Raw genomic sequence first — 110,153 nt, 5'->3', positions numbered from 1 at the left:
GGGTGGTGGGCAGCGCGGCGGGCGCGCTGGGCGGCATGTTCGGCGTCGGCGGCGCGGTGCTGGCGGTGCCGGTGCTGACCAATATCTTCGGTGTCGGCCAGCTCGCGGCCCAGGGCCTGTCGCTGGCCCTGGCCCTGCCGAGTACCGGCGTGACGCTGCTGACCTACGCCGTGCACGATCACGTCGACTGGAGCATGGGCATCCCGCTGGCGGTGGGCGGGTTGCTCAGCATCAGCTGGGGCGTGAAGCTGGCCCACGCGATGCCGGAGAAAGTGCTGCGCGGGCTGTTCTGCGGCTTTCTGGTGATCTGCGCAGTGTTGCTGGCGTTGCGGGGGTAGCGTTCTGCGGCGCCGCGGGCGGTGCGCACGGCGCACCCTACGGTGAGGTCGGCGGGCAACTCAGAGGCGAAAGCCTTCGGCGATGTGCTCGGCCAGGGTATCGATCACCTGCGACTGGCGCTGCGGGTGGCGCAGCAGCACGATGCTGGTCATCGGCAGCGTGGGCAGGCCCTCCGCCTCGCCGAGGATGCGCATGTCCGGGGTGATCAGGCTGCGCAACTGGGCGGTGACCGCCAGGCCAGCGCCGACCACGGCGAAGATCGCCGACAGGCTGGGGCTGGTGTAGGCGATGCGGTAGGGCCGCTCCATGGCGTCCAGCGCGTTGCAGGCCCAGGCGCGGCAGAAGCACCCGGAGTTGAACATGGCCAGCGGCATGGGGTTCTGCTCGTGCGGCGTGAAGCCCTGGGCCTCGGCCCAGACGAAGCGCTCCTGGCGCAGCAGCTGGCCGATCTCCTTGCCCGGCTCGCGGGTGACGATGGTCAGGTCCAGGTCCTGGCGTTGCAGCAATTGCCCGGAAGTCTCGCAATGCACTTCCACCTGTACCAGCGGGTAGGCCTGGGCGAAGCGCGAGAGGATGTCCGGCAGAAAGCGCATCACGTAGTCGTCCGGCGTGCCGATGCGCACGGCGCCGACCATGTGCGGCTCGCGCAGGGTGTTGAGCACCTCACCGTGCAGCTTGAGGATGCGCCGTGCGTAGCCCAGCAGCACCTGGCCCTCGGGCGTGAGGCGCACCTGGCGGCCGTCGCGCTCGAACAGGGTGCGCTGCACCACGTCGTCTTCCAGCCGCTTCATCTGCATGCTGACCGCCGACTGGGTGCGGTTGACCGCCTCCGCAGCGCGGGTGAAGCCGCCGTTGTCGGCGATGGCGACGAAGCTGCGCAGCAGTTCGGTGTCGATGCTGGGGTAATGCGCCATTCATCAATCTCCAAGATGCGTCGCATAAGAAACATTCGTTGGATTGATCTTAATCGCGAACGGAAACTGGCGCCAACCCCACAGGGAGGGCGTGAAGATGAAAAGTCAGAAAGGGTATGCACTGGCCCACTCGATATCCTTCGAGCGGGTGCGGCCGGCCATTCGCATGCAGGCATGGTGGGCACGTTTCAAGCGCTGGCAGCAGCTGGCGCGTGAAAGGCGGCAGCTGGCGATGCTCGGCGATGAGGCGCTCAAGGACCTCGGCCTGAGCCGCGCCGACGTGCTGCGCGAGAGCGAGCGGCCGTTCTGGGACGACCCGCGCGGCCGCTGAAGCGCCGACGAATCCCGCTAAAAGACAAGGAGTTCCAATGTCCCGCTACCACCTGGCCCAGCTCAATATCGCCAGCATGAAGGCGCCGCTGGAGTCGCCCGATATGGTCGATTTCGTCAACAACCTGGAGCGTATCAACGCCCTGGCCGAGGCGTCGCCCGGCTATGTCTGGCGCCTGCAGGACGAAGCCGGCGATGCCACCGCCATTCGACCCTTCGGCGACGAGGTGCTGGTCAACATGTCGGTATGGACCGACGTGCAGTCGCTCAGCGACTACGTCTACACCTCCGCCCATACCGAGATGCTCAAGCGCCGCCGCGAATGGTTCGACAAGGTCGAGCAGGCGCACCAGGTGCTCTGGTGGGTGCCGGCGGGGCACCGGCCGGGCGTGGCGGAGGCGGCCGAGCGCCTGGCGCACCTGCGCGAGCACGGAGCAACGGCCCACGCCTTCACCTTCCGCCGCGCTTTCGCCGCACCGGACGCGCTCGTCGAGCGCTGCTAGCGGCCGGCCTGCTAGGCTTGGCCGCCATGAGTCTCTCCCTCTCGCTTGCCGAAGCCCGTCGCCTGGCGCTGGCCGCCCAGGGCTTCGCGCGCGCGCCGCGCGGCGCCATCGGTCATCGCCAGCTACGCACGCAGATCGAGCGTCTCGGCGTGCTGCAGATCGACTCGGTCAACGCCCTGGTGCGCTCGCACTACCTGCCGGCGTTCTCGCGCCTCGGTCAATACGATCCGGCGCTGCTGGACGATCTGGCCTGGGGCAAGCCGAAGCGCCGCAGCCTGTTCGAATACTGGGGTCACGAGGCCTCGCTGCTGCCGCTGGAGCTGTATCCGCTGCTGCGCTGGCGCATGCGCCGGGCGGCGAACGGGCAGGGCATCTACCGCCAGCTGGCCGAGTTCGGCCGCCAGCGGCAGGACGTGATCCAGCGCGTACTGCAGGCGGTGCGTGAACAGGGCGCGCTCGGCGCCGGCAGCCTCAGTACCCGCGCCGAGCGCGCCGGCCCCTGGTGGGACTGGAGCGCGGAAAAAACAGCGATGGAGTGGCTGTTCGCCGCGGGCCAGGTGACCGTGGCTGGGCGCCGTGGCTTCGAGCGCCTGTACGATCTGCCGGAACGGGTGATCCCCTCCGCCCAGCTCGACCATCCCGAGCTCGACGAGGCCGAGGCCCAACGCCAGCTGTTGTTGCGCTCGGCCGACGCTCTGGGCGTGGCCACCGAGCGCGACCTGCGCGACTACTTCCGCCTGGATGTCGGCGACGCCAAGGCACGCATCGCCGAAATGGTCGAGGCCGGCGAACTGCAGCCGGTCGCGGTGCAGGGTTGGAAACAGCCGGGCTACTGCCGGGGTGAGCCGAGCGTTCCGCGACGAGTCAGGGCCAGCGCGCTGCTGTCGCCCTTCGACTCGCTGGTCTGGGAACGCGAACGCACCGAGCGGCTGTTCGGCTTTCGCTATCGCCTGGAGATCTACACCCCGCCGGACAAGCGGGTGTACGGCTACTACGTGCTGCCATTCCTGCACCACGAGCGCCTGCTGGCCCGGGTCGACCTGCGCAGCGAGCGGGCGCAGGGACGCCTGGCGGTGCATGCCGTGCATCTGGAAGAGGCGGTGCTGAGCGAGGAGGCGCTGCATGCCCTGGCCGAGGAGCTGCGCGCGCTGGCGCAGTGGCTGGGGCTCGATGCGGTGGTGCTGAACTGCCGCTCGCCGGTGGCCGCATTGCTGCGGCCGTTGCTGGAGGGCTAGGCCCGCCCGCACCGGATGGCGAGCGGGTTTCTAGGCTTAGTTCTCGGCAGCGATACGCTGGCGAATGTGCGCGGCGCGGTCGGCCGAGCCCGGGTGGGAGTCGAACATGCTGCTGTCTCCGCCGCCCAGTTTGGCTAGCTTGTCGAAGGCGCTGGCCAGACCTTCCAGTGGGATGCCGCGCTGCTTCAGCAGGTCGAAAGAGAAGTCGTCAGCGGCGCTTTCCTGGGACTGGGAAAACTGCGCGTTGACCAGTTCCTCGCCGAGGTCGCCCAGCTGCGAGCTGGATAGCGCCGAGACCGCGCCGTTGCCCGAGGAGGCTGCGGCGCCGCGGGCCACGGAGGTGGCGTAGGCGGCCTGCATGGCCTTCTTGGTGTGGCCGAGGGCAACGTGGCCCATCTCGTGGCCGAGCACGCCTTCCACTTCGTTGTCGTTCATCAGGTCCATCAGGCCGCTGTACACGCGCACGCAGCCGTTGGCCATGGCCCAGGCATTGACCTCGTCGGTCAGGTAGACCTTGTAGGTGACCGGAATGCCGTTGACCTGGCTGCCGAGGTTGGCGGCGATCTTCTCCAGGCGCTGGCTGTATTCGCTGCCTGCTGGAGCGATGGGGGCCTCGGCGTCCATCTGCACGCAGGCCTCGTCGGCCATGGCCTTCACTTCGGCGTCGCTGAGGGTGGCGGCCTGCATGGCCTGCATGCCGGTGCTGAGCATGGCGTCGGGGCTCATGTTCTGGCAGCCGCCGAGCAGGGTGGCCAGGGCCAGGGCGGAGAGGGAGAACTGCAGTTTCATGGTCATCGTCCTTGAAGGTGGAGGCATTGGAAGGCCAGAGGCGTCGGCATCCGGCCGGCGCGGCATTTTCGATGATCGGGGCGGGAGGGGGCGTGAAGCCGGTCGCAGTCCGCGATCCATGCGGCCTAGAGTTGGCCGATGCGCTCCAGCTCGCGCTGCAGCTCGGTGCGCCCGAGGCTGGTCAGCGGCAGTGCGAAGAAGGCACGGCAGCGCCGCTCGATGTGCACGAGGGTGGCCTGGAAGGCTGCGGTGATCTGTTCCTCGCTGCCCTGCACGTCGGACGGGTCGGCCAGGCCCCAGTGGGCCTTGAGCGCCGGGCCGAACCAGACCGGGCAGGCCTCGCCGGCGGCCTTGTCGCACACGGTGATGACGATATCCGGCGGGCAGTCGTCGAAGGCATCGTTGCCCTTGCTGCTCAGCCCCGCCGTGGCAATGCCGGCCGCCTCGAGGGTGGTCAGGCTGCGCGGCAGCACCTGGCCACGCGGGAAGCTGCCGGAGCTGACAGCCTCCAGGCCGGTTGGCGCCAGGTGGTTGAACAGGGCTTCGGACAGGATGCTGCGACAGCTGTTGGCCGTGCACATGAACAGGACTCGCATGGTCTCTCCTCCGCTCGCGGCGGCGTCAGGCGCCCAGGCGCAGGGCCAGGGCGGACAGGGTGATGAGCAGCACCGGCAGGGTCAGCAGGATGCCGACCCGGAAGTAGTAGCCCCAGGTGATGCGCAGGCCCTTGCGTTGCAGCACGTGCAGCCAGAGCAGGGTTGCCAGGCTGCCGATGGGGGTGATCTTCGGGCCCAGGTCGCAGCCGATGACGTTGGCGTAGATCATCGCCTCGCGCATTACGCCCTCGGCCTGCGTGGCGTCGATGGCGATGGCGCCGACCAGCACCGTGGGCATGTTGTTCATCAGCGAGGACAGGGTCGCGGTGAGCAGGCCGGTGCCGAGGGTGGCGGCCCACAGGCCGTGTTCCGCAAGGCGGTCCAGTATCGCGCTCAGCTGGTCGGTCAGGCCGGCGTTCTTCAGGCCGTAGACCACCAGATACATGCCCAGGGAGAACACCACCACCTGCCAGGGCGCCTCGCGCAGTACCCGGCGGGTGGCGATCACCTGGCCGCGCGCGGCCACGGCGAACAGCACCGCGGCGCAGGCGGCGGCGATCAGGCTGATCGGCACGCCCAGCGGCTCCAGGGCGAACAGCCCGAGCAGCAGCGCCAGCAGCACGCACCAGCCGACGCGGAAGGTGGCGCGGTCGCGGATGGCCAGGCGTGGCTCGCGCAGCAGGTCGAGGTCATAGCGGGCCGGGATGTCACGGCGGAAGAACAGCAGCAGGACCGCCAAGGTGGCGGCGACGCTGACCAGGTTGACCGGCAGCATCACCGCCGCGTAACGGCCGAAGCCCAGGTCGAAGTAGTCCGCCGAGACGATGTTCACCAGATTCGACACCACTAGCGGCAGGCTGGCGGTGTCGGCGATGAATCCCGCGGCCATGACGAACGCCAGGGTGGTGGCCGCGGAGAAGCGCAGGGCCAGCAGCATCGACATGACGATGGGCGTCAGGATCAGTGCCGCGCCATCGTTGGCGAACAGCGCCGACACCGCGGCGCCAAGCAGGACGATGAAGGCAAACAGGCGCCGGCCGTTACCGCCGGCCCAGCGCGCCACGTGCAGCGCGGCCCATTCGAAGAAGCCGGCCTCGTCGAGCAGCAGGCTGATGATGATCACCGCGATGAAAGTGGCAGTGGCATTCCAGACAATGGCCCATACGGTGGGAATGTCGCCCAGGCCTACCACGCCGGCCAGCAGCGCCAGCAGGGCACCGAGCGAGGCGCTCCAGCCGACGCCGAGGCCGCGCGGCTGCCAGATGACCAGGACGATGGTGAACAGGAATATGGCGAAGGCGACGAACATCACGTGGACTCAGCAACAGGTGGCGGTACGGACGGGGCGGTCGCCCATTTGGGCGAGGCGGGCGCCGTCCTGGCACAGCCAGTCGCGGTTGGCCTCGAGGGTGGTGCGCAGCACCTCGTCGATCCAGTCGCCCAGCGCCGGGTTGAGCCGGTAGTACACCCACTGGCCCTGGCGCCGGTCGAGCAGCAGGCCGGCGCCGCGCAATTGGGCCAGGTGGCGGGAGATCTTCGGCTGGCTGTCGGCGAGCGCGCACACCAGTTCGCAGACGCACAGCTCGCCCTCCTGGGCGATCAGCAGCACAGCGCGGGCGCGGGTCTCATCGGCTAGGCACTTGAACAGCTCGGTCGGGGTCACGGGTGCGGGTCCGGAAAATATGCGGGAGCGCGAATATATGGAATTCCGCATATGCGCGACAAGCCGCTTTTGCGTGGCGCAAGCAAAACGGGGCCCTTGCGGCCCCGTTGCGATAGATCGGACCTCAGGCCCGTGCTTGCTTCAGCGTCTCGGCGATCATGAAGGCCAGTTCCAGCGACTGGTCGGCGTTCATGCGCGGGTCGCAGTGGGTGTGGTAGCGGTCCGACAGGCCGTCCTCGGTGATCGGTCGCGAACCGCCGATGCACTCGGTGACGTTCTGCCCGGTCATCTCGATATGGATGCCGCCGGCGTGAGTGCCCTCGGCGCGGTGCACCTGGAAGAACTGCTTCACCTCGGAGAGGATCTGCGCGAAGTCGCGGGTCTTGTAGCCGCTGGACGCCTTGATGGTGTTGCCGTGCATGGGGTCGGAGCTCCAAAGCACCTGGCGGCCTTCTTCCTTCACCTTGCGCAGCAGGCGCGGGAAGTTGGCCTCCACCTTGTCGGCGCCCATGCGCACGATCAAGTTGAGGCGGCCCGGGTCGTTGTCCGGGTTGAGCACGTCGATCAGGCGGATCAGCTCGTCCGGGTCCATGCTCGGGCCGACCTTGACCCCGATGGGGTTCTCGATGCCGCGCATGAACTCGACGTGAGCGCCGTCCAGCTGGCGGGTGCGGTCGCCGATCCACAGCATGTGCGCGGAGCAGTCGTACCAGCGCCCGGTGAGGCTGTCCTGGCGCACGAAGGCCTGCTCGTAGTTCAGCAGCAGCGCCTCGTGGGCGGTGAAGAAGCTGACTTCGCGCAGCTGCGGCGCGCTGTCCATGCCGACCGCGCGCATAAAGGCCAACGTCTCATCAATCCGGTTGGCCAGCTGGTGATACTTCTCGCTCAGGGCGGAATTGGCGATGAAGTCCAGGTTCCACTGGTGCACCTGGTGCACGTCGGCGAAGCCGCCCTGGGCGAAGGCGCGCAGCAGGTTGAGGCTGGCGGTGGCCTGGTGGTAGGCCTGCAGCAGGCGATCCGGGTCCGGCACGCGGCTGACGGCGTCGAAGCCGATGCCGTTGACGATGTCGCCGCGATAGGCAGGCAGGGTGACGCCATCGATGGTCTCGCTGCCGGAAGAACGCGGCTTGGCGAACTGGCCAGCCATGCGCCCGACCTTCACTACTGGGCAGCCGGCGGCGAAGGTCATGACGATGGCCATCTGCAGCATCACCTTGAAGGTGTCGCGGATCTTCGCGGCACTGAACTCGGCGAAGCTCTCGGCGCAGTCGCCGCCCTGCAGCAGGAAGGCACGACCCTGGGTGACCTCGGCGAACTGGCGGCGCAGCTCACGGGCCTCGCCGGCGAACACCAGTGGCGGGTAGCCGGCCAGGGTCTGCTCCACGCGGGCCACGTGGGCGGCATCGGGATATTCGGGTTGCTGCTGGATGGGGTGCTTTCTCCAGCTTTCGGGGCTCCAGGCGTGCATCGGGCTTCTCGGCTATCGACTGTTCGGGCTGGCCGCATCTTAACCGATAAGCCCTGTCCCGTAGGGTGTGCCGTGTGCACCGGGCTTCCGAGCAGTGCCGGTTGCGCAGGGGGCTTGAGCATCCAGGATCGGTGGGTTGTGGCGCGCACGGCGCGCCCCACGAAATTGCGACTTGGGCAAGTAGGGTGCGCCGTGCGCACCATTGAGGGATGACGTGGCTTCAGCTGTAGGGTGGATGACGCTTTGCTCATCCACCAATGGCACCGCCCGGTGATCGGCGAGGCGTGATCCACTACGTGTCCTCGCCACGCTACGCGGCTCGGGCCATCGTGCGTGGCAGCGTCATAGCCCGGATGCAATCCGGGAAGCCGGCGGCTCTGTTCCCGGATTGCATCCGGGCTACCTCAGGCGGACTGCAAGTCGTGCAACGCCACCAGACGCGGCGGCATGTAGGGTGGATGACGCTTTGCCTCATCCACCAATGGCACCGCCCGGTGATCGGTGAGGCGTGATCCACCCTGGGTGTTCTCGCCACGCTACGCGACTCAGGCCATGGTGCGTGGCAGCGTCGTAGCCCGGATGCAATCCGGGAAGCCGGCAGCTCCGTTCCCGGATTGCATCCGGGCTACCTCAGGCGGTGGCCGGCTGCAGACCCGCAGCTGTTGCATGACGCGGCAGTACATCGCGGCCTTGCAGGAAGCGCCCGTAGCCCTGGACCTTGCCCAGCTCGGTCGGGTATTCCATGCCGCGCCGATAGGCGATACGGCCGTTGATCAGGGTGGCGTCCACCGCGTCGTCGTTGCGTTTGACCACCCGCTCCAGGCCGAGCACTTCCATCGGCGCCTCGTGCATGTCATCGAGCTCGTCGGTCAACCCGGCGGGATTGACGATGACCAGGTCGGCGCGGTCGCCGACGCGGATATAGCCGGCATCCACGCCGATAAAGTCGGCCAGCTCGCCACTGCAGCGGCGCACCGCCTGGCCCAGTTCCATGAACGGGGTGCCGGCGATCTGGGCGTCACGCACGTACTTGAGGAAGCGCAGCGGGAAGTTGTACTGGGCGATGGAGCGCAGGTGCGCACCGGAGTCGGCGAAGCCCGGCTGGGTCCAGGGGCTGGACAGCAGCTTGTGCATCACCGGCAGGCGCTGGTTGCCGTAGCAGGTGGTCCACTTCAGCGCTTCGCGGTACTGGCAGGCCAGCTCGAAGTAGGCGTCCACCGCGTCCAGGCCACGGGCCTGGCCGAGCTGCTTGAAGTTCTTGCCGACCAGCGCGGCGTCTGGGCATTCGGTCACCCAGCAGTCGGAGAAGTCGCGGTGCCACAGGCCCTTGGTCAGCACGGCCCTGACCTGCTTCTTGAACAGGGCGCGGAACTCCGGCTCCAGCACCTTGGCGTACAGCTCGTCCGGGTCCTTGATGTTGCGCAGGATCTCGCCGGCGCCGAACTCCTCGAAGGCGTTCACGTTGAGGCCTTCCAGGCGCAGGGTGAACGGTGCCGGCAGGGTCTGCCAGCGGAAGTTGCCGCGCAGCACCTTGTTCGCCAGCCAGCCGGAGAAACGGGTGAAACGGTGCAGCAGCGGCTGCGACTTGAGGTCCAGGGCGGTCAGCATCGAGCACTTCAGCGGCGTGCGGAACCAGCCGTGGGCCTGCCAGAGGAAGGCGAACACGTTGACCTTGGTCACCGCGTTCGGCGCGCCCTGCATCACCGCGCCACGCCGGCGCAGGATGGCGAACAGGCGCGAGAATTCCTTCCAGCTGGCGAAGGTCGAGGGCAGCGGGCTGGACCAGGCGCGGGCGCCGTCCATCTTGTCCAGGCGCGTGGTCATCACCGACAGGCCGATGCAGCCGGCGTCCAGCGCCTCTTCCAGCAGCTGCTCCATGCGTTGCAGCTCGGCCTCGGTCGGCACCACGTCGCTTGTTGCGCGCTCCAGGCCCATCACCGCCACGCGCAGTTCGGAGTGGCCGAGGAACGAGCTGACGTTGGGGCCCAGCGCCAGCTGGTCATAGAAGGCGCGGTAGCCGGCGGCGTCGCGCCAGGTCTTCTTCTCCTGCAGGATCGGCAGCACGTACTCGCGCGGCACCGCCTCGACCCGGGTGAACAGGTCTGAGCAGTCCTCGGCGTCGGCCAGCACCATGCTGATCGAACAGGAGCCGATGGTCACGCTGGTCACACCGTGGCGCACGGATTCTTTGAGCGCCGGCGCGGCGATCACCTCGGCATCGTAGTGCGAGTGGATTTCCAGGAAGCCCGGGGTCACCCACTTGCTGGCGGCGTCCAGCACCTCGTTGCAGCCGCTCTCATCCAGCGGGCTGAGGCTGAGCACGTCGACTTTGCCATTGCGGATGCCGATATGGCGCGGCGCGCCGGGCGCGCCGCTGCCGTCGAAGTACAGGCCGTTCTTGATGATGATGTCGTAGCTCATACCAGGCTCCGGGGGGCTGTAGGCCGTTGAAAAACTACCTGCGTTGCCATCGCGGCGTTAAAAGCAGCCTCAAAGTGCTCATTTACAACTCGTAAACTCCGCCTTTTCGCCTGCTTTTGCCTTGCGCTGGCTGCCTCGCTAACGCTTTTCAAGGGCCTATCAACAGCAGCGTGCCGGTGACCAGCAGCAGGGCGTAGATGGCGATGCGGAAGTGGCGCTCGTCGAAGCGCCGGTGCAGGTGTTCGCCCAGCCACAGGCCGACCAGCAGCAGCGGGGCATAGGCCAGCACCTGGGGCAGGGCCGGTTGCAGGCGGCCGTCGACCAGGAAGGCGGCGGTCAGCAGGCTGTTCAAGGTGAACCAGACGCTGACCAGGGTGGCGCGAAAGCGCGCCTTGTCCAGCGTGGTGCCGGCCAGGCCGTAGACCAGCAGCGGCCCGCCGGAGGCGAACAGGCCGTGGCTGAGGCCGGCTCCGAGAGTGAACAGGCGGGTCAGCCACTGCGGGCGTACCGGCAGCGCCGCGGCATGGCGCAGGCGCCACAGCTCGCGTCCGGAGAACCACAGGATCAGCACGCCGAAACCACGCTTGAGTAGCGCCGCGTCCAGATACGGCAGCAGCAGGTAGCCCAGTGCCGTGCCGGCGACCATGCCCGGCAGGATGGTGCCGAGCAGCAGGCGGCGGTCGATCTGCGCGCGGTGGCGCCACACCAGGTAGCCGGTCATGCCGATGTTCAGCGGTACCAGCACCGGCAGCAGCTGCTCGATGGGCAGCAGCAGCGCGCCCAGCGACAGGGCGATGACGATGCTGCCGAAACCGGTGACGGCCTCCAGGGTGTAGGCCAGCAGGATGAACGCGCCGAGGGCGTAGGAAGCACTCACGAGCTGGCCTCGCTGGCGTTCATCGGCGGTGGTAGCTCGCCGGCGAAGCGGCGACTCATCTGCCGGTAGTACAGGCCGGGAGCGATGCGCCAGAGCAGGCTGGCCAGCCAGCTGCCGCGGTCTGGGAACAGGCGCTCGCGGCCGCTGCTCAGGGCTTTGAGGATTTCCTCGGCCATCCAGGTAGCGCTGCGCACGCTGCCTAGGGTCGAGCGGGCGTGGCCGGCGGGCTTGCCGTCGGCGCCCAGGGCGTTGCGGTCGATGGGCGTGTCGAGGAAGCTCGGGTAGACCATCAGCAGGCCCACGCCGTCCTGCGCCAGTTCGGCGCGCAGCACCTCGAAGCTCTGCGCCAGGGCGCTCTTCGCCGCGCAGTAGCCGGCGCGGCCGAGCACCGGCATCCAGCCGGCCATGGAGCCGATGGCCGCGACCTGGCCAGCGCTTGCGCGCAGTAGGTCGGCGGCGGCCAGGGTCAGCTCCAGCGGCGCGTGGTAGTCCACCGCCATCACCTTGCGCAGTACTTCGGGCCGGGTCAGCAGGGTCGGCGAGCGGTGGGTGATGCCGGCGTTGTTGATCAGCAGGTCGAGGCGGCCGAATACCGTGCGGCAGGCGTCGACCAGCTGGCGGTGCAGCGCCGGATCGGTGATGTCGCCAGACAGGGCCTCGACCCGCTCGCTGTCGAGTTCGGCCACTCGCGCGGCCAGCCCGGCGGCGTCTATGTCGGTGAGCAGCAGGCTGTCGCCACGGGCGTGGCAGGCCTTGGCCAGCTCCCAGCCAAGACCGCTGGCGGCGCCGGTGATCAGGCTGACGCTCATCGCGCCACCTCGGCGGCAACTACCCCGGCCGGGGCGCGGCGCGCCCACAGCAGGGCCAGCACCAGCCCGGCCAGCAACTGCCAGCAGCCCCAGAACGCGGCGATCAGCAGCATGCCGCCGGCCTGCGGGAAGAAGGTGAAGATCAGCGCCATACCCAGCGCCGAGTTGTGGATGCCGCTCTCCAGGGTCACCGCACGCACGTCGGCATCACTCAGGCGCCACAGCTTGGCGCACAGGTAGCCTAGGCCCAGGGCCAGGGTGTTGAGGGTGACCACCAGCCAGAAGAACAGGTGGAAGTGTTCGAGGAACTGGTCGAAGTTCTTCACGAAGGCGCCGCCGACGAAGGCCAGCAGCACCAGCAGGGAGAAGTGCCGCAGCGGCTTCTCCAGCTTGCGCGCCAGCAGCGGACGGCGCTTGCCCAGGGCCATGCCGGCGAGCATCGGCAGGATCAGCACCAGCACCACCATGGCCAGCAGGTCCAGCGGCTCGACATGGATCTCGGTGAGCAGCGCACGGGTGTTGGGGTTGAGCCCGGCGTACAGGGCGAAGTTGAGCGGGGTGAAGATGCCGGCCGTGAGGCTGGATACCGCGGTGACGCTGGCCGAGACCGCGACGTTGCCGCGCGCGAGCCAGGTCATGATGTTGGAGAAGGTGCCGCTGGGGCAGGTGGCGACCAGGATCATGCCCAGCGCCAGCTGCGGGTCGATCGGCAGCAGCAGCGTCAGCCCGCAGGTGGCTGCCGGCAGCAGCACGAACTGCACCAGCATGCCGATCACCGGCGCTTTGGGGGCGCGCAGGATGCGGCTGAAGTCGCCGGCACGCAGTTCCAGGGACACGCCAAACATCATCAGGGCGATGATGGCGTTGAGGGCGATCATCGCCGAGGGCGAGAACTCAAGATTGACGCTGGGCATCGAGCCGCTCCTCGGTCGGGGTGGTGTTGAGGTCGCGGCGCAGCTCGGCGATATGCGCCTTGAGTGCGGCGCGGTAGCTGTCCTTGTGTACGTAGTAGGCCATGCGCGGCAGCTTGAGGTAGGCGTAGCCGCCGTCCAGGCGCCGGCCGGAGCGCTCCCGCACGATGTCGCGGAAGCGCCTGGCCGAGGCGCTGTTGCGCTGCTGCTGGAGGATGGTCAGGGCGACCAGCTCGGCCTGTTCGGCGCGGCCCTGCCAACCCAGACCCGAGGCCTCGATCATGCCGAGCATGAACAGGTCGGCGTGCTGCGGGTGGAACACATTGAGGTACAGCTGCGGGGCGTTGGCATCCGCCGGCCAGTTCAGTTCGGCGCGGTCGATAAAGGGGTAGTCGAGCTTGTAGCCCGTGGCCTGCAGGATGAGGTCGTACTCGGCCTCGCCGCCGTAGGCGAAGGTCACGCGCTTGCCGTCTACCGCGCGGATATCGCCGCGCGGCTGGATATCGCCATGGCCGATATGGTGCAGCACCAGCGAGTTCATCACCGGGTGCGATTCGTACAGGCGGTAGTTCGGGTCGGGCAGGCCGTACTGCGAGGGCTTGCCGAGCAGGGCGCGGACCAGCAGACCGTCGATCAGCTGCTTGAGCCGGCGTGGCAGTTTGATCGCGCCGCCGAAGGTGTCGGTGGGCTTGCCGAGGATGAACTTGGGCAGAAAGTGGTAGCCGCGGCGCACCGACAGGTCGACCGACCTAGCCCGGTGCACGGCGTCCACCGCGATATCACAGGCCGAGTTGCCGCAACCGATCACCAGCACGCGCTTGTCGGCGAACAGCTCGGCGCTCTTGTAGGCCGAGGAATGAAGCAGCTCGCCAGTGAACCGGCCGGGCAGCGCCGGCTGGTTGGGCGTGTGCAGGGTGCCGTTGGCGATCAGTACACCCTCGAACTGCCACTCGCGCAGCGTGCCGTCCTGCTCGCTGACCAGGCGCCAGCCCTGGCTCAGGCGCTCCAGGCGCACCACGCGGGTGTTGAACTGGTAGTGTTGGCGCAGGCCGAAGTGCTCGGCGTAGTCGCGAAAGTACTGGCCGATCTGGCGATGGTGAGGGTAGGGCGGCACCGCGTCCGGCATGGGGAATTCGTCGAAGGCGGTGGTGCCTTTCGACGAGATCAGGTGTGCTGATTCGTACATCGTGCTGTGAGGATTGGTGATATCCCACAGGCCGCCGACATCGCTATGCAGCTCGAAGCCGACGAAGGGGATACCATGGCGCTGCAACTGGCGTGCAGCGGCCAGCCCCATGGGGCCGGCACCGATGATGGCGTGCATGCAAGGCTCTCTCTATGGGCTGCGCTGCGTCGGCGTGGTACAACGCGGGCCTGTCGCGCGCGGCCTCGTTATCTGGCCCCAGCATAGGCAGCCGACCCTTCGCCGTAACGGCTCAATCAGGACCTTCGCCGGTTAATTCGGGACCCATGAGCAGCACGCCTTCCGTTACCGTCCACTACACCCAGGCCATCCTCCAGGCCGCCGAGCGCCTGGCTCTGCCGCTGCCGGCCGAGCTGCGCGCGCCGAGCCACGAGACGCGCATCCCGCTGGCCCGTCAGGACGCACTGTGGGAGGCCTTCTGCGCCGCCGCCGGCGACCCGCTGATCGGCCTGCGCCTGGGCAATGCCCTGCAGGTCGGCCACCTGGACATGGTCGGCGCGCTGCTGATGAGCTGCGAGACCCTGGGCGAGGCGCTGGAGGCGCTGCTGGAGTACTACCCCATCGTCGGCGAGGGCGGCGAGTTCGCCCTGAGCGAGGAGGGCGCCCAGCTGCGCCTGACCTACCAGCCGCATTACGACGTACGCCGTGAAGAGCGGGTGGAAGCGGTGCTGGCCAGCCTGGCGCACCTGACCCGCTGGATCACCGGCGAGCGCGTGCAGCCGTTGGAGCTGCAGTTCGGCCATGCCCCGCGGGCCGCTGAGGCGCGTTATGTCGAGCTGCTCGGTTGCCCGCTGGAATTCTCCTCGGCGGATAACGCGTTGCTTTTCGACCGCGCCGACCTGGCCGTGCCGCTGATCCAGGCCAATGCGCCGATGCGCGAGCATCTGCGCGGCCTGGCCGACAGCCTGCTCGAGTGCCTCGGCCAGCAGAGCCTGGCGGTGCGCGTGCAACAGCAGCTACGCGCCCAGCCGCGCTGGGGCAAGGAGCGTGTCGCCGAGCAGCTGGAGCTGAGCGGGCGCCACCTGAACCGCAAGCTGGCCGAGGAGGGCACCAGCTTCAAGCTGCTGCGGGACCAAGTACTGCACCAGATGGCCGAACAGCGCCTGCGCGGGTCGGCGCGCATGGCGGACGTCGCCGAGGGCCTCGGCTTCTCCGACGAGAGCGCCTTCGCCAAGGCCTTCCGTCGCTGGAGCGGGATGACGCCCGGCCAGTTCCGCCAGGGGCTCGGCCAATGAGCGACCTGCGCGAAGAAATCCTGCTGGAAGAGGTGCGCGATGCCTGGGGCGTGGTGCGCGTGCTGGAGGTCGGCGACTACCGCTTCCTCGAGTTCGGCGAGGCCATCGAACAGAGCTGCACCTATACCCGCGACCCGGCCTGGCTGGAGTACGACTACACCCGCGCCATGCTGATCGGCGCGCTGTGCCACGAGGCGCCGGAGTCGGCGCTGTTCCTCGGCCTGGGCGGCGGCACCCTGACCCAGGCGTGTCTGCAGTTTCTCGAGCTGGATGACGTCGAGATCATCGAGCTGCGCCCCGAGGTGCCGCGCCTGGCCATGCAGTACCTGGGTCTGGCGGACGACCCGCGCCTGACCGTGCGCATCGGCGATGCCCTGGAGCTGCTCGACAGTGCCGAGACGGCGGACCTGATCTTCGTCGACCTGTACACCGACACCGGCCCGGCGGTCGGCCACCTGGCCTGGCGCTTTCTGGAGAACTGCCAGAAGCGCCTCAACCCCGGTGGCTGGCTGGTGATCAACCAGTGGGGCACCGATGATGGCCGCCCGCTCGGCGCGGCGCTGCTGCGCGGCCTGTACCACCGCCATTACTGGGAGATTCCGGTGAAGGAGGGCAATGTCATCCTGCTGGTGCCGGCCGATCTCGACCAGCCGCTGGACGTTGCCGCCCTCACGGCTCGTGCCGAGGCGCTGAAGCCGCGCCTGGGCTATTCCCTGCAATCGCTGCTGGACGTGTTGCGCCCGGCGACCTGACCCGCCACTCGGGTGATCCGGCTGCGCCGCCACCGGGCACCGTTCGGCCGGTTGGCGCAAAAGCCTGTCCAGCGAACGGACTTTTCCTGTATGATTCGCGCCCGGCCAAAACTGGCCCCGTCAATTTCACGAAGCGCCGCTTCGCTGCTGGTCCGCCCCGCGGACTACCCTTGACGTTACATCCATCGTTTTCGCAAATTCCCGTCGATCGGCTGCCAGGGTGACCCACAAGGTCCTACACGGCACGCGCAGCCTTTGTTCCTGGGTTTTTGCGGATGCACACAGAGGCAGACCCATGACCCAGGAAACCGGCACCTTTGCCGATCTCGGCCTTCATCCTTCCATTCTCGCCGCGCTGACCGCGGTCGGTTACGAAGAGCCGTCCCCCATTCAGGCCCAGGCCATCCCGATGATCTTGGCCGGCCACGACATGATCGGCCAGGCCCAGACCGGTACCGGTAAGACCGCCGCCTTCGCCCTGCCGCTCCTGTCCAGGATCGACCCGGCCAAACGCGAGCCGCAGGCGCTGATCCTCGCGCCGACCCGCGAGCTGGCCCTGCAGGTGGCCACCGCCTTCGAGACCTACTCCAAGCAGATGCCCGGCGTGAACGTGGTGGCCGTCTACGGCGGCGCGCCCATGGGCCCGCAGCTGAAGTCCCTGCGCATGGGCGCGCAGATCATCGTGGCCACCCCGGGCCGCCTGGTCGACCACCTGAGCCGCAACGACCAGCTGCTGTCGACCATCCGCCACCTGGTGCTGGACGAGGCCGACGAGATGCTCAAGCTCGGCTTCATGGACGACCTGGAAGTGATCTTCCAGGCCATGCCGGCCACCCGCCAGAGCGTGCTGTTCTCCGCGACCCTGCCGCACTCGATCCGTGAGATCGCCGAGAAGCACCTGCGCGAGCCCAAGCACGTCAAGATCGCGGCCAAGACCCAGACCGTGTCGCGCATCGAGCAGGCGCATCTGATGATCCACGCCGATCAGAAGATCAACGCCGTGACCCGTCTGCTGGAAGTCGAAGACTTCGACGCCCTGATCGCCTTCGTGCGCACCAAGCAGGCCACCCTGGACCTGGCCAGCGCCCTGGAAGCCAAAGGCTACAAGGCCGCCGCGCTGAACGGCGACATCGCCCAGAACCAGCGTGAGCGCGTGATCGAGTCGCTGAAGGACGGCCGTCTGGACATCGTGGTCGCCACCGACGTGGCCGCCCGTGGTATCGACGTGCCGCGCATCACCCACGTGCTCAACGTCGACATGCCGTACGACCCCGAGTCCTACGTGCACCGTATCGGCCGTACCGGCCGTGCCGGTCGTGAAGGTCGCGCGCTGCTGCTGGTGACGCCGCGTGAACGCCGCATGCTGCAGGTGATCGAGCGCGTCACCGGGCAGAAGGTCGGCGAGGTCAAGCTGCCCAACCCGCAGCAGGTGCTGGACGCCCGCATCAAGAAGCTCACCGCAGGCCTGGCGCCGCTGGCCGCCGAGGCCGAAGCCAGCCACGGCGCGCTGCTCGACCAGCTGATCGCCGACATCGGCTGCACCCCGCGCGCCCTGGCCGCGGCGCTGCTGAAGAAGGTCACCAACGGTCAGGCCCTGGACCTGGCCAGCGTCGAGCGCGAGCAGCCGCTGGTGCCGGGCGTCGGCGCCCCGCGTGAGCGTCGCGAGCGCGACGGCGACCGTCCGGACCGTGGCGAGCGTGGCGGTGAGCGTGGTGAGTACCAGCGCCGTCCGATGGCTGCGCCGAGCGAAGGCAAGGTGCGCTGCCGCACCGCCCTGGGTACCCGCGACGGCATCGCCGCGAAGAACCTGCTGGGCGCCATCCTCAACGAGGGCGGCCTGCAGCGCGATGCCATCGGCCGCATCCAGATCCGCGAGACCTTCAGCCTGGTCGAGCTGCCGGAAGACGGCCTCGAGCGCCTGCTGAGCAAGCTCAAGGACACCCGCGTCGCCGGCAAGGCCCTGAAGCTGCGCCGCTACCGCGAGGACTGAGTCCACGCTGCGAAGAAAGCCCCGCTCATGCGGGGCTTTTTCGTTGCGAGAGGGTCCGGCGTTTCGTCCGATTGCGCAGAACTGCCCCCGGCCGTTGTGGTCCATCGGCCTGACCAGGCCCTGCCTTCTCCCTGGTCAGGCTGCGGAGGCCGTGTCGTGTCCGCTCCCCAAGGACCGATCGCCCGCCTCGCGCAGCGCCTCCACGCGTGCCGTTGCGGGCAGAGGAATGCCGACATGCGCCGCACCACCCCTTTTCCTGTAGGCAAAGCCTTCCGTTTACCGCTGGCCGGCATCCTGCTGCTGGCGGGGCCCATGGCTTGGGCCAATACACCCTTGCAGGTCACCACCACGACGGACAGTTTCGATGGCCTGTGCGACAGCCACTGCTCGCTGCGCGATGCGGTGCAGGCCGCCAACCTGCAGGCGGGCGCCGATTTCATCATGCTGGCTCCCGGCGACTATGTGCTCAGCCTCCCACCCGCGCCGGATGAGCAGGGCGTGTCGCGTGACGAGGACGACAATCGCAACGGTGACCTGGATGTGCGCGACGCCCTGACCATTCGTGGCTACGGCGAGCGCAGCCGGATACTCGGCGGCGGCTCCGATCGACTGCTGGAGGTGATGGCGGGCGCCGCCTTGGACTTGCTGCGCCTCAGCCTGGAGGGCGGCGATACCGCGGACAACGGCGGCGCGGTGGAGAACCACGGCGACTTGCTGTTGCACGAGGTGCGGGTGCGCAACAACCGCGCGGTCACCGCGCCAGGCCCGCTACCGGCCAGCGAGGGTTACCGGCATGGTCAGGGCGGAGGCATCGCCAGCTACGGCCAGCTGGACGTTCATCACTCGATCTTCGAGGGCAATCACGCCGAGGGTGTGTACTGGGACGACAACCTCGGCCGCGGTGGCGCCATCTTCAATCAGGGTCAGCTCCTGATGCGCGACAGCGAATTCCGCGACAACCGGGTTTCCGATCAGGGTGATCGGGGCGCGGGCGGCGGTTTGTACAACGCTGGCACGGCCAACGTCGCCCGCAGCCTGTTCGTCGACAACAGCGGCGACGAGATGGGTCTCGGCGGCGCCATCGCCAACGAAGGCGAGGGCATGCTGGTGCTGAGCAATAGCACGATCAGCAGTAATACCAGTGGCGGGCTGAGCAACGGCTATCCATCGAGCACGCCGCCGGCGGTGATGCCAGTGATGCGGCTGGTGCACGTGTCGGTGGTCGGCAACCAGGGCTTCGGCCTGATGAACTGGGGCGAGGTGCTGCTGCGAAACAGCTTGATCGTGGCCAATCGCGACCCTGTCGCAGGGCAGGTGGTCAACTGCCGCAACCTTGGCCAGAGCCTCTACCGGGCCATTGGCCTGCTGCTGGAGACGGACGACGGCAGCTGTCGCGCCGATCTCTATGTCGATCCCGCCCTGACAGGCGCCCAGCTACTTCATCCCTTGGCCGATAACGGCGGCCCGACCCAGACTCATGCCCTCCGCTCGTCTGGGTTGGCACTCGACGCCAGCATCGGAAGCTGCTCTGGCCACGACCAGCGTGCGGTCGCGCGCCCGCTGGATGGCGACGGCGATGGTGTGGCCCAGTGTGATCTGGGCGCCTACGAGGGGCACCTGCCGTGAGAGGCGAAGGCAACCGGGCCTAGCGGAAGCTGTAGATGTCCATGCCCAGCGCGCCGTAGGTGAAGCCGCTGTGCTCGAGCTGGAAGACGCCGCCGGCACCGAGGGCGAAGTAAAGCGGGAGCAGATGCTCCTCGCTGGGATGGTTGCGGCGCGCGTGGGGTGCCTGGCGGCGGTAGTCGAGCAGGGCGAGGCGGTCGTCGGTCTGCAGCTTGCCCACCATCCAGTCACGAAACTCGCCGGCCCAAGGCTCGATGACTTCCGGGCCGGCGCGCCAGTCCAGTTCGCCCAGGTTGTGGGTGATGCTGCCGGAGCCGACCAGCAGTACATCTTGCTCGCGCAAACTCGCCAGCACCTGGCCCACGCGCTCCTGCAGCGCAGGCCCGGCGTGGTTTGGCAGCGAGAGCTGCAGCACCGGTACGTCGGCCTGCGGATACATCAGTGACAGCGGCACCCAGGCGCCGTGGTCCAGCGGGCGCTGGGGGTCGAGGCGGCTGGGCAGTTCGGCTTCGGCTAGCAGGCGCTGGACTTCGACGGCCAGGTCCGGCGCGCCGGGTGCCGGATACTGCACCGCGTAGAGCGGGGCGGGGAAACCGCCGAAGTCGTGCCAGGTGGCCGGGCGTGGCGAGCTGCCGATCAACAGCTCGTCGCTCTCCCAGTGTGCCGATACCACCAGCACCGCGCGCGGCCTGGGCAATTCGGCCGCCAGGCGAGCCAGGGCAGGGCCGCTGGCGCCGGGCTCCAGCGCCAGCATGGGCGAACCATGAGAGATGAACAGGGAGGGCAGCATCGGCGACTTCTCGCAGTGACGATGCTGCCATGGTGACCGCTGGATCTATCGGGCTCCAATATAACTTTCTGCAGATACCGATCGATTGTCTCGTTAGATCCTGGGGCCGCTCGACCTTCGAGGCCTGACTGCACTTCGGCTGTTTTACGTCTAAAGGCGGAAGCTGGCCATCTGCCGAGTCAGGTCCTGCGACAGCTGGCGCAGCGTCTGGCAATCCTCCTGGCAGCGCTGCGCTTCTCGCGTGGTGGCATGAGCCAGATCGGCGATTCCCTGGACGTTCCGGTTGATTTCCTCGGTTACCGAGGACTGCTCCTCCGTGGCGGTAGCGACATGGTGGTTCAGGTCGCTGATGTGTTCTATCTGGGTGGCGATCGCACCCAGAGAGCGATTGGTGCTCTGGCTGGAAGCCACGCCAGTGCGGGTGGCGTCGTAGCCCGCCAGCATGGAACTGACCGCCGCGTCCGCCCGTTGCTTCAGGCGCTCAATCATCTGCTGGATCTCATCGGTCGAGCCCTGGGTGCGCCCTGCCAGCGTCCGCACCTCGTCTGCGACCACTGCAAAGCCGCGGCCCATTTCCCCGGCTCGGGCCGCTTCGATGGCGGCATTGAGGGCTAGCAGATTGGTCTGTTCGGAGATGCCGCGGATGACGGCCAGCACCTGGTCTATGGAGGCGACCTGTTCGGCCAGTTCGCCCACTGCCTTGGAAGCGTCGCCAATCGCCCGCCATTTTTTCGATGTGTTGGGTCGACTCGCTCACAACCCGGCTGGCCTGCTTTGCTTCGTCCTGGGCCTCTTGCGACGCCGTTGCGGCGTTGCCGGCACTTCGGGCGATTTCCTGAACCGTAAGGCCCATTTCGTGCACCGCTGTGGCGACCAGGTCGGTCATGTCGTTCTGTTTCGCCGCGCGCTCGGCGGTGTCGCCGACGACCTGGGAAACTTGGTCAACCGCGGAGGACAGGCGCTCGCTCGTCGCGGAGGCTGCGCCAATCAGCGTCTTGAGCTTGTGGTTCATGATATCGACCAGACCCAGCGCGCTGTCCGACGAGGTAGGCGGAATGTGCACGCTAAGATTGCCCGAGGCGATTTCGTTCAATACGTTGCCGAGCACCTGAGGTTTGGAGCCCAGCTGGGCCAGGGTTCGCTGGCGCCCGAGGTAGATGAGTAGAGCGATCTCGGCAATCAACAACACGAGGTTGGTAATGAACAGATTCTGCGCGTTGTTCAGCGCTTGCTGGGCCGCCGCCATTTCCGTTTCCGTGCGTTGCTCGACCAGGACGAAGAACTCATCCAGAGGCTTCATGATTTGCGCCTTGAGTTCATGGTACCTCGCGCCATGCACGAGCTCGCGCGCGGCCGCCATGTCGGGCTGTCCGGTTGCGCTGTAGTTGCCCTGGGCGTCGAGGGACAATCCCTTGACGGCATTCATGGCTTGGGTTTCGAGCTCGACCAGGCCGTCCGAGCTGGCTTGCGCGGCTCTGAGTTTGGCGAACTCGGCATCGGAGAAGCCGGCTTTCACCATCAGTTCCTGCAGTGAAATGGTTTCTCCGTCGGGACGAGGCTGGCTTTGGCCGGCCGCCACGAAGTCCCAATAGATGCGATGGTAATCCTGAGGACGAGGGGCTTTGCCGTTGCGAATGTCGAGAATTTTCAGGTATTCGCGTTCGAACTCGGGATTGGCGGTGACCACGTAGGTGCGACCGAGTCGGGTGAGATCGTCCGAGCTCTGGCGCAGTTCGTCGGCCAGAAGGTACGAACGGTAGCGCCGGTCGGCCACTTCGTTGAGGTCTTCGGTCGCCCCTTTCATGAGCACGAAGGTGTAGATCAATCCGGCGAACGTCGCTGCGAGCGCAGCGACCACATAGGGCATGGCTTTCGAGCTGCTGGCCGTATTCATCGTCGTGCAGTCCTCGCTGGGCGCTTGGGGTACCCATTTCAGGCTAGCGGGTGCTGCGAAAGGCGACGGCCGATTCGGCGAAGCAACATGCTTTGATGAATCGCGAGGTTCTCAGCGGCTTGGAGGCCGAGGAGCCACCGCCGCCGACAGGGCGCCGGGCGGCGGCGAGCTTCGGTTGCTAGCGGGTCACTCGGTTTCGAGATTGGCCTTGGGAGCCAGATCGTCGAACACTTCCGGAGTCAGGGCGGCTTCGCCGGCCCCGTCGAGTACTTCACGCGGGTGCTCGCTGCCGGGAATGCTGCTGTCGAGCATGCTCAGCAACTGGGCGCCGCGCGGGGTGAGGACGAAGTTCTCGCCGTTGCCGCCTTCTTCCTCGGGGCGCGGTGCGATGAAGCCGTTCTCCAGCAGCAGCGACTCATAGCGGGTGGCTTCGGCGCGGAGGTGGTCGAGATTCTCGACCTGCTCGCCGGCACTGCCCAGCTCGTCGGCAAGCTCCTCGGCATAGTGGCGGGGGGCAAAGGGCTTGCCGGCGGAGTTCTGCGCCTCGTGCAGCAGGCGTTCGATCAGGTCCCAGTGGTAGACGGCCATCGCGATTCTCCCGTAGTCGTTGGGCTTAAAGGTTCCGACTTCGCGGGCCTCGGCAAGGTTCGAGGTTTTTCGCAGGCACAAAAAAGGCGATCCGGGGATCGCCCTCTTCGTTGCGGGGGCTATCAGCCGCGGCGGCGCAGGGCCTCGATGCGGTCTTCCAGCGGCGGGTGGGTCATCAGCAGGCCGGCCAGGCCGTTCTTCAGGCCGCCGTTGATGCCGAAGGCGGTCATGCTGCTGGGCATCTGTACCGGCACGCCTTGTTCGGCACGCAGGCGCTCCAGCGCGGCGATCATGGCGCCAGTGCCGGCCAGGCGGGCGCCAGCATCGTCGGCGCGGAATTCGCGCCGTCGGGAGAACCACATGACGATGATGCTGGCGAGGATGCCCAGTACCAGCTCCGCGAAGATGGTCGCGATGATGTAGCCGATGCCGTGACCTTCGCCCTCGTTCTTCAAAATCACGCGGTCGACGAAGTTGCCGAAGATGCGCGCGAAGAACATCACGAAGGTGTTCACCACGCCTTGGATCATGGCCAGGGTCACCATGTCACCGTTGGCCACGTGGCCGATCTCGTGGGCCAGCACGGCCTTCACTTCGTCGGGGGAGAAGCGCTCCAGCAGGCCCTGGCTGACGGCGACCAGGGCGTCGTTTTTGTTCCAGCCGGTGGCGAAGGCGTTGGATTCGTAGGCGGGGAAGATGCCGACCTCGGGCATCTTGATGCCGGCGTCGCGGGACAGCTCTTCGACGGTCTGCAGCAGCCATTGCTCATGACGGGTGCGCGGCTGGGTGATGATCTCGGTGCCGGTGCTCATCTTCGCCATCCACTTGGAGAGGAACAGCGAGATGAAGGAACCGGCGAAGCCGAATACGGCACAGAAGGCCAGCAGGCTGCCGTAGTTCTGGCCGGTGAAGCGATCGACCCCGAGCAGTTTCAGGGTGACGCTGGCGATCAGCAGTACCGCCAGGTTGGTGGCCAGGAACAACACGATGCGCATCATGGTAGGAAGCTTCTCCTCAGGCGAGAGACGGTCTAAGTATGCGAGCTATATAAGGTTGGGCCGACGCGCCTTCAACCGAGGCACTATTTCAAACTATGTCGCTTGAGGGGCTCAGGGCGCTTTCGAAGAGCAGGCGGGTGAGGCGCGCGACCTTCTCGCTGTTGTGCTGGCCGAGGGCCTCGCGCAGCTGCCAGGCGAGGGTGCCGTGCACGCGACGCACGCTGGGCGGCGAGGCATCGCCCTGGGGCAGGGCGTGGGGAATGGCGCGGGAGAGGCGCATGAAGCCCTTCTCGGTGAGCACTGCCTGGTCGAGGGCGTCGTAGGCAATGGTCGAGTCGAAGCGGATATAGCCTTCCTCGGCCAGCCACAGCAGGGCACCCAGGCAGGCCTGGTGTCGCTTGCTCGGCAGGCCGAATTCGTCGGGTTCCTCGCGGCCGATCAGGTCTTCCACATACAGCGCCAACTTGCGCGGGAAGGCCTGATAGAGCGCCAGCATGCCGCTGGCGGCATCCTTGTAGAACTCGTCGATCTGCAGGTCCATGGCCGGCTGCCTTGCGTTATTGGCGGTAGGACTTGAGGAAGTTGCCGATGCGGCCGATGGCCTGTTCCAGATCGTCGACGCGGGGCAGGGTGACCACGCGGAAGTGATCCGGCCACGGCCAGTTGAAGGCGGTGCCCTGGACGATCAGCAGCTTCTCGGAGAGCAGCAGGTCGAGCACGAACTTCTCGTCGTTGTGGATTGGGCAGATCTTCGGATCGATCTTCGGGAAGGCGTACAGCGCGCCCATCGGCTTGACGCAGCTGACGCCGGGGATGTCGTTGAGCAGCTCCCAGGCGCGGTTGCGCTGCTCCAGCAGGCGGCCCTGCGGCAGCACCAGGTCATTGATGCTCTGGTAGCCGCCGAGGGCGGTCTGGATCGCGTGTTGGCTCGGCACGTTGGCGCACAGGCGCATGTTGGCCAGGATATCCAGGCCCTCGATGTAGCTCTGCGCGCGGTGCTTCGGGCCGGAGATGGCCACCCAGCCGGAGCGGAAGCCGGCCACGCGGTAGCTCTTGGACAGGCCGTTGAAGGTCAGGCAGAGCACGTCCGGCGCCAGAGACGCGGTGGAGATGTGCTGAGCCTCGTCGTAGAGGATCTTGTCGTAGATCTCGTCGGAGAAGATCACTAGGTTGTGCTGACGCGCCAGCTCGACGATGCCTTCCAGCACTTCCTTCGAATACACGGCGCCGGTCGGGTTGTTCGGGTTGATCAGCACGATGGCCTTGGTGTTGCTGCTGACTTTGGCCTTCATGTCGGCCAGGTCGGGGAACCAGCCGGCCTGCTCGTCGCACAGGTAATGCACGGGCTTGCCGCCGGAGAGGGCGACGGCGGCGGTCCACAGCGGGTAATCGGGCGCCGGGATCAGCACCTCGTCACCGTTGTTGAGCAGGGCCTGCATGGCCATCACGATCAGCTCGGACACGCCGTTGCCGAGGTAGATGTCCTCGATGCCGACGCCTTCCACCTGCTTCTGCTGGTAATACTGCATCACCGCCTTGCGCGCGCTGAACAGGCCCTTGGAGTCGCTGTAGCCTTGCGCGGTGGGCAGGTTGCGGATCACGTCCTGGAGGATTTCCTCCGGGGCTTCGAAACCGAACGGCGCCGGATTGCCGATGTTCAGCTTGAGGATGCGGTGGCCTTCCTCTTCCAGGCGTTTGGCGTGCTTGAGCACCGGCCCGCGGATGTCGTAGCAGACGTTGGCGAGCTTGTTCGATTTGCTGACCTGCATGATGCTGTATGTCCCGATGCGAATCGCCGCGCTGTAATGCGGCGGCCAGACTGGCGTCCAAAGAGGGACGCATGATACGTGCGGCCCGATGCCCGGAAAAGGTACAGGCCGGGCTTTTTTCTGCCCCTGAGGTGTGCTCCATGGAAAAGATCGAAAAACCCCTGGAAGCCTGGCGCGACGAGCTTTCCGACGCCCAGTTCCATGTCTGCCGGCTGGGTGGCACCGAGCGTGCCTTCACCGGTGAATACCACGACAGCAAGGTGCCGGGCATCTACCACTGCGCCTGCTGCGGCGAGGCGCTGTTCGACTCGGACGCCAAGTACGATTCCGGCAGCGGCTGGCCGAGCTATTTCCAGCCGGTGGGCGAGGACGTGATCCGCGAGAAGGACGACTTCAGCCACGGCATGCACCGCATCGAGGTCAAATGCGCCAAGTGCGACGCGCACCTGGGCCATGTCTTCCCCGACGGGCCGCGGCCGACGGGGCTGCGTTATTGCATCAACTCGGTGTCGCTGAAGCTGGTCCCGCGCTGACGAGAGAGGCTCGCTTGGCGAGCCTCTTTTTTCGATGAATAAATTGTGTGCAATTCAATTGCTCGCTATATTCGCCGCACCTCAATGTGCACGGAGCCCCAGACCATGAGCGACAAGCTTCTCGATATCCCCGTTACCACCATCAAGGGCGAGCAGAAGACCCTCGCCGATTTCGGCGGCAAGGCTGTGCTGGTGGTCAATACCGCCAGCAAGTGCGGCTTCACCCCGCAGTACAAGGGCCTGGAAAACATCTGGCAGCAGTACAAGGACAAGGGGCTGGTGGTAGTGGGTTTCCCCTGCAACCAGTTCGGCAAGCAGGAGCCCGGTGACGAGGGCGCCATTAGCGAATTTTGCGAGCTGAACTTCGGCGTCAGCTTCCCGCTGTTTAAGAAGATCGACGTCAACGGCAGCGGTGCCCACCCGCTCTACGTGCAGTTGAAGAAGCGCGCCCCGGGCCTGCTCGGCAGCCAGGGCATCAAATGGAACTTCACCAAGTTCCTGGTCAGCGGCGACGGCAGCCAGGTCAAGCGCTTCGCCCCGACCACCAAGCCGGAAGAGCTGACCGCCGAGATCGAAGCTCTGCTGAAATGACGGCATCGCACGACCTCGAGGCGCAGCTGCTGCTGGATAACCAGCTGTGCTTCAAGCTATACGCCGCCTCTCGGGCGGTGATTCGCGCCTACAAGCCGATGCTTGACGAGCTGGGCCTGACCTACCCGCAGTATCTGGCGATGCTGGTGCTGTGGGAGTGGCAGGCTTCGCCGCCGGAGCAGGCCACGGTCAAGGCGCTGGGCGAACGGCTGATGCTCGATTCGGGTACGCTGACGCCGCTGCTCAAGCGTCTGGAACAGCTCGGCCTGGTGCAGCGTCGCCGCTCCAGCGCCGACGAGCGAGAGTTGTGCCTGGCGCTCTCCGCGGCGGGCCTGGCGCTGCGCGACCGGGTGCTGCCGCTCAAGCAGCGCCTGTTGTGCGAGAGCGGTGTCGACGTGAACGAGCTGGAGGGCCTGCGCGAGAGCCTCGGCCAGTTGCTGGCGCTGGTCAGGGCTCACTCGTGAGCGGCAGCCAGCAGTCCAGCAGCGCGGCCAGGTCCTCGCGGCGGAACGGTTTGGCCAGGTAATCGTTCATGCCGGCCGCCTGGCAGCGTTCGCGCTCGTCGGGCAGGGCATTGGCGGTCAGGGCGATGATCGGCAGTTCCGGCCAGTCGCCGCTCTGGCGGATGCGCCGGGTGGCCTCGTAGCCATCCATCACCGGCATGTTGCAGTCCATCAGCACCAGGTCGACCGCATGGGCCTGCAGGTGCGCGATGGCCTCGCCGCCGTGGGCGGCAATGGCCACCTCACAACCCAGCTTGGCCAGCATGCCCTTGGCCACCATCTGGTTGACCTGGTTGTCCTCCACCAACAGCACGCGGGCCTGGCGCGGGCGGCTCGGCAGTTTGTGCTGTGGCTCGCTGTCGCTGGCCTGATGCGGCGTGAGCAGGCGCTGCAGGCTGCGGTACAGCGCGGCGCGTGACAGCGGGCGAGCCAGCTGCTCGAACGGTGCCAGGGCGGTTGTCTGTTCTGGCTGAAGGAAGGTGCCGTAGGCCGATACCAGCAGCAGCGGCTGGCTCGTGCGCTGGCGCAGTGCCGGCAACTGCTCGGGATCGACACAGATCAGCAGGTCGGCCTGGTCAAGTGGCAGTTCGTCATCGTAGCGCTGGTAGCTGAGCCCCCAGTTCGGCAGCCAGCCGTCGAACAATTCCGCCAGGCCGCTGCCCGCCGGGCATTGCGCCGCGATTCGTCCCGGCAACCCCGGCCAGCGGGGCGGCGGCGCGTGGCTGGGCAGCGGCAGGGTGGCGCTGAACTGGCTGCCGACACCTTCGCGGGAATTCAGTGTGAGCTCGCCGTCCATGGCCTCGCACAGGCGCCGGGTCAGCGCGAGGCCCAGACCCGTGCCGCCGAATTGGCGGGTGATCCCGGCGCCGGCCTGGGTGAAGGGCTGGAAGATGCGCTTCTGCGCGTCTTCGGCAATGCCGATGCCGGTGTCGCTGACCAGCAGGCGCACGCCGCCCGGGCTGGGCGTGACCCGCAGGTCGACGCGGCCGGCACGGGTGAACTTGAGCGCGTTGGACAGCAGGTTGCTGACGATCTGCCGCACCCGAGTCGGGTCGCCCAGCACCAGGGCAGGCAGTTGCGGGTCGATCAGGCAGGTCAGCTCGACGTTGGGGCCGGCGTTCTGCGAGAGCAGGCTGGCGGTTTCCTCGACCAGGGTGCCAAGGTCGAAGGGGATGTGTTCCAGCTCCAGCTGGCCGGCCTCGAACTTGGACAGGTCGAGAATGTCGTTGAGCAATTCGACCAGCACCTTGCCCGAATCATGGGCGATGGACAGCTGCTGGCGTTGCTCGTTGCTCAGGCTGCCGTCCAGGGCCAGGGCCAGCATGCCCAGCAGGCCATTGAGCGGCGTGCGGATCTCGTGGCTCATGTTGGCCAGGAAGGCGGCGCGCGCCTGGGCCATTTCCAGCGCTGTGCCGCGCGCGCGCTCCAGTTCGTGGTTGGACACGGTCAGGCGGGCGTTGGTCGCCTTCAGCTCGGCGGTGCGCGCCGAGACGATGTTTTCCAGCTCGGCCAGGTATTGGGTCAGACGATCCTCGGCCTCGCGGCGCTGGCTGATTTCCTGGTGGGTGTTGGCCAGTTGCTGGTTGGCCACGGCCACCAGGGTGCCGATCTCGTCGCGCTCGTGGTGGGACGGGCAGGGCACCGGAGAGAAGTCGCGGCGCGGATCGCGGTCGCTCAGCGCGCGGATCACGCCCACCAGCGGCTTGGTCAGCATGGCGTAGAACAGCACCAGCAGGATCAGCGACAGCAGCAGGCTGCGAGCGAAGCCGGTGAGCATGGTGAGCAGCGCGCGCCGCAGGAAGTGGCTGCCGAAGGCATAGGTGTCCACCTCCAGGCGCAGCACGCCCAGGGACTCCTCGGGGGCGTGGCTGACGAACAGCGGGTCTTCGAACTGGCGCCGTTCGCCGAACAGGAAGTCGCTGAACACCCGATAGCGGCTCTGCACCGGCGGGCGATCCACCGAGGCCAGCACCAGGCCGCTGTTGTCGATGATTTCCGCACGCATTACCGCGGGCGAGCGAAGCAGGCCGAGGACCAGTTCCTGGGCCAGTTCGGCGTCGATGTTGTAGGAGATACGAGCCGCCGGGTTGTGGCTGATTTCCAGCAGCGAGTGGATTTCCCGGTCGATGGAGGCGTCTTCGCTGGCATAATCCAGGCCGACCTGGATGAGGCTCAGCAGGGTCCCCAGCAAGAAGGCCACCAGCACCGTCAATCTGGCCTGTTTGTACGACAGGCGATGGGTCAGGGATATATCCATCGGCGGGGTAGCTGAGTCCTTGTTTTTGGCCTTGGAAGCATAGCCCATAGCGCCGGAGGATCGGCAGTGGGCGAGATGAGGAGTTGGTCGTGGATGTTCGTCTGAACAGTTTTCTGCAGCGCGCCGAGAGCGTGCTGGAACGCATCGAACCACTGCTGCCCGCGGAGCGGGTGGGGCTGGACTGGAGCGCGGTGATCGCCGCCCGCTGGCAGCGCGAGGGGCGCGCGGGCTATCTGCAGCCGCTGCGGGTGAGCCTGGATCTGGGCCTGTCCGACCTGGTCGGCGTGGATACCCAGCGCGAGCAGCTGGCGCGCAATACCCGCCAGTTCGTCGCGGGCCTGCCGGCCAACCACGCGCTGCTGTGGGGCGCGCGTGGTACCGGCAAGTCGTCGCTGGTGCGCGCGCTGCTGGCCGAGCACGCCGGTGCCGGGCTGCGGCTGATCGAGATCGAGCGCGATCACCTGGCCGACCTGCCGCGGGTGGTGGAAGCGCTGATCGGGCTGCCGCAGCGCTTCGTGCTGTTCTGCGACGACCTGTCGTTCGAGTCGGGCGAGGGCGACTACCGGGTGCTCAAGAGCGTGCTGGACGGCTCGCTGGAGCGCGCGCCGGACAACGTGGTGCTGTACGCCACTTCCAACCGCCGCCACCTGGTGCCGGAGAAGGAGAGCGACAACCTGGACAGCCGCATGGTCGACGGCGAGCTGCATCCGAGCGAGGCGATCGAGGACAAGATCGCCTTGTCCGACCGTTTCGGTCTGTGGATCTCCTTCTATCCCTTCACCCAAGACCATTTCCTCGCCGTGGTGCGGCACTGGGTGACGGTGCTGGCGGCCGACGCCGGGCTGCAGTGGCGTTGGGATCACGACCTGGAAGTGCTGGCCATTCGCTGGGCCCTGGGACGCGGCAATCGCAATGGCCGTTGCGCCTACCAGTTCGCCCGCAGCTGGGTCGGCCAGCGCCTGCTGGAGGTGCGTTCATGATCGATCTGCAACAGGCCGGCCAGGGCCGCGAGGGCTACGAACTGCTGGCCGCACAGCTGAAGGCGCTGCTGACTGACGAGCGCGACTTCGTCGCCAACGCGGCGCAGTTCTCGGCCTTCCTGTTCCACGAGTTGGCCGACCTCAACTGGGCCGGTTTCTACCTCAATAAGGGCGAGCAGCTGGTGTTGGGGCCGTTCCAGGGCAAGGTGGCCTGCGTGCGCATCCCCTTCGGCAGGGGCGTGTGCGGCGCCGCGGCGAGCAGTTTGCAGACCCAGCGGGTCGAGGACGTGCACGCGTTTGCCGGGCACATCGCCTGCGACAGCGCTTCCAACAGCGAGCTGGTGGTGCCGCTGGTCAAGGACGGTCGGCTGGTCGGCGTGTTGGATCTGGACAGCCCCCTCACCGCGCGCTTCTCGGAGGAGGATCAACTGGGCATCGAACGCCTGGCGGCGATCTTCCTGCGCCTCACCGACTGCTGACTCGCTGGCAGTCAAGAAAAAGCCCGGCATTGCCGGGCTTTTTCATCTCGAGACGCTCAAGACTTGCCGCTGATCTTGGCGATGATCTTGCGTTCGCCAGGCAGCAGGCTCTGCACCGAGTCACGTGCCTGGATACGCCGGTAGTGGGCGGCGAGGGCAGGCCAGCGTTGCTCATCCAGAGTTTCGCCGCCGTGCTCCATGTTCTGCAGCTGGCTGTAGATGGCGAGGTCCGCTTGGGTCAGCGTGTCGCCGACGAAGAATTCGGCCTCGCCGAGACTCTGTTCCAGATAGTCGAAGTGGCCCGGCAGCTTGGCTTTCAGGGCCGTCTGCACGGCGTCCTCGTCGCAGGCCTGGCCGAGCATCGGCTTGAGCAGGCGGTTGCGAAACACGGCGAAGGTGCACAGGGTCGCCAGTTCGTAGTCGCCGTACTTTTCCAGCCAGCGTATCCGCGCTTTGTCCACGGCGTTCTCGCCGAACAGGGCGGGGCGTTCGGGGTAGCACTCTTCCAGGTATTGGCAGATCACGCTGGAGTCGGCCAGCGTCACGTCGCCATCACGGAACGCGGGAATGCGCCCCAGGGGATTGAGCTCCCGGTACCACTCGGGTTGATCGAAGGGGGTGACGATTTCCAACTGGTAATCCAGGCCCTTCTCCAGCAGGCACAGGCGCAGTTTGCGGACGAAGGGGGACAGCGGAGCGCCGTAGACGATCAGGCTCATCGGGATTCCTCAGCGGCCGATTAGTCGTAGATGTTCTTCTTCTTCCAGTCGTCTTCGCCGAGCGACTTGATGCCTTCGGCCAGCTCGGTGTGTTCCTCGGGAGCCGGCTTGGTCTTCTCCAGCACCACGGCGTTGGCGCGCGCCAGGAGTTGCTCCAGCTGTTGCAGCTGGGCCTTGTAGCGCGCCGGTTCCGGCTGCTTGCGCAGGTATTGCACGCCGCGCTCGTAGGCCAGGCGGGCCTGGCCGGGCTGGTTCTGCTGCATGGACTGCTGGCCGAGATTGCTGAAGAACTCGAAATGAAGTTGCACCAGCATGTGGCGAATCTCGCCCAGCCAGCGCTTGGCCTCGGCGGCCTGCAACACATGATCCTGGGCGGCGCGGGTGATCTGGCCGTGGAGGTTTTCCAGCAGGAAGCGGATGTCCTTGGCCTTGGCTTCGGTCGCGATCAGCTGCGGCGGATTGCGCACGGGGATGTCGTCGCCCTTGGCGATCATCTCGCGCAGCTCGTCGAGGCGGTTCTTGAGATTGGCGTTCTGCTTGTCCAGCTGCAGCAGGCGTTCGCCGAACTGCAGTTCGAAGCGGCTGAGAAGCACCTTGAGGGCCGGGCTCATGAGCTGGCCGGGCATGCTTTCGGAGACGTCGCGGCTGCGGCGTACGCGGTCGGTGAGGTCGGCCCGCAGGCGGGCCTTCTCGAGCTTGTTGTTCTCCACCATGTGGTTCGCATAACCGATGATGAAGAGCAGGACGATACCGGCGATTATCAGCGCCGTGATGACGATTGGGGACACCTTGAGACCCTCCCGATGCGCATCTTTTGCCCCGAGTGTAGTGCGTTAGCCATCATGCTGATAGCACCTTGTCAATTCTGATGGGAAGTCTTTGATTTGAAAAAAGTTTTGGGGGAGGGTTGACGCTCTCCCAAAGGCTCCATAGAATGCGCGCCACTTTCAGCGAGTTGGTGAAAGCCGATTCGCCGAAAGTTGGGATGCTGTTATAAGCTCCTGGCCACGTCCCCTTCGTCTAGTGGCCTAGGACACCGCCCTTTCACGGCGGTAACAGGGGTTCGAGTCCCCTAGGGGACGCCATGCGGGAATAGCTCAGTTGGTAGAGCACGACCTTGCCAAGGTCGGGGTCGCGAGTTCGAGTCTCGTTTCCCGCTCCAGTTTCACGAAGCGCCGCTCAACGAGCGGCGTTTTGATTAGAGTTACACGGCCGATGGCAACATCGTCCGGAAACACCGGGAAGCTGTTGTAAGCTCCGGGCCACGTCCCCTTCGTCTAGTGGCCTAGGACACCGCCCTTTCACGGCGGTAACAGGGGTTCGAGTCCCCTAGGGGACGCCATGCGGGAATAGCTCAGTTGGTAGAGCACGACCTTGCCAAGGTCGGGGTCGCGAGTTCGAGTCTCGTTTCCCGCTCCAGTTTCACGAAGCGCCGCTCAACGAGCGGCGTTTTGATTAGAGTTACACGGCCGATGGCAACATCGTCCGGAAACACCGGGAAGCTGTTGTAAGCTCCGGGCCACGTCCCCTTCGTCTAGTGGCCTAGGACACCGCCCTTTCACGGCGGTAACAGGGGTTCGAGTCCCCTAGGGGACGCCATGCGGGAATAGCTCAGTTGGTAGAGCACGACCTTGCCAAGGTCGGGGTCGCGAGTTCGAGTCTCGTTTCCCGCTCCAGTTTCACGAAGCGCCGCTCAACGAGCGGCGTTTTGATTAGAGTTACACGGCCGATGGCAACATCGTCCGGAAACACCGGGAAGCTGTTGTAAGCTCCGGGCCACGTCCCCTTCGTCTAGTGGCCTAGGACACCGCCCTTTCACGGCGGTAACAGGGGTTCGAGTCCCCTAGGGGACGCCATGCGGGAATAGCTCAGTTGGTAGAGCACGACCTTGCCAAGGTCGGGGTCGCGAGTTCGAGTCTCGTTTCCCGCTCCAAATTCACGGAACGCCACCCATTGGGTGGCGTTTTCGTTTGCGCAGGTTTTATCCGTTCAATGAAAAGGCCCGCCGGCGATGCCGAGCGGGCCTTTTCGTCTGCGTACGCTTCAGTGCTTGGCGCTGTCGTCCGGCAGGGCCAGCAGCTGCTTCTCGCGATTCCAGTCGAACGGTTCGTCGTTCTCCTCGGCCTCGAAGCGGCGTTCATCCAGGCGTTGATAGAGGCCGATTTCCTCGTCCGGCATGAAGTGCAGGCAGTCGCCGCCGAAGAACCACAGCAGGTCGCGCGGCACCAGATGGGCGATCTGCGGGTAGCGGTGGAACACCTGGCTGATGATGTCCTGGCCCAGGTACAGGCTGCTCTCCGGATCCTCCGGCAACTGCGCCAGCAGCTCGTCGAAGCGCTCGACAAACAGGGCGTGGGTGTCGTCCTCCACCTGTTCGGCCTCGCCCAGGGCGACCAGGATGCCGCGCAGGTGGGCGAGCAGGGCGAGATGGTGGTCGAGGTAGGCGGTGGCCATGGCGAAGTCCTGTAGAACGAAAACGGGCGCGAAGTATAAGACTCCGCGCCCGTGCTGTCCGGCTTGATGAGCGATCAGCGCACGCGGCCGGGGCTCAGCTCGAGTTCCTCCTTGGCGAAGTCGTCGACGTCGATCACCCGTCGCCGCGCGCCTTCGGCCTGGCGCAACTGCTCGGCTTCCTCGGTGCTCAGCAGCTGCTCGCGCAGCGCAGCGTCGATCTCGTGTTCGCCCGGCTGCGTCGCCAGGCCGGCCTTGGCCGCCTTGTGCAGCTTGCGCTGCGCCGGGCTCGCGGCGTCGAGCAGGTCCACCGCCTGCTGCAGGGCGGCGACGGGATCGTCCGCTCCCTGCGGCCGGTAGCAGCCGTCGAGCAGGCTCTCCAGCGCCAGGTCGCCACGGGCGCGACCGAGGATGGCGGCGACTTCCGCATCCAGCTCATCGCTCGGGCCCTTGTGGCGACGGCCCAGCGGGAACACCAGGACACGCAGCAGGCCGCCGAACAGACGATTGGGGAAGTTGCCGAGCAGCTCGTCCAACGCCCGCTCGGCCAGGCCGAGATTTTCTTCCAGCGCCCAGCGCAGCAGCGGCCGCAGTGCCTCGGGGCTGCCGAGGTCGTGATAGCGCTTGAGCGCCGCACTGGCCAGGTAGAGGTGGCTGAGTACGTCACCGAGGCGCGCGGACAGCCGTTCGCGGCGCTTCAGCTCGCCGCCCAGCAGCATCATGCTGCTGTCCGCCAGCAGGGCGAAGGCGGCGGCGAGGCGATTCAGGGCGCGGAAGTACGGACGGCTGAGGTTGTCGCCCGGTACGTTGCCGAAACTGCTGAAGGTCAGGCCGTGGAGCAGGGCGCCGGCGGCGTTGCCGACGGCGAAGCCGACATGGCGCATCAGCAGTCCGTCGAACTCGATCAGCGCCTGCTCGCGGTCTTCACGACCGGCCAGCGCCATCTCATCGAGGACGAAGGGATGGCAGCGAATGGCGCCCTGACCGAAGATCATCAGGTTGCGCGAGAGGATGTTGGCGCCCTCGACCGTGATCGACACCGGCACGCCCTGCCAGGTGCGGGCCAAGTAGTTGTTCGGGCCCATGATGATGGCCTTGCCGCCGTGCACGTCCATGGCATGGCTGATGCACTCGCGGCCGCGTTCGGTCAGGTGGTATTTGAGGATGGCCGAGAGCACCGAAGGCTTCTCGCCCAGGTCCACCGCGCTGGCGGTGAGGGTACGCGCGGCGTCCATCATCCAGGCGTTGCCGCCAATCCGCGCCAGCGCCTCCTGGATGCCCTCGAAGGCGGCCAGCGGCACGCCGAACTGCTCGCGCACGCGGCAGTACTGACCGCTGACCAGGCTGGACATCTTCGCTGCGCCGGTGCCGCCGGCGGGCAGGGAGATGGAGCGGCCCACCGACAGGCAGTTCATCAGCATCATCCAGCCCTTGCCGAGGTACTCCTGGCCACCGATGAGGAAGCTCAGCGGCACGAACACGTCCTTGCCCGAGTTGGGACCGTTCATGAAGGCGGCGCCGCAGGGCAGGTGGCGACGGCCGATTTCCACGCCGGGGGTGTCGGTGGGAATCAGTGCCAGGCTGATGCCGAGTTCTTCCTCATCGCCCAGCAGGTGGTCCGGGTCGTAGGCCTTGAAGGCCAGGCCGAGCAGGGTGGCCACCGGGCCCAGGGTGATGTAGCGCTTCTCCCAGGTCAGGCGCAGGCCGATGACTTCTTCACCCTGCCACTGGCCCTTGCAGATGATGCCGGTGTCCGGCATAGCGCCGGCGTCGGAGCCGGCCAGCGGGCCGGTGAGGGCGAAGCAGGGGATTTCCTCGCCGCGGGCCAGGCGCGGCAGGTAGTGCTGGCGCTGCTCGTCGGTGCCGTAGTGCAGCAGCAGTTCGGCCGGGCCGAGGGAGTTGGGCACCATGACGGTGGAGGCGAGGTCGCCGGAGCGGGTCGCCAGCTTCATCACCACCTGCGAGTGGGCATAGGCAGAGAAGCCCTTGCCGCCGTATTCCTTGGGGATGATCAGGCCGAAGAAGCCGTTGCTCTTGATGTGCTGCCAGGCGTGCTCGGGCAGGTCCATCTGCTGGCCGATCTCCCAGTCGCTGACCATGGCGCACAGCTCCTCGACCGGGCCGTCGATGAAGGCACGCTCCTCGTCGCTGAGCTTGACGGCGGGGTAGTTGAGCAGCACGTCCCAGTCCGGGCGGCCGCTGAACAGCTGGCCGTCCCACCACACGCTGCCGGCCTCGATGGCGTCGCGCTCGGTCTCGGACATCGGCGGCAGCACCTTCTGGAACCAGCCGAACAACGGGCCCGTGATCAGCTTGCGGCGCAGCTCCGGTACGGCGACGGGAATCGCCACGCCGAGCCACAGCAGCCAGAGGACCACCTCGAGCCAGTACGGCGCGTCGCCGAACAGCCCGAGCAGGACCAGGTAGACGGCGACCACGCCCAGCGCGGGCAGAATGGGGAAACGGGCGTAGGCGAGATAGGCGATACCGAACAGCAGAACCAACAACCAGACAGCGAGCATGCGCAATCCTCCATGAGGCCGACCCTGGCGTGAGGGCCGGCGAGCTTGGCCGGATCGTCGTACACCCGGCGCGACAGGTCTGGATAGACTGCCATGGAACCGTCGAGCCGCGCCGTGTTGGCCATGTGCCGGAAGAGGCCGCGCCGCACGCGTTCACCGCGCCGCGCGGACCTTAAGCTCCAGCCCCGCCCGGCCTACCGTATGCGAGATCGTCGTCAGGTTCCTATGCAAGCCAGCCTTCTACCCAGCCGCTTCGTGGATAGTGACCACCCCAGGGTAGTCGAGTTCGCAGAACGTTCGCGCGGTGCCAGCCGCGATCCGCGCGACCAGGCGGTCAGCCTCTATTACGCGGTACGCGACCAGATTCGCTACAACCCCTACGCGTTCAGCGCCGACCCCGAGACGCTCAAGGCCAGTCACGCGTTGGCGGCGGGCGAATGCTACTGCGTGCCTAAGGCGCTGCTACTCGCGGCCTGCGCACGCCACTGCGACATCCCTGCGCGCATCGGCCTGGCCGACGTGCGCAATCACCTGTCGACTCCGCGCCTGCTGGAGCTCCTGCGCAGCGAAGTGTTCGCCATGCACGGCTACACCGAGCTGTTCATCGAGGGTCGCTGGGTCAAGGCCACGCCGGCGTTCAACCAGGCGCTGTGCCAGATGTTTCGCGTGGCGCCGCTGGAGTTCGACGGGCGTGAGGACAGCGTCTTCCATCCCTTCAACGCCGAGGGCGAGCGCTACATGGAGCACCTGGTCGACCACGGTCGTTTCGACGATTTGCCGCTGGAGCTGTTCTTCGCCCATCTGCGCCGCAGCTACCCGCATCTGTTCGAGGAGGGCTCGGCGTTCCTGCGTGGCGACCTCCACGTCGAGGCGCAGGTCATGAAGAAATTCGATAATTAACATCAGCCCGGCGGGGTTTCATCGTGCGCCGCGGCCGGGCAGGCTAGCCTGTAACCGACGGTTGCAATTTCCGATCGCGACCTCATCTAAGCCAATCCCTCGCCGAATAAGCCCATCCTCATGACCCCAGCGCTGTCCATCCGGCAACTGACCAAGACCTACGCCAACGGCTTCCAGGCCCTCAAGGGCATCGACCTCGACGTCGCCGAAGGCGATTTCTTCGCCCTGCTGGGCCCCAATGGCGCCGGCAAGTCCACCACCATCGGCATCCTCTCCACCTTAGTGAACAAGAGCGGCGGCTCGGTCGAAGTGTTCGGCCACGACCTCGACCGCGATCCCTCCGGCCTCAAGCGCTGTCTCGGCGTGGTGCCGCAGGAATTCAACTTCAACCAGTTCGAGAAGTGCTTCGACATCCTCACGACCCAGGCCGGCTACTACGGCATACCGCTCAAGCAGGCCAAGGAGCGCGCCGAGCAGTACCTGACCCAGCTCGGTTTGTGGGACAAGCGCGACAGCGCCTCGCGCGAGCTGTCCGGCGGCATGAAGCGGCGTCTGATGATCGCCCGCGCGCTGATCCACCAGCCGCGCCTGCTGATCCTCGACGAGCCCACCGCCGGCGTGGACATCGAGCTGCGCCGCTCGATGTGGGGCTTCCTCACCGAGCTGAACCAGCAGGGCATCACCATCATCCTCACCACCCATTACCTGGAGGAGGCCGAGCAGCTCTGCCGCCACATCGGCATCATCGACCACGGCCGCATCGTCGAGCGCTCGAGCATGAAGGACCTGCTCAAGACCCTGCACGTGGAGACCTTCCTGCTGGACCTCAAGGAATCGACCCTGGTCATGCCGCAGCTCTCGGGTTACCCGGCGCGCATGGTCGACGACCACACCCTGGAGGTGCAGGTGGAGAAGAGCCAGGGCGTCAACGAGCTGTTCCGCCAGCTGGCGGCGCAGAAGGTCGAGGTGCTGAGCCTGCGCAACAAGAGCAACCGTCTCGAGGAGCTGTTCGTGTCCCTGGTCGAGAAGAACCTGAAGAAGGTGGCGCAATGAGCCCCGAACTCGCCTCCAACTGGGTCGCCCTGCAGACCATCGTGCGCCGCGAAGTGCGGCGCTTCACGCGCATCTGGCCGCAGACCCTGGTGCCGCCGGCCATCACCATGGCCCTGTACTTCGTGATCTTCGGCCGCCTGATCGGCAGCCAGGTCGGCGGTGTCGGCCAGTTCAGCTATATGGAATTCATCGTGCCGGGACTGATCATGATGTCGGTGATCACCAACTCCTACAGCAACGTGGTATCGAGCTTCTTTTCCAGCAAGTTCCAGCGCAATGTCGAGGAGCTGCTGGTGTCGCCGGTATCGCCGCACACCATCCTCATCGGCTACACCATCGGCGGCGCACTGCGCGGTCTGGCGGTGGCCTTCATCGTCACGCTGCTGTCGCTGTTCTTCACCCATCTTCAGGTGCACCACCTGGGCGTGACGGTGCTGGTGATCCTGCTCACCGCCATCACCTTCTCCCTGGGCGGCTTCATCAACGCGGTGTATGCGCGCAACTTCGACGACATCTCCATCGTCCCGACCTTCGTGCTGACGCCGCTGACCTACCTGGGCGGCGTGTTCTACTCGATCAGCCTGTTGCCCGAGTTCTGGCAGCACGTGTCGCTGGTCAACCCCATCCTGCACATGGTCAACGCCTTCCGCTACGGCATCCTCGGCGTATCCGACATCAATATCGGCATCGCCATCGGCATGATGCTGCTGGCCAGCACGGTGCTGTACATCGTCTGCATCCGCCTGCTGAAGAGCGGCCGCGGCATGCGCCAGTAACCGCGGGAAACATGGCGTCACAGGCTGGCGCCATCCTCACCTGTCGCTGACAATCCCACGACGGCAGAATCGCTGGATTCGCCGTTCCCTCCCATTCCAAGAGGCAAGTGGATGATTGTCCGTCGCATGCTGTGGCCGCTGCTGCTCGGCCTGTTGAGCGCCGCTCCGGCCGTGGCCGAGCAGGCGCCGCGGGTGGAAGTCGTCACCCCCGAACGCACCCTGGTGCGTGACGAGCTGATCACCTTCGGCTCGCTGCGCTCGGACGAGTCCACCATGATCCGCCCCGAAGTGGGCGGCCGCATCGCCACCCTGCATTTCCGCGAGGGGCAGGCGGTCGAGGCCGGCGCCCTGCTGGTCGGTCTGGACGATGCCATCGCCCGCGCCGAACTGGCCCAGGCCACGGCCAACCGGGGGCTGGCCGAGAAGAACTACCAGCGCGCGCAGATGCTGTTCAAGCGCGGCGCCAGCAACGCCCAGGCCCTCGACGAGGCCAGCTCCCAGCAGCAGGCTGCCCGCGCCAGCCTGGCCCTGGCCCAGGCGCGTCTGGACAAGACGCAGATCCGCGCACCCTACGACGGCGTGCTCGGCCTGCGCCTGGTCAGCGTCGGCGACTACCTCGGCGCCGGCGACGACATCGTCAATCTTGAGGTGCTCGACCCGCTCAAGGTGGACTTCCGCGTGCCGCAGAAGGCGGTCAGCCAGGTGCGTCTGGACCAGGCCATCGAACTCAGCCTGGACGCCTATCCCGGCGAGCGCTTCCGCGGCCGGATCATGGCGCTCAACCCGCGCCTGGACGAGGTCGGTCGCAGCCAGGCGATCCGCGCCCGGGTGGGCAACGCCGACCACCGGCTCAAGCCCGGCCAGTTCGTTCGGGTCTCGGTGATCCTCGCCGAGCGCCCTCAGGCGCTGGTGATTCCCGAGGAGGCGGTGATGCCCATGGGCCAGCTGCTGTTCGTCAATCTGGTGGTGGACGGCAAGGTCGAGCGTCGGCAGATCCGTATCGGCCAGCGTCTGCGTGGCCGCGCGGAAGTGGTGGAAGGGCTGCAGGGCGACGAGACGGTGATCAGCGCCGGCTGGCAGAAGGTCGGCCCGGGCCGCGAGGTGCGCACCGTCCCGCGCGGTGAAGGCGCATGACCCTGTCGGACATCTGCATCCGCCGGCCGGTGTTCGCCACCGTGCTGTCGCTGATCATCGTGCTGCTCGGGCTGCTGGCCTACCAGCGCCTGGCGGTGCGCGAATACCCGAACATCGACGTGCCCATCGTCACGGTCAACATCACCTATCCCGGCGCCAGCCCGGAGATCATGGAGTCCCAGGTCGCCCAGCCGATCGAGGACGTGCTCTCGGGCATCGAGGGCCTGGACTTCGTCAGCTCCATCAGTCGCTCCGAGAACACCCAGATCACCGCCCAATTCCGCCTCGGCAGCAACTCCGACGAGGCGGCCAACGACGTGCGCGACCGCCTGGGCCGGGTACGCAGCCTGTTGCCGGAAGAAATCGACGAGCCGATGGTGCAGAAGGTCGAGGCCGACGCCCAGCCGGTGGTCTGGCTGGCCTTCTACAGCGAACGCTTCTCCGCCATGGAGATCACCGACGTGATCGAGCGGGTGGTGCAGGACCGCCTGCAGATCATCCCCGGTGTGTCCGAGGTGCAGATCCGCGGTGCGCGCAGCTTCGCCATGCGCATCTGGCTCGACCCGGAGAAGCTCGCCGCCCATGACCTTACCGTGCAGGACGTGGAAGACGCGCTGCGCCGGCAGAACGTGGAGATTCCCGCCGGGCGCATCGAGTCGGTACAGCGCGAGTTTTCCGTGCTGTCGGAGACCGACCTGAAGACCCCGAACCAATTCAACCAGCTGATTCTCGACGACTCGCGCGGCTACCTGCTGCGCCTGTCCGACGTCGGCCATGCCGAGATCGGCGCCGCCGACGAGCGCACCGTGGTGCGTTTCAAGGGGCGCCCGGCGGTGGCGGTGGGCATGGTCAAGCAGGCCACGGCCAATCCGCTGGAAATCTCCGACGGCCTCGAAGCGGCGCTGCCGGAGATTCGCGCGCTGCTGCCCGAAGGCATGGAGATGCAGGTGGCCAACGACAACTCGCTGTTCATCCGCGAGTCGATCAGCAACGTCTACACCACCATCTGGGAGGCCGTGGTGCTGGTGGTGCTGATCATCTTCCTGTTCCTGCGTTCGCTGCGCGCTACGCTGATTCCGCTGGTGACCATCCCGGTGTCGCTGATCGGCGCCTGCGCGCTGATGGCGCTGATGGGTTTCACGGTCAACACCCTGACCCTGCTGGCCATGGTCCTGGCCATCGGCCTGGTGGTGGACGATGCCATCGTCGTGCTGGAGAACATCCACCGGCATATCGAACAGGGCATGAAGCCGCTGCAGGCGGCCTTCGTCGGCAGCCGCGAGATCGCCTTCGCGGTGATCGCCATGACCCTGACCCTGGCCGCCGTGTACGCGCCGATCGGCTTCATGCAGGGCACCTCGGGCAAGCTGTTCACCGAGTTCGCCTGGACCCTGGCCGGCGCGGTGCTGGTGTCCGGCTTCGTCGCCCTGACCCTGTCGCCGATGATGTGCGGTCACCTGCTCAAGGCCCATGTGCCACAGCAGAAGCACAACCGCATCTACAACCTGATCGAAGGCTTCCTAAACGGCCTCACCTACAACTATCGCCATCTGCTGGAACGCACCCTGCGTGCCTGGTGGGCGGTGGTGGCACTGCTGGTGATCATCCTGTTGCTGTGCGCCTGGCTGTTCGCCGGCCTGCGCAGCGAGTTGGCGCCGACCGAGGACACCGGCACCATCGTCGGCTCTATAAGTGGTCCCGACGGCGCCACGGTCGGCTACACCAGCCATTACGCGCGGCAGCTGGAGGCGGCATATGAGTCGGTGCCGGAGACCAACCGCTACATGGTCATCGTCGGCTTTCCCACCGTGGCCCAGGGCCTGTCGTTCATGAAGCTCGAGGACTGGGATAAGCGCGAGCGCAGCCAGTTCGAGATCCGCGACGAGCTGCTGCCCAAGCTGCAGGACATCGCCGGCGTGCGGGCCTTCCCGATCAACCGTCCGCCGCTGGGGCAGAGCGCGCGCAACCAGCCGGTCAACTTCGTCATCCGTTCCTCGCTGGAATACGCCGAGCTGCAGCAGTACGTCGACCAGTTGCTCGACGAGGTGCGCGGCTATCCGGGGCTGGAGAGCCTGGACACCGACCTCAAGCTCAATACACCGCAGCTCAAGGTCACGGTCAATCGCGAACAGGCGGTGGCGGTAGGGACCGACGTGGCTACCATCGGCCGCAGCCTGGAGAGCCTGTTCGGCAGCCGCCAGGTGACGCGCTTCAAACAGAACGGCGAGCAGTACGACGTGCTGGTGCAGCTGCAGGACGTGGACCGCAGCAACCCCGAGGACCTCAACCGGGTCTATGTGCGTGGGCGCGATGACAGCATGGTGCAGCTCTCCAACCTGATCGAGGTACGCGAGACGGTGGCGCCGCGCGAGCTCAACCACTTCAACCAGCTGCGCGCGGTCACGGTCAGCGCCAACGTCGGCTCCGGCTACACCCTGGGCGAGGCGCTGGGTCATCTGGAAGAGCGGGCGCGGGCGATCTTCCCGGCGGATACCCAGTTCGACTACACCGGCACCTCGCGCGACTTCAAGGAATCCAGTGGCGGCGTGGCGCTGATCTTCGTGCTGGCCCTGCTGTTCATCTTCCTGGTGCTGGCGGCGCAGTTCGAGAGCTTCTTCGACCCGCTGATCATCCTGTTCAGCGTGCCGCTGTCGATGGCCGGTGCGCTGCTGGCGCTCAAGCTGTTCGGCGGCACGCTCAACATCTATTCGCAGGTGGGCCTGGTGACGCTGATCGGGCTGATCACCAAGCACGGCATCCTCATTGTCGAGTTCGCCAACCACCTGCTGCGCGAGGGCCGCGAGCTGGGCGAGGCGGTGCTGGAGGCGGCAGTGCAGCGCCTGCGGCCGATCCTGATGACCACCGGCGCCATGGTCCTCGGCTCGCTGCCGCTGGCCATCGCCAGCGGTGCTGGCGCCGAGAGCCGCCAGCAGATCGGCATGGTCATCGTCGGCGGCCTGCTGGTGGGCACCTTCTTTACCCTGTTCGTGGTTCCGACGCTGTATACCCTGCTGCGGCGCTGGCGGCCGATCCATGCGGAGCATCTGGAAGCACGCGCGGCCTGAAACAGCTTGCTTTGCCACGGTGGCAAGGTTTTAGGCTGCGTTTTTTTCACGGATCGGAAGGAATATCCATGCGCGCTCCCATCTCCTGCGCTCTGCTGTGCGTCCTCAGCCTGCCGGCGCTGGCCGCGGGCGATCACGGCGGCCACGGTTCCCACGCTCACGGCGAACAGGCCGCGTCGTCATTCGGCCAACCTGCCGCTGCGGGGCAGGCGACACGCACCGTCGAGGTCGTGCTCGGCGACATGTACTACCGCCCCGATTCCCTCGAGGTGCAGGCCGGCGAGACGGTGCGCTTCGTGCTGAAGAACGAGGGCAAGCTGCCGCACGAGTTCAGCCTGGGCGACGCGGCATCCCACGCCGAGCACCAGCAGCAGATGCTGGCGATGCAGCAGATGGGCCACGGTATGCTGCACGAGGACGCCACCACCGCCTCGGTGGCGCCGGGCGAGCGGGCCGAGCTGACCTGGACCTTCGCCGAGGCCGGCACGCTGCAGTTCGCCTGCAACATCCCCGGCCATTACCAGGCGGGCATGGTCGGCGAGCTGCGGGTGAAACCGAAGTCCTGATCGAACGGGGCGGGCGTATAATGCCCGCCGTTTTTCGCTTTCCAGGCCGCCGTCATGCAACATCCCGCCGAACAATCGCCGCTGGGCAAGTCCAGCGAGTACGTCTCCCAGTACGCCCCCGAACTGCTGTTCCCCATCCCGCGTGCCGCCAAATGGGCCGAACTGGGCCTGCTGGCCGGCCAGTTGCCGTACCAGGGCACTGACTACTGGAACTGCTACGAGCTGTCCTGGCTGACACCGTCCGGCAAGCCGGTGGTGGCGATTGGCGAGTTCGCCATTCCGGCCGATTCGCCGAACATCATCGAGTCCAAGTCGTTCAAGCTCTACCTCAACTCGCTGAACCAGACGCCCTATGCCGACCGCGCCGAGGTCGAGGCGCTGCTGGCGCGCGACTTGTCGGCCTGCGCCGGTGCGCCGGTGGCGGTGCGCGTACGTGGCCTGGACGAAGTGGCCGCCGAGGGCGTGGCCACGCTGCCCGGGCGTTGCATCGACGAACTCGAGATCGAGGTCCGCGACTATGCGCACTCGCGTCCGGAGCTGCTGCGCTGCGCGGACGAGGTCGTCGAGGAAACGCTGTATAGCCATCTGCTCAAATCCAACTGTCCGGTCACCGGCCAGCCGGACTGGGGCACGTTGGTAGTCGAGTACCGCGGCCCGCGCCTGGATGCCGCGAGCCTGCTGGCCTACGTGGTGAGCTTTCGCCAGCACCAGGACTTCCACGAGCAGTGCGTGGAGCGGGTATTCCTCGACTTGCAGCGTCTGCTGCGCCCGCAGAAGCTGATGGTGTATGCGCGCTACGTGCGCCGCGGTGGGCTGGACATCAACCCCTATCGCAGCACCGAGGCCATCGCGCCGGACAATCGCCGGCTGGTGCGCCAGTAACGAAAAAGCCCGCTGACGCGGGCTTTTTTCGAGCGGGCTGGGCTAGATGCCCATGTTGGCCAGGCTCTGCAGAATGTTGCGCAGGGTGCCGGTGAGGGTGGGGTGCTGGCTCTCGAAGCGCTCCACCGCCAGGTTGACGCCGTCCACCAGGCTGGCGTCGGGATCGCTGGCCAGTTCCCGCGCCAGCTTGAGGTCGATTTCCTGCATCAGCTCGAGCAGCGCGGCGCGGTCTTCGGCATCCAGCGGCACGTCGCCGGCGATTTCTTCACGCAGTTGCTGGAGGTGTTGGCTCAGGCGTTCGGACATGGTCTTCTCCTTCTGACTACCCAGAGTGGACCCGGCTCGCTGGCCTGGGTTCGCTGAAGATGTGTCTGAAGGTTAATCCAGGCCGGGCGCGCCTGCCTGATCCACGGCAAGTTTTGCTGTCAGGGTTTTTCACCCTTGCTGCGGCGAACGGCCAGGTCCTCGAGGCAGGCCGGAAGCTCGCCCGGGTGATCGATCACCGAGTGGGCGCCGAGGCGGTACAGCTCCAGCGTGGCCTGCACGCGCAGCTTCTCGCGCTCCGTCGCCGAAAGCGCCTGCCAGTCGCCCAGGGCCAGGCCGCACAACGAGCCGCAGGTAGCCAGCCCGACGCACCAGAGTCCTGCGTTGAGCCCGGCCTGTAGCAGGCGCGGCTCGCTGGCGATCAGCACGCAGCCGTTCAGGCTGCCCACCCCGAGTTCACTGAGCGCCTGCCAGACGGCATCCGGCGCCGGCCAGGGGCGGGCGCCATTGTGTCGGGACGCGGGCAGGCCACGGGGCAGGGCGTCGAGCAGCGGCCGCGTCGCCGCTTCCGGCAACTCGTCGAGCCAGGCATGAGGGACCTGCTGGGCTTGCAAGCGCTGGAGCAGTTCCACCACGCCCGGCAGTGGCTCGGCGCGTTCGGCGGCACTGGCTTTCAGCGCCGGCAGCAGTGCGGGGTCGTCCGGATCGCTCAGTCCGCTGTGTTGCTGCGCCACCGGCAGGGTGCGGGCACCGTGGTCGACCAGGCAGCCGGTGAGGCCGAAGAGCAGGGCGGTGAACTGGGAGGCAGGCATGGCGGCTCGTTTTCCGATGCGTTCGGGGCAGGGTAGCGAGCGCCTGTGACGATCCGGTGACGGTCAGTCGGCACCCATCACCTGGCGAACGTCCGGCGGCACCGGCACGGAGGCGTTGCTGCCGTGGTCGATCCACACCAGCTTGCAATGCCCCTCGCCATAGCAGGCGTGCGGGTCTGCCAGCGTGCTCAGGCGGTGCTCGACCACCAGGCTGCTGCGGCCGACCGCGCTGGCGTAGAGCTCGACCACCACGGTGGCCGGATGCACCACCGGCTTGAGATAGGTGTGCAGCGTCTGCAGCACCACCGGGCCCTGGGGCGCGTGATCGATGTCGATGCCGACGCTGGCGAACCACGCCACCCGGGCTTCCTGCACGTACTCCAGGTAGACCGTGTTGTTGACATGGCCGTAGTTGTCCATGTCGCCCCAGCGAACGGGGATGTGGGCGGTATGGAGAGGGCGTTTATCCGACATGCTGGAGTCCGCTATGCTGCTGCCATGAACGGCGGCGAGGTTTATACTGCGCGGCCTGTCCCAGAGCGGCCGCGGGCCGCCACACTACTGATGCCATGGAGAGACTGCAAATGCGAATGATCGATGCGAGCTGGCTCGATCGTCTGGGCCGCCTGTGTGCCTGCGCCCTGCTGGCCGCGTTGCCGCTGGCGGCGAACGCCGAGGAAGATCCCTGGGAAGGCTTCAACCGCCCGGTCTTCCGCTTCAACGATACCCTCGATACCTATGCGCTGAAGCCCGTGGCCAAGGGCTATCAGGCGGTGACCCCGCAGTTTCTCGAAGACGGCGTGCACAACGTGTTCCGCAACATCGGCGACGTGACCAACCTGGCCAACAACCTGCTGCAGGGCAAGGTCCACGACGCGGGCGTCGATACCGGTCGCCTGATCTTCAACACCACCTTCGGTCTGCTCGGTTTCTTCGACGTGGCCAGCGAGATGGGGCTGCAGCGCAGCGACGAGGACTTCGGCCAGACGCTGGGTGCCTGGGGCGTGGGCAGCGGCCCGTACCTGGTGATCCCGCTGCTCGGCCCGAGCAGCCTGCGCGACGCCCCGGCCAGGGTCCCGGACAGCTTCCTCGGTCCGTACCCGTACATCGACCACGTGCCGACCCGCAACGTCACTCGCGCGGTGAATGTCGTCGACACCCGCGCCAGCCTGCTGTCGGCGGAGAAGATGGTCACCGGCGACAAGTACATCTTCATCCGCAACGCCTATCTGCAGAACCGCGAGTTCCGCGTGCAGGACGGCGAGGTGGTGGACGACTTCTGATTCGTCCAGCCGAAAAAGCAGAAAGGCGGCCTAGGCCGCCTTTCTTCGTTTCAGCTCATCGACAGTATCGCCAGGCCTATGGAGGCGCGGCCATCGTCCAGCGGCGTCACGCGCACCACTTCGGCCTGGGCGTCGAGTCCCTTGAGTTCGCTGTGCTCGGAGGGAATGTGCACCTTGACCCGGTCGCCCACGGCGATCTGGCAGTTGGCTTCAACCTGCATGCCGGTGCTGGACAGGTCCAGGCACTGGGCCTCGATCTCCTGGCCGGCGTGATGAAGAATGACCGGGGCTTCCAGTCGCATGCGGATGAAGTCACGTTTCTCGCTGTAGGCGCGATCGTTCTGGCTCATGGACCCTATCCTCTTGTTTTAAGGGCGCTCCCCCGAGGGGTCTTATAACCCCCGTCGATTTCGGGTGTAAAGGCGCCTGGCGACAATCGGCAGCGGCTTGAATCGCCTGGCGGATGGGAGTACCGTCTGCGCCTTGAATCGTCCGAGCACAGGTGTTTTTCCCCTTTCGGACGGCAACTCAATCCTTTTTCCGGCGTCGTTTGCCTGGATGACCCATGCACAAACCCAGCGCCAAGCTGCTGCTTATCGATGATGACGAGGTAGTGCGAGCGAGCATCGCCGCCTATCTGGACGACAGCGGTTTCCAGGTGTTGCAGGCCGGGAACGGGCTGCAGGGACTGGAAGTATTCGAACGCGAACAGCCCGACGTGATCATCTGCGACCTGCGCATGCCGCAGATCGACGGTCTCGAGCTGATCCGCCGGATCAATGTGATCAACAGCGAAATCCCGGTCATCGTCGTCTCCGGTGCCGGAGTCATGAGCGACGCGGTCGAGGCCCTGCGCCTCGGCGCCGCCGATTACCTGATCAAGCCCCTCGAAGACCTGGCCGTGCTCGAGCACTCGGTGCACCGCGCGCTGGATCGTTCGCACCTGCGCCTGGAGAACCAGCGTTACCGCGAGAAGCTGGAGGCGGCCAACCGCGAGCTGCAGGCGAGCCTGCACCTGCTGCAGGAAGATCAGAACGCCGGCCGCCAGGTGCAGATGAACATGCTGCCCAACACGCCCTGGCAGGTGGACGGGCTGGAGTTCGCCCACCAGATCATTCCTTCGCTGTACCTCTCCGGCGATTTCGTCGACTACTTCCGCGTGGACGAGCGCCGCGTCGCCTTCTACCTGGCCGACGTCTCCGGCCACGGCGCCTCGTCGGCCTTCGTCACCGTGCTGCTCAAGTTCATGACCACGCGCCTGCTGTACGAGTGGAAGCGCAACGGCACGCTGCCCGAATTCAAGCCGTCCGACGTGCTTGGCCACATCAACCGCGGCCTGCTCAACTGCAAGCTCGGCAAGCACGTGACCATGCTCGGCGGAGTGATCGACGAGGAGAGCGGCCAGCTGACCTACAGCATTGGCGGCCATCTGCCGCTCCCGGTGCTGTTCAGCGAGGGCGAGACCCGTTACCTGGAAGGGCGTGGCCTGCCGGTGGGGTTGTTCCAGGAGGCGAGCTACCACGATCAGGTCATGCAGCTGCCGCAGTCCTTCAGCCTGAGTCTGATGTCCGACGGCATTCTGGACCTTTTGCCCGGCGACACGCTCAAAGACAAGGAGGCCGCGCTGCCGAAACTGGTCAGCGAGGCGGGTGGCACCCTAGACGGGTTGCGTCAGGTATTCGGCCTGGCCAATCTGCGGGATATGCCGGATGATATTGCCTTGCTGGTGTTGAGCAGGAACCTTGCATGAATCCTGGGAATAGCCCCGGTAGGATCCAGTTCGCCGAGCAGGACGGAACCTTCGTTCTGAAGTTCGTCGGCGAAGTCCGCCTGACCTTGTGTTCGGCGCTGGATTCAACGATCGAAAAAATCTTCTCGGCGCTGAATTTCTCGGCGATCGTTATCGATCTGACGGAAACCCGTAGCATCGATAGCACCACCCTTGGTCTGCTGGCCAAGCTCTCCATCCTGTCCCGGCAAAAGATCGGCCTGTTGCCCACCGTGGTCACCACCCACGAGGACATCACCCGCCTGCTGCAGTCGATGGGCTTCGATCAGGTGTTCAACATCGTCGACCGCCCCATTCCCTGTCCGGAGTGCCTGAGCGACCTGCCGTCCCAGGATCAGTCGGAAGAGGTGGTCAAGGCCAAGGTGCTCGAGGCGCATCGCATTCTCATGGGACTCAACGAGTCCAACCGCGAAGCCTTCCATGACCTAGTGAGCGCGCTGGAGCGCAGCTGAGCGAACCGAAGGTCATGAAAAAGGGGCGATATCCGCGAGGATATCGCCCCTTTCGTTTGCGCCGGGATCAGCGCCGAGCGGCCAGTAGCGCCTCCAGCTTCTCCTGGTCGCGGGCGAACAGGCGGATGCCTTCGGCCAGTTTCTCGGTGGCCATGGCATCCTCGTTCAGGGCCCAGCGGAAGGCGCTTTCGTCCAGTGTCTGACGCGGCTCGCCGGTGCCGGCGTTCAGCAGGCGCGGCAGTTCGCCCTGGTCGTCGGCCAGTTGCTGCAGCAGGTCGGGGCTGATGGTCAGGCGATCGCAACCGGCCAGCTGTTCGATCTGGCCGAGGTTGCGGAAGCTCGCGCCCATCACCACCGTCGGGTAGCCGTTGGCCTTGTAGTACTGGTAGATGCGCGACACGGATTTCACGCCCGGGTCCTCGGCACCGACGAAGTCGCGGCCCTCGGCCTTCTTGTACCAGTCGTAGATCCGGCCGACGAAGGGGGAGATGAGGAACACGCCGGCCTCGGCGCAGGCCACGGCCTGGGCGAAGGAGAACAGCAGCGTCAGGTTGGTCTGGACGCCGGCCTTCTCCAGCTGCTCGGCGGCGCGGATGCCTTCCCAGGTCGAGGCGATCTTGATCAGCACGCGCTCGCGGCCAATGCCGGCCCGGTCGTACAGGTCGACGATACGTTCGGCGCGGCGCAGGGTGGCCTGGGTATCGAAGGACAGGCGGGCGTCCACCTCGGTGGAGATGCGCCCCGGAATCACCTTGAGAATTTCCTGGCCGACCGCCACGCCGAAGCGGTCGCAGGCCAGGCCAAGGTCGCCGTCGCAGCCGTTCACGGCCTGGTCCAGCAGCTCGGCATAGCGCGGTAGCGCGGCGGCCTTGAGCAGGAGGGAAGGGTTGGTGGTGGCGTCCACCGGCTTGAGCCGGCTGATGGCGTCCAGGTCGCCGGTGTCGGCGACCACGGTGGTGAACTGCTTGAGTTGGTCCAGCTTGGAAGTCATGACGAGGCCCTGTCTTTTACCTGCCTCGACCTTACCCGAGCCGCGCGGGCCGCTTCAACGTCTGGCGCGGGCTTTTCAGTGGCCGGCGAGCAGTTCGATGGCCTGGTCGAGCAGTGCCAGCGGCACCTGAGTCTTGTGCACGTCCACCGACAGCAGCTGGCGGAAGCGGCGGGCACCCGGGAAGCCCTGGGCCAGCCCCAGCACATGGCGGGTGATGTGGTGCATGGCGCCGCCCTCGGCCAGGTGGCGCTCGATGTAGGGGCGCATGCGGGTCAGTGCCTCGGCGCGGCTGATCACCGGCGTATCCAGGCCGAACAGCTGCTGGTCGACCTGCGCCAGCAAGTAGGGATTGTGGTACGCCTCGCGGCCGAGCATCACGCCGTCGAAGGTCGTCAGATGCGCCTGGCACTCCGCCAGAGTCTTGATGCCGCCGTTGAGGATGATCTCCAGCTCGGGGAAATCACGCTTGAGCTGCGCGGCCACGTCATAGCGCAGCGGCGGGATCTCGCGGTTCTCCTTGGGCGAAAGGCCTTCGAGAATGGCGATGCGCGCGTGCACGGTGAAGCTGGTGCAACCGGCCTCGCGCACCGTGCCGACGAATTCGCACAGCTCGGCGTAGCTGTCGCGGCCGTTGATGCCGATGCGGTGCTTCACCGTCACCGGAATGCTCACCGCGTCCTGCATGGCCTTCACGCAGTCGGCGACCAGTCGGGGGTGGGCCATCAGGCAGGCGCCGATCATGTTGTTCTGCACCCGGTCGCTGGGGCAGCCGACGTTCAGGTTGACCTCGTCGTAGCCGTGCTCCTGGGCCATGCGCGCGCAGGCTGCGAGGTCGGCCGGGGTGCTGCCGCCTAATTGCAGGGCCAGCGGGTGCTCGCAGTCGTGGTAGCGCAGGAAGCGACCGGCGTCGCCATGCAGCAGCGCACCGGTGGTGACCATCTCGGTGTAGAGCAGCGCCTGGCTGGACAGCTGACGCAGAAAGTACCGGCAATGACGGTCGGTCCAGTCCATCATCGGGGCCACGCTGAATCTGCGCGAAAGCGGGCGTGTGGTTGAGTCGTTATGTTCGTGCTTCATGAGAAATCTGAGCGATCCGAAAAGTGAGTCGGGAGTCGAGACGCGATGCCGGCGCGATAGCCGATGCGCCGCGAGCCGCTCCCTTCGATGCAATGGGGCGATTTTATCGCTCGTCCGCCATGAGCGATATCTCGTTGTCGAGACAGGGCGGAATGGACGGCGCCGTGCGAGATAGGGCGAACGTCCCGGCGCCGTGTCGGTCACCTATCTCGAATCCCGGATGAGAGGTGAGCATGAAAGGTATCGGTTCCTGGCCGAAAGGCCCTTCGATGAATGTGCAGGGTTGGGAGCGCGGCGCTTCGGTGGGCGGCGGACTGGCGCTGATCGGCTTCGGGCTGCGCCGCGGCGGCCTGCTGGGGCTGCTGGGCGCGGCCGCCGGCGGCCTGCTGCTCGCACGCGGCGTCGCCGGCCATTGCGCGCTGAAGGAGGCGCTGCACGAGCATCCGCTGCCCGAGCCGGCGGACAAGGCACGTTATGCCCACATGCCGCTGGACTCGGAGGTGCACAGCGCCGACTTCGAGATGCAGCGCGAACTGCCCGACACCACGCCGATGGGGCATGAGACCCATGCCCGTCCCCGGCAGGTGTGAACGCCCGCGTCGCTGCGTGCGGCGAGCGTTCGAGGCGTACGCCCGAACGCCCTGTCGCGAGGCTTATTAGATGAACAACTGCCGGGATTTGCCGCGCGGCAGGCGATTGCGACCGGGCAGCTGCTCGAGGCGGCGCTGCCATTCGAGTCGGGGATCGACCGAGGAGGGCTTGGCCTGCTCAAGGGCCGCAGCAGCTTTCTCCGCCTTGGCAGCGGCCCTCAGCTCGGCCAGGCTGGGCGTCTTGCGTACCGGCGCGGTAGCGTTCTTCTCCACCGAGCGAAGGCAGAGCTTGCACGAAACCTCGGCCAGATCCTGGGTACCGTTCAGGCTGGAGCCGCTGCGCCCGCATGCCACGTTCTCGGGGGACGCGAAGTAATGAATGACCAACGTGTTGTCTCCTGATTTTCGGGCGCGGGATTCTACACAGTCGCTCGGCAAAAACCGCAGAAAAATCCGAGGCCTGGATTCGCACTGCCCGATAGGGCTCCTTCGGCGTCGCCGCAGGAGTGGCTGCGGAGCTGTTCCCGCTCGACGTGCGGCGCGTCGCGAACTACTCGGCGTCGACCAGATACTGCGCCAACGTGCGCGCGCAGGCGGTGATGCCATCGACCAGCACCACTTCGTAGCCGTGGGTGTTCTCGGTCGGAATGGCCAGGCAGCCGGCCTGGGCGGAGGCGCCGCTGGCCAGCACGGCGCTGGCGTCCGAGGCAAAGTCCAGCAGCAGGGCGACCTGAGGGGCGTAGCCGCAGCGCTCGGCCGCACGCTGCAGCTGCTCGGCGACGCCACGGGTGTAGTAGGCCTTCAGATCGCCGGTGCTGACGATGGGGTCGACCCGCAGCTCGGTGCCGTACTCATCCAGCACCGGCCCTACTTCCACCGCGACCGTGACATTGCCCGGCAGGGTACGCGCCGCGTACATGGCGCCGGCGTTGGACTCCTCTTCCATGGTGGTGAACACGAAGTAGGCATCGCAGCGCAGCTCCTGCTTGCGGCTGGCCACCAGCGCAGCGGCCTCGAGGGTGGCCGCCACCGGTGCGCGGTCGTCGAGGAAATGCGCGGCGATGGCGTCGTTCACCCGCCAGGGGGCTCGCCAGTGGCGCGACAGCACCACTCGGGTGCCGGGCCGCACGCCGGCGCGGATCAGCGCCTCCGCGCTCAGCCGGGTGATGACATGCACGTCCTGCCATTTCACCGCCCCCGTCTGCACGTCGTTGCCCTGGGGCGACTCGCCCGTCGCATGCATCGAGCCGAACGACAGCACACCTGGCAGCGACGCGCCCTCGGCCATGATGTCGACCGGGCACATACCGAAATTCGCCGGGTTCGCCCCGCCGAGGGCCACCACGCGAAGCGTGCCGTTGGGTTCGACGCGCTTCACGATCATGGCGATCTCGTCGAGGTGCGCCATGATCCGCATGCTCTCGAGGGACGAGATGCCGCTGTCCCGCAAGGGGCTGCGGATGAGCCCGATCAGGTTGCCGGCGGCATCCGTCCAGACGCCGTCGCAGTGCTTGACCAGCTCGGCATGACAGACGGCGCGGACCTCGTTCTCCTGGCCGCCGGGGCCACGGGCCATCAAGAGGTCCTCGAGCAGGCGATTGCCGATTCCGTTTGCGGGCTTTTCCATGGGGCTCCTCCGGGCGCCGGACCGAGACGGACTCGACCCTGCCTAATAGCCCTCGGACGCGGCTGGATCGCACGTCCGCGGGTAAATCCTGCGTTCGACCACCGAGCCGTCGACGCTGTGGTACAGCACCAAGGCCGGCTGCTGGCCGAAATACTTCGGCACCAGCCGGTACAGGGTTTCCAGGCTGGCCGCGAACCTGAGGATCTCGGTCTTGCCATCCTCCCGCAGTACCCAGCCTCGCTCGGGATGGGATTCGACGTGATAGCGCAACATGCATGCCTCCACGCCGTTCAAGGGTCACGCGCCGGGTCATTGCGCCGGCTGTCTTTTACCTCGGCGAACTCAGCTGGCCAGCGCGGCGGCGGCCTTTTCGACGTCGCCTTGGTAGCCATGGGGGTTCAGTCGCTGCCAGCGCCAGGCGTCCTCCAGCATGGCGCGCAGGTCGCGGGTGGCGCGCCATCGCAGTTCGCGCTCGGCCTTGGTCGGGTCGGCCCAGCACTGGGCGATGTCGCCGGAGCGGCGTGCCACCACGCGGAACGGCAGCGCGCGGCCGGTCACGCCTTCCAGCGCGCGGACCATCTCCAGCACCGAACAGCCGCGGCCGGTTCCGAGGTTCCACACCGCAACGCCGCCGCCGAGCGCCAGTCGCTCCAGCGCCCGCAGGTGCCCATCGACCAGGTCGAGCACGTGGATGTAGTCGCGCACCCCGGTTCCGTCGGGGGTGGGGTAGTCGTCGCCGTAGACGTTCAGATACGGCCGGCGGCCCACTGCCACCTGCAGCATGTAGGGCAGCAGGTTGTTGGGGATGCCGTTTGGGTCTTCGCCGATCAACCCAGACTCGTGGGCGCCGACCGGGTTGAAGTAGCGCAGCAGGGCGATGGACCAGCGGTGATCGGAGTCGGCCAGGGTCTTGAGCACGTTCTCCGCCATCAGCTTGGACTGGCCGTAGGGGTTGGTCGGAATGCCCGTGGGGCAGCGCTCGCAGATCGGCATGCTGACCGACTCGCCGTACACGGTGGCGGAGGAGCTGAACACCAGCTGGAAGATGCCGGCATCGGCCATCGCCTGGCACAGGGTGATGCTGCCGGCCACGTTGGTCTGGTAATAGCGCAGCGGGTCTCGCACGCTTTCGCCTACCGCCTTGAGCCCGGCGAAATGCATCACCGCAGTGATCGGCCACTGCTGGAAGAGTTCGTCGAGCAGCACCCGGTCGCGGATGTCGCCGTGGACGAAGCGCGGCGCGCGGCCTGCGATCTGTGCCACCCGTGTCAACGACTCCCGCGAGCTGTTGCACAGGTTGTCCAGCACCACAACCTCCTGGCCGGCCTGCAGCAGCGCGACCACCGCGTGGGAGCCGATGTAACCGGCACCTCCTGTAACCAAAATCATGCCTACCTCCAGTGAGCGCGGATCGTCCGGCCAGGTCGCCGCGCGTCGAGGATGAGCGCGGTCGCTGAGATACCGACGGAGCTGCGCTCGGCAGAGTTCAGACCTTTCGATGAACGCGTTCGGCTGGCCGGCGCGACGATCTGTTGAACTGCCGAGAGGGGAATGCCGTCCACTCCCCGTATCACCTCTTTCTCAGCGAAACGCGGTGCCAGAGCCTCTGGTACGCCGCTTCGCAGACCCACGGAGACGGCAACATGAGCTGGGCAGGTCCCTTCCAGCAGGACATCGGCAAATCCCCCCACCCGCAGGTCGATGGCGAAGCCGCCGTGGTGTTTGACCCGCTCATTCCAACGCTGCTGTGCCTCTCGCATCTGCGCTGGAGCTTCGTCTACCAGCGCCCGCAGCATCTGATGTCGCGCTTCGCCCGCGAGTACAACCTGCTGTTCTTCGAGGAGCCGGTGCCCACCGACGAGACCACGCCCTGGCTGGAGGTGCGGCCGGACGAGGAGGGGGTGCAAGTGCTGGTGCCGCGCCTGCCGGAGGGCTTGGGCGCGAGCGCCAGGCGCGAAACGCTGCGCGGGTTGCTCGACGACTACCTGGCGCGGCTCGGCGTGGAAGACCTGCTGCTCTGGTACTACACGCCGATGAGCCTGGCCTTCACCGATCACCTGCAGCCGAGCCTGGTGATTTACGACTGCATGGACGAGCTCTCGGCCTTCCGTGGCGCCCCTCCCGAGCTGGTGGAGCGCGAGCGCGAACTGCTGGCGCGTGCCGACCTGGTGTTCACCGGCGGCTACAGCATCTGGGAGGCCAAGCGCCGCCTGCACGACAACGCCCATGCCTTTCCCAGCAGCGTCGACATCGGCCACTTCGCCAGCGCCCGCGAGGAGCAGGACGACCCGGCGGATCAGGCGGCCATCGGCCGGCCGCGCCTGGGCTTCTACGGCGTGATTGACGAGCGCTTCGACGTGGCGCTGCTCGAGCAGGTTGCCGCGCTGCGCCCGGACTGGCAGCTGGTGATGATCGGCCCGGTGGTGAAGATCGACCCGGCCACGCTGCCGCGCCCGTCCAACATCCACTATCTGGGCGGCCGCACCTACGACGAGCTGCCGCGCTACCTGGGCGGCTGGGACGTGGCGCTGATGCCCTTCGCGCTGAACGAATCGACGCGCTTCATCAGCCCGACCAAGACGCCGGAATACCTGGCCGGCGGCTGTCCGGTGGTGTCCACGCCCATCGCCGACGTGGTGCGCAGCTACGGCGACAGTGGCCTGGTGCTCATCGCCGCCACGGCCGAGGAGTTCGTCGCCGCCTGCGAGCGGGCGCTCGCCCTCGGCGCCGAGCGCGAAACCTTTCTCGCCGAGGCCGACCGGGTGCTCGGCGATATGTCCTGGGACCTTACCCAGGCCCGCATGAAGGAGATGATCGAATGTCTGCGTTGAGCCAAGAACAATGCCCCCGCGGCTTCGATTACCTGATCGTCGGCGCCGGCTTCGCCGGCAGCGTGCTCGCGGAACGCCTGGCCGCGGGTCTGGGCAAGCGTGTACTGCTGGTGGACCGCCGACCGCACATCGGCGGCAACGCCTACGACTATCACGACGAGGCCGGTGTGTTGATCCACCGCTACGGCCCACACATCTTCCATACCAACTCCCAGCGCATCGTCGACTACCTGTCGCGCTTCACCGCCTGGCGTCCCTACGAGCACCGGGTGCTGGGCGTGGTGGACGGCCAGCAGGTGCCGATCCCGATCAACCGCACCACGCTCAATGCGCTGTACGGGCTGGATCTGCAGACCGACGAGCAGGCCGCCGAGTATCTGGCCGGCCGCGCCGAGCCGGTGGAGAGCATCCGCACCAGCGAGGATGTGGTGGTCAACCAGATCGGCCGCGAACTGTACGAGAAATTCTTCCGCGGCTACACCCGCAAGCAATGGGGCCTGGACCCGTCGCAGCTGGACAAGTCGGTGACCGCGCGCGTGCCGACCCGTACCAATACCGACGACCGCTACTTCGCCGACACCTTTCAGCAGATGCCGCTGCACGGTTACACGCGGATGTTCGAGCGCATGCTCGACCACCCCAACATCAAGGTGATGCTCAATACCGATTATCGCGAGATCCGCGATGAGCTGGCTCATGAGCACCTGGTGTACTGCGGGCCGATCGACGAGTACTTCGACTACCGCTTCGGCAGGCTGCCGTATCGCTCGCTCAGGTTCGAGCATCGCAGCCTGGACCAGGAGCGTTTCCAGCCGGTGGGTACGGTCAACTATCCGGCCGAGGAGGTGCCCTATACTCGCATCAGCGAATACAAGCACCTGACCGGCCAGCAGCATCCAAAGACCAGCATTACCTACGAATACCCCTCGGCCGAGGGCGACCCCTATTACCCGATCCCGCGGTCGGAAAATGCCGAGCTGTACAAGCGCTATCAGCGCCTGGCTGACCAGACGCCGGGAGTCACCTTCCTCGGCCGGTTGGGCACCTACAAGTACTACAACATGGACCAGGTGGTGGGGCAGGCGCTGGCGCTGTACCAGCGCATCGAAGAGGCGCAGACGGCGGACCAACCCCGCCTGGCACGGTGAGGGGCGACGATGCATGTTCCCGCGCTCTTCGACAGCTTCTTCATGGGCGGTTTCGAGTGCTCCACCCATCGTCGCCCGGATGGCCGCCGCCTGGACCTGATTGAGAGCACCGGCCACCAGCGCTGGGTTGCCGAGGACTATTCGGCGCTACGCCGGCAAGGCATTCGCAGCGCGCGCGACGGCCTGCGCTGGCACCTGATCGAGACCACGCCCGGCCATTACGACTGGTCGAGCTTCCTGCCCCAGCTACGCGCGGCCGAACAGGCGGGCATGCAGGTGATCTGGGACCTCTGCCACTACGGCTGGCCGGATGATATCGATATCTGGCGCCCGCAGTTCGTCGAGCGCTTCGCCCGCTTCGCCGCGGCCGCGGCGCGGCTGGTGCGAGAGGAGAGTGGGCAGGTGCCGTTCTACTCGCCGCTCAATGAGATGTCCTTCTGGGCCTGGGCCGGCGGCGAGGTGGCCTACTTCGCGCCGCTGGGCCAGGGCCGCGGCGACGAGCTCAAGCACCAGCTGGTACGCGCCAGCATCGCCGCCATCGAGGCGATCCGCGACGTCGACCCGCGGGCCCGCTTCGTTCAGGTCGACCCTGTCATCCACGTGGTGCCGCGCGGCGATCGCGCGGTGGAGCAGGAAGATGCCGAACGCTATCGGCTGTCCCAGTTTCAGGCATGGGACATGCTCGCCGGCCTGCAGTGGCCGGGCCTCGGCGGCAGGCCGGAATACCTGGACATCCTCGGCGTCAACTACTACTCGAACAACCAGTGGTACCACGGCGGCGGCACGCTGTGGCGTGGCGAGCCGCTGTACCGGCCGTTCGCCGGCATCCTCGCGGAAGTGTTCCAGCGCTATCGGCGGCCGATTCTGGTGGCCGAGACCGGCGCCGAGGGCGAGCAGCGCGCCGACTGGCTGCGCTACATCGGCGAGCAGGTGCGCCTGGCGCTGCAGCGTGGCCTGCCGCTGGAGGGCATCTGCCTGTATCCGGTGCTCGACTACCCCGGCTGGACCGATGATCGTCACTGCCAGGCCGGCCTGTTCGGTTACGCCGACGCGCACGGCGAGCGTCCGCTGCACGCGCCGCTGGCCGACGAGCTGCGCCAGCAGCAGGCGCTGCTCGAGGCACTGGCGGGGCAGATGGCCCGGCAGGCATGAGCGCTCGCCCACGCCAGTCGAGCGACGAGCTGCCGGGCCGGCCGCTGGCCTTTCTGGCGCATTACGTGCGCCGACGCCCCTGGCATTTCACCGGAATGTTCCTGCTGATCGCCGGCGCCGGCGGCTGCGCTGTGGCGGTGCAGTACGGCATGAAGCTGCTGGTCGACGCGATGGCGACCGGCGACCGTCAACAGGCCAACGTGTGGTTCCCGCTGGGCGTGTTCATCGGCCTGATCGTGGTGGAGAACGTGTTCTGGCGCCTGGGCGGCTGGCTGGGCTGCCGCACCGTGGTGGCCAGCTGTGTGGACCTGCGCGTCGACCTGTTCCGCCACCTCACCGGCCACCCCATGCGCTACTTCGCCCAACACTACGCCGGCGCCCTGGGCAACCGCATCTCGGCCACCGGCCAGGCGGCCGGCGCCATATACGGCGGCCTGGCCTGGAAGATCATGCCGCCGTGCGTGGACTTTATCGGTGCGGTCATCGTGCTGTTCACCGTGCACTGGCAGATGGCCTGGGCGCTGATCGGCTTCGTCGTGGTGGTGGGCGTACTGATCCTCTCCTTCGGCATCCGTGGGCGCAGCAAGCACCAGCGCTTCGCCGCCCAGGCGGCGCGGGTCGGCGGCGAGCTGGTGGACGTGGTGTCCAACGTCTGGACCATCAAGGCCTTTTCCGCCCGTGACCGTGAGGCCCAGCGGCTCGCTGAAGAGATCGGCCTGGAGGCGCGCGCCCAGCGGCGCAGCTGGATGTACCTGGAGAAGGCGCGGGTGATCCACGACATCTGTCTGTCGCTGATGGCCGGCGGCATGCTGGTGTGGGCGATCCAGCTGTGGATCGCCGGCAGCGTCACGCCCGGCGACGTGGTCATGGTCAGCGCGCTGACCTTCCGCATACTGCACGGCTCGCGCGATCTGGCGCTGGCGCTGGTCGACGCCACCCAGCAGCTCGGCGCCATCGAAGACACCCTGCGGATCATCGTCCAGCCCCACGAACTGGACGATCCCGAGCCGCAGCTATCGCTGTCGCGCGGCGACATCGAATTCCGCGACGTGTCCTTCACCTACCCGGACGGCCGCAGCGTGTTCGACGGCTTCGACCTACACATCCCGGTTGGGCAGAAGGTCGGCATCGTCGGGCCGTCGGGGGCCGGCAAGTCGACCCTGATCGGCCTGATCCAGCGCCTCGACGACGTGCAGGCGGGCTGCGTGCTGATCGACGGCCAGGATATCAGCGAGGTCAGCCAGGACAGCCTGCGCGCGCGCATGGCCGTGGTGCCGCAGGAAACGGCGCTGTTCAACCGCAGCATCCGCGAGAACATCCGCTACGGCCGCCCGGACGCCAGCGACGAGGAGGTTCTGGCCGCCGCCCGCCACGCGCTCTGCGACGGCTTCATCCGGGAGCTGCCGCAGGGTTACGACACCCTGGTGGGCGAGCGCGGGGTGATGCTTTCCGGCGGCCAGCGCCAGCGCCTGGGCATCGCCCGTGCCTTCCTCAAGGACGCGCCGATCCTGATTCTCGACGAGGCCACGTCGGCGCTGGACACCCGCTCCGAAGGCGAAATCCAGGCGGCGCTTTCCAGTCTCATGCAGGGCAGTACGGTGGTGGCGGTGGCGCACCGGCTGTCCACGCTGGCCAAGTTTGACCGCGTGGTGGTGTTGGAGAGCGGCCGGATCGTCGAAGACGGCCCGCCGGAACGCTTGCGCCGGCAGGGTGGCGTGTTCTCCGACCTCTGGCAGATCCAGGCCTCGAGTTTCAAGGGCTCTACGGGATGAGTCCGGCGGCTGGCCGAATGCCTTATCAGGGCGCGAGCGGGCCATCGATTTCCCGCAACGCCGGGCCGGCCCCGGCGATGCGAACAACCCGCCCACGGGGCGGCATCAACGAGAGGAAACATCCATGAGCGAACAGAATGTGAATGGCTGGGAACGAGCACTGTCGCTGGCCGTCGGCCTCGCCGGCGTCGGCAATGGCATCAAGCGCGGCGGCATCGGCGGATGCCTCGAGGTGGCGGTTTCGTTGCTTGCGCTCAAGCGCGGGCTGACCGGTGACTGCGCCATGAAGCGCGCCTTGGCACAAGCATCGGAGCGGGCGGAATCGATGGGTTCGCGTCCCTCGCGTGCGGGGAGCGAAGAGCTGGGCGTACCGGGAGGCGCCTACAACCTCAGTCCACGGGACGCGGTGGCGATGACAGACGGGGCGAGTCGTCCCTGAAGGGAAATGTCTCCATCGAGCTTCGGCTCGGTGGAGCGGACGTTGCTCTTGGTGATGCGCAAGACCAGGCAGCCGTTCGAGCGGTCGCGCCTTGGCGCCGGTCGGATGGAGTTCGGCGTCGCCATGAGACGCCGTTATCGCAGGGACAGGTTCTTGCCGGACGCTTGCTCGCTCAGGCGAGGCGCCAAGGGTTCGGTGGCGCCGATCGGGCGGCAACGGTAGCAGTTGCACTGATGGATGGGGCGCCGATAGGTACGGCAGATGATGGGAGCGGCCATGTTGGGTACTCGTGTCGGGCGGGACTGGGTCTCGCATGTTGATAACCGTCGGCCGTACATGCGTTCGGCATTGTGGCCACGGGAGCTTGTTGTCACGACAGGAGGTGATGCCGGTGCGGACGGTGGGATCTAGCAGGGCGCCGCATTTCCTGGCGTGAGCAAGAAGATGCGAGCTGAGAGGGAAGGGCAAAGTTCCATCGGCGTCACGCGTGTCGGCTCCCGATCCCGGAGGAGCCCATCGTCACACCGATGCGAGGCGGTTGCGCCTCGCAGTCTTGCCGTGTCGAGCTGCTTTGCCGCAGAGGTCGCGGAGGCCTTAGCCATCTACGCCTATCACCTTGCGGCGCAGGCATGCTAACACCGGGCGCGACTCGGGCTGCGGGTTTCTTGGAACAAGGCGATGGGTGGTCCGCAGCGCGGCGGACCAATGGTCGTCAGCCGTCCGTGGACAGCGTGAGGGCCTGCCACTCGGCGATCTCACCTTCCAGCGCCGCCAGCTTGACGCGCACCAGGCCGAGGGCATCGCTGCCCAGCAGCAGGTGCGCAGGCGGATGCTCGGCGGCGATCACCGCGAGCATCGCGCGCGCGGCCTTGCGCGGATTGCCCAGCTGCTGGCCGCTCTTGTCTTCGCGGGCCTTGCGGATGGGATCGAAGCTGGCGTCATAGTCGGCTATGGAGCGGGGCGTGCGTGCCATCGAGCGTCCTGCCCAATCGGTGCGAAACGAGCCCGGGGCCACGGCCGTGACGGCGATGCCGAAGGGTTGAAGTTCCTTGCCGAGGGCCTCCGAGATGCCTTCCAGAGCAAACTTGCTGCCGCAGTAGTAGGCAATCCCCGGCATTGTGATGAAGCCGCCCATGGAGGTGATGTTGAGGATGTGGCCGCGGCGGCGCCGACGCATCGCGGGCAGCAACGCCTTGATCATGGCCACGGCGCCGAAGACGTTCACCTCGAACTGTCGGCGTATTTCCGACAGCGGCGACTCTTCCACAATGCCCTCGTGGCCATAGCCGGCGTTGTTCACCAGCACGTCGATGGGGCCCAGGCTTGCCTCGATCTCGCTCACCACGCTGTCGGTCGCGGCGAAATCGGTCACGTCCAGCACGCGACCATGGGCATCGGCGGACAACGACTCGAAGTCATGCTGCGCCTCGCGGCTTCGCACGGTGCCGACGACTCTGTGACCCGCTGCCAGGGCTTCCTCGGCGAGGGCGCGGCCGAACCCGCTGCTCACGCCGGTGATCAGTAATGTCTTGTGGATGGTCATGGAGCACTCCGTGATCTCGTTTGGGGAGTGCATACAGTTCTTCGTGTCATGACTGAAACAGTCAGGTTTCGCTGTTTTTCTTGCCTAAAACTATGATCGCGAGGGCCGATGCAGCACGATCTCTCCCCGCACAGCCGCGAACGCATCGTCGCGCTGCTGCAGGCGCTGGCACCGGACGAGGGCTACAACCTCACGGCGCTGCCTAGCGTGCGCATCCTGCGCTCGGATCGGGCGCTGTCGCGCACGCCGGTTCTCTACGATCCGGGCATTGTTCTCGTCTGCCAGGGAAGCAAGCGTGGCTACTTCGGCGACCAGCTGTACCTGTACGACGAACACCACTACCTGGCCGTCTCCGCTCCCGTGCCGTTCAGCATGGAGACCGAGGCAACGCCCGAACGGCCGCTGCTGGCGCTCTACCTGCACCTCGATTTCAGCCTGGCCGCGGAGCTGGCGGCGCAGATCGACGGCAAGAGCGCGCCGCAGCTGCAGCAGGCGCCACGCAGCATGACTTCCACGTTGATGGACGGGGCGATGCAGGCCTCCGTGCTGCGCTTTCTCGAGGCGATGCAGACGCCGCTGGAGGCCGCCGTGCTCGGTCCCGGTCTGTTGCGCGAGCTGTACTTTCGCGTGCTTACCGGCGAGCAGGGTGGCGCGATGCGCGAAGCCCTGGCGATGCGCGGCCAGTTCGGCAGGGTCGGCAGGTCGCTGCGCCTGATCCATGCCGACTATGCGAGCCCGCTGGATGTCACCCGGCTGGCGCAGGAAGCGGGCATAAGCGTTCCGAGCTTCCACAGCCATTTCAAGGCGATCACCCAGATGGCACCGATGCAGTATGTGAAGTCGACGCGTCTGCACCAGGCGCGGCTGTTGATGGTGCGCCGTGACCTGACCGCCGAGGCGGCGAGCCACGCGGTGGGCTACACCAGTGCGTCGCAGTTCAGCCGGGAGTTCAAGCGGCTGTTCGGCCTGAGCCCCGCAGCCGAGGCCAGGCGCATGCGCGAGAGCTTCGCCCTCCCAGAACCGTTCGCTGGAGCGATCTACGTGTCCTCTCACTGAGTCGAAGCGGCTGGCTGCGCTTCAGCGATAGGCCCAGAGATACAGCGCGACCGGCGCGAGGGCGGACAGCAGCGTCAGCGCCTGCTTGATCGGGCCCGAGCGGATCAGGTAGCTGCGTGCGGGTTTGCGTGGGTTGTAGAACACCGTGACCCCGCCGGACTCATCCATCTGGATGCCGCGCAGCTGGGCTTGCAACACGAAGCGCGCATTGGTGCTGGCCATGACCTTCCAGGGCGAGAGGCGATTGCCGGTGTAGGTGTGCCCGTCCACCTCGTAGCACTAGGCCACCTTGGTCACGTGGTTCTGCTGGGCCGGGACGAGCTCGGTCGCCCCGAACGGCGCGACGCCCTGGGCGAGCAGCTGGCCGCGGGTGCTCGGCCACTGCCAGATCAGCCAGAGATAAATGGCCGTGGACAGCATCACCGCACAGACGTACAGCGCCCCCAGCAGCGCGATGCTCTGGCCGTCACCGGCAAAGGCCGAGGCGAAGGTGCCGTAGATCGCTGCGAAGATGTCCATGCCTGCCGCCCTGCGGAAATGAGTGGCGCCATGCTACCGGCCCGCTGGTCCCGGAGAATAGGGGGCACCGAGCGGTATATCCTGACGCCGCGCCTGGCTGCTATACCTTCAGCAAGGCGCTGGTATCCTGCTGCCCGGTTTCAACTTCGTCTCACAGGAGTTCGCATCATGCAAAGCAAGCACTGGCTGGCCGCTCTGGCCCTGGGGTTCAGTCTGCAGGCGGGAGCCACCAGTTTCGTGGTGACCACCGACGCCATGGTCAATACGGTGGAGGGCACCACCGACGTCACCTCGTCCACCTTCTCCGACGACAAGGTGGTGCGCGAGGCCAAAGACGATGCCGCCAGCTTCGTCGCCAGCGCCGGCGCCATCCGCGGTGCGCATCTTGAGGCGGCCTTGCAGCACATTCGCGGCAAGCTGCCGGCCCTGCAGATGGACGACATGCAGCTGGCCCAGGCGATCCTGGCCATCTGAGCCTCGACCGGAAATGAAAAACGGCGCCCTCGGGCGCCGTTTTCGTGTGCGGTCGTTATTACACGCCCAACTTGTCGCGCAGGCTGTAGTACCAGGCGCCGATGGCGCTGAACGGTACCTGGAACAGGCGACCGCCGGGGAACGGGTAGTGCGGCAGGCTGGCGAAGGCGTCGAAGCGCTCGGCCTGGCCGCGCAGGGTTTCCGCCAGCAGCTTGCCGGCCAGGTGGGTGTAGGTCACGCCGTGGCCGCTGCAGCCCTGGGAGTAGTAGATGTTGTCGCCGAGGCGGCCGACTTGCGGCAGGCGCGACAGGGTCAGCAGGAAGTTGCCGGTCCAGGCGAAGTCGATCTTCACGTCTTTCAGCTGCGGGAAGGTCTTGAGCATCTTCGGCCGGATGATCGCCTCGATGTTCGCCGGATCGCGCGCGCCGTAGACCACGCCGCCGCCGAAGATCAGGCGCTTGTCGCCGGACAGGCGATAGTAGTCGAGCAGGTAGTTGCAGTCCTCGACGCAGTAGTCCTGCGGCAGCAGGCTCCTGGCCAGCTCGTCGGACAGCGGCTCGGTGGTGATCACCTGGGTGCCGCAGGGCATGGACTTGCTGGCCAGCTCCGGCAGCAGGTTGCCCAGGTAAGCATTGCCGGCGACCACCACGAACTTGGCCTTCACCCGGCCTTCCGGGGTATGCACCACGGGGTTGGCGCCGCGCTCGACGCGGATCGCCGGGCTCTGCTCGTGGATGATGCCGCCGAGCGACTCGACCGCGGCGGCCTCGCCCAGGGCCAGGTTGAGCGGGTGGATGTGGCCGCCGCTCATGTCGAGCATGCCGCCGACATAGGTGTCGGTATCCACGACTTCGCGGATGCGCTTCTCATCCAGCAGCTCCAGCTGGGTGTGGCCGTAGCGCTCCCACAGCTTCTTCTGCGACTCCAGGTGCTTCATGTGCTTGGGAGAGTTGGCGGCGAACACGCCACCGTCCTTCAGATCGCACTGGATGTCGTACTTGGCGATGTGCTCGCGGATGATGCGGCCGCCCTCGAATGCCATGTCGCCCAGCAGCTTGGCGTGTTTCGGGCCGACGGTGCGTTCGATCACGTCGATGTCACGGCTATAGCTGTTGACGATCTGGCCGCCGTTGCGGCCGGAGGCTCCGAAGCCGACCTTGGCGGCTTCGACGATGGTGACCTTGAAGCCGTTCTCCAGCAGGAACAGGGCGGTGGAGAGGCCGGTATAGCCAGCGCCGATGATGCAGACATCGGTCTCGGTCTCACCCTGCAGTGCCGGGCGCTGCGGCACCGGATTGGCCGAGGCGGCGTAGTAGGACTGGGGATAGGGTGTGTGCGCCATATTTGAACCTATGTTCTTTATTTTTTACGGAATGGGCGGATGCTACCCGAGGCGGAATCCGCCGGCTAGCCTCTGTGCAAAATTTACAACGTCCCGCTGTGCGGCAAAAAATCCACTTTTTCAGAGGCTTAGCGAAAAAAGGTGTTGACAGCCAAACGAATCTCCCTAAAATGCGCCTCCATTGCAGGCACATAGCTCAGTTGGTTAGAGCACCACCTTGACATGGTGGGGGTCGTTGGTTCGAGTCCAATTGTGCCTACCAAATCCGAAAGGGGTCGTTCATACGACCCCTTTTTTATTGGCTGCTTGTCAGGGCTCCGGCTTTCTGAAAGCATTCCCGGCTCGTTTACTTCCAGTGACTCTGGTCCGGCTCCGGTTGGCCGCAAGGCTCCTGCCATCGTCAGGCAGGTACACCTCCGGATCGCTTCCTGGCTCATCCCAACCCATGTGACCTTTGGTAGGGGTCACCACTAGGAGAGGAGGCGCCATGCCCACCATTACTCTTCCCGACGGCAGCCAGCGTTCGTTCGATCGTCCCGTATCCGTGCTCGAGGTGGCTCAGTCCATCGGTGCCGGTCTGGCCAAGGCCACCCTGGCCGGCAAGGTCAACGGCAAACAGGTGGATGCCTGCGATCTGATCGAGAGCGACGCGACCCTGCAGATCATTACGCCGAAGGACGAAGAGGGGCTGGAAATCATCCGCCACTCCTGTGCCCACCTGGTCGGTCACGCGGTCAAGCAGCTCTACCCGAACGCCAAGATGGTGATCGGTCCGGTGATCGAGGAAGGCTTCTATTACGACATCGCCATCGATCGCCCCTTCACGCCCGAAGACATGGCGGCCATCGAGAAGCGCATGGCCGAGCTGATCGACAAGGACTACGACGTCATCAAGAAGATGACGCCGCGCGCCGAGGTCATCGAGCTGTTCCAGGCGCGTGGGGAGGAATACAAACTGCGCCTGATCGACGACATGCCGGACGAGAAGGCCATGGGCCTGTACTTCCACGAGGAGTACGTCGACATGTGCCGCGGCCCGCATGTGCCAAATACCCGTTTCCTCAAGTCGTTCAAACTGACCAAGATTTCCGGTGCCTACTGGCGTGGCGACTCGAAGAACGAGCAGCTGCAGCGCATTTACGGTACTGCCTGGGCGGACAAGAAGCAGCTGGCGGCCTACATCCAGCGCATCGAGGAAGCCGAGAAACGCGACCATCGCCGCATCGGCAAGCAGCTGGATCTGTTCCATCTGCAGGAAGAGGCGCCGGGCATGGTGTTCTGGCACCCGGCCGGCTGGACCGTCTATCAGGTGCTTGAGCAGTACATGCGCCAGGTACAGCGCGAGAGTGGCTACGTCGAGGTGCGCACGCCGCAGGTGGTCGACCGCATCCTCTGGGAGCGCTCGGGGCACTGGTCGAACTACGCCGAGAACATGTTCACCACGTCGTCGGAAAATCGCGACTACGCGGTGAAGCCGATGAACTGCCCGTGCCATGTGCAGATCTTCAATCAGGGCCTGAAGTCCTACCGCGACCTGCCGCTGCGCATGGCCGAGTTCGGCTCCTGCCACCGCAATGAGGCCTCCGGCGCGCTGCACGGCATCATGCGCGTGCGCGGCTTCACCCAGGACGACGCGCACATCTTCTGCACCGAGGAGCAGGTGAAGAAGGAAGCCTCCGACTTCATCAAGCTGACCCTGCAGGTGTATGCCGACTTCGGTTTCACCGATATCGCCATGAAGCTGTCTACTCGTCCGGCCAAGCGCGTAGGTTCTGACGAGCTGTGGGATCGTGCCGAGACCGCGCTGGCCGATGCGCTGAATGAGTCCGGCCTGGCCTGGGAATATCAGCCGGGTGAGGGCGCCTTCTACGGCCCGAAGATCGAGTTCACCCTGAAGGACTGCCTCGGCCGTAACTGGCAGTGCGGCACCTTGCAGTACGACCCGAACCTGCCGGAGCGCCTAGACGCCAACTATATTGCCGAGGACAACAGTCGCACCCGTCCGGTGATGCTGCACCGCGCCATTCTCGGCTCCTTCGAACGCTTCATCGGCATGCTCATCGAGCATTACGCCGGGGCGTTCCCGGCCTGGCTGGCGCCGGCCCAGGCGGTGATCATGAACATCACCGACAAGCAGGCCGATTTCGCTCTCGAGGTCGAGAAAACTCTCAACCAAAGCGGTTTCCGTGCCAAGTCCGACTTGAGAAACGAAAAAATCGGCTTTAAAATCCGCGAGCATACTTTGCTCAAGGTTCCCTATCTCCTGGTTATCGGCGACAGGGAAGTTGAGACACGATCCGTTGCTGTGCGTACCCGCGAAGGTGTCGATCTGGGCTCCATGCCCTTGGAACAGTTCGCCGAACAGCTCAAGCAAGCGGTTTCCCGGCGTGGTCGCCAAGATTCGGAGTAATCATTATTAAGCGTGAAATGAGACAGGATAAGCGGGCCGTCCCAAAGGCACCGATCAACGAGAACATCACCGCACGTGAAGTCCGCCTGATTGGCGCGGATGGCGAGCAGGTAGGGATCGTTTCGATTGACGAAGCGCTGCGTGTGGCTGAAGAAGCCAAGCTGGATCTGGTAGAGATCTCCGCTGACGCCGTTCCGCCGGTTTGCCGAATCATGGACTACGGCAAGCACCTGTTCGAGAAGAAGAAGCAAGCTGCGATCGCGAAGAAGAACCAGCACCAGCAGCAGATTAAAGAAATCAAGTTTCGTCCAGGGACGGAAGAAGGGGATTACCAGGTAAAACTACGCAACCTGGTACGTTTCCTTAATGAAGGGGACAAGGCCAAGGTATCCTTGCGATTCCGTGGTCGTGAGATGGCCCACCAGGAGCTGGGTATGGAGCTGTTGAAGCGGGTCGAGAACGACCTCGCCGAGATCGGCACCGTCGAACAGCATCCTAAGCTGGAAGGACGCCAGCTGATGATGGTCATCGCTCCCAAGAAGCGTAAATAACCTCCCGGGCACTGGCAGGCCTGATGGTTATCAGTTGTTAATGAATGCGGAGTACCAAACATGCCAAAGATGAAAACTAAAAGCGGCGCGGCTAAGCGTTTCCTGAAAACTGCTGCCGGCTACAAGCACAAGCACGCTTTCAAGAGCCACATCCTGACCAAAATGTCCACCAAGCGTAAGCGTCAACTTCGCGGTAGCGAACTGATGCATCCGTCGGACAAGGCAAAAGTCGAGCGCATGCTGCGCGTTCGTTAATTCCGGTCAAGATTCTTTAGAGGTAATTACTCATGGCTCGTGTTAAGCGTGGCGTTATCGCTCGTGCTCGTCACAAAAAAATCCTGAAACTCGCCAAAGGCTACTACGGCGCGCGTTCGCGCGTGTTCCGCGTTGCCAAGCAGGCTGTGATCAAGGCAGGCCAATACGCCTACCGTGACCGCCGTCAGCGCAAGCGTCAGTTCCGCGCTCTGTGGATCGCTCGTATCAACGCCGGTGCTCGTCAGAATGGTCTGTCCTACAGCCGTCTGATCGCTGGCCTGAAGAAAGCGGCCATCGAGATCGATCGCAAGGTTCTGGCCGATCTGGCAGTGAACGAAAAAGCGGCGTTTGCTGCGATTGTCGAGAAAGCTAAGGCCGTTCTGGCTTAAGTCCCCCGACAATCACCGGGTTCGCCCGGTGGCAACGTCAAAGATAGGGGAAGAGCCTTCAAGCTCTTCCCCTATTTCGTATCTGGAGTCCGTACATGGAAAACCTGGATGCATTGGTCTCGCAAGCGCTTGAGGCCGTGCAAAACACCGCAGACATCAACGCCCTGGAACAGCTCCGGGTGCAGTATCTCGGCAAGAAAGGCGAGCTGACCGCCCTGATGCAGACCCTCGGCAAACTGTCCGCCGAAGAGCGTCCGCAGGCCGGCGCCCTGATCAATGCCGCCAAAAACCAGGTTCAGGACGCCCTGAACGCCCGCAAATCCGTGCTTGAGCAGGCCCTGCTCGCCGAGAAGCTGGCGTCCGAGCGTATTGACGTGACCCTGCCGGGCCGCGGCCAGGCCTCTGGTGGCCTGCATCCGGTCACCCGCACCCTCGAGCGTGTCGAGCAGTTCTTTACCCATATCGGCTACAACGTGGCCGAGGGTCCGGAAGTCGAAGACGACTACCACAACTTCGAAGCGCTCAACATCCCCGGCCACCACCCGGCGCGGGCGATGCACGACACCTTCTATTTCAACGCGAACATGCTGCTGCGCACCCACACCTCGCCGGTACAGGTGCGCACCATGGAATCGCAGCAGCCGCCGATCCGCATCGTCTGTCCCGGCCGCGTGTACCGCTGCGACTCCGATATCACCCACTCGCCGATGTTCCACCAGGTCGAGGGCCTGCTGATCGACGAGGGCATCAGCTTCGCCGACCTCAAGGGCACCATCGAGGAATTCCTCCGCGTGTTCTTCGAGAAGCCACTGGGCGTGCGTTTCCGCCCGTCCTTCTTCCCCTTCACCGAGCCGTCGGCCGAAGTCGACATGCAGTGCGTGATGTGCTCCGGCAAGGGTTGCCGCGTGTGCAAGCAGACCGGCTGGCTGGAGGTGATGGGCTGCGGCATGGTGCATCCGAACGTTCTGCGTATGTCCGGCATCGATCCGGAGAAGTACTCCGGCTTCGCCTTCGGCATGGGCGTCGAGCGGCTGGCCATGCTGCGTTATGGCGTCAATGACCTGCGCCTGTTCTTCGATAACGACCTGCGGTTCCTGGCGCAATTCCGCTAGCCGCACGCCCCGTATCGAATTCGCTTAAGGAGAACAGACAGCATGAAATTCAGTGAACAGTGGCTGCGTGGCTGGGTGAACCCGGCAGTTTCGCGCGACGAACTGGTGGCCCGCCTGTCCATGGTCGGCCTGGAGGTAGACGCCGTGATCCCGGTCGCCGGCCAGTTCAGCGGCGTGGTGGTGGGCGAGATCCTCAGTGCCGAACAGCACCCGGACGCAGACAAATTGCGCGTGTGCCAGGTCAGCAACGGCAGCGCCACCTTCCAGGTGGTCTGCGGCGCGCCCAATGCCCGCGCCGGCATCAAGATTCCCTTCGCCATGATCGGCGCCGAGCTGCCGGGCGACTTCAAGATCAAGCAGGCCAAGCTGCGCGGCGTGGAGTCCCAGGGCATGCTCTGCTCGGCCTCCGAGCTGCAGGTCAGCGACGACAACAGCGGCCTGATGGAACTGGCGGCAGACGCCCCGGTCGGCCAGGGCCTGCGCGACTACCTCGGTCTGGACGATGCCAGCATCGAGATCGGCCTGACCCCGAACCGTGGCGACTGCCTGTCGCTGGCCGGTCTGGCTCGCGAAGTCGGCGCCATCTATGCCGCTCCGGTAGCGACTGTATCCGTCGCCCCAGTCGCCGCTGCGCATGACGAAGTGCGCCCGGTCGAAGTGCTGGCCTCCAAGGCCTGCCCGCGCTACCTGGGTCGCGTTGTCCGCAATGTCGACCTGTCCAAACCGACCCCGCTATGGATGGTCGAACGCCTGCGCCGTTCCGACATCCGCAGCATCGATGCCGCCGTCGACATCACCAACTACGTGATGCTCGAGCTCGGTCAGCCGATGCACGCCTTCGACCTCGCCGAGATCAACGGCGGCATCCGCGTGCGCATGGCGGAAGAGGGCGAGAAGCTGGTCCTGCTGGATGGCCAGGAAGTCAGCCTGCGCGCCGACACCCTGGTGATCGCCGACCACAACCGCGCCCTGGCCATCGCCGGCGTGATGGGCGGCGAGCACAGCGGCGTCAGCGACAAGACCCGCGACCTGTTCCTGGAAAGCGCCTTCTTCGACACCATCTCGGTGGCCGGCAAGGCCCGTTCCTATGGCCTGCACACCGACTCCTCGCACCGCTTCGAGCGTGGCGTGGACTCGCAGCTGGCGCGCAATGCTATGGAGCGCGCCACCGCGCTGCTGCTGGAGATCGTCGGCGGCGAAGCCGGTCCGATCATCGAGGTGGCCAGCGCTGCCGACCTGCCGAACGTCGCGCCGATCACCCTGCGTGCCGAGCGCATTAGCCAGATGCTGAGCATGGACATGGACGACGCCGAGGTCGAGCGCCTGCTCAATGCGCTGGGCCTGAGCACCGTCGCCCAGGGCGCCGGCCAGTGGCAGGTCAGCGTGCCGAGCCACCGCTTCGACATCAGCCTGGAAGTGGACCTGATCGAAGAGCTGGGTCGCCTGTACGGCTACAACCGTCTGCCGGTGCGCTACCCGCAGGCTCGCCTGGCCCCGCAGGCCAAGGCCGAAGCCCGTGCCGAGCTGCCGGCCCTGCGTCGCCTGCTGGTCACTCGCGGTTATCAGGAAGCCATCACCTACAGCTTCATCGATCCCAAGCTGTTCGAGCTGTTCAATCCGGGCGTGGCGCCGCTGCAGCTGGCCAACCCGATCTCCGCCGACATGGCCGCCATGCGTTCCTCGCTGTGGCCGGGCCTGGTCAAGGCGCTGGAGCACAACCTCAACCGCCAGCAGTCGCGCGTGCGCCTGTTCGAGAGCGGCCTGCGCTTCATTGGCCAGCTCGAAGGCCTGAAGCAGGAAGCCGTGCTGGCCGGTGTGATCAGTGGTAGTCGCCTGCCGGAAGCCTGGGCCAACGGCCGCGAGAGCGTGGACTTCTACGACCTCAAGGCCGATGTCGAAGCGCTGCTGGGGTATGCCGGCGCCGCCGATGCCTTCAGCTTCGTGCCGGGCGAGCATCCGGCCCTGCACCCGGGCCAGACCGCACGTATCGAGCGGGAAGGGCGCCTGGTTGGTTTCCTCGGTGCCATGCACCCGGAACTGGCCAAGACCCTGGGTCTGGATCAGCCAGTGTTCCTCTTCGAGCTGGTACTGGCCGAAGTGGCAACCGGACGCATGCCGGCGTTCAGCGAGCTGTCACGCTTCCCTGAGGTGCGCCGCGACCTGGCCCTGCTGGTGGATCGCGAGCAGCCGGCCGATGCCGTGCTCGCTACCATCCGCGAGGCCGCTGGCGAGTGGCTGACGGACCTCAGACTGTTTGACGTGTATCACGGTAAAGGCATTGATCCACATAGAAAAAGCCTTGCCGTTGGCTTGACCTGGCAACATCCATCGCGCACTCTTAACGACGATGAGGTGAATACAACTACGCAAAACATCATCACCTCGCTGGAAGAAAGGTTCAACGCCACGTTAAGGAAGTAGCGTATGGGGGCTCTGACGAAAGCTGAGATGGCGGAACGTCTGTATGAAGAGCTTGGCCTGAATAAGCGGGAAGCCAAGGAGTTGGTGGAGCTGTTTTTCGAGGAAATCCGCCACGCGCTGGAAGACAACGAACAGGTCAAATTGTCCGGTTTCGGCAATTTCGACCTGCGCGACAAACGTCAGCGCCCGGGCCGCAATCCCAAAACAGGCGAAGAAATCCCGATCACGGCTCGCCGTGTTGTCACCTTTCGTCCGGGCCAGAAATTGAAGGCCAGAGTAGAGGCATATGCTGGAACCAAGTCATAACGACGAGCTGCCGCCTATCCCTGGCAAACGCTACTTCACCATCGGCGAAGTCAGCGACCTCTGTGCCGTCAAGCCTCATGTTTTGCGTTACTGGGAGCAGGAGTTTCCTCAGCTCAATCCGGTGAAGCGACGGGGTAACCGTCGCTACTATCAGCGCCAAGATGTGCTGATGATCCGCCAGATCCGAGCACTCCTGTACGACCAGGGCTTCACCATCGGCGGGGCGCGTCAGCGTCTCTCCGGCGACGAAGCCAAGGACGACACCACCCAGTACAAGCAGCTGATCCGGCAGATGATTGCCGAGCTCGAGGATGTTCTGCTGGTGCTTCGCAAGTAAGCCCTCAGCGGTAAAAAAAACTTCCACAATTCAGCAGCTTATTGTAAAGTCCTCCCCGCTTCCGGTAACACGGAAGCATCGTCGGGGCGTAGCGCAGCCCGGTAGCGCACTTGCATGGGGTGCAAGGGGTCGAGTGTTCGAATCACTCCGTCCCGACCAAATAATCCCAACATCAAAGCCTGATCAGAAATGATCAGGCTTTTTTGTTTTGGGCTCAGGTAAACACCGGGGTAAACGCGCTCATAGAGATGCGGTCCCGACCTTTCCGTCAGGTTAAACTCGCGCTTTTGCTGTCCTGTTCCAGGAGAAGTTGCGTGAACACGGAAAACCATTCCCAGACGGCCGCCTTTCTTTGGTCGATTGCCGACCTGCTGCGCGGTGATTTCAAGCAGTCGCAGTACGGTCGCATCATCCTGCCGTTCACCCTGCTGCGCCGTATGGAATGTGTGCTGGAGCCGACCAAGGAAGCGGTGATCCGTGAGTCCTATGCGCAGGAAGGCCGGCCTGATCTGGTGCGTGAGCGGCTGTTGCTGCGCGCGGCCGGCCAGCAGTTCTTCAATGCCTCCAAACTGACCCTCGGCACGCTGTCCGATACCCAGACCGCCGCCGACCTGATGAGCTATGTGCAGTCCTTCAGCAAGGACGCCCGCGAGATTTTCGAGCACTTCCACTTCGAGGACTTCGTGCAGCAGCTCGCCGCCGCCAACCTGCTGTATCAGGTAGTGCAACGCTTTGCTGTCGCCCCGCTGGAGCCTGAGCGCATCAGCAACTTTGGCATGGGCATCATCTTCGAAGAGCTGATCCGCAAGTTCGCGGAAAGCTCCAACGAAACCGCCGGGGAGCACTTCACCCCGCGCGATATCGTGCACCTGACCACCTCGCTGGTGATCACCGGGCAGGACGACAAGCTCAAGCCCAACAGCATCGTCACCATCTACGACCCGACTGCCGGCACCGGCGGCTTCCTCTCCGAGGGCGACGAGTACATCCAGTCCATCAGCCAGCAGGTCACCGTGTCGCTGCATGGCCAGGAGCTCAACCCCGAGTCCTACGCCATCTGCAAGGCGGACATGCTGATCAAGGGCCAGGACGTCACCAGCATCAAGCTGGGCAATACCCTGTCCGACGACCAACTGGCCGACAGCCGCTTCGACTTCATGCTCAGCAACCCGCCGTTCGGCGTGGAGTGGAAGAAGGTGCAAAAGCAGATCACCGACGAGCACAGCAGCAAAGGCTTCACCGGCCGCTTCGGCCCGGGCCTGCCACGCGTCTCCGATGGCTCGCTGCTATTCCTGCTGCACCTGGTCAGCAAGATGCGTGACCCGCGTGAAGGCGGTTCGCGCATCGGCATCATCCTCAACGGCTCGCCGCTGTTTACCGGCGGCGCCGGTTCGGGCGAATCGGAGATTCGCCGCTACCTGCTGCAGAACGATCTGGTCGAGGCGATCATCGCCCTGCCCACCGACATGTTCTACAACACCGGCATCGCCACCTATGTGTGGGTGCTGAGCAACCACAAGGTCGCCGTGCGCCAGGGCAAGGTGCAGCTGATCGATGGCAGCCAGCACTTCGCCAAGATGCGCAAGTCGCTGGGCAGCAAGCGCCAGTACCTCACCGAGGAGCAGATCGACGAACTGGTGCGCCTGTATGGCCGCTTCGAGGAAACCCCGCAGAGCAAAATCTTCCCCGTCAATGCCTTCGGCTATCGGCGCATCACCGTCGAGCGCCCGCTGCGCCTGAACTTTCAGACCAGCGCCGAGCGCATCGAGAAGGTGCTTGAAGAAAAAGCCATCGAGAAGCTGGAAGCCCCGGCCCGCCAGCGTCTGGTCGAAGCCCTGCAGGCCATGGACACCAGCGTTCTGCACCGCAACCGCGAGCAGTTCAGCAAGCTGCTGAAGAAGGCGCTCAACGCCCATGACGTATACCCCAGCACACCCGAGCTGAAGGCCATCCTCAACGCCCTGAGCGAGCGCGACCCCGAGGCCGATATCTGCATGGTCAAAGGCCTGCCGGAAGCCGATGCGGGCCTGCGCGACAACGAGAACGTGCCGCTGGGCGAATCGGTGTACGACTACTTCGAGCGCGAAGTAAAACCCCATGTGCCGGATGCCTGGATCGACGAGAGCAAGACGGATGCGCAGGATGGTGAAGTCGGCATCGTCGGCTTCGAGATTCCGTTTAATCGTCACTTCTACATATTCCAGCCGCCGCGCCCGCTGGAAGAGATCGACCGTGACCTGAAAGCCTGCACCGACCGCATTAAGCAGATGATCGAGGGGCTGTCGGCATGACGTTTCCCAGTTATCCGAAATATAAGGCGTCAGGCTTTACTTGGTTGGGTAGCGTACCTGAGCACTGGGTACTGAAGCGTCTTGGTCATTACTTCGATGAGCGCCGCGAAAGGGCCAGTGATACTGAGTTCGAGCCTTTGTCAGTCACCAAGCATGGAATTGTTCCCCGGCTTGAAAGCGCAGCAAAAACACAGGACGGCGACAATCGGAAGAAGGTGCTGGCGGGCGATTTTGTTATCAATAGCCGCTCTGATCGAAAGGGCTCATCCGGGCTATCACCACTCGATGGCTCGGTTTCGTTGATATGTACCGTATTAATCCCGACTGGATTACACGGTCCATACATCCATCACTTATTCAGAAGCGAGCTGTTTCAAGAGGAATATTACCGTTGGGGTAAGGGGATAGTTGCTGACCTTTGGAGCACGAATTTTTCTGACATGAAGAATATTGTGCTGGGCGTTCCTTCTGAGGCGGAACAAACCCAGATCGCCCGCTTCCTCGATCACGAAACCTCCCGCATCGACGCCCTGATCGAAGAGCAGCAGAGCCTGATCGAGCTGCTCAAGGAAAAGCGCCAGGCGGTGATCTCCCATGCAGTCACCAAAGGCCTCGACCCGACGGTGCCGATGAAAGACTCCGGTGTGGAGTGGCTGGGCGAGGTGCCGGCGCATTGGGTGGTATCAAAGTTGAAATTCATGACGGATCGCGTTGTTGACTGTCCTCATGAAACTCCGAATTACGATCCGGATGGGAATTATCTTGTTATTCGGACGGCAGACATTGATCAAGGAATTCTGAAGCCCGAGCAAATGTATCGTTTGGATCGGAGTGAGTATTTGCATCGCACTCGACGAGCGTCTTTAGAGAAGAGTGACATTGTTTATGGGCGAGAAGGCGAAAGATGGGGGTATGCCGCCTTGATTCCAGAGTCTGATCTATATGCACTCGGGCAGAGAATGATGCAGTTCAGAGTGAGCGCCCATGTTTGCCCTGAGTACTTCATGTTTCAGCTAAACTCTATTGCCGTTTACAGGCAGGGTGAAGTCGATACGGTTGGAGCCACATCGCCACACGTGAATATCTCAACCATTATCAATTATCAAATGATGATTCCTCCGAAGGAGGAGCAGGCTAGCATTTCCAACTTTTTGAACAAGACGCTCCGAGATTTGGATAGCTTGATCAACGAGTCAGCGTGTGCCATGAGGCTACTCCAAGAGCGCCGCTCCGCCCTAATATCCGCCGCCGTCACCGGCAAAATCGATATACGCGGATGGCAGCCCCCGGCGAGCGCTAAAGCCCCTGAACACACCACACAGATGACCGCCTGAGCAGCAGGCCACAAGGAAGTCGCATGATCATCAATGTCGATAAAACCAACCTGAACAAGCTGCTCGGCGTACCTAATCGCCAACTGACCATCCCGGCCTATCAGCGACCCTACGCCTGGGAGGCGGAGCAGGTGGATGAGCTGTGGCACGACATTGTCGAAACGCTGGGCAGCAATCATTTCATGGGTTCGGTGGTGCTGTGTTCGCCCGATCAGGCCCGCCCCGAGGTCATCGACGGTCAGCAGCGCCTGACCACCATCATTCTGTTGCTGGCGCTGATCCGCGATGAGTATCAGCTGCGCAAGCCCGATCTGGTCGGACGCATCCAGCAGTTTTTGCAGAACGCCTATGCCGAGCCGGACCTGCGCTTCAAGTTCCGCCCCGGCAATGCCAATGCGCGGGTGTTTACCGATTTCATCCTGTGCGCCCCGGACGATGACTCACGGCGCGACTGGGCGACCGTACGGCAGCTCGCCAGCCATGAGCTGAACCGCAACCTGCGAATGATTGAAAATGTCGAACGTCTGAAGGGCTATCTCGTCCCCTGGCTGGCGGCTAGCGACAACCCCTTGCAGGCGCTGGAGCAGATCGAACGCAAGATCATGACCGGGCTGGAATTCGTGGTCATCGATGTGCCGGACATTGCCAATGCCTTCATTATCTTCGAGACCCTGAATGATCGTGGCCTGGCGCTGTCGGCCGGCGATCTGCTGAAGAACCACCTGCTCGCGGCGGCTGCCAAGTCCAGCGAGTCGGTCGAGGCCCTGGCCGCCGACTGGGACATGATCATCGACAGCCTGGAAGGCGGCGACATTACCCGCTTCCTGCGTCACTACTTGTTGACACAGCATGCCCAGGTACAGAAAGACGATGTGTTTGCCTTGTTCAAGAAGGAGGTAGGCAGCCGGGGCGTCAAGCCACTGGTCAAGGATCTCAAGCTGATGGCGCGCTTCTACGGCCAGTTCATCAAGCCCGAGCTGGTGGCGGACAAGGCCGTGCGTGAGGTCTACCAGAACCTCAATACCTTGCGCGCCACCATGTGCTATTCCGCGCTGCTGGCGGCCTCGGCAACGCTGGGCAACGACGCCCTGCGCGATTTTGCGCGCCTGTGTGAAGTGCTGACCTTCCGCTACAGCACCATTTGCAGCAAGGACTCCAAGGAGCTGGAGCGCTTCTATCATCAGGCGGCCAAGGTGCTGGCAACCAAGGGCTTAGAGGGGCTGGAGGAGGCGCGCAAGATTCTCGAAGCGGCATCGCCGAGTAGTGAGGAGTTTGTGTTGGCCTTCCGGCAGCAGTCGATGGGGCGGCAGTACATCGTCAACTACACCTTCCGCGGCATCGAGAATCATCTTTCGCCGGAAGAAAAGACCCTGCTGAACACCCAGCAGGTGCATATTGAACACATCATGCCGCAGACCCTGTCGCTCGCTTGGCGAGAGGCCTTGGGCGAGGATGCCGATCAGCATGAGCTGTTCGTCAATCGCTGGGGCAACCTGACACTGCTGGGCGGCAAGCTGAATATCACCGCTTCCAATCAGCCGTTTGCCGAGAAGCTGGCGCTCTATCGGCAGTCCAAGATCGCGCTGTCCCAGGCGCTGGCCGCCTATGAGGGTTGGGGCCTGCCGCAAATCGAGGCGCGGCAGGCGCAACTGGCGGAAATCGCGGAAGGAATCTGGCGCATCTGAGGTGCGGCGTTGATTAACGGAAGGTGAGTGGCGGCATGGCAGACAGCAAGGAATACCAGTTTCAGCAGGACATCATCACCGCCATGGTCGCCCAGGGCTGGCTGAACGGCCCGGCCAGCGGTTATGACCGGCGCACGGCGCTGTATACCGAGGACTTTCTCGGCTACTTCAAAGACGCCTGGCCAGAGCGTTGGGACAAGTTCGCCAAGGCCAACCCGAACAACCCGGAAGGCGTGCTGGTACAAAAACTGGTACGCGAGCTGGAGCAGGACGGCACCCTGGATGTGCTGCGCCATGGCTTCAAGCTGCCGGGGGTGAAGATCGAGGTGTGCAGCTTCAAACCCGACCACGGCATGAACCCGGACACCCTCAAGCGCTACCAGTGCAACCGCCTGCGCGTGGTGCCGGAGGTGTCTTACTCGCCCCACTATCGAGAAGGCGAGTACAACCCGCGTCTGGATCTGGTGCTGTTCGTCAACGGCATCCCCGTCGCCACGCTGGAGCTTAAAAGCGAGTTCAAGCAGAGCGTGGAAAACGCCAAGCGCCAGTACCGCTACGACCGCCCGGTAAAAGACCCACTGACGCGCAAGCCCGAGCCGCTACTGACCTTCAAGCGCGGCGCGCTGGTGCATTTTGCCGTGAGCCAGGATGAGGTGGCGATGACCACCCAGCTGGCTGGCAAGGAGACTTTCTTCCTGCCGTTCAACCTCGGCAGCCTCGACGGCGGCGCTGGCAACCCGCCTGCGCTGGACGACAGCCAGTACGCCACCGGATACCTGTGGCAGCGCTTGTTCCAGCCGGATGCCTGGCTCAAGGTGCTGGGTCGCTTTCTGCACCTGCAGAAGAGCGTGAAGGAAGATGCCGATAGCCAGCGCGTCACCAAGGAGACCCTGATCTTCCCGCGCTATCACCAGTGGGAAGTGGTCAACAAACTGATCGAGACCACCCGTGCCGAAGGGCCGGGCAAGCGTTACCTGATCCAGCACAGCGCCGGCTCGGGCAAGTCCAACTCGATTGCCTGGACGGCGCATCAGTTGGCCTCGCTCTACGATGCCGAGGGCCAGCGCCTGTTCAACTCGGTGATCGTGATTACCGACCGCACCGTGCTGGACAAGCAACTGCAGGACACCATCTACCAGTTCGAGCACGCCCAGGGCGTGGTCAAGTGCATCACCCGCGATATCGGCAATCAGAGCAAGTCCGAGCAACTGGCCGAGGCGCTGGCCGAGCAGACGCGCATCATCATCGTCACCATCCAGACCTTCCCGGCGCTGTTCGATGCGCTGGACAAGTACCCCAAGCTGGCCAGCGGCCGCTATGCAGTGATCGCCGACGAGGCGCACTCCTCGCAGACCGGCTCATCGGCCAGCAAGCTGAAGCAGATTCTCGGCAGCGATGCCCTGGATGCAGAAGAGATCAGCGCCGAAGAGCTGCTGGACGCCGCCGTGGCTGCCCGTGCGCCCAACGAACGCATCAGCTACTACGCATTTACCGCCACGCCTAAGGCCAAGACCCTGGAGCTGTTCGGTCGCTCGGCCAATCCGGCATTGCCGGCGAGCGCCGACAACAAGCCCGAGGCGTTCCACCTGTACTCCATGCGCCAGGCCATCGAGGAAGGCTTCATCCTCGATGTGCTGCAGAACTACACCACCTACAGTACCGCCTGGAAGATCGCCCACCCGGACGGTGACGACGAGGAAGTGGACTCGAAGAAGGCGCGCATGAAGCTGGCGCGCTGGGTGCGCCTGCATCCGTACAACATCAGCCAGAAGGTGGAGGTGATCGTCGAGCACTTCCGCGCCAATATCCGCCACCTGCTGGGTGGCCAGGCCAAGGCCATGGTGGTCACCAGCAGTCGGCAGGAGGCGGTGCGCTACCAGCTGGCGGTGCAGGCCTATGTGAAGCAGATGGGCTACGGTGATGTGCATCCGCTGGTGGCCTTCTCCGGCAGCGTATTGCCGGACGGGGTGATCCCCGAAGAGGTGACGGAAAGCAGCAATCTGCTCAACCCCGGTCTGAACGGGCGTGACCTGGCGGAAGCCTTCGATACCCAGGACTTCAACGTGATGATCGCCGCCAACAAGTACCAGACCGGCTTCGATCAGCCCAAGCTGTGCGCCATGTACGTGGACAAGAAGCTGCAGGGCGTGGACTGCGTGCAAACCCTGTCGCGCCTGAACCGTACCTTTGGCGACAGCAAGCCGACCTTCATCCTCGACTTTTTCAACGACGCCCAGGACATTCTCGACGCCTTCCTGCCGTACTACACCAAGGCCGAGCTGACCGACGTGACCGACCCGCAGCTCATTTATGACCTACAGAAGAAGCTGGATGCCGAGGGCATCTACCACTGGGAAGAAGTGACAGCGTTCGCGCTGGCCTTCTTCGATCCCAAGGCGGCCGCCAGCAAACTCAGCTACTACTGCGCACCGGCCAAGGAACGCTTTGCCAAGCGCTACATGCTGGCCCAGGAATCACGCCAACAGGCGCTGGAGTTCAGGCGTACCGCCGAGCAGAACGGCGACAGCGCGGGCCTGAAAAAGGCCGAGGCGGCAGTGAAGGAAGCTGGCGAGCAGGTGGATCAGCTCGACCTGTTCAAGAAGAACCTGCAGAGCTTTGTGCGCCTCTACGAGTTCCTCTCGCAGATCATTCCCTATGAGGATCGCGAGCTGGAGCAGCTGTGCGTGTACGCCAAGCACCTGCACCCGCTGCTGCGCGTGGATCGCCTGGAGCAGGAAGACGTGGACGTGGGCGAACTGCAACTGACCCACTACCGCCTGACCAAGCGCGCCGAGCATCAGTTGCGACTCAGTGAAGAGCGCGGCGAGTATGGCCTTGATCCGGCTACAGGGCTGGGTAGCGGCAAGCCCCACGACCCGGAGAAGAAGCGGCTGTCGGAAATCATCGAGGCGCTGAACGATATCTTCGGTGCGGAGGTGGGCGATGACAACCAACTCCACTATGCCAATGGCATTGTCAGTCGCCTGAGCAAAGACGAGGCGGTGATGGCCCAGATCAGCAACCACTCGACCGAACAGGTAATGCACGGCCTGTTCCCCAAGCGGGTCGAGGATATGGTTCTGGACGCCATGACCGATCATGAAAAAATGTCGCTGGATGTGCTGGATAACGAGGTCAAGAGCCGAGCATTTACGTTGGTGATTTTGAAGATACTGAAATCGGCAGCGGGCCTCGATGAGAGTGGTTTACGCGGCCAACAGGGTTAGGGGGTGACTATGGCGGTTCCGGATTTCCAAAGCGTAATGCGGCGGCTGCTGTCATTCTTCATAACGGCGCGACGGCGCCGCTCACGGAAACTGAGCGAAGAGAGCACGTACCGTCAGGGAAAACATAGCGATGCGACAAAGGCCAGTCAGAAATGACTGGCCTTTTTGTTTCTGGGTTATCCGCTCTCGTGAGCCGAATAGGCGGGCTATTCGGCTCGCGACCTCCATCGCATCATAAGCTTATGCAATAAAAGTATTTCCCGTGCATTTCTTATGCTCGCTATCTTCTCGTCACAGCTTGTTATGACAAGTAGAGATCAGAGACGAGAACATGGCCGAACTGCTTCCCCTGTCCCCCGTGCCGCTGTACAGCCAGCTCAAGGAGCTGCTGCGTGGGCGCATCCTCGACGGTACCTATCCGCCGCACAGCCGCATGCCTTCGGAGAGCGAGCTGGGCCAGGCGTTTGGCGTCAGCCGCATCACCGTGCGCCAGGCGCTGGGGGATCTGCAGAAGGAAGGGCTGATCTTCAAGATTCATGGCAAGGGCACCTTCGTCGCCAAGCCTAAGGCGTTCCAGAACGTCAGCACCCTGCAGGGCCTGGCCGAGTCCATGTCGCAGATGGGCTACGAGGTGATCAACCGCCTGCACAGCCTCAAGCATCTGCCGGCCGATGCTCGCGTCGCCGAGCGCCTGGGCCTGGAGGAGGGCGCGCCGGTCACCGAGATCAAGCGCGTGCGCCTGGTCAATCGCGAGCCGGTGTCGCTGGAAGTCACCTATGTACCGCGCGCCGTCGGCGAGAAGCTGGAGAAGGCCGACCTGGTGGCCCGCGACATCTTCCTGATCATCGAGAACGACTGCGGCATCGCCCTCGGCCATGCCGACCTGGCCATCGACGCGGTGCTGGCCGACGCCGACCTGACTCGTGCGCTGAACGTGGAGGAGGGCGCGCCGATCATGCGTATCGAGCGCCTGACCCACGGCGCCGACGGCACGCCGCTGGACTTCGAATACCTCTATTACCGCGGCGACGCCTTCCAGTATCGCCTGCGCATCGACCGCCAGAAGGGCTCCCACGCATGAATACGATTGAACGCGAATACGACCTGGTGGTGATCGGCGGTGGTACCGCCGGCCCGATGGCCGCGATCAAGGCCAAGGAGGCCAACCGCGAGTTGCGCGTGTTGCTGCTGGACAAGGCCAACGTCAAGCGCAGCGGCGCCATCAGCATGGGCATGGACGGCCTTAACAACGCGGTGATCCCCGGCCACGCCACGCCCGAGCAGTACACCAAGGAAATCACCATCGCCAACGACGGCATCGTCAACCAGGCGGCGGTATACGCCTACGCCACCAAGAGCTTCGAGACCATCGAGCAGCTCGACCGTTGGGGCGTGAAGTTCGAGAAGGACGAGACCGGCGACTACGCGGTGAAGAAGGTCCATCACATGGGCGCCTACGTGCTGCCGATGCCCGAGGGGCACGACATCAAGAAGGTGCTGTACCGCCAGCTCAAGCGCGCGCGGGTGGAGATCACCAACAGGGTCATCGCCACCCGCCTGCTGACCGACGCCGAGGGCGCGGTGAACGGGGTGATGGGCTTCGACTGCCGCACCGCGGATTTCCACCTGATCCGCGCCAAGGCCGTGGTGCTCGCCTGCGGCGCCGCCGGGCGCCTGGGCCTGCCGGCTTCCGGCTACCTGATGGGCACCTACGAGAACCCGACCAACGCCGGCGACGGCTACGCCATGGCCTACCACGCGGGCGCCGAGCTGGCGAACCTGGAGTGCTTCCAGATCAACCCGCTGATCAAGGACTACAACGGCCCGGCCTGCGCCTACGTCACCGGCCCGCTCGGCGGCTACACCGCCAACAACAAGGGCGAACGCTTTATCGAGTGCGACTACTGGTCCGGGCAGATGATGTGGGAGTTCCACCAGGAGCTGGAGGGCGGCAACGGCCCGGTGTTCCTCAAGCTCGACCACCTGGCCGAGGAGACCATCCAGAACATCGAGGAAATCCTGCATAGCAACGAGAGGCCCAGCCGCGGCCAGTTCCACGCCAACCGTGGCACCGACTACCGCACCGGCATGGTGGAAATGCACATCTCCGAGATCGGTTTCTGCTCCGGCCACAGCGCCTCGGGCGTGTGGGTCAACGAGAAGGCCGAGACCAGCGTGAAGGGCCTGTACTCGGCCGGCGATATGGCCGCCGTTCCGCACAACTACATGCTCGGCGCCTTCACCTACGGCTGGTTCGCCGGGGTCAATGCCGCCGAGTACATCGCCGGCCGTGAATTCACCGAGATCGACGCGCAGCAGGTCGAGCGCGAGCAGGCGCGGGTGTATGCGCCGCTCAATCGCGAGCACGGCCTGCCGCCGGCCCAGGTCGAGTACAAGCTGCGGCGCATGGTCAACGACTACCTGCAGCCGCCCAAGGTGACCAAGAAGATGGAGATCGGCCTGACCCGTTTCGCCGATATCCAGCGCGACCTCGACCAGCTCAAGGCTAACAACCCGCACGAGCTGATGCGCGCCCTGGAAGTCAGCGTGATCCGCGACTGCGCCGAGATGGCCGCGCGCGCCTCGCTGTTCCGCGCCGAGAGCCGCTGGGGCCTGTACCACTATCGGGTCGACCATCCGCAGCGCAACGACGCCGAGTGGTTCGCCCACTGCCACCTGAAGAAGGGTGAGGACGGCGAGATGACCAGCTTCAAGAAGCCGGTGGAGCCGTACCTGATTCCGCTGGATGACGAGGAACAGCACGCCTACCAGCGCCTGCGGGTGCGTAGCGACGCCGCCTGACCACACCTGCGTGCAGGCCCCGAGCAGGGGCCGCAGAAACGAGAGAGCCACAGGCTCCGAGGAACCGTGACATGGCCTACCAGCCCCAGGAAATCTTCTTTCGCAGCAATGCGCCGGTGACCATCGACGAGGACAAGTGCATCGCCCACAAGGGCTGCACCGTGTGCGTCGAGGTCTGCCCGATGGACCTGCTGGCGATCAATCCGGCGACGCAAAAGGCTTACATGACCTTCGACGAGTGCTGGTACTGCATGCCCTGCGAGAAGGACTGCCCGACCGGTGCGGTGAAGGTGGAGATTCCCTACCTGCTGCGCTGAGTTCTTCCTTCTCCCCTTGGGAGAAGGTGCCCGAAGGGCGGATGAGGGAACACCTAGCCGCCCGTATCGCCCTCACCCCAACCCTCTCCCGGAGGGAGAGGGGGCGAAAACCGCCATCCGGAAACCCCGGACGCCTTGCCTGCAAAACCCCTCGTTTCCCACCAGCCAACCGCATGGCGGAGACGACTCAAAAAACCATGATTCGAGGGGAAACACCCATGCGCTTGCGTACTACCCTGGCCGGCCTCGCCCTGGCCATCGCCTCCGTTCACGCCCAGGCCGAGACGATCCGCGTCGCCATCGGCACCCAGGACACCACCATCAACTGCGCCACCGGCGGCCTGCTCATCCGCGAGCTGGGCCTGCTCGACAAGTACCTGCCGAAGGACGGCAAGTACGAAGACGTGAAGTACGAGATCGAGTGGAAGAACTTCACCAGCGGCGCGCCGCTGACTAACGAGATGGTCGCCGGCAAGCTGGATTTCGGCGCCATGGCCGACTTCCCTGGCTCGTTCAACGGCGTCGCCCATCTCGATGCCGGCAAGCGCAGCCTGTTCCTCAGCGTGCTGTCCGGCAGCACCCGTGGCAGCGGCAACGGCATCGTGGTGCCGGCGTCCTCCAGCGTGCAGTCGCTGGCCGAGCTGAAGGGCAAGACCATCTCCGTGCCGTTCGCCTCCACCGCCCACGGCATGCTGCTGCGCGCCGTGGCCGCGCAGGGCTGGGACCCGCAGAAGGACGTGCGCATCATCGCCCAGCCGCCGGAGATCGCCGGCTCGGCCCTGCGCAGCAACCGCATCGAGGCACATGCCGACTTCGTGCCGTTCGCCGAGCTGTTCCCCAACCGTGGCTTCGCCCGCAAGATCTACGACGGCTCCCAGGCCAACGCGCCGACCTTCCATGGCGCGCTGGTGGATGCCGAGTACGCCAGGAAGTACCCGGAAGTGGTCACCGCCTACCTGCGCGCCAGCCTCGAGGCCGACCGCCTGTTCGCCGAGTCGCCGGAGAAATACAGCGAGCTGATCGAGAAGGTCACCGGCATCGAGGCCGAGGTGAACTACCTGTTCCACGGCCCGCTCGGCCTGCAGACCCGCGACCTGACCTGGAAGCCGGAGTACCGCAAGGCGCTGGCCACCTCTATCGACACCCTCAAGCTGCTGAAGAAGACCGACCGCGGCCTGGACGTGGACAAGTTCGTCGACGACCAATACATCCGCGCCGCCTTCAAGCAGGCCGGCCGCGACTACGACAAGGCCCTGGCCGACTACCAGCCGCTGCCGCTCAAGGCCAATGACGCGCTGACCGGCAAGCCGATCACCGACGTTTCGCGCCTGGCGCAGATCTGGGTGCGCGGCGAGGACAAGGTGCGCCACTACAGCTCGCCGGAAGCCGCGCTCAAGGCCCTGGCCGCGCTGGAGCAGGAGGGCAAGGACATCCGCGCCATCTACGCCCAGGCCACCGACAGCGGCATCAAGCTGCTGGCCAACCAGGCCTGGTTCGTGCGCAACGGCAAGGGTGAACTCTCCGCCTTCCTGCTCAAGGACCAGGCCGAGGCCTACGCCCAGCAGCACGGCGGCACCGCGCTGGACTTCGTCAGCGCCAACCAGCAGGCCGTCGCCAGTCTTTAAGGAGGCATCGTGGCGTGTGAGCTCCCTCTCCCCTTGGGAGAGGGCTGGGGTGAGGGTGCCGTAGGCAACTCGGAGCGGCTTGCCAATCCCTCACGCCTACGCGGCCCGCCCGGCCCCTCTCACAGGGGGAGAGGGATGACTCGCGCCGGCCTGCCGTGCACGGACTGCGCCCTCTCCCATTTATGGGAGAGGGACGTAGCCCGGATGAAATCCGGGACCGCACAGTTATTCCCGGATTTCATCCGGGCTACGGAGATGGCTATGAATTCTCTATACCGCTGGCCCCTGCGCCTCGCCTCGCTGGCCGCCTGCCTGCTGTTCTGGCAGCTGGCCGCCACTGCGCGCCTGGACCTGGGCCTGCTCACTTTCACCTATGTGCCCACGCCCAGCGCCGTGCTCGACGCGGCCTGGCAACTGCTGCACTCCAGCCAGCTGCTGGCTCACCTCGGCAGCAGCCTGGGCCGAGTGTTTGCCGGTTACCTCAGCGCCGCCGTGATCGGCGTGCTGCTCGGACTGGCCATCGGTCGCTCGAAATGGGCCGAGGACAGCCTGCTCCCTCCGCTGGAAGTGCTGCGGCCGATTCCCGCGGTGGCCTGGATTCCCCTGGCCATCCTGATGTTCCCCTCGTCGGAGCTGTCGATGGTGTTTATCACCTTCACCGGCGCGCTGTTCCCCATCCTGCTCAACACAATCCACGGCGTGGAGGGCGTCGATCCGCGCCTGATCGCCTCGGCGCGCAGCCTCGGGGCAGGGCGCCTGGCCATCTTGCGCGAGGTGATTCTGCCCGGCGCGGCGCCGAGCATCGTCACCGGCCTCGCCATCGGCATGGGCACCTCGTGGTTCTGCCTGGTCACCGCCGAGATGATCTCCGGCCAGTTCGGCATCGGTTACTACACCTGGGAGTCCTACACCATCCAGAACTACCCGAACATCGTCGTCGGCATGCTGCTGATCGGCCTGCTCGGCATGGCCAGCAGCGGCCTGGTCAAGCGCCTCGGCGGCCTGGCCACGCCCTGGTACCGCAGCGGAGCACAGCGATGAGCGTCTACGAAAGAGCCCCCGAGCCCGGCCGCATCGACGGCCGCCAGCTGTCCATCCGCCTCGGCCAGGGCCGCGAGGCCTTCGAGGCGGTGCAGGCGCTGGACTTCGCCGTCGAGCCCGGTGAATTCGTGTGCATCCTCGGCCCGTCCGGTTGCGGCAAGTCGACCCTGCTCGGCGCCCTGGCCGGTCACCTGCGGCCCGCCGGCGGTAGCCTGCTGGTGGATAACGCGCCGGTGGCCGGTCCCTCGCCGGAGCGCGGCATGGTGTTCCAGCATCACACCCTGCTGCCCTGGCGCAGCGTGCTGGACAACGTCGCCTTCGGCCTGAAGATGCAAGGCATCGGCAAGGCCGAACGGCGCCGCCAGGCCGCCGAGATGCTGCGCCTGGTCGGCCTGCAGGACTTCGCCACGCGCTGGCCCAACCAGCTCTCCGGCGGCATGCAGCAGCGCGCCGAGATCGCCCGCGTGCTGATCAACCGGCCGCGCCTGCTGCTGATGGACGAGCCGTTCGGCGCCCTGGACGCGCAGACCCGCTCGCGCATGCAGGAGCTGCTGCTGGATATCTGGACGCGCATCCGCACCACCGTGGTGTTCGTCACCCACGATATCGACGAGGCGCTGTTCCTCGCCGACCGCATCCTGGTGATGAGCCCGCGTCCGGGCCGCTTCATCGAGGACCTGCGCCTGGACTTCCCGCGCCCGCGCAACGCCAGCCTGCTGACCAGCCCCGGCTTCGTCCACCTCAAGCGCCACTGCCTGGAACTGCTGCGTCACGAGGAAGGCCGCGAACTGCCACGCCTCACCCCGCTGGGCCTGCCCACCACCGAACATCCGCCACTGCGAATCGCCCTATGACCACGCTATCCATCGCCGATCTGATTACCGACAACCCGGACATCCTCGACCTGCAGCCGCGCCTGGCCGATGCCGACGCCGGTGTGCGCCGCATCGCCCTGATCGAGTTGGCCGACCTGGAAGACCCCGATGCCTTGCCCTGGCTGACCCAGGCCCTGGGCGATGACCCCGCCGCTGAGGTGCGCGCCGAGGCCGCGCGCCTGCTGGAGGCTTGGGAAGAGCCCGAGGTGGTCGCCGCCCTGTGCGCCGCCCTGGCCGACGCCGATGAGGAAGTGCGCGCCGCCGCCGCGCAGAGCCTGTCCGAACTGAAGAGCGCCGAGGCGGGCAGGGTGATCCTGCCCTGGGCCGCCCATGGCGATGCCTTCGTCCGTGCCAGCGCCCTGCGTGCCTTGCGCGAGCTGCGCCTGGCCGAGGCCGCACCGCTGGCCCTGGGCGCGCTGCATGACAGCGACGCATTCGTCCGCCGCGAGGCGGTCGGCATCCTCGGCTGGCTGAAACAGACCGATGCGCTGCCGGCCCTGGCCACCTTGGCCAGCCGCGACCCGGATACCGAAGTGCGCCGTGCCGCCACCGGCGCCCTGGGCCTGGCCAGCGACGCCAGCGTGTTGCCGGCCCTGCGCGCCGCGCTGCGTGACCGTGAATGGCAGGTGCGCGAGGAAGCCGCCACCACCTTGGGCAAGGTCGGGCAGAGCGATGCCGGCCCGGCGCTGGTAGAGGCATTGGCCGATGGCTATTGGCAGGTGCGTCTGCGCGCCGCTCGGGCGCTGGGCAAGCTGCGTTTCGCCGGTGCGCTGAGTGCGCTGGTCGAGCTGCTCGGCCATAGCATCAGCAACCTGCGCAAGGAAGCGGCCCTGGCCTTGGGCGAGCTGGCCGACCCGGCCGCGCTGCCGGCGTTGCAGGCGGCGGAAAACGACGGCGACCCCGAGGTGCGCAAGGCCGTGCGAATTGCCCTCGGCCAGTTGCAGGGCGCGATGCGATGAACGCGCCCAGCGCCTTGCGCAGCGCCGCCGGCCAGCTGTGCCTGGAATGGCCGGACGGCCAGGTCAGCCAGCTCAGCCATGCTTGCCTGCGCGCCGCCTGCCCCTGCTCGCAGTGCCGCGCGGCGCGCCTGAATGGGCGCATCGACGCGGCGCCAAGCGAGGTACACCTGTGCGCCATCAATCAGCAGGGCTACGGCGTGCAGCTGGTGTTCAGCGATGGCCACGACAAGGGCATCTATCCCTGGATCTATCTGCAGGAGCTGGCAGGCTGAAAGACAAGCCCCACTCGTGAGTGGGGCTTGCGGTCATTGCGGCAGTCGGGCAATCACCTTGATCTCAAAGTCAAACCCGGACAGCCACGTTACCCCAATGGCGGTTACCGTCGGGTAGGGCGCTTTGCCCCAGAACTCGGCGGCTACCTCCCAGATGGTCTCGAACTTCGAGTCGGGATCGACCATGAAGATGGTCGTGTCGACCACATCGTCAAAGCTACTGCCGGCTTCGGCCAGGATCGCGATGAGGTTGGCGAAGGCGAGGCGTACCTGGGCTGCGAGGTCCGGTTCGGCCGAGCCGTCCTTGCGGCTGCCGACCTGGCCGGAGACGAACAGGAAGCCGTTGGAGCGAATCGCCGGCGAGTAGCGGTGCAGGTCGTACAGGGCGTGGCGGTCGGGCGGGTAAATCACGTTGCGGGTAGTCATCTTTGTTTCTCCATCGGGGTTATCGATGGGGCGACTCTAGGCGCGTGCGCCAACCCGATAAACGAGCAACACTGTCCATCACTGTTTGTAGAATCCAAACAATCCCGCCCAGTTCGGAGTCGCGATGGACCGTTTCGATGCGATGCAGGCGTTCGCCCGCGTGGTGGAAACCGGCAGCTTCACCAAGGCCGCCGATACTCTGCACATGAGCAAGACCAGCGTTACCCAACTGGTGCAGCAGCTGGAGGCGCGCCTGCGCGTGCGGCTGCTCAACCGCACCACGCGCAGGGTCCATGTCACCGCCGACGGCGCTGCCTACTACGAGCGAGTCATCCGTCTGTTGGCCGACATGGACGACGCCGAGACCAGCCTGTCCGACGCCTCCGCCTTGCCGCGCGGCCGCTTGCGGGTGGACGTGCCCAGCCCCTTCGCCAGTACGATCCTGATCCCGGCGCTGCCGGCCTTTCATGCGCGCTATCCGGAGATCCAGCTCGACCTGGGTGTGAGCGACCGCTACGTCGATCTGATCGGCGACAACGTGGACTGCGTGGTGCGCGGCGGCGAGATCACCGACCAGTCGCTAGTGGCCCGCCACCTGGGCGACCTGCGCATCGGCGTATACGCCGCGCCCGCCTACCTGGCGCGTGCCGGCGTGCCCGAACATCCGGGTGAAATGGGCGGGCACCAGATCGTCAGTTTTCTCGGCGCTCGCTCCCGCAAGGCCTTCGCCGGCGTGCTGCGGCGAGGCGAGGAGCGCATCGCCCTGCAAGGTCGGTCCGCGCTGACGGTGGATGACGGCAACGCCTACCTCGTCGCCGGGCTGGCCGGCCTCGGCATCCTCTGGCTGCCGGAGTACATGGCCAAGGCGCACAGGGCGAGCGGGGCACTGGTGCCGTTGTTCGAGGAGTGGGAGGTGAATCCGCTGCCGCTCTACCTGGCGTACCCGCCCAACCGGCATGTCAGCGCCAAGCTCAGGGTGTTCATCGACTGGATGATCGAACTGGGCAAGGCCGCCGAGTGCGCGCGGGCCTGATGCCTCGGTCAGGCGAGATCCTGAACATCGATCCTTGCGCACGTGTCGGCATCGAGTTCCCGGCGGATCCGGCTGAACAACGGATGAGCCGCCATATAACGAATGCCGTAGTGCAGGTTGAAGCGGTAGTCGAAGCCGGGTGGGTTGGCGCCCTGGTTGTGCTGGAGGATGGTTTCCAGCTTGTCCAGCGCTTTGGCCGCCTGGGCCTCGGGGGTGGAGGCCGATTCGTACTCTTCCCAGAGCGCGTGAATGGTTTTTCGCAGGCCTGCGTCCAGCTCGCTGGTGAGCAGATGCAGGTCATGTCGTTCCTGCTGGTGTTTGCTTATGGGGGCGAGCTGATCGACGGCAGGAATGTCGCCGCCGATGGCCTCTGCCAGGTCGTGGACGACGCACAGCTTCAGCAGACGCAGTATGTCGAGGCCATGGAGCTGATCCTCGAAGGCGATTGCCATCAGGCACAGCCGCCAGCTGTGTTCGGCGGTGCTCTCGCGCCGTCCGTTGGAGGTCCGCCCACTGCGCAGTACGTTCTTCAGCGATTCGGCCGTGCGCAGGAATGCCAGCCTTGCCTTGAGGGTCTCGTCGTCCATCTGTCATGCACCGAGGTCGTGAAAGGGAATTCGCGGTGCAGTACGAGGCGCCTACGGCCGTGGCTGATCGAGTGTCTCCACCAGGCGCGCCGCCGTGCCATCGGACAGCATCAGGCGCGTCCAGCGACATCGACTTGGCACGATGGGCACCAGCGGCGAGCCATTGGCACCGCTGGCGAATTCCACCGATACCGATCTCGCTATGTCCCGCCAACCCAGGTCGTCCAGCGCTGCTTCCCGGAGCGCGATCTCCTCGGTAGCGAACGGCCAGAGCGACTCGCCGAGCAACGCCGACAGCGGCAGCGCGAACTCGGCCGCGCGGGCGCTCGAGCAGGCTAGCAACCGGTGAGACAGGTCGCACACCAGGTGCACTGGCTTCGTACTGTCCTGCACCAGCCTGGCCAGGGCAGCATCGGCCGCTGAGTCCAGCCGCGCCAGCAGCAGCCTCTCGACACGGGCACGCTCGCCAGGGCTCATCTCCTGCACACCGGTCTCCCAGCGCGAGATGGTCGATTGGTTGACGCCGAACAGGCCGGCGGCATGGGACTGCTTGATTCGGTGCTGCACGCGCCAGCGGCGCAGGGCACCGCCCAAAGAGGGTTGGAGCAGGATGAGATTGGCCATCTCGGCCTCCGAACTAATGAATCATCATCTGCGCTGGCCTTGTACTGCGCCCCACAGCCTAGGGCGCCTGTGGGGCGGAGGCCACGCATGAATTATGCGAGCGGGCGGCACCCGTCCGCGGTTAATGTTGCCCGCTTTCCAGCACGCTCGCCTCGCCCGTGAAAATGCGAGTGATGGCGCGCTCGAGCACCTCGTAGAGACGGGTCCTGCATATGCATCACGTTGAACCTGAGGGACGCCGAAGCCGGCTGGGCTGAGGCGTTGCCCGAGCCGGGACGATATTCTCGTCCATCGCCGGTCTCGCAAGCACGGCCGCATTCGGCCCATCTGGCAGGCGGCTAGAGCAGCCGAGCAGCCGCTGCTGGGGATCGCCGCCGTACTCGGTGAGCATACCTCCTGGCAACTGATCGCCGTGGCGTGCGCGGTGCGTGCTGCGTCTCTGCGGCGCGTCGATTTGCCTGGATTTCTTCAATCCCTACACAAAGCACGAGTCATGAAATCTATCGTCAAATGCATTCGCCCCAGCACGCCGAGTGATGCACCGCGCCTCTATGAGATCTGGCGCGGCGCCGTCGAAGCCACCCATCACTTTCTCAGCGCCGAGCATCTGGAGCTGATCGCCTTTCAGGTGAAGCACCAGTACTTGCCGGAGGCCGGTTTCCAGGTGGTGGTCGACGCCAGCGACCGGCCACTGGCCTTTATGGGCATGACCGGCTTCACCATCGATAGCCTGTTCGTCGATCCGGCATTTCACGGCAAAGGCATTGGCCGACTGCTCATCGAGTTGGCCAGACGCAGCCATCACACGCTGTACCTGGACGTGAATGAGCAGAACCCGGGGGCGCGAACCTTCTACGAACGAATGGGTTTCAGAATCGTCGGACGTTCCGAGTTCGACGGCGAAGGCCGCCCCTATCCGTTGCTCCACCTGAGATTGAACTGATCGTGCACGCCGCTTCGACCACCACCGTATTCGGCCTGCTGCTGGCGGCCACCATTCTTGGCATTGCCGGCACCGACCTGATCCTGCCCGCCATCCCCACATTGCCCGCCGCCCTCGGCGGTGGGCCGGAGCAGGCGCAGCTGGTGCTGGCTGCCTTCACCGCCGGCGCAGCCCTGGGCCTGCTCGGTTTTGGCGAACTCGGCGCGCGCTTCGATCAGCGCTATCTGCTCGGCGCCTCGCTCCTGTCCTACGCCGCCACGTCGGCGCTTTGTGCCAACAGCGATTCGTTGGAGATGCTGATCGCCGCTCGCTTGGCCCAGGGCGCCTCGGGCGCGGCGGCGGCAGTCTTCGCCCCTGGCATGCTGCGCCGGCTGTATCGCGACGAACAGGCGGTGCGGGCGATGGGGCTGTTCGGCAGCATCGAGGCGCTGACCCCAGCCTTCGCCCCGGTGCTCGGAGCTGCGCTGCTGCCGCTGGTGGGCTGGCGCGGCAGCTTCTGGCTATTGGTCGGCGGTGCAGTGCTGCTGGCCATACTGCTGGCTCGCCAGCATCGGCACTTCCCACCGGCCACGCGCCCCGCGCAGCCGGGCGGTTATGCCGCGCTGCTGCGCAACGGTGCGTTCCTCGAATTGGCGTTGGGTTACGCGTTCACCCTGGCGGCGTTGCTGGTGGTGGTGTTCGCGGCGCCGGCGCTGTTCGCCGGTGTGCTGGCGGGCCAGTCCATCGGCTTCGTCACTTTGCAGATCGTTGGCATCTCCCTGTTCATCGCAACGGCGAATGCGTCGGGATTCCTGGTCAGGCGCTTCGGCAGGGACGCGCTCTTGTCGCTGGGTACCGCGCTGGCCATGCTCGGAACGCTGCTGCTCGCGGCCTACGCGATGGCGGGCGGCACGTCGGCGTTGATGGTGACGCTGATGTTTCTTTTGCTCAACGCAGGCCTCGGCTTGCGTGGCCCGGTGGGCTTCCATGCCGCCATGGTGGCGGCGAACGGTGACGATGCCCGCGCGTCGGCCATCGTTGTCATCGCCATGCTCGGTGCCACCTCGCTGGGCACGGCGCTGGTCGCGCCCTTCATCGAGCGGGGTCTGTTGGCGCCCGCGGTGGGCGCGCTGGTGTTGGCAGTCCTGGCCTTGTGGCTCACCGTACGTTCGGTGCGACGTTCTGGCGCGTAACGGCGCCTTACCCCTTGAACCCCTTTGCCACCAGATAAACCTCCCGCGAGCGTGGGCGGGAGGCTTCCGGTTTGCGGATCGAGACCTTCTCGAACGAGCTGCGCACGTCTTTCAGGAAGGCCTCGGAGCCTTCGCCCTGGAACACCTTGACCGCGTAGTTGCCGCCAGGCTTGAGCACCTGGCGGACCATGTCGAGGGTCAGTTCGACCAGGTACATCGATGAGGCCTGGTCGGCGGCGGCGACGCCGCTGATGTTGGGGGCGATGTCGGAGATGATCAGGTCGGGGCGCCTGCCGCCCAGCTTGTCGAGGATCTGCCGGAACACGCCGTCGTCGGTAAAGTCGCCCTGGATGAAGTCGACGTTGTCCAGCGGGTCCATCGGCAGGATGTCGCTGGCGATCACCCGTCCGCTCTCACCGACGATCTTTCCGGCCACCTGCGACCAGCCGCCGGGCGCGGAGCCCAGGTCCATGATCAGCATGCCGGGGCGGATCAGCTTGTCCTTCTCGTTCAGCTCGATCAGCTTGTAGCTGGCGCGCGAGCGATAGCCGTCCTTCTGCGCGCGTTTAACGTAGGGGTCGTTGACGTGTTCGTTCAGCCAGCGGCTGCTGCTTTTGGAGCGTTTCATGAGGGGGCCAGGTGCGGGAAATCGATTGAGGCGAGGCGGCGCGCGGGGCGCCGGCCGCGAAGTGCGGCGATTATAGGCCGATAACACCGCGCAGGTTAAATCCGCGGCGCTTGGCGGCCTGACAGGGGCGGGCCGTGACGGCTACAATTCGCACCTTTCTTCTTTGTTGTTCCTTTGCCGGAGTCACCGGCCAGGATTATTCCCATGATTCGCATCACCGAACTGTCCCTGCCCCTCGATCATTCCGCCGATGAGTTGCGCCAGGCCATCCTCAAACGCCTGGGTATCGGCGAGGCCGACCTGCTGAACTTCACCGTGTTCAAGCGCAGCTACGATGCGCGGAAGAAGAACAGCGTCATCCTCTTCATCTACATCATCGACCTCGAGGTGCGCGACGAGGCAGCCGTCCTGGCGCGCTTCGCCGATGACCAGCACATCCGTGTGGCGCCGGACACCCACTACTATCCGGTCGGCCAGGCGCCGGCCGGCCTGAGCGAGCGCCCGCTGGTGGTGGGCTTCGGTCCCTGCGGCCTGTTCGCCGCGCTGCTGCTGGCGCAGATGGGCTTCAAACCCATCGTGCTGGAGCGCGGCAAGGATGTGCGCCGCCGCACCAAGGATACCTGGGCCCTCTGGCGCAAGAAGGTGCTGACGCCCGAATCCAACGTGCAGTTCGGCGAGGGCGGTGCCGGCCTGTTTTCCGACGGCAAGCTGTACAGCCAGATCAAGGACCCCAAGTTCTACGGCCGCAAGGTGATGCACGAGTTCGTCCGCGCCGGCGCGCCGGAAGAGATCATGTACGTCAGCAAGCCGCACATCGGCACCTTCCGCCTCACCGGCGTAGTCGCCGCCATGCGTGAGGAGATCATCGCCCTGGGCGGCGAAGTGCGCTTCGAGAGCAGGGTCACTGATCTCGTGATCGACGACGGCCAACTGGAGGGCGTGGTGCTGGCCGATGGCGAGACCATTCGCAGCCGCCACGTGGTGCTGGCGCTGGGGCATAGTTCGCGCGACACCTTCCGCATGCTGCATCGGCAGAACGTGTTCATCGAGGCCAAGCCCTTCGCCATCGGCTTCCGCGTCGAGCATCCGCAATCGCTGATCGATCAGGCCCGCCTGGGCAAGTACGCCGGCCATCCGGAGCTGGGCGCCGCCGACTACAAGCTGGTGCACCACGCCAAGAACGGCCGCGCCGTCTACAGCTTCTGCATGTGCCCGGGCGGCACCGTGGTGGCCGCCACCTCCGAGCCGGAGCGCGTGGTCACCAACGGCATGAGCCAGTACTCGCGCAACGAGCGCAACGCCAACTCCGGCATCGTCGTCGGCATCAACCCGGAGCAGGACTTCCCCGGCGGCCCGCTGGCCGGCGTGGAATTCCAGGAGCATCTGGAATCGCGGGCCTACGAGCTGGGCGGGCGCGACTACTGTGCGCCAGCCCAATTGGTGGGCGACTTCATTCGTGGCACGCCGTCGAGCGAGTTCGGCGAAGTGGAGCCGTCCTACAAGCCCGGCGTGCGCCTGGGCGACCTGGCGCCGTCGCTGCCGGAATACGCCATCGAAGCGATCCGCGAGGCGCTGCCGGCCTTCGGCAAGCAGATCCGTGGCTTCGATCGCGACGACGCGATCCTCACCGGCATCGAGACCCGTACCTCGTCGCCGGTGCGTATCACCCGCGACAACGAGAGCCTGCAGAGCCTCAACCTCAAGGGTCTGTACCCGGCCGGTGAAGGCGCCGGTTACGCCGGCGGCATCCTCTCGGCGGGCGTGGACGGCATCAAGGTCGCCGAGGCCGTGGCCAAGTCGATGCTGTCCGGGCAGGGCGCTTGATGAAGCTCGACGACGTCAAGAAGCTGCAGCAGAAGAAGTACCGCGCCGAGTTCGGCCACTTCCTGGTGGAGGGTGAGCACCTGGTGCTGGAGCTGCAGAAGGCCGCCGCGCACAACCCGCTGCTGCAGCGCAGCCAGCTGTACGTGACCGCCGCCCACGAGCACTGGCAGAGCCCGTTCAAGACCCATGTGGTCAGTGAGCGGCAGATGGCGCAGATCTCCGACACCAAGACGCCGCAGGGCATCGTCGCCGTGGTGCCGATGCCGCAGGAAGCCGCGCCGGTGGCTGCCGGCGAGCGCGCCATCTACCTGCACGAGATCCAGGACCCGGGTAACCTCGGCACCATCCTGCGCACCCTGGCCTGGTTCGGTGGCTTCCGCTGCCTGCTCAGCCCCGGCAGCGTCGACCCGTACAACCCCAAGGTGGTGCGTTCCAGCATGGGCGCGATCTTCCATACGCCGCTGGAGCTGGATGTGCAGCTGGATTCGCTGAGCAGTCGTTTCCCGCGCATCGCCTGCCTGGATATGCAGGGCGACAGCCTGCAGTCCGCCAGCTTCAAGGACTTCGATTGCTACCTGTTCGGCAACGAGGCCCGCGGCGTGCCGCGCGAGCAGCTCAGCGCGCTCGGCGCCCAGCCGTTCACCATCGCCGGTTGCGGCGCCATCGAGTCGCTGAACCTGGCCTCCACCGTCAACATCTGCGCCTACGAGCTGAACCGGTAGCGCGTCGACAGGCTGAACCGCGCGCGAGGGCTGCAACTTCGCGGGGCCCGGGGCTGTCCTCAACAATAACCGTGCTGTCGCCCTGAAGGCGCAGCGGAGCGGGATGTTGCGCTCCGCATGCCGGACCTGTTTGCCCGGACAGCTTTCGATCCAGTAGATTGCGCCGCTTCCTTTCTGCCTCGGGACCTTGCACCGTGTCCGCCGAACCCTCCGTCTACCGCCAGCCTGGTTTCGCTCCCTTTCTCGCCGCCCGCGTGCTGGCCATGTTCGCCGTGCAGATCCTCGCGGTGGTGGTGGCCTGGCAGGTCTACGACCTGACCCGCGACCCGATGAGCCTGGCCTATGTCGGCCTGGCCCAGTTCCTGCCGATGCTGTTCCTGCTGCTGCCGGCCGGCGATTTGATCGACCGTTTCGACCGCAAGTGGATCCTCGGCCTGAGCTGGGGCGTGGAGGCGGTGTGCGCCGCGGTGTTGTTGTGGCTGTCGCTGATCCACGGGCCGGTGCAGGCCTTCTACGGCGTGCTGGTGGCCTACGGTTGCGCCCGCGCGTTTACCGGCCCGGCGCTGTCGAGCCTGCTGCCACAGATCGTGCCGCGCGAGCGGCTGGCGGCGGCCATCGCGGCCAACAGCATGATCGTGCGGGCGTCGACCATCTCCGGTCCGGTGCTCGGCGGCGCGTTGTACGCCATGGGCGGCGGTGAGCTGACGTACGCGGTGTGCCTGCTGTTCTTCGGCGCCGGTGTAGTGATGCTGGCGTTCGTCCAGGTGCGTTTCCGCGAGGAGGTCAAGCCGCTCGAGGCCACGGCCTGGGAGCGTTTCACCGCCGGTATCCATTTCATCCGCTCGCGGCCGATCATCCTCGGCACCATCTCGCTGGACCTGTTCGCCGTGCTGCTCGGCGGCGTGGTGGCGCTGTTGCCGATGTATGCCCATGAGGTGCTGGAGGTGGGCCCGACCGGCCTCGGCATTCTGCGCAGCGCCATGGCCATCGGCGAGGTGACGGTGGGCTTCTACCTGAGCACCCGGCCGTTCAATCGCCACGTGGGTATGCGCATGTTCATCGCGGTGGCGGTGTTCGGCGTGTCCAACCTGGTGTTCTCGCTGTCCAGCCTGTTCTGGCTGTCGTTCGCCGCGCTGTTGGTGGCCGGCGGTGCGGACATGGTGAGCATGTACATCCGCTCCTCGCTGATCCAGTTCTCCACCCCGGACGCCATGCGCGGCCGAGTGAATGCCGTGAACATGCTGTTCATCGGCTCTTCCAACGAGCTGGGCGAGTTCCGCGCCGGCAGCAGCGCCGCCTGGTTCGGCGCCGTGCCGGCGGCGGTGCTGGGCAGCCTGTGCACCCTCGGCGTGGTCGGCGGCTGGATGTGGGGCTTCCGCAGCCTGCGCACCGTTGACCGCTTCGAGGATGCCTCGCCCGAGGCCAGGAAGGACTAGACCGGGCGATCACCCAGGATGGTGGCGCGGTGCATCACCCGCCGTGCCGGGCGGTAGTCGTCCACCGCGTAGTGCTGGGTGATGCGGTTGTCCCAGAAGGCCACGTCGTTCTCCTGCCAGCGCCAGCGAATGCTGAACTCCGGCCGGGTCGAATGGGCGAACAGGAGGCGCAGCAGGGCGTCGCTCTCGGCCGGCTCCAGTTCGTTGATCCGCGTGGTGAAGCCCTCGTTGACGAACAATCCCTTGCGCCCGGTGACCGGGTGAGTGCGCACCACCGGGTGGGTCACCGGCGGGTGCTGGCGCTGCACCTCGTGGTAGCGCTCCAGCGCCTCGGGCGTATTGCCGAAGCGCTCCAGCGGGAATGAACGGGTGAAGTCGTGGCTGGCGGTGAGGCCGTCGAGCAACCGTTGTAGGGGCTTGGACAGTGCCTCGAAGGCCGCGCTGCTGCTGGCCCACAGGGTATCGCCGCCGTAGGCCGGCAGCTGTTTGGCGGCCAGCACGGCGCCGAGCGCCGGGGTCTCGAGGAAGGTCACGTCGGTGTGCCAGATGGCGTTGTCGCGCACGTCGGTGACCGCCGTGTCGAGCACCAGCACTTCCGGCTGCTCGGGGATGTTCGGATAGATCGGGTGGATGTGCAGATCGCCGAAGCGCGCGGCGAAGGCCGCCTGCTGCCGCGGCTCGATCGGCTGGGCGCGGAAGAACAGCACCTGGTGGTCGAGCAGGGCCTGTTCGATGGCGCGCTGGTCGGCGTCCGCCAGCGGCTGGCGCAGATCGACACCGCCGACGATGGCGCCCAGCGCCGGGCTCAGGGGGGTGATATTGAGGCTCATGCAGCTATTTCCGAATCAGTGGGCCTGGCCATGCCAGGGCACCAGCTTGCGTTGCAGGGCGCGCAGGCCCAGTTCCAGGGCGAAGGCGATCACCGCGATTAGCAGGATGCCGAGGATCACCACGTCGGTGACCAGGAACTGCGCCGCCGACTGCACCATGAAGCCGAGGCCGCGTTGGGCGGCGATCAGCTCGGCGGCGACCAGGGTCGACCAGCCGACCCCGAGGCCGATGCGCACGCCGGTGAGGATGTCCGGCAGGGCGCTGGGCAGCACCACGTGGCGGATCAGCTGGCCCTGGTTGGCGCCGAGCGCCTGGGCGGCGCGCAGCTTGGCCGGGTCGACGCTGCGCACGCCGGTGGCGGTGGCGATGACGATGGGGGCGAAGATCGCCAGGTAGATCAGCAGCACCTTGGACAGCTCGCCGATGCCGCACCAGATGACGATCAGCGGCAGGTAGGCCAGCGGCGGAATCGGCCGGTAGAACTCGATCAGCGGGTCGACCAGGCCGCGCACCAGGCGGCTGCGGCCGATGGCGATGCCCAGCGGGATGGCGGTGAGCACGGCAAACAGCAGGGCCAGGCCGATGCGGCCGAGGCTGGCGCCCAGGTGCTGCCACAGGCTGGCATCCAGGTAGCCCTCGGTGATCAGCTTCCAGCCGCGCGCCAGCACGGTCTGCGGGCTGGGCAGGAACAGCGGCTCGATCAGCCCGGCGGCGGTCACCGCCCACCAGATCCACAGCAGGCTGCCGATGCTGATCAGGCCGAGGGCGAGCAGGCTGAGCTGGCGTGGCGCACGCGCGGCCTGCTGTTCGGCCTCGCTCTTGGCATAGACGAACTCGTAGCTGCTCATGCCTGCCTCCTCTGGCGCTCGGCGAAGACCTGGGCGAGCACGTGCTCGCGGGTGGCGATGAAATCGGGATCGGACTTGATGGCGCGGGCGCTCTCGCCGGCGGCGTAGCGCTTGCCGAAGTCCAGGTGCAGACGCTCGGCGATGCGTCCCGGGTTGGGCGCCAGCAGCACCAGGTCGGTGGCGAGGAAGACCGCTTCCTCGATGTCGTGGGTGATCAGCAGCACCGGCTTGGCGGTGCGCCGCCAGACCTGCAGCAGCAGTTCCTGCATTTGTTCGCGGGTGAAGGCGTCCAGCGCGCCGAAGGGTTCGTCCATCAGCAGCACGCGCGGCTCGGCGGCCAGGGCGCGGGCCAGGCCGACGCGCTGTTTCTGGCCGCCAGAGAGTTCCCAGATGCGCCGTTGTTCGAAGCCGGCCAGGTCGACCAGGCTCAGCAGCTCGCGGGCCTTGGCCTCGCGTTGCGCGCGCGGCACCCCGGCCAGCTGCAGGCCGAAGGCGACGTTGTCCAGCACGTTCTGCCAGGGCAGCAGGGCGTCGTCCTGGAACACTACGCCGCGCTCGGCGGAGGGGCCGGTGACGGGCACGCCGTCGAGGCTGATGCGCCCTTGGCTGGGGGCGGTGAAGCCGGCGATCAGGTTGAGCAGGCTGGTCTTGCCGCTGCCGGAAGGGCCCAGGGCCACCAGCAACTGCTCGGGGCCGAGGGTCAGGGAAATGTCTTGCAGTACCGGTTCGGCCGCGCCGGGGTACTGTGCGCCGATGCGCTCCAGTTCGAGTAGGGCCATGTCTTTCTCTTCAATGTGGGTGCATCCGGCGGCGGTTTCCCTGCCGCCGAACCTTAGTTGCGAGCCTGAAGGCTCACGACTGAGGGCCCGATGCTTGGTTGTTCGCGGGTTTCACCCGCCCTGCGCAAGGATCCGACGTAGGGCGGGTGAAGCCCGCGGTTCCAATCCAGTCCTCAGTTGGTGACGTACTGATTGCTGACGTAGGGGGCGTAGTCCGGCAGCACGGCGTCGACCTTGCCTTGCTCCTTGAGGAACCTGGCGGTGTCGGTGATGGCCTGGGTGGTCGGCGCGCCGAGGGCGGTGGCCTGGTCGGCGGCCAGGGGGAAGACGTTGCCCTGCAGCAGCAGCGGGATGTCCTCGGCCTTGGCGCCGGAGAGTTTCACCACCTTGGCGATGTTGTCCTGGTTGGCCAACCAGGCCTTCGGGTCCTTGCTGTAGTCGGCGTAGGCGTCGAGGGTCACCTTGGCGAAGGCGCGCACCACTTCCGGATGCTTCTCGGCGAAGTCCTTGCGCACGATCCAGGCGTCGAAGGTCGGTGCGCCCAACTCGCTCAGCTCGCCGGAGGTGATCAGCACCTTGCCGTTTTCCTTGGCCACGCCCAGCGCCGGGTCCCATACGTAGGTGGCGTCGATGTCGCCGCGCTTCCAGGCGGAGATGATCGCTGGCGGCGCGAGGTTGAGGATCTGCACCTTGGCCGGGTCGATGTTCCAGTGCTTGAGCGCGGCCAGCAGGCTGTAGTGGCCGGTGGAGACGAAGGGCACGGCGACCTTCTTGCCGATCAGGTCTTCCGGCTTGCTGATCTTGCTACCGTCACGGGCGACCAGGGCCTCGGCGGCGCCGATCTGGGTGGCGATCAGGAAGGTCTGTACCGGCAGTTGGCGGGTGGCCGCGGCAGCCAGCGGGCTGGAGCCGACATAGCCAATCTGCACGTCGCCGGAGGCCACGGCGGTGATGACTTCGGCGCCACCGTCGAATTTGCGCCAGTCGATCTCGGACTTGCTGGCTTTTTCATAGGCGCCATCGGCCTGGGCGACCTTGGCCGGGTCGACGGTGGTCTGGTAGGCAACGGTGAAATCGGCGGCCTGGGCGCTCAGGCTCAGGCTGGAAATCGTCAGTACCGCCAGCAGGCGGCGGGCGAAGGGAATGCTCATGTTGATGCTCCTCGGACGGGCGCGGACCGTTCCGGGGAAGGCCGAGCCACTGGACAGATGTCGTTCTTCTTGGGATTTGTCCGGTGGTCCGGTAGAGCAAAGCTAAGTGATAAAAATGGAATAGATAAATACTTTTTTAGACTATTTTTATAGTCATATGTAGGGGTAGCCCTCGGTCTATGAGGGCCATAGGCAAACAGCTGTTGTGGGATTACGCTCGTCATATAATATGTCGGGCGTAATCCAATATAGTTGTTGGCCATTCGGCCTTATCCATTCTTCGGGAGACGAAACATGAGCAAACTCGGCAAGGCACTGATCACCGGTGCATCCGCAGGTATCGGCGCGACCTATGCAGAGCGCCTGGCGCGCCGCGGCCACGATCTGCTTTTGGTGGCACGTGATAACCAGCGCCTGGAGGCCATGGCTGTTCGTCTGAATCAGGAATACGGCGTTCAGGTGGAAGTGCTGAAGGCCGATCTGGCCAACAAGAACGAACTGCGGGCGGTGGAGGACCGCCTGCGCAGCGACCTCGAAATCGGCCTGCTGGTGAACAACGCCGGCATCGCCAGCAACGGCACCCTGGCGGAGGCCGACCTGGACCTGGCCGAGAAGCTCATCCAGCTCAACGTCGTGGCGCTGACCCGGCTGGCCTCTGTGGCCGCCGCGCAGTTTTCCGCCCGCGGCCGCGGCGCCATCATCAACCTCGCTTCGGTAGTGGCGCTGGCGCCGGAGATGTTCAACGCCGTGTATAGCGCCTCCAAGGCCTACGTGCTGAGCTTGACCCAGACTCTAAACGGTGAGCTGGCCGGCAAGGGCGTACAGGTCCAGGCCGTGCTGCCGGGCGTGACCCGCACCGAGATCTGGGGGCGCAGCGGCCTGGACGAAAGCAAGTTGCCGCCGGAGATGATCATGGAGGTCGACGAGATGGTCGACGCGGCGTTGGCCGGTTTCGACCAGGGCGAGCTGATCACCATCCCGTCGCTGCCGGAGGCTGCCGACTGGCAGGCCTTCGTCGCCGCCCGCGGCGCGCTGGGGCCGAACCTGTCGCGTAATCAGGCGGCGCCGCGCTACAAGCGTTGAGGCCGTAAAACAAAAGCCCCCGAGGGAAACCGCGGGGGCTTTTTTTGTGCTCCGCAGATGCGGCTCAGTCCGCCGTCTGCTCCAGCAGCAGATTGCGCGTACCGACCCGCAGCAGTTCCGCCAGCTTCGGATCGTTGACGCTGCGCGACAACACCAGAGCGCCGACCATGGCCGAGAGGATCAGCGCACTCTGCTGCTCGGCGTGCTCGCCTGAAAGCTGGCTGGCGATCATCTCCAGTCGCCCGCGCACGATGCGGTCGGTGACTTCGCTCGGCTGGCCGCGCTGGCCCAGCTCGGCAGACATGGTCGGAAGCGGGCAACCGGTGCCGGGCGATTCGCAGTGGGCCGCGGAGAGATAGCGCTTGATCAGCGTCTGCAGCGGCTGCGGAGCCTGTTCGAGATCCTTGAGGCCTTCCTCGAGCTGGTCGGCGCTCTGCTGCAGGGCCTGCTCGACCAGGTCGTCCTTGGACTTGAAGTGGGCATAGAAGCCGCCGTGGGTCAGGCCCAGGGCCTTCATCAAAGGTTGCAGGCCGGTCGCCAGTACGCCGTCGCGGCGAAAGCGCAGGGCGGCTTCCTCGATGATGCGTTGATGGGTCTTGGCTTTGTGGTCTTCGGGATAGCGCATGAGTCAGTCCCCGGCAGGATTGGAATGCTGACCTTCATGTTACACCCTCGAGTGCGGGCTCGGGCGTGCAGACACGTGGGGAGCGTCGCCAAAGGACGTGGCCGCGCGGGCCACGTCCTGTTGCTGTGCCGGTTAGACGGCTTCGAGCAGGGTGGCCACGCCCTGGCCGCCGGCGATGCATTGGGTGGCGATAGCGTAGCGGCCGCCGGTGCGCTTGAGCAGCGACGCGGCCTTGCCGGTGATACGCGCGCCGGTAGCACCCAGCGGGTGGCCAAGGGCGAGGGCTCCGCCGTCCAGGTTGACCCGTGCCATGTCCAGGCCCAGCTCGCGCACGCAGGCGATCGACTGGCTGGCGAAGGCCTCGTTGATCTCGACCAGGTCGATGTCGGCAATGCTCAAGCCGGCACGCTCCAGCACCTTGCGGGTGGCCACCACCGGGCCCATGCCCATGATCTCCGGTGCGCAACCGCCGACGGCGACAGCCTTCACCCGTGTCAGGATGTCCAGACCGCGACTACGAGCGAACTCCTCCGTGCAAACGAGCACTGCGGCGCTGCCGTCGGTAAGGGGCGAGGAGGTGGCCGCCGTGACGCTACCGCCGAAGGCCGGTTTGAGCTGGGCCAGGGCCTCGAGGTTGGTGCCGGGGCGGATGCAGCCGTCTTCGCTGACCACGCCGTCCGGGGTTTCCACGGCGAGGATCTCGTCCTTGAAGTAGCCGAGGTCGCGGGCGCGCACGGCCTTGGCGTGGGACTCGACGGCCATGGCTTCCTGCTCTTCGCGGCTGATCGCGTAGCGCTTGGCCACTTCCTCGGCGGTATGCCCCATGGCCATGTAGACCTGCGGGAAGCTGCTCATCAGGCTGGGGTTGGGGGAAATGTTGAAGCCGCCCATGGGCACGCGCGTCATGGATTCCACGCCCGCGCAGAGGAACGCATCACCGGCGCCAAGCATGATCTGTCCGGCTGCGAAGTGCACCGAGGTCATGGACGAGCCGCAGAAGCGGTTGACCGTGGCGCCGCCCAGGGTCTCGGGAAAGCCGGCGCGGAAACTGGCGATGCGGGCGATGTTCATACCCTGTTCGGCCTCGGGGTAGGCACAGCCCATGATCACGTCTTCCAGCTGGCTGGGGTCGAGGTCGAGTTTGTTGACCAGGCCCTTCAACACCTGGGCCGCCAGATCATCGGGGCGCAGGTTGATCAGGCCGCCTTTCTTGGCGAAGTGGAAGGGAGAGCGGGCGTAACCGGCGATCACGATGGAAGTCATGGCTAGGGGTCCTGTGGTGGAAGGCGAGGATTCGCGTTCGCAGAGAAGATAGAAGCTATTCAAACGAGCGTATATATGCTGATTGTAATGTTATGGATTGAAGCGTTCTATGAAGCTTCGGCCGGCATGGCCGGCCGGGCTTGGTCAGGCTTGCAGGTCGAGAATCATGCAGGTGGTGGAGCCGACCGCGTATAGGCGGTCATCCACGTCGTAGAGGCGGCCCTCGGCCAACGCGGTGGAGCGGCCGATATGAACGATGCGGCCCTCGGCGCGCAGCGGGCCGACCTTGCTGGTGATGGCTCGTACATAGCTGATCCTCAGGTCCATGGTGGTGTAACCCTGGCCAGGCTGGAGTCGGGTATGCACGGCGCAGCCCATGCAGGAATCCAGCAGGGTCGCCGCGTAACCGCCATGGACGCTGCCCAGCGGGTTGTAGTGGCGAGCATCCGGCGTGCCCTGGAACAGGAAGCGCCCCGGTTCCCATTCCAGCGGAACGAAGTCGACCAAGTGGCCGAAAGGCGGGCAGGGCAGTTCGCCGCTGCCGATACGGTCGAAGAATTCCTGTGCGCTCAGCTCGCTGACCTGTTTCAGCGACAGCGTGCCGGGTTCGCCGAGTCTGGCACGGGCGGCGCGCTCGGCTTCCTGCCAGTGATGAAGCGTTTGTTCGCGGGTAGTTGCCTGCATGGTGGTTCCTCTTGTCTTTTGATGATGGACATCATTCAATATTTCATATTATGGTCGAAATATAAATGGTCACATCGCTTCGAGGTGGCCTCGCACCAGGAGATCGATCATGCCGAAACCGTCCAGAACGCTGCTGCTGATGCTCATGACGCTGACCGCGCTGGGGGAAATCTCCACCCAGTTGCTGATTCCCGCGCTCGGCGAGCTGGAGCAGGGCTTTGCGGCCGCGCAGGGCTCGAGCCTGGCCGCGCTGTCGACATTCGTTGCAGCCTTCGGTCTGGGGCAATTGGTAGTGGGGCCGCTGTCGGACCGCCTCGGTCGTCGCCCGGTTCTGATCGCCGGCCTGCTCGGCTATCTGTTGGCAACCGGCTGGATGCTGCTGGCTGGCGATCTTTCCGAATTCATCGCGGCCCGGGCACTACAGGGATTAGGAGCGTGCTCGGCGCTGGTTCTGGCGCGTGCGATGGTTCGCGATGTGTGGCAGGCCCATGCCGGTCCGGCCCTGGCGCTGACAGTGATCGGCATGCTGACCTCCATCGCTCTGGCCCCGATGCTCGGCGGTCTGCTGACTGCGTATTGGGGGTGGCAGGCGCCGGTGCTGGCCGCCATGGCCGTGGGCGGGGTGGCGTTGTTGGCGGTGCTCTTCTTCTATAAGGAGAGCAACCCGCACCTGGACCCGCAGGCTGGGCGCCTGATGAGGCTCGCCGGCGATTACCGGGACCTGCTGCGCGGGCTCTCGGTGCGTACCTTCGCGCTTACCCTGGCCTTCACCTACGGTGCGATGTTCTGTGTAATCGCCGGGTCGTCCACCGTCTATATAAAGCTGCTGGGCCTGACCGCCGCGGAGTACGGCGTAACCTTCGGCGCTATCGTCTCCGGCCTGATTGCCGGCGCCTTGTTTACCCAGAGAAAGATCATGCAGCTTGGCCCGCAGCGCATCGTCGCCATCGGCGTCGCCCTGGTGGCGGCCGGCGCGGCGTTGACACTGGTGGCCCATGGCCTCTTCGGTCTCTCCGTGCTGGGTGTTTCGTTACCGCAGGTGCTGGTTAACGTGGGCGGCGGCATGGTGCTGCCGGCATCGGTGGCCGGAGCGGTGATTCCCAACGCTCATCGCGCCGGGCTGGCGGCAGGCTTCATGGGCTTCGCGCAGATGGCCGGCGCCACTTTGGCCGGTGTCCTGCTCGCTCTCCTGCAGGACGGCACGTCGTGGCCTATGGTTCTTCTTCATGGTTCTTTCGCCACGGCGGCCTTCGTGGCCTTCCACCTGCTGAGCCGCGCGCCGAGCGTAGTGCCTGTGCCGGCCAGTCGCTGACTCGAAGAGGGGATGCTTCATGAGAGCATATGATGTAGTGGTGATCGGCGGTGGTCCCGGCGGTTACAACGCCGCCATTCGCGCCGGGCAGCTGGGGCTCAAGGTGGCTTGCGTGGAGGGGCGTGAGACGCTCGGCGGCACCTGCCTGAATGTCGGCTGCATGCCATCCAAGGCATTGCTGCATGCTTCGGAGCTTTACGATGCGGCGGCCGGCAAGGAGTTCGCCAACCTCGGCATTGAGGTCAAGCCCGTGCTCAATCTGGCCCAGATGATGAAGCAGAAGGAGGAAAGCGTTACCGCGCTGACCAAGGGCATCGAGTTCCTCTTTCGCAAGAACAAGGTCGAGTGGATCAAGGGCTGGGGCAAACTGGCGGGGGCGGGACGGGTGCAGGTCACCGCGGCTGACGGCAGCCAGACCGAGCTGCAGGCAAAGGACATCGTGATCGCCACCGGCTCGGAGCCTACGCCACTGCCCGGCATAACCATCGATAACCAGCGCATCCTCGATTCCACCGGAGCGCTGTCTCTCCCCGAGGTACCCAGGCATCTGGTCGTCATCGGCGCGGGTGTTATCGGGCTCGAACTGGGCTCCGTGTGGCGGCGCCTGGGCAGCGAGGTGACGGTGGTCGAGTATCTCGATCGAATCTGTCCCGGCCTGGACGACGAGACGGCCAAGACTCTACAGCGCTCACTGAGCAAGCAGGGCATGAGCTTCAGGCTCGGCAGCAAGGTGACGGGGGCATTGGTCAAGGATGAGGGCGTCGAGCTGAATATCGAGCCGGCTGCCGGCGGTGATGCGCAGACACTGGAAGCTGACTATGTGCTGGTGGCCATCGGCCGGCGTCCCTATACCGAAGGCCTGGGGCTCGAGAGCGTTGGCCTGGCCACGGACAAGCGCGGCATGCTGACGAACGAGCAGCACCAGACCTCGGTGTCAGGCATCTGGGTGATCGGCGACGTTACGTCCGGGCTAATGCTGGCGCACAAGGCGGAAGACGAGGCGATCGCCTGCATCGAGAAGATCGCCGGAAAGGCCGCCGAGGTGAACTACGAGGTCATTCCCAGCGTCATCTATACCAAGCCCGAGGTGGCTTGCGTCGGCAGGACCGAAGAGCAGCTCAAGGCGGAGGGGAGGGCCTATCGAGTGGGCAAGTTCCCCTTCACCGCCAACAGTCGCGCCAAGATCAACCACGAGACCGAAGGTTTTGTGAAGGTGCTGGCAGACGAGTACACCGACGAGATCCTCGGCGTCCACATGGTGGGCCCGAGCGTGAGCGAGATGATCGGTGAGTACTGCGTGGCCATGGAGTTTGCCGCGTCTGCCGAGGACATAGCATTGATCTGCCATCCCCATCCGACTCGCTCCGAGGCGTTGCGCCAGGCGGCGATGGGTGTCGAGGGCTGGATCATGCAGGCCTAAAAACTGCCTATAGAGGTGGGATAAAGAATTGCGGAATCTTTTCAGAAAAGGTGTTGACGGCCGGAATTAGGTCCTTATAATGCGCACCACTTCCGGCGCAGTCCTCCCGAAAAACTCCTTGAAAAACAAAGAGTTAGACGAAAAAAGAGATTGACCGGATGGCGGATTCGAGTAGAATGCGCCGGGCTGACAGGGTGGTGGTTGAGTCCTGTTGGCGCTTCGATCAAGTGATCGAAGATGCTGTAAAGGAGGTGGTTGACAGCGGTTTTGAACGCTGTAGAAT

The 110,153-nt window shown here is 65.5% G+C and carries 108 protein-coding genes and 10 tRNA genes (1 of these 118 running past the window's edge); 70 read left to right on the top strand and 48 right to left on the bottom strand.

The annotated features are described in order from the left end of the window. On the top strand, positions 1-338 hold the final stretch of the coding sequence (locus NF616_RS20300; RefSeq protein ID WP_252275582.1) for a sulfite exporter TauE/SafE family protein. The gene continues 418 nt to the left of window position 1, outside the view; 338 of the gene's 756 nt are visible here — the last part of the coding sequence; its start codon lies beyond the left edge, outside the window; the stop codon is at positions 336-338. A gap of 60 nt (positions 339-398) precedes the next feature. Here the strand turns inward: NF616_RS20300 and NF616_RS20295 are convergent, their stop codons facing one another. Further along, positions 399-1,253 (bottom strand): LysR substrate-binding domain-containing protein, encoded by an 855-nt coding sequence (locus NF616_RS20295; protein ID WP_252275581.1) that lies wholly within the window; start codon positions 1,251-1,253, stop codon positions 399-401. Between the two features lie 97 nt (positions 1,254-1,350). On the opposite strand from NF616_RS20295, the gene NF616_RS20290 reads away from it, so the two are divergent. The 3 genes from NF616_RS20290 to NF616_RS20280 are packed head-to-tail and all read left to right on the top strand — an operon-like array spanning position 1,351 to position 3,321. Then, positions 1,351-1,584 carry a DUF1127 domain-containing protein gene (locus NF616_RS20290; protein ID WP_252275580.1) on the top strand — a complete coding sequence of 78 codons (234 nt, stop codon included), beginning with the start codon at positions 1,351-1,353 and terminating at the stop codon, positions 1,582-1,584. Between the two features lie 37 nt (positions 1,585-1,621). Then, positions 1,622-2,086: a DUF3291 domain-containing protein gene (locus NF616_RS20285; protein WP_252275579.1), complete on the top strand. Its 465-nt coding sequence runs from the start codon at positions 1,622-1,624 to the stop codon at positions 2,084-2,086. Positions 2,087-2,112: 26 nt separating this feature from the next. After that, positions 2,113-3,321, top strand: a complete 1,209-nt coding sequence (locus NF616_RS20280; RefSeq protein ID WP_252275578.1) for a winged helix-turn-helix domain-containing protein — start codon at positions 2,113-2,115, stop codon at positions 3,319-3,321. A gap of 36 nt (positions 3,322-3,357) precedes the next feature. Here the strand turns inward: NF616_RS20280 and loiP are convergent, their stop codons facing one another. The 10 genes from loiP to NF616_RS20230 all read right to left on the bottom strand — a co-directional run bounded on the left by loiP (position 3,358) and on the right by NF616_RS20230 (position 14,179). Next, the gene (gene loiP, locus NF616_RS20275; protein ID WP_252275577.1) at positions 3,358-4,110 is read right to left on the bottom strand and encodes a metalloprotease LoiP; all 753 of its coding nucleotides are present in this window, start codon (positions 4,108-4,110) and stop codon (positions 3,358-3,360) included. 125 nt (positions 4,111-4,235) lie between these two features. After that, positions 4,236-4,706 carry an arsenate reductase ArsC gene (locus tag NF616_RS20270; RefSeq protein ID WP_252275576.1) on the bottom strand — a complete coding sequence of 157 codons (471 nt, stop codon included), beginning with the start codon at positions 4,704-4,706 and terminating at the stop codon, positions 4,236-4,238. A gap of 25 nt (positions 4,707-4,731) precedes the next feature. Next, the gene (locus NF616_RS20265; protein WP_252275575.1) at positions 4,732-6,015 is read right to left on the bottom strand and encodes an arsenic transporter; all 1,284 of its coding nucleotides are present in this window, start codon (positions 6,013-6,015) and stop codon (positions 4,732-4,734) included. A gap of 9 nt (positions 6,016-6,024) precedes the next feature. Further along, positions 6,025-6,420, bottom strand: coding sequence for a metalloregulator ArsR/SmtB family transcription factor (locus tag NF616_RS20260; RefSeq protein ID WP_252275574.1), 396 nt, complete (start codon positions 6,418-6,420; stop codon positions 6,025-6,027). A gap of 73 nt (positions 6,421-6,493) precedes the next feature. After that, on the bottom strand, positions 6,494-7,837 hold the full coding sequence (locus NF616_RS20255; protein ID WP_252275573.1) for a class II 3-deoxy-7-phosphoheptulonate synthase: 1,344 nt from the start codon (positions 7,835-7,837) through the stop codon (positions 6,494-6,496). A 630-nt stretch (positions 7,838-8,467) separates the two neighbouring features. Then, a complete protein-coding gene (locus NF616_RS20250) occupies positions 8,468-10,258 on the bottom strand; it encodes an N-acyl-D-amino-acid deacylase family protein (protein WP_252275572.1) in 1,791 nt (596 codons plus the stop codon). 148 nt (positions 10,259-10,406) lie between these two features. Next, the gene (locus NF616_RS20245; protein ID WP_252275571.1) at positions 10,407-11,135 is read right to left on the bottom strand and encodes a sulfite exporter TauE/SafE family protein; all 729 of its coding nucleotides are present in this window, start codon (positions 11,133-11,135) and stop codon (positions 10,407-10,409) included. After that, positions 11,132-11,944, bottom strand: coding sequence for an SDR family NAD(P)-dependent oxidoreductase (locus NF616_RS20240; RefSeq protein WP_252275570.1), 813 nt, complete (start codon positions 11,942-11,944; stop codon positions 11,132-11,134). The genes NF616_RS20245 and NF616_RS20240 overlap by 4 nt, the downstream gene beginning before the upstream one ends. After that, complete coding sequence (locus NF616_RS20235; protein WP_252275569.1) at positions 11,941-12,858, bottom strand: bile acid:sodium symporter family protein; 918 nt, start codon at positions 12,856-12,858, stop codon at positions 11,941-11,943. The genes NF616_RS20240 and NF616_RS20235 overlap by 4 nt, the downstream gene beginning before the upstream one ends. Next, positions 12,839-14,179: a flavin-containing monooxygenase gene (locus tag NF616_RS20230; RefSeq protein WP_252275568.1), complete on the bottom strand. Its 1,341-nt coding sequence runs from the start codon at positions 14,177-14,179 to the stop codon at positions 12,839-12,841. Before NF616_RS20230 ends, NF616_RS20235 begins: the two co-directional genes overlap by 20 nt. A 146-nt stretch (positions 14,180-14,325) precedes the next feature. Between NF616_RS20230 and NF616_RS20225 the strand changes: the two genes are divergently transcribed. The 4 genes from NF616_RS20225 to NF616_RS20210 all read left to right on the top strand — a co-directional run bounded on the left by NF616_RS20225 (position 14,326) and on the right by NF616_RS20210 (position 19,662). Then, positions 14,326-15,294: an AraC family transcriptional regulator gene (locus NF616_RS20225; protein WP_252275567.1), complete on the top strand. Its 969-nt coding sequence runs from the start codon at positions 14,326-14,328 to the stop codon at positions 15,292-15,294. After that, complete coding sequence (locus tag NF616_RS20220) at positions 15,291-16,046, top strand: spermidine synthase (RefSeq protein WP_252275566.1); 756 nt, start codon at positions 15,291-15,293, stop codon at positions 16,044-16,046. Before NF616_RS20225 ends, NF616_RS20220 begins: the two co-directional genes overlap by 4 nt. A 295-nt stretch (positions 16,047-16,341) precedes the next feature. Then, the gene (locus NF616_RS20215; protein ID WP_491568560.1) at positions 16,342-18,036 is read left to right on the top strand and encodes a DEAD/DEAH box helicase; all 1,695 of its coding nucleotides are present in this window, start codon (positions 16,342-16,344) and stop codon (positions 18,034-18,036) included. 234 nt (positions 18,037-18,270) lie between these two features. Further along, the gene (locus tag NF616_RS20210) at positions 18,271-19,662 is read left to right on the top strand and encodes a CSLREA domain-containing protein (protein WP_252275565.1); all 1,392 of its coding nucleotides are present in this window, start codon (positions 18,271-18,273) and stop codon (positions 19,660-19,662) included. Between the two features lie 19 nt (positions 19,663-19,681). Here the strand turns inward: NF616_RS20210 and NF616_RS20205 are convergent, their stop codons facing one another. From NF616_RS20205 to NF616_RS20180, 6 genes are all read right to left on the bottom strand, one after another. Continuing rightward, the gene (locus tag NF616_RS20205) at positions 19,682-20,449 is read right to left on the bottom strand and encodes a DODA-type extradiol aromatic ring-opening family dioxygenase (RefSeq protein ID WP_252275564.1); all 768 of its coding nucleotides are present in this window, start codon (positions 20,447-20,449) and stop codon (positions 19,682-19,684) included. Positions 20,450-20,599: 150 nt separating this feature from the next. Then, positions 20,600-21,166: a methyl-accepting chemotaxis protein gene (locus tag NF616_RS20200; protein WP_434091915.1), complete on the bottom strand. Its 567-nt coding sequence runs from the start codon at positions 21,164-21,166 to the stop codon at positions 20,600-20,602. Positions 21,167-22,529: 1,363 nt separating this feature from the next. After that, complete coding sequence (locus NF616_RS20195; RefSeq protein ID WP_252275563.1) at positions 22,530-22,931, bottom strand: helix-turn-helix domain-containing protein; 402 nt, start codon at positions 22,929-22,931, stop codon at positions 22,530-22,532. A gap of 122 nt (positions 22,932-23,053) precedes the next feature. Beyond that, entirely contained in the window at positions 23,054-23,929 is an 876-nt protein-coding gene (gene htpX / locus NF616_RS20190; protein ID WP_252275562.1) for a protease HtpX, read from the bottom strand. Between the two features lie 88 nt (positions 23,930-24,017). Next, positions 24,018-24,470, bottom strand: coding sequence for a hypothetical protein (locus NF616_RS20185; protein WP_252275561.1), 453 nt, complete (start codon positions 24,468-24,470; stop codon positions 24,018-24,020). A 16-nt stretch (positions 24,471-24,486) separates the two neighbouring features. Beyond that, on the bottom strand, positions 24,487-25,698 hold the full coding sequence (locus tag NF616_RS20180; protein ID WP_252275560.1) for a pyridoxal phosphate-dependent aminotransferase: 1,212 nt from the start codon (positions 25,696-25,698) through the stop codon (positions 24,487-24,489). 140 nt (positions 25,699-25,838) lie between these two features. Between NF616_RS20180 and msrB the strand changes: the two genes are divergently transcribed. The 3 genes from msrB (at position 25,839) to NF616_RS20165 (ending at position 27,286) form a co-directional block, all read left to right on the top strand. Continuing rightward, the gene (msrB, locus tag NF616_RS20175) at positions 25,839-26,231 is read left to right on the top strand and encodes a peptide-methionine (R)-S-oxide reductase MsrB (protein ID WP_252275559.1); all 393 of its coding nucleotides are present in this window, start codon (positions 25,839-25,841) and stop codon (positions 26,229-26,231) included. A 105-nt stretch (positions 26,232-26,336) separates the two neighbouring features. Then, on the top strand, positions 26,337-26,822 hold the full coding sequence (locus NF616_RS20170; RefSeq protein WP_252275558.1) for a glutathione peroxidase: 486 nt from the start codon (positions 26,337-26,339) through the stop codon (positions 26,820-26,822). Continuing rightward, the gene (locus NF616_RS20165) at positions 26,819-27,286 is read left to right on the top strand and encodes a MarR family winged helix-turn-helix transcriptional regulator (RefSeq protein ID WP_252275557.1); all 468 of its coding nucleotides are present in this window, start codon (positions 26,819-26,821) and stop codon (positions 27,284-27,286) included. The genes NF616_RS20170 and NF616_RS20165 overlap by 4 nt, the downstream gene beginning before the upstream one ends. Here the strand turns inward: NF616_RS20165 and NF616_RS20160 are convergent. Then, positions 27,270-29,582 (bottom strand): ATP-binding protein, encoded by a 2,313-nt coding sequence (locus NF616_RS20160; protein ID WP_252275556.1) that lies wholly within the window; start codon positions 29,580-29,582, stop codon positions 27,270-27,272. The two genes, NF616_RS20165 and NF616_RS20160, sit on opposite strands and share 17 nt — an antisense overlap. 89 nt (positions 29,583-29,671) lie before the next feature. Between NF616_RS20160 and NF616_RS20155 the strand changes: the two genes are divergently transcribed. Together NF616_RS20155 and NF616_RS20150 are read left to right on the top strand one after the other, a co-directional pair. Further along, complete coding sequence (locus NF616_RS20155; protein WP_252275555.1) at positions 29,672-30,562, top strand: ATP-binding protein; 891 nt, start codon at positions 29,672-29,674, stop codon at positions 30,560-30,562. Further along, a complete protein-coding gene (locus tag NF616_RS20150) occupies positions 30,559-31,041 on the top strand; it encodes a GAF domain-containing protein (protein WP_252275554.1) in 483 nt (160 codons plus the stop codon). Before NF616_RS20155 ends, NF616_RS20150 begins: the two co-directional genes overlap by 4 nt. A gap of 56 nt (positions 31,042-31,097) precedes the next feature. On the opposite strand, the gene NF616_RS20145 is transcribed toward NF616_RS20150, so the two are convergent. Both NF616_RS20145 and NF616_RS20140 read right to left on the bottom strand, forming a co-directional pair. Further along, entirely contained in the window at positions 31,098-31,760 is a 663-nt protein-coding gene (locus tag NF616_RS20145; RefSeq protein WP_252275553.1) for a glutathione S-transferase family protein, read from the bottom strand. 20 nt (positions 31,761-31,780) lie between these two features. Then, positions 31,781-32,548, bottom strand: coding sequence for a hypothetical protein (locus NF616_RS20140; RefSeq protein ID WP_252275552.1), 768 nt, complete (start codon positions 32,546-32,548; stop codon positions 31,781-31,783). A 221-nt stretch (positions 32,549-32,769) separates the two neighbouring features. Between NF616_RS20140 and NF616_RS20135 the strand changes: the two genes are divergently transcribed. The 8 genes from NF616_RS20135 (at position 32,770) to NF616_RS20100 (ending at position 33,693) form a co-directional block, all read left to right on the top strand. Continuing rightward, positions 32,770-32,845: transfer RNA gene (locus NF616_RS20135), tRNA-Glu, on the top strand. A 1-nt stretch (position 32,846) separates the two neighbouring features. Beyond that, positions 32,847-32,922, top strand: a tRNA-Gly gene (locus NF616_RS20130). 104 nt (positions 32,923-33,026) lie between these two features. After that, a tRNA-Glu gene (locus tag NF616_RS20125) sits at positions 33,027-33,102 on the top strand. A 1-nt stretch (position 33,103) separates the two neighbouring features. After that, positions 33,104-33,179: transfer RNA gene (locus tag NF616_RS20120), tRNA-Gly, on the top strand. A gap of 104 nt (positions 33,180-33,283) precedes the next feature. Beyond that, positions 33,284-33,359, top strand: a tRNA-Glu gene (locus NF616_RS20115). A gap of 1 nt (position 33,360) precedes the next feature. Beyond that, positions 33,361-33,436, top strand: a tRNA-Gly gene (locus NF616_RS20110). 104 nt (positions 33,437-33,540) lie between these two features. Continuing rightward, a tRNA-Glu gene (locus NF616_RS20105) sits at positions 33,541-33,616 on the top strand. A gap of 1 nt (position 33,617) precedes the next feature. After that, positions 33,618-33,693, top strand: a tRNA-Gly gene (locus tag NF616_RS20100). Positions 33,694-33,803: 110 nt separating this feature from the next. On the opposite strand, the gene NF616_RS20095 is transcribed toward NF616_RS20100, so the two are convergent. Further along, the gene (locus NF616_RS20095) at positions 33,804-34,214 is read right to left on the bottom strand and encodes a PA2817 family protein (protein ID WP_252275551.1); all 411 of its coding nucleotides are present in this window, start codon (positions 34,212-34,214) and stop codon (positions 33,804-33,806) included. Positions 34,215-34,288: 74 nt separating this feature from the next. Next, entirely contained in the window at positions 34,289-36,733 is a 2,445-nt protein-coding gene (locus NF616_RS20090) for an acyl-CoA dehydrogenase (protein ID WP_252275550.1), read from the bottom strand. Positions 36,734-36,958: 225 nt separating this feature from the next. Here NF616_RS20090 and NF616_RS20085 point away from each other — a divergent pair, with 225 nt between their 5' ends. The 7 genes from NF616_RS20085 (at position 36,959) to queF (ending at position 45,109) form a co-directional block, all read left to right on the top strand. Then, positions 36,959-37,633, top strand: a complete 675-nt coding sequence (locus NF616_RS20085; protein ID WP_252275549.1) for a transglutaminase-like domain-containing protein — start codon at positions 36,959-36,961, stop codon at positions 37,631-37,633. Between the two features lie 120 nt (positions 37,634-37,753). After that, positions 37,754-38,686 (top strand): ABC transporter ATP-binding protein, encoded by a 933-nt coding sequence (locus tag NF616_RS20080; protein WP_252275548.1) that lies wholly within the window; start codon positions 37,754-37,756, stop codon positions 38,684-38,686. After that, on the top strand, positions 38,683-39,462 hold the full coding sequence (locus NF616_RS20075) for an ABC transporter permease (RefSeq protein ID WP_252275547.1): 780 nt from the start codon (positions 38,683-38,685) through the stop codon (positions 39,460-39,462). Before NF616_RS20080 ends, NF616_RS20075 begins: the two co-directional genes overlap by 4 nt. 111 nt (positions 39,463-39,573) lie before the next feature. Beyond that, complete coding sequence (locus NF616_RS20070) at positions 39,574-40,596, top strand: efflux RND transporter periplasmic adaptor subunit (protein ID WP_252275546.1); 1,023 nt, start codon at positions 39,574-39,576, stop codon at positions 40,594-40,596. Continuing rightward, entirely contained in the window at positions 40,593-43,661 is a 3,069-nt protein-coding gene (locus NF616_RS20065; RefSeq protein WP_252275545.1) for an efflux RND transporter permease subunit, read from the top strand. Before NF616_RS20070 ends, NF616_RS20065 begins: the two co-directional genes overlap by 4 nt. 68 nt (positions 43,662-43,729) lie before the next feature. Then, complete coding sequence (locus tag NF616_RS20060) at positions 43,730-44,227, top strand: cupredoxin domain-containing protein (protein ID WP_252275544.1); 498 nt, start codon at positions 43,730-43,732, stop codon at positions 44,225-44,227. Between the two features lie 54 nt (positions 44,228-44,281). Further along, positions 44,282-45,109: an NADPH-dependent 7-cyano-7-deazaguanine reductase QueF gene (queF, locus tag NF616_RS20055; RefSeq protein ID WP_252275543.1), complete on the top strand. Its 828-nt coding sequence runs from the start codon at positions 44,282-44,284 to the stop codon at positions 45,107-45,109. Positions 45,110-45,151: 42 nt separating this feature from the next. On the opposite strand, the gene NF616_RS20050 is transcribed toward queF, so the two are convergent. The 3 genes from NF616_RS20050 to NF616_RS20040 form a co-directional block, all read right to left on the bottom strand. Beyond that, positions 45,152-45,415: a DUF4404 family protein gene (locus NF616_RS20050; protein WP_252275542.1), complete on the bottom strand. Its 264-nt coding sequence runs from the start codon at positions 45,413-45,415 to the stop codon at positions 45,152-45,154. Positions 45,416-45,534: 119 nt separating this feature from the next. Next, on the bottom strand, positions 45,535-46,185 hold the full coding sequence (gene pcrP, locus NF616_RS20045) for an HAD superfamily inactivated hydrolase PcrP (RefSeq protein ID WP_252275541.1): 651 nt from the start codon (positions 46,183-46,185) through the stop codon (positions 45,535-45,537). A 63-nt stretch (positions 46,186-46,248) separates the two neighbouring features. After that, on the bottom strand, positions 46,249-46,659 hold the full coding sequence (locus tag NF616_RS20040; protein ID WP_252275540.1) for an acyl-CoA thioesterase: 411 nt from the start codon (positions 46,657-46,659) through the stop codon (positions 46,249-46,251). A gap of 110 nt (positions 46,660-46,769) precedes the next feature. Here NF616_RS20040 and NF616_RS20035 point away from each other — a divergent pair, with 110 nt between their 5' ends. Then, positions 46,770-47,468 carry an MlaA family lipoprotein gene (locus tag NF616_RS20035; protein ID WP_252275539.1) on the top strand — a complete coding sequence of 233 codons (699 nt, stop codon included), beginning with the start codon at positions 46,770-46,772 and terminating at the stop codon, positions 47,466-47,468. A 50-nt stretch (positions 47,469-47,518) separates the two neighbouring features. On the opposite strand, the gene NF616_RS20030 is transcribed toward NF616_RS20035, so the two are convergent. Continuing rightward, complete coding sequence (locus NF616_RS20030; protein WP_252275538.1) at positions 47,519-47,818, bottom strand: PilZ domain-containing protein; 300 nt, start codon at positions 47,816-47,818, stop codon at positions 47,519-47,521. A gap of 215 nt (positions 47,819-48,033) precedes the next feature. On the opposite strand from NF616_RS20030, the gene rssB reads away from it, so the two are divergent. Together rssB and rssC are read left to right on the top strand one after the other, a co-directional pair. Next, positions 48,034-49,218, top strand: coding sequence for a two-component system response regulator RssB (rssB, locus tag NF616_RS20025; protein ID WP_252275537.1), 1,185 nt, complete (start codon positions 48,034-48,036; stop codon positions 49,216-49,218). Further along, complete coding sequence (gene rssC, locus NF616_RS20020) at positions 49,215-49,709, top strand: anti-sigma factor antagonist RssC (protein ID WP_252275536.1); 495 nt, start codon at positions 49,215-49,217, stop codon at positions 49,707-49,709. The genes rssB and rssC overlap by 4 nt, the downstream gene beginning before the upstream one ends. Positions 49,710-49,776: 67 nt before the next feature. On the opposite strand, the gene tal is transcribed toward rssC, so the two are convergent. Together tal and dusA are read right to left on the bottom strand one after the other, a co-directional pair. Continuing rightward, positions 49,777-50,700 (bottom strand): transaldolase, encoded by a 924-nt coding sequence (gene tal / locus NF616_RS20015; protein ID WP_252275535.1) that lies wholly within the window; start codon positions 50,698-50,700, stop codon positions 49,777-49,779. 75 nt (positions 50,701-50,775) lie between these two features. Further along, positions 50,776-51,777, bottom strand: coding sequence for a tRNA dihydrouridine(20/20a) synthase DusA (dusA, locus tag NF616_RS20010; RefSeq protein ID WP_252275534.1), 1,002 nt, complete (start codon positions 51,775-51,777; stop codon positions 50,776-50,778). Between the two features lie 233 nt (positions 51,778-52,010). On the opposite strand from dusA, the gene NF616_RS20005 reads away from it, so the two are divergent. Further along, positions 52,011-52,367 carry a YgaP-like transmembrane domain gene (locus NF616_RS20005; RefSeq protein WP_252275533.1) on the top strand — a complete coding sequence of 119 codons (357 nt, stop codon included), beginning with the start codon at positions 52,011-52,013 and terminating at the stop codon, positions 52,365-52,367. A gap of 66 nt (positions 52,368-52,433) precedes the next feature. On the opposite strand, the gene NF616_RS20000 is transcribed toward NF616_RS20005, so the two are convergent. The 4 genes from NF616_RS20000 to galE form a co-directional block, all read right to left on the bottom strand. Then, complete coding sequence (locus NF616_RS20000) at positions 52,434-52,754, bottom strand: hypothetical protein (protein WP_252275532.1); 321 nt, start codon at positions 52,752-52,754, stop codon at positions 52,434-52,436. Between the two features lie 163 nt (positions 52,755-52,917). Then, complete coding sequence (locus tag NF616_RS19995) at positions 52,918-53,994, bottom strand: zinc-binding metallopeptidase family protein (protein ID WP_252275531.1); 1,077 nt, start codon at positions 53,992-53,994, stop codon at positions 52,918-52,920. Between the two features lie 42 nt (positions 53,995-54,036). Continuing rightward, positions 54,037-54,267 (bottom strand): hypothetical protein, encoded by a 231-nt coding sequence (locus NF616_RS19990; protein WP_252275530.1) that lies wholly within the window; start codon positions 54,265-54,267, stop codon positions 54,037-54,039. A 69-nt stretch (positions 54,268-54,336) separates the two neighbouring features. Continuing rightward, positions 54,337-55,383 (bottom strand): UDP-glucose 4-epimerase GalE, encoded by a 1,047-nt coding sequence (galE, locus tag NF616_RS19985; RefSeq protein ID WP_252275529.1) that lies wholly within the window; start codon positions 55,381-55,383, stop codon positions 54,337-54,339. Between the two features lie 254 nt (positions 55,384-55,637). On the opposite strand from galE, the gene NF616_RS19980 reads away from it, so the two are divergent. The 5 genes from NF616_RS19980 (at position 55,638) to NF616_RS19960 (ending at position 61,336) form a co-directional block, all read left to right on the top strand. Then, positions 55,638-56,825: a glycosyltransferase family 1 protein gene (locus NF616_RS19980; protein WP_252275528.1), complete on the top strand. Its 1,188-nt coding sequence runs from the start codon at positions 55,638-55,640 to the stop codon at positions 56,823-56,825. Beyond that, on the top strand, positions 56,813-57,973 hold the full coding sequence (glf, locus tag NF616_RS19975) for a UDP-galactopyranose mutase (RefSeq protein ID WP_252275527.1): 1,161 nt from the start codon (positions 56,813-56,815) through the stop codon (positions 57,971-57,973). Before NF616_RS19980 ends, glf begins: the two co-directional genes overlap by 13 nt. Positions 57,974-57,982: 9 nt before the next feature. Continuing rightward, on the top strand, positions 57,983-59,125 hold the full coding sequence (locus NF616_RS19970) for a glycoside hydrolase family 1 protein (RefSeq protein ID WP_252275526.1): 1,143 nt from the start codon (positions 57,983-57,985) through the stop codon (positions 59,123-59,125). Continuing rightward, positions 59,122-60,897, top strand: coding sequence for an ABC transporter ATP-binding protein (locus NF616_RS19965; protein ID WP_252275525.1), 1,776 nt, complete (start codon positions 59,122-59,124; stop codon positions 60,895-60,897). Before NF616_RS19970 ends, NF616_RS19965 begins: the two co-directional genes overlap by 4 nt. Before the next feature lie 124 nt (positions 60,898-61,021). Further along, entirely contained in the window at positions 61,022-61,336 is a 315-nt protein-coding gene (locus NF616_RS19960) for a YgaP-like transmembrane domain (RefSeq protein WP_252275524.1), read from the top strand. A 712-nt stretch (positions 61,337-62,048) separates the two neighbouring features. On the opposite strand, the gene NF616_RS19955 is transcribed toward NF616_RS19960, so the two are convergent. Continuing rightward, positions 62,049-62,879: an oxidoreductase gene (locus NF616_RS19955; RefSeq protein WP_252275523.1), complete on the bottom strand. Its 831-nt coding sequence runs from the start codon at positions 62,877-62,879 to the stop codon at positions 62,049-62,051. Positions 62,880-62,987: 108 nt separating this feature from the next. Between NF616_RS19955 and NF616_RS19950 the strand changes: the two genes are divergently transcribed. Then, complete coding sequence (locus NF616_RS19950) at positions 62,988-63,935, top strand: AraC family transcriptional regulator (protein WP_252275522.1); 948 nt, start codon at positions 62,988-62,990, stop codon at positions 63,933-63,935. Between the two features lie 21 nt (positions 63,936-63,956). Here NF616_RS19950 and NF616_RS19945 read toward each other — a convergent pair whose 3' ends face one another. Both NF616_RS19945 and NF616_RS19940 read right to left on the bottom strand, forming a co-directional pair. After that, the gene (locus NF616_RS19945; protein WP_252275521.1) at positions 63,957-64,205 is read right to left on the bottom strand and encodes a hypothetical protein; all 249 of its coding nucleotides are present in this window, start codon (positions 64,203-64,205) and stop codon (positions 63,957-63,959) included. Positions 64,206-64,214: 9 nt separating this feature from the next. Then, positions 64,215-64,454 carry a hypothetical protein gene (locus tag NF616_RS19940; protein WP_252275520.1) on the bottom strand — a complete coding sequence of 80 codons (240 nt, stop codon included), beginning with the start codon at positions 64,452-64,454 and terminating at the stop codon, positions 64,215-64,217. 168 nt (positions 64,455-64,622) lie between these two features. On the opposite strand from NF616_RS19940, the gene NF616_RS19935 reads away from it, so the two are divergent. Continuing rightward, complete coding sequence (locus NF616_RS19935; RefSeq protein WP_252275519.1) at positions 64,623-64,928, top strand: DUF2388 domain-containing protein; 306 nt, start codon at positions 64,623-64,625, stop codon at positions 64,926-64,928. A 58-nt stretch (positions 64,929-64,986) separates the two neighbouring features. On the opposite strand, the gene NF616_RS19930 is transcribed toward NF616_RS19935, so the two are convergent. Beyond that, positions 64,987-66,270 (bottom strand): NAD(P)/FAD-dependent oxidoreductase, encoded by a 1,284-nt coding sequence (locus NF616_RS19930; RefSeq protein WP_252275518.1) that lies wholly within the window; start codon positions 66,268-66,270, stop codon positions 64,987-64,989. A gap of 185 nt (positions 66,271-66,455) precedes the next feature. Between NF616_RS19930 and NF616_RS19925 the strand changes: the two genes are divergently transcribed. From NF616_RS19925 to NF616_RS19820, 22 genes are all read left to right on the top strand, one after another. After that, positions 66,456-66,532, top strand: a tRNA-Val gene (locus NF616_RS19925). A gap of 225 nt (positions 66,533-66,757) precedes the next feature. Beyond that, the gene (thrS, locus tag NF616_RS19920; protein ID WP_252275517.1) at positions 66,758-68,680 is read left to right on the top strand and encodes a threonine--tRNA ligase; all 1,923 of its coding nucleotides are present in this window, start codon (positions 66,758-66,760) and stop codon (positions 68,678-68,680) included. Then, on the top strand, positions 68,680-69,231 hold the full coding sequence (gene infC, locus NF616_RS19915; RefSeq protein ID WP_252275590.1) for a translation initiation factor IF-3: 552 nt from the start codon (positions 68,680-68,682) through the stop codon (positions 69,229-69,231). Before thrS ends, infC begins: the two co-directional genes overlap by 1 nt. 60 nt (positions 69,232-69,291) lie before the next feature. Next, complete coding sequence (rpmI, locus tag NF616_RS19910; protein WP_021701550.1) at positions 69,292-69,486, top strand: 50S ribosomal protein L35; 195 nt, start codon at positions 69,292-69,294, stop codon at positions 69,484-69,486. Positions 69,487-69,518: 32 nt separating this feature from the next. Continuing rightward, positions 69,519-69,875: a 50S ribosomal protein L20 gene (gene rplT, locus NF616_RS19905; protein WP_044874620.1), complete on the top strand. Its 357-nt coding sequence runs from the start codon at positions 69,519-69,521 to the stop codon at positions 69,873-69,875. Positions 69,876-69,970: 95 nt separating this feature from the next. Continuing rightward, positions 69,971-70,987, top strand: coding sequence for a phenylalanine--tRNA ligase subunit alpha (gene pheS, locus NF616_RS19900; RefSeq protein WP_252275516.1), 1,017 nt, complete (start codon positions 69,971-69,973; stop codon positions 70,985-70,987). 42 nt (positions 70,988-71,029) lie between these two features. After that, positions 71,030-73,408 (top strand): phenylalanine--tRNA ligase subunit beta, encoded by a 2,379-nt coding sequence (gene pheT / locus NF616_RS19895; protein WP_252275515.1) that lies wholly within the window; start codon positions 71,030-71,032, stop codon positions 73,406-73,408. Positions 73,409-73,411: 3 nt separating this feature from the next. Further along, positions 73,412-73,714 (top strand): integration host factor subunit alpha, encoded by a 303-nt coding sequence (ihfA, locus tag NF616_RS19890; RefSeq protein WP_002553164.1) that lies wholly within the window; start codon positions 73,412-73,414, stop codon positions 73,712-73,714. After that, positions 73,695-74,051, top strand: a complete 357-nt coding sequence (locus tag NF616_RS19885; protein WP_043310659.1) for a MerR family transcriptional regulator — start codon at positions 73,695-73,697, stop codon at positions 74,049-74,051. Before ihfA ends, NF616_RS19885 begins: the two co-directional genes overlap by 20 nt. Before the next feature lie 82 nt (positions 74,052-74,133). Further along, positions 74,134-74,210 (top strand) — tRNA-Pro (locus tag NF616_RS19880). Between the two features lie 155 nt (positions 74,211-74,365). Beyond that, complete coding sequence (locus NF616_RS19875) at positions 74,366-76,342, top strand: type I restriction-modification system subunit M (protein WP_252275514.1); 1,977 nt, start codon at positions 74,366-74,368, stop codon at positions 76,340-76,342. Further along, positions 76,339-77,676 carry a restriction endonuclease subunit S gene (locus NF616_RS19870; protein WP_252275513.1) on the top strand — a complete coding sequence of 446 codons (1,338 nt, stop codon included), beginning with the start codon at positions 76,339-76,341 and terminating at the stop codon, positions 77,674-77,676. Before NF616_RS19875 ends, NF616_RS19870 begins: the two co-directional genes overlap by 4 nt. Before the next feature lie 23 nt (positions 77,677-77,699). Then, positions 77,700-79,361 (top strand): DUF262 domain-containing protein, encoded by a 1,662-nt coding sequence (locus tag NF616_RS19865; RefSeq protein WP_252275512.1) that lies wholly within the window; start codon positions 77,700-77,702, stop codon positions 79,359-79,361. A 35-nt stretch (positions 79,362-79,396) separates the two neighbouring features. Next, positions 79,397-82,588 (top strand): type I restriction endonuclease subunit R, encoded by a 3,192-nt coding sequence (locus NF616_RS19860; protein WP_252275511.1) that lies wholly within the window; start codon positions 79,397-79,399, stop codon positions 82,586-82,588. Positions 82,589-82,919: 331 nt separating this feature from the next. Beyond that, on the top strand, positions 82,920-83,669 hold the full coding sequence (locus NF616_RS19855) for a GntR family transcriptional regulator (protein WP_252275510.1): 750 nt from the start codon (positions 82,920-82,922) through the stop codon (positions 83,667-83,669). Continuing rightward, positions 83,666-85,390: a fumarate reductase/succinate dehydrogenase flavoprotein subunit gene (locus NF616_RS19850; RefSeq protein ID WP_252275509.1), complete on the top strand. Its 1,725-nt coding sequence runs from the start codon at positions 83,666-83,668 to the stop codon at positions 85,388-85,390. Before NF616_RS19855 ends, NF616_RS19850 begins: the two co-directional genes overlap by 4 nt. 71 nt (positions 85,391-85,461) lie before the next feature. Then, on the top strand, positions 85,462-85,707 hold the full coding sequence (locus NF616_RS19845; RefSeq protein WP_252275508.1) for a 4Fe-4S dicluster domain-containing protein: 246 nt from the start codon (positions 85,462-85,464) through the stop codon (positions 85,705-85,707). 218 nt (positions 85,708-85,925) lie between these two features. Then, positions 85,926-87,332: an ABC transporter substrate-binding protein gene (locus tag NF616_RS19840; RefSeq protein ID WP_252275507.1), complete on the top strand. Its 1,407-nt coding sequence runs from the start codon at positions 85,926-85,928 to the stop codon at positions 87,330-87,332. A gap of 261 nt (positions 87,333-87,593) precedes the next feature. Further along, the gene (locus NF616_RS19835; RefSeq protein WP_252275506.1) at positions 87,594-88,373 is read left to right on the top strand and encodes an ABC transporter permease; all 780 of its coding nucleotides are present in this window, start codon (positions 87,594-87,596) and stop codon (positions 88,371-88,373) included. Further along, positions 88,370-89,227: an ABC transporter ATP-binding protein gene (locus NF616_RS19830; protein ID WP_252275505.1), complete on the top strand. Its 858-nt coding sequence runs from the start codon at positions 88,370-88,372 to the stop codon at positions 89,225-89,227. Before NF616_RS19835 ends, NF616_RS19830 begins: the two co-directional genes overlap by 4 nt. Then, a complete protein-coding gene (locus NF616_RS19825) occupies positions 89,224-90,207 on the top strand; it encodes a HEAT repeat domain-containing protein (RefSeq protein ID WP_286675146.1) in 984 nt (327 codons plus the stop codon). The genes NF616_RS19830 and NF616_RS19825 overlap by 4 nt, the downstream gene beginning before the upstream one ends. Beyond that, positions 90,204-90,479, top strand: a complete 276-nt coding sequence (locus NF616_RS19820; protein WP_252275504.1) for a DUF971 domain-containing protein — start codon at positions 90,204-90,206, stop codon at positions 90,477-90,479. Before NF616_RS19825 ends, NF616_RS19820 begins: the two co-directional genes overlap by 4 nt. A 33-nt stretch (positions 90,480-90,512) precedes the next feature. Here NF616_RS19820 and NF616_RS19815 read toward each other — a convergent pair whose 3' ends face one another. After that, positions 90,513-90,905, bottom strand: a complete 393-nt coding sequence (locus NF616_RS19815) for a RidA family protein (protein ID WP_252275503.1) — start codon at positions 90,903-90,905, stop codon at positions 90,513-90,515. Positions 90,906-91,029: 124 nt separating this feature from the next. On the opposite strand from NF616_RS19815, the gene NF616_RS19810 reads away from it, so the two are divergent. After that, positions 91,030-91,938: a LysR family transcriptional regulator gene (locus NF616_RS19810; protein WP_252275502.1), complete on the top strand. Its 909-nt coding sequence runs from the start codon at positions 91,030-91,032 to the stop codon at positions 91,936-91,938. Positions 91,939-91,946: 8 nt separating this feature from the next. On the opposite strand, the gene NF616_RS19805 is transcribed toward NF616_RS19810, so the two are convergent. Then, positions 91,947-92,525 (bottom strand): HD domain-containing protein, encoded by a 579-nt coding sequence (locus NF616_RS19805; protein WP_252275501.1) that lies wholly within the window; start codon positions 92,523-92,525, stop codon positions 91,947-91,949. Positions 92,526-92,576: 51 nt separating this feature from the next. Further along, positions 92,577-93,149: a helix-turn-helix domain-containing protein gene (locus NF616_RS19800; RefSeq protein WP_252275500.1), complete on the bottom strand. Its 573-nt coding sequence runs from the start codon at positions 93,147-93,149 to the stop codon at positions 92,577-92,579. Positions 93,150-93,642: 493 nt separating this feature from the next. Here NF616_RS19800 and NF616_RS19795 point away from each other — a divergent pair, with 493 nt between their 5' ends. Both NF616_RS19795 and NF616_RS19790 read left to right on the top strand, forming a co-directional pair. Continuing rightward, entirely contained in the window at positions 93,643-94,092 is a 450-nt protein-coding gene (locus NF616_RS19795; RefSeq protein WP_252275499.1) for an acetyltransferase, read from the top strand. Positions 94,093-94,094: 2 nt separating this feature from the next. Beyond that, complete coding sequence (locus NF616_RS19790) at positions 94,095-95,264, top strand: MFS transporter (RefSeq protein ID WP_252275498.1); 1,170 nt, start codon at positions 94,095-94,097, stop codon at positions 95,262-95,264. 7 nt (positions 95,265-95,271) lie between these two features. Here the strand turns inward: NF616_RS19790 and rlmE are convergent, their stop codons facing one another. Beyond that, on the bottom strand, positions 95,272-95,892 hold the full coding sequence (gene rlmE / locus NF616_RS19785; protein WP_252275497.1) for a 23S rRNA (uridine(2552)-2'-O)-methyltransferase RlmE: 621 nt from the start codon (positions 95,890-95,892) through the stop codon (positions 95,272-95,274). 204 nt (positions 95,893-96,096) lie between these two features. Between rlmE and NF616_RS19780 the strand changes: the two genes are divergently transcribed. The 3 genes from NF616_RS19780 (at position 96,097) to NF616_RS19770 (ending at position 99,874) form a co-directional block, all read left to right on the top strand. After that, positions 96,097-97,716 (top strand): NAD(P)/FAD-dependent oxidoreductase, encoded by a 1,620-nt coding sequence (locus NF616_RS19780; RefSeq protein ID WP_252275496.1) that lies wholly within the window; start codon positions 96,097-96,099, stop codon positions 97,714-97,716. Then, the gene (locus NF616_RS19775) at positions 97,716-98,438 is read left to right on the top strand and encodes a TrmH family RNA methyltransferase (protein ID WP_252275495.1); all 723 of its coding nucleotides are present in this window, start codon (positions 97,716-97,718) and stop codon (positions 98,436-98,438) included. The genes NF616_RS19780 and NF616_RS19775 overlap by 1 nt, the downstream gene beginning before the upstream one ends. A gap of 194 nt (positions 98,439-98,632) precedes the next feature. Next, complete coding sequence (locus tag NF616_RS19770; protein WP_252275494.1) at positions 98,633-99,874, top strand: MFS transporter; 1,242 nt, start codon at positions 98,633-98,635, stop codon at positions 99,872-99,874. Here NF616_RS19770 and tauD read toward each other — a convergent pair. From tauD to tauA, 4 genes are all read right to left on the bottom strand, one after another. Then, positions 99,871-100,704, bottom strand: coding sequence for a taurine dioxygenase (gene tauD / locus NF616_RS19765; RefSeq protein ID WP_252275493.1), 834 nt, complete (start codon positions 100,702-100,704; stop codon positions 99,871-99,873). The two genes, NF616_RS19770 and tauD, sit on opposite strands and share 4 nt — an antisense overlap. Positions 100,705-100,719: 15 nt before the next feature. Further along, complete coding sequence (tauC, locus tag NF616_RS19760; protein WP_252275492.1) at positions 100,720-101,553, bottom strand: taurine ABC transporter permease TauC; 834 nt, start codon at positions 101,551-101,553, stop codon at positions 100,720-100,722. Continuing rightward, positions 101,550-102,332, bottom strand: coding sequence for a taurine ABC transporter ATP-binding subunit (gene tauB, locus NF616_RS19755; protein WP_252275491.1), 783 nt, complete (start codon positions 102,330-102,332; stop codon positions 101,550-101,552). Before tauB ends, tauC begins: the two co-directional genes overlap by 4 nt. 173 nt (positions 102,333-102,505) lie before the next feature. Beyond that, positions 102,506-103,483, bottom strand: coding sequence for a taurine ABC transporter substrate-binding protein (tauA, locus tag NF616_RS19750; protein WP_252275490.1), 978 nt, complete (start codon positions 103,481-103,483; stop codon positions 102,506-102,508). A gap of 294 nt (positions 103,484-103,777) precedes the next feature. Here tauA and NF616_RS19745 point away from each other — a divergent pair, with 294 nt between their 5' ends. Further along, a complete protein-coding gene (locus tag NF616_RS19745; protein WP_252275489.1) occupies positions 103,778-104,566 on the top strand; it encodes an SDR family NAD(P)-dependent oxidoreductase in 789 nt (262 codons plus the stop codon). A gap of 64 nt (positions 104,567-104,630) precedes the next feature. Here the strand turns inward: NF616_RS19745 and NF616_RS19740 are convergent, their stop codons facing one another. The 3 genes from NF616_RS19740 to NF616_RS19730 all read right to left on the bottom strand — a co-directional run bounded on the left by NF616_RS19740 (position 104,631) and on the right by NF616_RS19730 (position 107,138). After that, the gene (locus NF616_RS19740) at positions 104,631-105,191 is read right to left on the bottom strand and encodes a TetR/AcrR family transcriptional regulator (RefSeq protein ID WP_252275488.1); all 561 of its coding nucleotides are present in this window, start codon (positions 105,189-105,191) and stop codon (positions 104,631-104,633) included. Between the two features lie 132 nt (positions 105,192-105,323). Next, positions 105,324-106,454: a thiolase family protein gene (locus tag NF616_RS19735; protein WP_252275487.1), complete on the bottom strand. Its 1,131-nt coding sequence runs from the start codon at positions 106,452-106,454 to the stop codon at positions 105,324-105,326. Between the two features lie 144 nt (positions 106,455-106,598). Beyond that, complete coding sequence (locus tag NF616_RS19730) at positions 106,599-107,138, bottom strand: PaaI family thioesterase (RefSeq protein WP_252275486.1); 540 nt, start codon at positions 107,136-107,138, stop codon at positions 106,599-106,601. A gap of 109 nt (positions 107,139-107,247) precedes the next feature. Between NF616_RS19730 and NF616_RS19725 the strand changes: the two genes are divergently transcribed. Both NF616_RS19725 and lpdA read left to right on the top strand, forming a co-directional pair. Continuing rightward, on the top strand, positions 107,248-108,450 hold the full coding sequence (locus NF616_RS19725; protein WP_252275485.1) for an MFS transporter: 1,203 nt from the start codon (positions 107,248-107,250) through the stop codon (positions 108,448-108,450). Positions 108,451-108,469: 19 nt separating this feature from the next. Further along, entirely contained in the window at positions 108,470-109,870 is a 1,401-nt protein-coding gene (gene lpdA, locus NF616_RS19720; protein WP_252275484.1) for a dihydrolipoyl dehydrogenase, read from the top strand. 74 nt (positions 109,871-109,944) lie between these two features. On the opposite strand, the gene NF616_RS19715 is transcribed toward lpdA, so the two are convergent. After that, positions 109,945-110,153, bottom strand: a 209-nt coding sequence (locus NF616_RS19715) for a hypothetical protein (protein WP_252275483.1), incomplete at its 5' end; no start/stop codon positions are given.

Source organism: Pseudomonas subflava, from assembly GCF_023823685.1.
Classification (GTDB): domain Bacteria; phylum Pseudomonadota; class Gammaproteobacteria; order Pseudomonadales; family Pseudomonadaceae; genus Aquipseudomonas; species Aquipseudomonas subflava.
Note: the sequence above shows the minus strand (reverse complement) of the source record. Positions and strands in the feature narration are given on the sequence as shown.

What these genes read in the sequence shown, in the direction of transcription:
- NF616_RS20295 (WP_252275581.1), bottom strand. Translation starts at nt 1,253, where the DNA reads ATGGCGCATTACCCCAGCATCGACACCGAACTGCTGCGCAGCTTCGTC.
- NF616_RS20290 (WP_252275580.1), top strand. Translation starts at nt 1,351, where the DNA reads ATGAAAAGTCAGAAAGGGTATGCACTGGCCCACTCGATATCCTTCGAG.
- NF616_RS20285 (WP_252275579.1), top strand. Translation starts at nt 1,622, where the DNA reads ATGTCCCGCTACCACCTGGCCCAGCTCAATATCGCCAGCATGAAGGCG.
- NF616_RS20280 (WP_252275578.1), top strand. Translation starts at nt 2,113, where the DNA reads ATGAGTCTCTCCCTCTCGCTTGCCGAAGCCCGTCGCCTGGCGCTGGCC.
- loiP (WP_252275577.1), bottom strand. Translation starts at nt 4,110, where the DNA reads ATGAAACTGCAGTTCTCCCTCTCCGCCCTGGCCCTGGCCACCCTGCTC.
- NF616_RS20270 (WP_252275576.1), bottom strand. Translation starts at nt 4,706, where the DNA reads ATGCGAGTCCTGTTCATGTGCACGGCCAACAGCTGTCGCAGCATCCTG.
- NF616_RS20265 (WP_252275575.1), bottom strand. Translation starts at nt 6,015, where the DNA reads ATGTTCGTCGCCTTCGCCATATTCCTGTTCACCATCGTCCTGGTCATC.
- NF616_RS20260 (WP_252275574.1), bottom strand. Translation starts at nt 6,420, where the DNA reads ATGCGGAATTCCATATATTCGCGCTCCCGCATATTTTCCGGACCCGCA.
- NF616_RS20255 (WP_252275573.1), bottom strand. Translation starts at nt 7,837, where the DNA reads ATGCACGCCTGGAGCCCCGAAAGCTGGAGAAAGCACCCCATCCAGCAG.
- NF616_RS20250 (WP_252275572.1), bottom strand. Translation starts at nt 10,258, where the DNA reads ATGAGCTACGACATCATCATCAAGAACGGCCTGTACTTCGACGGCAGC.
- NF616_RS20240 (WP_252275570.1), bottom strand. Translation starts at nt 11,944, where the DNA reads ATGAGCGTCAGCCTGATCACCGGCGCCGCCAGCGGTCTTGGCTGGGAG.
- NF616_RS20235 (WP_252275569.1), bottom strand. Translation starts at nt 12,858, where the DNA reads ATGCCCAGCGTCAATCTTGAGTTCTCGCCCTCGGCGATGATCGCCCTC.
- NF616_RS20230 (WP_252275568.1), bottom strand. Translation starts at nt 14,179, where the DNA reads ATGCACGCCATCATCGGTGCCGGCCCCATGGGGCTGGCCGCTGCACGC.
- NF616_RS20225 (WP_252275567.1), top strand. Translation starts at nt 14,326, where the DNA reads ATGAGCAGCACGCCTTCCGTTACCGTCCACTACACCCAGGCCATCCTC.
- NF616_RS20220 (WP_252275566.1), top strand. Translation starts at nt 15,291, where the DNA reads ATGAGCGACCTGCGCGAAGAAATCCTGCTGGAAGAGGTGCGCGATGCC.
- NF616_RS20215 (WP_491568560.1), top strand. Translation starts at nt 16,342, where the DNA reads ATGACCCAGGAAACCGGCACCTTTGCCGATCTCGGCCTTCATCCTTCC.
- NF616_RS20210 (WP_252275565.1), top strand. Translation starts at nt 18,271, where the DNA reads ATGCGCCGCACCACCCCTTTTCCTGTAGGCAAAGCCTTCCGTTTACCG.
- NF616_RS20205 (WP_252275564.1), bottom strand. Translation starts at nt 20,449, where the DNA reads ATGCTGCCCTCCCTGTTCATCTCTCATGGTTCGCCCATGCTGGCGCTG.
- NF616_RS20195 (WP_252275563.1), bottom strand. Translation starts at nt 22,931, where the DNA reads ATGGCCGTCTACCACTGGGACCTGATCGAACGCCTGCTGCACGAGGCG.
- htpX (WP_252275562.1), bottom strand. Translation starts at nt 23,929, where the DNA reads ATGATGCGCATCGTGTTGTTCCTGGCCACCAACCTGGCGGTACTGCTG.
- NF616_RS20185 (WP_252275561.1), bottom strand. Translation starts at nt 24,470, where the DNA reads ATGGACCTGCAGATCGACGAGTTCTACAAGGATGCCGCCAGCGGCATG.
- NF616_RS20180 (WP_252275560.1), bottom strand. Translation starts at nt 25,698, where the DNA reads ATGCAGGTCAGCAAATCGAACAAGCTCGCCAACGTCTGCTACGACATC.
- msrB (WP_252275559.1), top strand. Translation starts at nt 25,839, where the DNA reads ATGGAAAAGATCGAAAAACCCCTGGAAGCCTGGCGCGACGAGCTTTCC.
- NF616_RS20170 (WP_252275558.1), top strand. Translation starts at nt 26,337, where the DNA reads ATGAGCGACAAGCTTCTCGATATCCCCGTTACCACCATCAAGGGCGAG.
- NF616_RS20165 (WP_252275557.1), top strand. Translation starts at nt 26,819, where the DNA reads ATGACGGCATCGCACGACCTCGAGGCGCAGCTGCTGCTGGATAACCAG.
- NF616_RS20160 (WP_252275556.1), bottom strand. Translation starts at nt 29,582, where the DNA reads ATGGATATATCCCTGACCCATCGCCTGTCGTACAAACAGGCCAGATTG.
- NF616_RS20150 (WP_252275554.1), top strand. Translation starts at nt 30,559, where the DNA reads ATGATCGATCTGCAACAGGCCGGCCAGGGCCGCGAGGGCTACGAACTG.
- NF616_RS20145 (WP_252275553.1), bottom strand. Translation starts at nt 31,760, where the DNA reads ATGAGCCTGATCGTCTACGGCGCTCCGCTGTCCCCCTTCGTCCGCAAA.
- NF616_RS20095 (WP_252275551.1), bottom strand. Translation starts at nt 34,214, where the DNA reads ATGGCCACCGCCTACCTCGACCACCATCTCGCCCTGCTCGCCCACCTG.
- NF616_RS20090 (WP_252275550.1), bottom strand. Translation starts at nt 36,733, where the DNA reads ATGCTCGCTGTCTGGTTGTTGGTTCTGCTGTTCGGTATCGCCTATCTC.
- NF616_RS20085 (WP_252275549.1), top strand. Translation starts at nt 36,959, where the DNA reads ATGCAAGCCAGCCTTCTACCCAGCCGCTTCGTGGATAGTGACCACCCC.
- NF616_RS20080 (WP_252275548.1), top strand. Translation starts at nt 37,754, where the DNA reads ATGACCCCAGCGCTGTCCATCCGGCAACTGACCAAGACCTACGCCAAC.
- NF616_RS20075 (WP_252275547.1), top strand. Translation starts at nt 38,683, where the DNA reads ATGAGCCCCGAACTCGCCTCCAACTGGGTCGCCCTGCAGACCATCGTG.
- NF616_RS20070 (WP_252275546.1), top strand. Translation starts at nt 39,574, where the DNA reads ATGATTGTCCGTCGCATGCTGTGGCCGCTGCTGCTCGGCCTGTTGAGC.
- NF616_RS20065 (WP_252275545.1), top strand. Translation starts at nt 40,593, where the DNA reads ATGACCCTGTCGGACATCTGCATCCGCCGGCCGGTGTTCGCCACCGTG.
- NF616_RS20060 (WP_252275544.1), top strand. Translation starts at nt 43,730, where the DNA reads ATGCGCGCTCCCATCTCCTGCGCTCTGCTGTGCGTCCTCAGCCTGCCG.
- queF (WP_252275543.1), top strand. Translation starts at nt 44,282, where the DNA reads ATGCAACATCCCGCCGAACAATCGCCGCTGGGCAAGTCCAGCGAGTAC.
- NF616_RS20050 (WP_252275542.1), bottom strand. Translation starts at nt 45,415, where the DNA reads ATGTCCGAACGCCTGAGCCAACACCTCCAGCAACTGCGTGAAGAAATC.
- pcrP (WP_252275541.1), bottom strand. Translation starts at nt 46,185, where the DNA reads ATGCCTGCCTCCCAGTTCACCGCCCTGCTCTTCGGCCTCACCGGCTGC.
- NF616_RS20040 (WP_252275540.1), bottom strand. Translation starts at nt 46,659, where the DNA reads ATGTCGGATAAACGCCCTCTCCATACCGCCCACATCCCCGTTCGCTGG.
- NF616_RS20035 (WP_252275539.1), top strand. Translation starts at nt 46,770, where the DNA reads ATGCGAATGATCGATGCGAGCTGGCTCGATCGTCTGGGCCGCCTGTGT.
- NF616_RS20030 (WP_252275538.1), bottom strand. Translation starts at nt 47,818, where the DNA reads ATGAGCCAGAACGATCGCGCCTACAGCGAGAAACGTGACTTCATCCGC.
- rssB (WP_252275537.1), top strand. Translation starts at nt 48,034, where the DNA reads ATGCACAAACCCAGCGCCAAGCTGCTGCTTATCGATGATGACGAGGTA.
- rssC (WP_252275536.1), top strand. Translation starts at nt 49,215, where the DNA reads ATGAATCCTGGGAATAGCCCCGGTAGGATCCAGTTCGCCGAGCAGGAC.
- tal (WP_252275535.1), bottom strand. Translation starts at nt 50,700, where the DNA reads ATGACTTCCAAGCTGGACCAACTCAAGCAGTTCACCACCGTGGTCGCC.
- dusA (WP_252275534.1), bottom strand. Translation starts at nt 51,777, where the DNA reads ATGAAGCACGAACATAACGACTCAACCACACGCCCGCTTTCGCGCAGA.
- NF616_RS20005 (WP_252275533.1), top strand. Translation starts at nt 52,011, where the DNA reads ATGAAAGGTATCGGTTCCTGGCCGAAAGGCCCTTCGATGAATGTGCAG.
- NF616_RS19995 (WP_252275531.1), bottom strand. Translation starts at nt 53,994, where the DNA reads ATGGAAAAGCCCGCAAACGGAATCGGCAATCGCCTGCTCGAGGACCTC.
- NF616_RS19990 (WP_252275530.1), bottom strand. Translation starts at nt 54,267, where the DNA reads ATGTTGCGCTATCACGTCGAATCCCATCCCGAGCGAGGCTGGGTACTG.
- galE (WP_252275529.1), bottom strand. Translation starts at nt 55,383, where the DNA reads ATGATTTTGGTTACAGGAGGTGCCGGTTACATCGGCTCCCACGCGGTG.
- NF616_RS19980 (WP_252275528.1), top strand. Translation starts at nt 55,638, where the DNA reads ATGAGCTGGGCAGGTCCCTTCCAGCAGGACATCGGCAAATCCCCCCAC.
- glf (WP_252275527.1), top strand. Translation starts at nt 56,813, where the DNA reads ATGTCTGCGTTGAGCCAAGAACAATGCCCCCGCGGCTTCGATTACCTG.
- NF616_RS19970 (WP_252275526.1), top strand. Translation starts at nt 57,983, where the DNA reads ATGCATGTTCCCGCGCTCTTCGACAGCTTCTTCATGGGCGGTTTCGAG.
- NF616_RS19965 (WP_252275525.1), top strand. Translation starts at nt 59,122, where the DNA reads ATGAGCGCTCGCCCACGCCAGTCGAGCGACGAGCTGCCGGGCCGGCCG.
- NF616_RS19960 (WP_252275524.1), top strand. Translation starts at nt 61,022, where the DNA reads ATGAGCGAACAGAATGTGAATGGCTGGGAACGAGCACTGTCGCTGGCC.
- NF616_RS19955 (WP_252275523.1), bottom strand. Translation starts at nt 62,879, where the DNA reads ATGACCATCCACAAGACATTACTGATCACCGGCGTGAGCAGCGGGTTC.
- NF616_RS19950 (WP_252275522.1), top strand. Translation starts at nt 62,988, where the DNA reads ATGCAGCACGATCTCTCCCCGCACAGCCGCGAACGCATCGTCGCGCTG.
- NF616_RS19940 (WP_252275520.1), bottom strand. Translation starts at nt 64,454, where the DNA reads ATGGACATCTTCGCAGCGATCTACGGCACCTTCGCCTCGGCCTTTGCC.
- NF616_RS19935 (WP_252275519.1), top strand. Translation starts at nt 64,623, where the DNA reads ATGCAAAGCAAGCACTGGCTGGCCGCTCTGGCCCTGGGGTTCAGTCTG.
- NF616_RS19930 (WP_252275518.1), bottom strand. Translation starts at nt 66,270, where the DNA reads ATGGCGCACACACCCTATCCCCAGTCCTACTACGCCGCCTCGGCCAAT.
- thrS (WP_252275517.1), top strand. Translation starts at nt 66,758, where the DNA reads ATGCCCACCATTACTCTTCCCGACGGCAGCCAGCGTTCGTTCGATCGT.
- rpmI (WP_021701550.1), top strand. Translation starts at nt 69,292, where the DNA reads ATGCCAAAGATGAAAACTAAAAGCGGCGCGGCTAAGCGTTTCCTGAAA.
- rplT (WP_044874620.1), top strand. Translation starts at nt 69,519, where the DNA reads ATGGCTCGTGTTAAGCGTGGCGTTATCGCTCGTGCTCGTCACAAAAAA.
- pheS (WP_252275516.1), top strand. Translation starts at nt 69,971, where the DNA reads ATGGAAAACCTGGATGCATTGGTCTCGCAAGCGCTTGAGGCCGTGCAA.
- pheT (WP_252275515.1), top strand. Translation starts at nt 71,030, where the DNA reads ATGAAATTCAGTGAACAGTGGCTGCGTGGCTGGGTGAACCCGGCAGTT.
- ihfA (WP_002553164.1), top strand. Translation starts at nt 73,412, where the DNA reads ATGGGGGCTCTGACGAAAGCTGAGATGGCGGAACGTCTGTATGAAGAG.
- NF616_RS19885 (WP_043310659.1), top strand. Translation starts at nt 73,695, where the DNA reads ATGCTGGAACCAAGTCATAACGACGAGCTGCCGCCTATCCCTGGCAAA.
- NF616_RS19870 (WP_252275513.1), top strand. Translation starts at nt 76,339, where the DNA reads ATGACGTTTCCCAGTTATCCGAAATATAAGGCGTCAGGCTTTACTTGG.
- NF616_RS19865 (WP_252275512.1), top strand. Translation starts at nt 77,700, where the DNA reads ATGATCATCAATGTCGATAAAACCAACCTGAACAAGCTGCTCGGCGTA.
- NF616_RS19860 (WP_252275511.1), top strand. Translation starts at nt 79,397, where the DNA reads ATGGCAGACAGCAAGGAATACCAGTTTCAGCAGGACATCATCACCGCC.
- NF616_RS19855 (WP_252275510.1), top strand. Translation starts at nt 82,920, where the DNA reads ATGGCCGAACTGCTTCCCCTGTCCCCCGTGCCGCTGTACAGCCAGCTC.
- NF616_RS19850 (WP_252275509.1), top strand. Translation starts at nt 83,666, where the DNA reads ATGAATACGATTGAACGCGAATACGACCTGGTGGTGATCGGCGGTGGT.
- NF616_RS19845 (WP_252275508.1), top strand. Translation starts at nt 85,462, where the DNA reads ATGGCCTACCAGCCCCAGGAAATCTTCTTTCGCAGCAATGCGCCGGTG.
- NF616_RS19840 (WP_252275507.1), top strand. Translation starts at nt 85,926, where the DNA reads ATGCGCTTGCGTACTACCCTGGCCGGCCTCGCCCTGGCCATCGCCTCC.
- NF616_RS19835 (WP_252275506.1), top strand. Translation starts at nt 87,594, where the DNA reads ATGAATTCTCTATACCGCTGGCCCCTGCGCCTCGCCTCGCTGGCCGCC.
- NF616_RS19830 (WP_252275505.1), top strand. Translation starts at nt 88,370, where the DNA reads ATGAGCGTCTACGAAAGAGCCCCCGAGCCCGGCCGCATCGACGGCCGC.
- NF616_RS19825 (WP_286675146.1), top strand. Translation starts at nt 89,224, where the DNA reads ATGACCACGCTATCCATCGCCGATCTGATTACCGACAACCCGGACATC.
- NF616_RS19820 (WP_252275504.1), top strand. Translation starts at nt 90,204, where the DNA reads ATGAACGCGCCCAGCGCCTTGCGCAGCGCCGCCGGCCAGCTGTGCCTG.
- NF616_RS19815 (WP_252275503.1), bottom strand. Translation starts at nt 90,905, where the DNA reads ATGACTACCCGCAACGTGATTTACCCGCCCGACCGCCACGCCCTGTAC.
- NF616_RS19810 (WP_252275502.1), top strand. Translation starts at nt 91,030, where the DNA reads ATGGACCGTTTCGATGCGATGCAGGCGTTCGCCCGCGTGGTGGAAACC.
- NF616_RS19805 (WP_252275501.1), bottom strand. Translation starts at nt 92,525, where the DNA reads ATGGACGACGAGACCCTCAAGGCAAGGCTGGCATTCCTGCGCACGGCC.
- NF616_RS19800 (WP_252275500.1), bottom strand. Translation starts at nt 93,149, where the DNA reads ATGGCCAATCTCATCCTGCTCCAACCCTCTTTGGGCGGTGCCCTGCGC.
- NF616_RS19795 (WP_252275499.1), top strand. Translation starts at nt 93,643, where the DNA reads ATGAAATCTATCGTCAAATGCATTCGCCCCAGCACGCCGAGTGATGCA.
- rlmE (WP_252275497.1), bottom strand. Translation starts at nt 95,892, where the DNA reads ATGAAACGCTCCAAAAGCAGCAGCCGCTGGCTGAACGAACACGTCAAC.
- NF616_RS19780 (WP_252275496.1), top strand. Translation starts at nt 96,097, where the DNA reads ATGATTCGCATCACCGAACTGTCCCTGCCCCTCGATCATTCCGCCGAT.
- NF616_RS19775 (WP_252275495.1), top strand. Translation starts at nt 97,716, where the DNA reads ATGAAGCTCGACGACGTCAAGAAGCTGCAGCAGAAGAAGTACCGCGCC.
- tauD (WP_252275493.1), bottom strand. Translation starts at nt 100,704, where the DNA reads ATGAGCCTCAATATCACCCCCCTGAGCCCGGCGCTGGGCGCCATCGTC.
- tauC (WP_252275492.1), bottom strand. Translation starts at nt 101,553, where the DNA reads ATGAGCAGCTACGAGTTCGTCTATGCCAAGAGCGAGGCCGAACAGCAG.
- tauB (WP_252275491.1), bottom strand. Translation starts at nt 102,332, where the DNA reads ATGGCCCTACTCGAACTGGAGCGCATCGGCGCACAGTACCCCGGCGCG.
- tauA (WP_252275490.1), bottom strand. Translation starts at nt 103,483, where the DNA reads ATGAGCATTCCCTTCGCCCGCCGCCTGCTGGCGGTACTGACGATTTCC.
- NF616_RS19745 (WP_252275489.1), top strand. Translation starts at nt 103,778, where the DNA reads ATGAGCAAACTCGGCAAGGCACTGATCACCGGTGCATCCGCAGGTATC.
- NF616_RS19740 (WP_252275488.1), bottom strand. Translation starts at nt 105,191, where the DNA reads ATGCGCTATCCCGAAGACCACAAAGCCAAGACCCATCAACGCATCATC.
- NF616_RS19735 (WP_252275487.1), bottom strand. Translation starts at nt 106,454, where the DNA reads ATGACTTCCATCGTGATCGCCGGTTACGCCCGCTCTCCCTTCCACTTC.
- NF616_RS19730 (WP_252275486.1), bottom strand. Translation starts at nt 107,138, where the DNA reads ATGCAGGCAACTACCCGCGAACAAACGCTTCATCACTGGCAGGAAGCC.
- NF616_RS19725 (WP_252275485.1), top strand. Translation starts at nt 107,248, where the DNA reads ATGCCGAAACCGTCCAGAACGCTGCTGCTGATGCTCATGACGCTGACC.
- lpdA (WP_252275484.1), top strand. Translation starts at nt 108,470, where the DNA reads ATGAGAGCATATGATGTAGTGGTGATCGGCGGTGGTCCCGGCGGTTAC.